The 115343-nt window shown below is 50.5% G+C and carries 85 protein-coding genes (2 of these 85 only partly in view); 34 read left to right on the top strand and 51 right to left on the bottom strand.

Going from position 1 to position 115343, the window contains the following annotated elements:
• From NYE33_RS15370 to NYE33_RS15360, 3 genes are all read right to left on the bottom strand, one after another.
• Positions 1 to 3096, bottom strand: the 5' portion of a protein-coding gene (locus tag NYE33_RS15370; protein WP_341066457.1) for an endo-beta-N-acetylglucosaminidase. 1944 nt of this gene lie to the left of the window's left edge; only the first 3096 of its 5040 coding nucleotides appear in the window; its start codon is at positions 3094 to 3096; its stop codon lies beyond the left edge, outside the window.
• A 755-nt stretch (positions 3097 to 3851) separates the two neighbouring features.
• Positions 3852 to 4853: a glycoside hydrolase family 43 protein gene (locus NYE33_RS15365; protein ID WP_341066455.1), complete on the bottom strand. Its 1002-nt coding sequence runs from the start codon at positions 4851 to 4853 to the stop codon at positions 3852 to 3854.
• Positions 4850 to 6370, bottom strand: coding sequence for a glycoside hydrolase family 43 protein (locus tag NYE33_RS15360; protein ID WP_341066454.1), 1521 nt, complete (start codon positions 6368 to 6370; stop codon positions 4850 to 4852). The genes NYE33_RS15365 and NYE33_RS15360 overlap by 4 nt, the downstream gene beginning before the upstream one ends.
• 331 nt (positions 6371 to 6701) lie before the next feature.
• Here NYE33_RS15360 and NYE33_RS15355 point away from each other — a divergent pair, with 331 nt between their 5' ends.
• From NYE33_RS15355 to NYE33_RS15340, 4 genes are all read left to right on the top strand, one after another.
• Positions 6702 to 7640 carry an ATP-binding cassette domain-containing protein gene (locus NYE33_RS15355; protein WP_076244562.1) on the top strand — a complete coding sequence of 313 codons (939 nt, stop codon included), beginning with the start codon at positions 6702 to 6704 and terminating at the stop codon, positions 7638 to 7640.
• Positions 7618 to 8373, top strand: a complete 756-nt coding sequence (locus tag NYE33_RS15350; protein ID WP_341066452.1) for an ABC transporter permease — start codon at positions 7618 to 7620, stop codon at positions 8371 to 8373. Before NYE33_RS15355 ends, NYE33_RS15350 begins: the two co-directional genes overlap by 23 nt.
• Positions 8374 to 8775: 402 nt before the next feature.
• On the top strand, positions 8776 to 9474 hold the full coding sequence (locus NYE33_RS15345) for a response regulator transcription factor (protein ID WP_341066450.1): 699 nt from the start codon (positions 8776 to 8778) through the stop codon (positions 9472 to 9474).
• Positions 9475 to 10542, top strand: coding sequence for a sensor histidine kinase (locus NYE33_RS15340; RefSeq protein WP_341066448.1), 1068 nt, complete (start codon positions 9475 to 9477; stop codon positions 10540 to 10542). It begins immediately after the preceding gene.
• 18 nt (positions 10543 to 10560) lie between these two features.
• Here NYE33_RS15340 and treR read toward each other — a convergent pair whose 3' ends face one another.
• From treR to NYE33_RS15315, 5 genes are all read right to left on the bottom strand, one after another.
• Complete coding sequence (gene treR, locus NYE33_RS15335; RefSeq protein ID WP_042138944.1) at positions 10561 to 11280, bottom strand: trehalose operon repressor; 720 nt, start codon at positions 11278 to 11280, stop codon at positions 10561 to 10563.
• A 72-nt stretch (positions 11281 to 11352) separates the two neighbouring features.
• A complete protein-coding gene (gene treP / locus NYE33_RS15330; RefSeq protein WP_341066446.1) occupies positions 11353 to 13347 on the bottom strand; it encodes a PTS system trehalose-specific EIIBC component in 1995 nt (664 codons plus the stop codon).
• An 11-nt stretch (positions 13348 to 13358) separates the two neighbouring features.
• Complete coding sequence (gene treC / locus NYE33_RS15325; protein ID WP_445669781.1) at positions 13359 to 15071, bottom strand: alpha,alpha-phosphotrehalase; 1713 nt, start codon at positions 15069 to 15071, stop codon at positions 13359 to 13361.
• An 889-nt stretch (positions 15072 to 15960) separates the two neighbouring features.
• Complete coding sequence (locus NYE33_RS15320; protein ID WP_341066442.1) at positions 15961 to 17064, bottom strand: Gfo/Idh/MocA family protein; 1104 nt, start codon at positions 17062 to 17064, stop codon at positions 15961 to 15963.
• Between the two features lie 23 nt (positions 17065 to 17087).
• Positions 17088 to 17747 carry a ThuA domain-containing protein gene (locus NYE33_RS15315; RefSeq protein WP_042138948.1) on the bottom strand — a complete coding sequence of 220 codons (660 nt, stop codon included), beginning with the start codon at positions 17745 to 17747 and terminating at the stop codon, positions 17088 to 17090.
• Positions 17748 to 17921: 174 nt separating this feature from the next.
• Here NYE33_RS15315 and NYE33_RS15310 point away from each other — a divergent pair, with 174 nt between their 5' ends.
• The 3 genes from NYE33_RS15310 to NYE33_RS15300 all read left to right on the top strand — a co-directional run bounded on the left by NYE33_RS15310 (position 17922) and on the right by NYE33_RS15300 (position 21209).
• Positions 17922 to 18755: a helix-turn-helix transcriptional regulator gene (locus NYE33_RS15310; protein WP_341066440.1), complete on the top strand. Its 834-nt coding sequence runs from the start codon at positions 17922 to 17924 to the stop codon at positions 18753 to 18755.
• Between the two features lie 128 nt (positions 18756 to 18883).
• Positions 18884 to 19915: an ROK family protein gene (locus NYE33_RS15305; protein ID WP_076244550.1), complete on the top strand. Its 1032-nt coding sequence runs from the start codon at positions 18884 to 18886 to the stop codon at positions 19913 to 19915.
• A 94-nt stretch (positions 19916 to 20009) separates the two neighbouring features.
• On the top strand, positions 20010 to 21209 hold the full coding sequence (locus tag NYE33_RS15300) for an MFS transporter (protein WP_042141428.1): 1200 nt from the start codon (positions 20010 to 20012) through the stop codon (positions 21207 to 21209).
• A gap of 69 nt (positions 21210 to 21278) precedes the next feature.
• Here NYE33_RS15300 and NYE33_RS15295 read toward each other — a convergent pair whose 3' ends face one another.
• On the bottom strand, positions 21279 to 21962 hold the full coding sequence (locus NYE33_RS15295) for a GDSL-type esterase/lipase family protein (RefSeq protein ID WP_341066437.1): 684 nt from the start codon (positions 21960 to 21962) through the stop codon (positions 21279 to 21281).
• A 265-nt stretch (positions 21963 to 22227) separates the two neighbouring features.
• Here NYE33_RS15295 and NYE33_RS15290 point away from each other — a divergent pair, with 265 nt between their 5' ends.
• Together NYE33_RS15290 and NYE33_RS15285 are read left to right on the top strand one after the other, a co-directional pair.
• Positions 22228 to 22869 (top strand): pectate lyase, encoded by a 642-nt coding sequence (locus tag NYE33_RS15290; protein WP_445669814.1) that lies wholly within the window; start codon positions 22228 to 22230, stop codon positions 22867 to 22869.
• A gap of 102 nt (positions 22870 to 22971) precedes the next feature.
• Positions 22972 to 23643, top strand: coding sequence for an SOS response-associated peptidase (locus NYE33_RS15285; protein ID WP_336102520.1), 672 nt, complete (start codon positions 22972 to 22974; stop codon positions 23641 to 23643).
• A 309-nt stretch (positions 23644 to 23952) separates the two neighbouring features.
• On the opposite strand, the gene NYE33_RS15280 is transcribed toward NYE33_RS15285, so the two are convergent.
• Complete coding sequence (locus NYE33_RS15280; RefSeq protein ID WP_340784028.1) at positions 23953 to 24495, bottom strand: thiol-activated cytolysin C-terminal domain-containing protein; 543 nt, start codon at positions 24493 to 24495, stop codon at positions 23953 to 23955.
• Positions 24496 to 24631: 136 nt separating this feature from the next.
• Here NYE33_RS15280 and NYE33_RS15275 point away from each other — a divergent pair, with 136 nt between their 5' ends.
• Positions 24632 to 25222 (top strand): hypothetical protein, encoded by a 591-nt coding sequence (locus NYE33_RS15275; RefSeq protein ID WP_336102515.1) that lies wholly within the window; start codon positions 24632 to 24634, stop codon positions 25220 to 25222.
• Positions 25223 to 25278: 56 nt separating this feature from the next.
• Here the strand turns inward: NYE33_RS15275 and NYE33_RS15270 are convergent, their stop codons facing one another.
• The gene (locus NYE33_RS15270; RefSeq protein WP_336102514.1) at positions 25279 to 26055 is read right to left on the bottom strand and encodes an NAD-dependent epimerase/dehydratase family protein; all 777 of its coding nucleotides are present in this window, start codon (positions 26053 to 26055) and stop codon (positions 25279 to 25281) included.
• Between the two features lie 690 nt (positions 26056 to 26745).
• Here NYE33_RS15270 and NYE33_RS15265 point away from each other — a divergent pair.
• The 3 genes from NYE33_RS15265 to NYE33_RS15260 all read left to right on the top strand — a co-directional run bounded on the left by NYE33_RS15265 (position 26746) and on the right by NYE33_RS15260 (position 28154).
• A complete protein-coding gene (locus NYE33_RS15265) occupies positions 26746 to 27141 on the top strand; it encodes a sigma-70 family RNA polymerase sigma factor (RefSeq protein WP_076244538.1) in 396 nt (131 codons plus the stop codon).
• Between the two features lie 64 nt (positions 27142 to 27205).
• Positions 27206 to 27403, top strand: a complete 198-nt coding sequence (locus NYE33_RS36530; RefSeq protein WP_418793968.1) for a helix-turn-helix domain-containing protein — start codon at positions 27206 to 27208, stop codon at positions 27401 to 27403.
• A gap of 148 nt (positions 27404 to 27551) precedes the next feature.
• A complete protein-coding gene (locus NYE33_RS15260) occupies positions 27552 to 28154 on the top strand; it encodes a lysozyme (RefSeq protein ID WP_336102513.1) in 603 nt (200 codons plus the stop codon).
• A gap of 77 nt (positions 28155 to 28231) precedes the next feature.
• Here NYE33_RS15260 and NYE33_RS15255 read toward each other — a convergent pair whose 3' ends face one another.
• Together NYE33_RS15255 and NYE33_RS15250 are read right to left on the bottom strand one after the other, a co-directional pair.
• Positions 28232 to 28834 carry a hypothetical protein gene (locus tag NYE33_RS15255; protein WP_076244534.1) on the bottom strand — a complete coding sequence of 201 codons (603 nt, stop codon included), beginning with the start codon at positions 28832 to 28834 and terminating at the stop codon, positions 28232 to 28234.
• A gap of 424 nt (positions 28835 to 29258) precedes the next feature.
• Positions 29259 to 29654: a copper amine oxidase N-terminal domain-containing protein gene (locus NYE33_RS15250; protein ID WP_179093528.1), complete on the bottom strand. Its 396-nt coding sequence runs from the start codon at positions 29652 to 29654 to the stop codon at positions 29259 to 29261.
• A 378-nt stretch (positions 29655 to 30032) separates the two neighbouring features.
• Here NYE33_RS15250 and NYE33_RS15245 point away from each other — a divergent pair, with 378 nt between their 5' ends.
• Positions 30033 to 35615, top strand: a complete 5583-nt coding sequence (locus NYE33_RS15245; RefSeq protein ID WP_341066431.1) for a CBM35 domain-containing protein — start codon at positions 30033 to 30035, stop codon at positions 35613 to 35615.
• Between the two features lie 952 nt (positions 35616 to 36567).
• Here the strand turns inward: NYE33_RS15245 and NYE33_RS15240 are convergent.
• The 6 genes from NYE33_RS15240 to NYE33_RS15215 all read right to left on the bottom strand — a co-directional run bounded on the left by NYE33_RS15240 (position 36568) and on the right by NYE33_RS15215 (position 44265).
• Positions 36568 to 37869, bottom strand: coding sequence for a DUF4432 family protein (locus NYE33_RS15240; RefSeq protein WP_341066429.1), 1302 nt, complete (start codon positions 37867 to 37869; stop codon positions 36568 to 36570).
• A complete protein-coding gene (gene pgmB / locus NYE33_RS15235) occupies positions 37862 to 38569 on the bottom strand; it encodes a beta-phosphoglucomutase (protein WP_341066427.1) in 708 nt (235 codons plus the stop codon). Before pgmB ends, NYE33_RS15240 begins: the two co-directional genes overlap by 8 nt.
• Positions 38547 to 40805: a glycoside hydrolase family 65 protein gene (locus tag NYE33_RS15230; RefSeq protein WP_341066426.1), complete on the bottom strand. Its 2259-nt coding sequence runs from the start codon at positions 40803 to 40805 to the stop codon at positions 38547 to 38549. Before NYE33_RS15230 ends, pgmB begins: the two co-directional genes overlap by 23 nt.
• A 52-nt stretch (positions 40806 to 40857) precedes the next feature.
• Entirely contained in the window at positions 40858 to 41682 is an 825-nt protein-coding gene (locus tag NYE33_RS15225) for a carbohydrate ABC transporter permease (protein WP_039308352.1), read from the bottom strand.
• A 20-nt stretch (positions 41683 to 41702) separates the two neighbouring features.
• Positions 41703 to 42578: a carbohydrate ABC transporter permease gene (locus NYE33_RS15220; protein WP_042138964.1), complete on the bottom strand. Its 876-nt coding sequence runs from the start codon at positions 42576 to 42578 to the stop codon at positions 41703 to 41705.
• A gap of 337 nt (positions 42579 to 42915) precedes the next feature.
• Positions 42916 to 44265 (bottom strand): ABC transporter substrate-binding protein, encoded by a 1350-nt coding sequence (locus NYE33_RS15215; RefSeq protein WP_197072964.1) that lies wholly within the window; start codon positions 44263 to 44265, stop codon positions 42916 to 42918.
• A gap of 315 nt (positions 44266 to 44580) precedes the next feature.
• Between NYE33_RS15215 and NYE33_RS15210 the strand changes: the two genes are divergently transcribed.
• Together NYE33_RS15210 and NYE33_RS15205 are read left to right on the top strand one after the other, a co-directional pair.
• On the top strand, positions 44581 to 46413 hold the full coding sequence (locus NYE33_RS15210; RefSeq protein ID WP_341066424.1) for a cache domain-containing sensor histidine kinase: 1833 nt from the start codon (positions 44581 to 44583) through the stop codon (positions 46411 to 46413).
• A complete protein-coding gene (locus tag NYE33_RS15205) occupies positions 46406 to 48028 on the top strand; it encodes a response regulator (protein ID WP_042138965.1) in 1623 nt (540 codons plus the stop codon). Before NYE33_RS15210 ends, NYE33_RS15205 begins: the two co-directional genes overlap by 8 nt.
• 25 nt (positions 48029 to 48053) lie before the next feature.
• On the opposite strand, the gene NYE33_RS15200 is transcribed toward NYE33_RS15205, so the two are convergent.
• Together NYE33_RS15200 and NYE33_RS15195 are read right to left on the bottom strand one after the other, a co-directional pair.
• Positions 48054 to 48635: a GNAT family N-acetyltransferase gene (locus tag NYE33_RS15200; RefSeq protein ID WP_341066422.1), complete on the bottom strand. Its 582-nt coding sequence runs from the start codon at positions 48633 to 48635 to the stop codon at positions 48054 to 48056.
• Positions 48554 to 49093, bottom strand: coding sequence for a GNAT family N-acetyltransferase (locus tag NYE33_RS15195; RefSeq protein ID WP_336103624.1), 540 nt, complete (start codon positions 49091 to 49093; stop codon positions 48554 to 48556). Before NYE33_RS15195 ends, NYE33_RS15200 begins: the two co-directional genes overlap by 82 nt.
• Before the next feature lie 294 nt (positions 49094 to 49387).
• On the opposite strand from NYE33_RS15195, the gene NYE33_RS15190 reads away from it, so the two are divergent.
• Genes NYE33_RS15190 through NYE33_RS15180 form a run of 3 tightly spaced genes read left to right on the top strand, consistent with a single transcriptional unit; the run spans position 49388 to position 51570 of the window.
• Positions 49388 to 50122, top strand: coding sequence for an amino acid ABC transporter substrate-binding protein (locus NYE33_RS15190; RefSeq protein ID WP_371916279.1), 735 nt, complete (start codon positions 49388 to 49390; stop codon positions 50120 to 50122).
• A 29-nt stretch (positions 50123 to 50151) separates the two neighbouring features.
• Positions 50152 to 50811, top strand: a complete 660-nt coding sequence (locus NYE33_RS15185) for an amino acid ABC transporter permease (RefSeq protein WP_042138968.1) — start codon at positions 50152 to 50154, stop codon at positions 50809 to 50811.
• A 15-nt stretch (positions 50812 to 50826) separates the two neighbouring features.
• A complete protein-coding gene (locus NYE33_RS15180; RefSeq protein ID WP_336103623.1) occupies positions 50827 to 51570 on the top strand; it encodes an amino acid ABC transporter ATP-binding protein in 744 nt (247 codons plus the stop codon).
• Positions 51571 to 52883: 1313 nt separating this feature from the next.
• Here the strand turns inward: NYE33_RS15180 and NYE33_RS15175 are convergent.
• On the bottom strand, positions 52884 to 56507 hold the full coding sequence (locus NYE33_RS15175) for a glycosyl hydrolase 115 family protein (protein ID WP_341066420.1): 3624 nt from the start codon (positions 56505 to 56507) through the stop codon (positions 52884 to 52886).
• 132 nt (positions 56508 to 56639) lie between these two features.
• Here NYE33_RS15175 and NYE33_RS15170 point away from each other — a divergent pair, with 132 nt between their 5' ends.
• Complete coding sequence (locus NYE33_RS15170) at positions 56640 to 57455, top strand: helix-turn-helix transcriptional regulator (protein WP_341066419.1); 816 nt, start codon at positions 56640 to 56642, stop codon at positions 57453 to 57455.
• Positions 57456 to 57754: 299 nt separating this feature from the next.
• Here NYE33_RS15170 and NYE33_RS15165 read toward each other — a convergent pair whose 3' ends face one another.
• Positions 57755 to 58861 (bottom strand): AI-2E family transporter, encoded by a 1107-nt coding sequence (locus tag NYE33_RS15165; protein WP_042138974.1) that lies wholly within the window; start codon positions 58859 to 58861, stop codon positions 57755 to 57757.
• Positions 58862 to 59038: 177 nt separating this feature from the next.
• Between NYE33_RS15165 and NYE33_RS15160 the strand changes: the two genes are divergently transcribed.
• Positions 59039 to 59710: a response regulator transcription factor gene (locus tag NYE33_RS15160; RefSeq protein WP_042238251.1), complete on the top strand. Its 672-nt coding sequence runs from the start codon at positions 59039 to 59041 to the stop codon at positions 59708 to 59710.
• Positions 59707 to 60777, top strand: coding sequence for a sensor histidine kinase (locus NYE33_RS15155; RefSeq protein ID WP_197072965.1), 1071 nt, complete (start codon positions 59707 to 59709; stop codon positions 60775 to 60777). The genes NYE33_RS15160 and NYE33_RS15155 overlap by 4 nt, the downstream gene beginning before the upstream one ends.
• 73 nt (positions 60778 to 60850) lie before the next feature.
• Here the strand turns inward: NYE33_RS15155 and NYE33_RS15150 are convergent, their stop codons facing one another.
• On the bottom strand, positions 60851 to 61915 hold the full coding sequence (locus NYE33_RS15150) for a suppressor of fused domain protein (RefSeq protein WP_042238254.1): 1065 nt from the start codon (positions 61913 to 61915) through the stop codon (positions 60851 to 60853).
• A 199-nt stretch (positions 61916 to 62114) separates the two neighbouring features.
• On the opposite strand from NYE33_RS15150, the gene NYE33_RS15145 reads away from it, so the two are divergent.
• The 3 genes from NYE33_RS15145 to NYE33_RS15135 all read left to right on the top strand — a co-directional run bounded on the left by NYE33_RS15145 (position 62115) and on the right by NYE33_RS15135 (position 66788).
• Positions 62115 to 62672 (top strand): SMI1/KNR4 family protein, encoded by a 558-nt coding sequence (locus NYE33_RS15145; protein ID WP_042138977.1) that lies wholly within the window; start codon positions 62115 to 62117, stop codon positions 62670 to 62672.
• 592 nt (positions 62673 to 63264) lie between these two features.
• Positions 63265 to 65022: an ABC transporter ATP-binding protein gene (locus NYE33_RS15140; RefSeq protein WP_341066418.1), complete on the top strand. Its 1758-nt coding sequence runs from the start codon at positions 63265 to 63267 to the stop codon at positions 65020 to 65022.
• Positions 65022 to 66788 (top strand): ABC transporter ATP-binding protein, encoded by a 1767-nt coding sequence (locus NYE33_RS15135; protein WP_341066417.1) that lies wholly within the window; start codon positions 65022 to 65024, stop codon positions 66786 to 66788. The genes NYE33_RS15140 and NYE33_RS15135 overlap by 1 nt, the downstream gene beginning before the upstream one ends.
• Positions 66789 to 66878: 90 nt before the next feature.
• On the opposite strand, the gene NYE33_RS15130 is transcribed toward NYE33_RS15135, so the two are convergent.
• From NYE33_RS15130 to NYE33_RS15075, 12 genes are all read right to left on the bottom strand, one after another.
• Positions 66879 to 68468 (bottom strand): sensor domain-containing diguanylate cyclase, encoded by a 1590-nt coding sequence (locus tag NYE33_RS15130; RefSeq protein ID WP_042138982.1) that lies wholly within the window; start codon positions 68466 to 68468, stop codon positions 66879 to 66881.
• Positions 68469 to 68630: 162 nt separating this feature from the next.
• A complete protein-coding gene (locus tag NYE33_RS15125; protein ID WP_076244510.1) occupies positions 68631 to 69593 on the bottom strand; it encodes an acetylxylan esterase in 963 nt (320 codons plus the stop codon).
• Positions 69594 to 69621: 28 nt separating this feature from the next.
• Positions 69622 to 70605: a glycoside hydrolase family 130 protein gene (locus tag NYE33_RS15120; protein ID WP_197074406.1), complete on the bottom strand. Its 984-nt coding sequence runs from the start codon at positions 70603 to 70605 to the stop codon at positions 69622 to 69624.
• A 65-nt stretch (positions 70606 to 70670) separates the two neighbouring features.
• Positions 70671 to 71504: a carbohydrate ABC transporter permease gene (locus NYE33_RS15115; RefSeq protein WP_076244508.1), complete on the bottom strand. Its 834-nt coding sequence runs from the start codon at positions 71502 to 71504 to the stop codon at positions 70671 to 70673.
• Between the two features lie 3 nt (positions 71505 to 71507).
• Complete coding sequence (locus tag NYE33_RS15110) at positions 71508 to 72389, bottom strand: carbohydrate ABC transporter permease (RefSeq protein WP_042138986.1); 882 nt, start codon at positions 72387 to 72389, stop codon at positions 71508 to 71510.
• A 130-nt stretch (positions 72390 to 72519) separates the two neighbouring features.
• Complete coding sequence (locus tag NYE33_RS15105; RefSeq protein WP_042138987.1) at positions 72520 to 73890, bottom strand: ABC transporter substrate-binding protein; 1371 nt, start codon at positions 73888 to 73890, stop codon at positions 72520 to 72522.
• Between the two features lie 318 nt (positions 73891 to 74208).
• Complete coding sequence (locus NYE33_RS15100) at positions 74209 to 74976, bottom strand: response regulator transcription factor (protein ID WP_341066414.1); 768 nt, start codon at positions 74974 to 74976, stop codon at positions 74209 to 74211.
• 117 nt (positions 74977 to 75093) lie between these two features.
• On the bottom strand, positions 75094 to 76389 hold the full coding sequence (locus NYE33_RS15095) for an ABC transporter substrate-binding protein (RefSeq protein WP_341066413.1): 1296 nt from the start codon (positions 76387 to 76389) through the stop codon (positions 75094 to 75096).
• Positions 76386 to 78287 carry a cache domain-containing sensor histidine kinase gene (locus NYE33_RS15090; protein WP_341066411.1) on the bottom strand — a complete coding sequence of 634 codons (1902 nt, stop codon included), beginning with the start codon at positions 78285 to 78287 and terminating at the stop codon, positions 76386 to 76388. The genes NYE33_RS15095 and NYE33_RS15090 overlap by 4 nt, the downstream gene beginning before the upstream one ends.
• 437 nt (positions 78288 to 78724) lie before the next feature.
• Positions 78725 to 80833: a cellulase family glycosylhydrolase gene (locus tag NYE33_RS15085; RefSeq protein WP_445669813.1), complete on the bottom strand. Its 2109-nt coding sequence runs from the start codon at positions 80831 to 80833 to the stop codon at positions 78725 to 78727.
• Positions 80834 to 81887: 1054 nt separating this feature from the next.
• Entirely contained in the window at positions 81888 to 82451 is a 564-nt protein-coding gene (locus tag NYE33_RS15080) for a 5' nucleotidase, NT5C type (protein WP_042138991.1), read from the bottom strand.
• Positions 82452 to 82661: 210 nt separating this feature from the next.
• Positions 82662 to 82808 carry a lmo0937 family membrane protein gene (locus NYE33_RS15075; RefSeq protein ID WP_340943693.1) on the bottom strand — a complete coding sequence of 49 codons (147 nt, stop codon included), beginning with the start codon at positions 82806 to 82808 and terminating at the stop codon, positions 82662 to 82664.
• A gap of 227 nt (positions 82809 to 83035) precedes the next feature.
• Here NYE33_RS15075 and NYE33_RS15070 point away from each other — a divergent pair, with 227 nt between their 5' ends.
• Positions 83036 to 84064: an alpha/beta fold hydrolase gene (locus tag NYE33_RS15070; RefSeq protein ID WP_341066407.1), complete on the top strand. Its 1029-nt coding sequence runs from the start codon at positions 83036 to 83038 to the stop codon at positions 84062 to 84064.
• Here the strand turns inward: NYE33_RS15070 and NYE33_RS15065 are convergent.
• The 6 genes from NYE33_RS15065 to NYE33_RS15040 form a co-directional block, all read right to left on the bottom strand.
• Entirely contained in the window at positions 84061 to 85644 is a 1584-nt protein-coding gene (locus NYE33_RS15065) for a glycoside hydrolase family 43 protein (protein ID WP_341066405.1), read from the bottom strand. The two genes, NYE33_RS15070 and NYE33_RS15065, sit on opposite strands and share 4 nt — an antisense overlap.
• A gap of 42 nt (positions 85645 to 85686) precedes the next feature.
• Positions 85687 to 87039, bottom strand: coding sequence for an ABC transporter substrate-binding protein (locus NYE33_RS15060; RefSeq protein WP_083705550.1), 1353 nt, complete (start codon positions 87037 to 87039; stop codon positions 85687 to 85689).
• A gap of 95 nt (positions 87040 to 87134) precedes the next feature.
• Positions 87135 to 87974, bottom strand: a complete 840-nt coding sequence (locus NYE33_RS15055) for a carbohydrate ABC transporter permease (protein WP_042138993.1) — start codon at positions 87972 to 87974, stop codon at positions 87135 to 87137.
• On the bottom strand, positions 87967 to 88914 hold the full coding sequence (locus NYE33_RS15050; RefSeq protein ID WP_042138994.1) for a carbohydrate ABC transporter permease: 948 nt from the start codon (positions 88912 to 88914) through the stop codon (positions 87967 to 87969). The genes NYE33_RS15055 and NYE33_RS15050 overlap by 8 nt, the downstream gene beginning before the upstream one ends.
• A gap of 99 nt (positions 88915 to 89013) precedes the next feature.
• A complete protein-coding gene (locus NYE33_RS15045) occupies positions 89014 to 90279 on the bottom strand; it encodes a response regulator (protein ID WP_042138995.1) in 1266 nt (421 codons plus the stop codon).
• A complete protein-coding gene (locus NYE33_RS15040; RefSeq protein WP_341066404.1) occupies positions 90272 to 92068 on the bottom strand; it encodes a sensor histidine kinase in 1797 nt (598 codons plus the stop codon). Before NYE33_RS15040 ends, NYE33_RS15045 begins: the two co-directional genes overlap by 8 nt.
• Positions 92069 to 92388: 320 nt before the next feature.
• Here NYE33_RS15040 and NYE33_RS15035 point away from each other — a divergent pair, with 320 nt between their 5' ends.
• From NYE33_RS15035 to NYE33_RS15020, 4 genes are all read left to right on the top strand, one after another.
• Positions 92389 to 94764, top strand: a complete 2376-nt coding sequence (locus NYE33_RS15035; RefSeq protein WP_341066402.1) for a helix-turn-helix domain-containing protein — start codon at positions 92389 to 92391, stop codon at positions 94762 to 94764.
• Between the two features lie 288 nt (positions 94765 to 95052).
• Positions 95053 to 96645, top strand: a complete 1593-nt coding sequence (locus tag NYE33_RS15030) for an extracellular solute-binding protein (RefSeq protein ID WP_256703886.1) — start codon at positions 95053 to 95055, stop codon at positions 96643 to 96645.
• Between the two features lie 71 nt (positions 96646 to 96716).
• On the top strand, positions 96717 to 97673 hold the full coding sequence (locus NYE33_RS15025) for an ABC transporter permease (RefSeq protein WP_081970090.1): 957 nt from the start codon (positions 96717 to 96719) through the stop codon (positions 97671 to 97673).
• A gap of 12 nt (positions 97674 to 97685) precedes the next feature.
• Positions 97686 to 98567, top strand: coding sequence for a carbohydrate ABC transporter permease (locus NYE33_RS15020; protein ID WP_039297582.1), 882 nt, complete (start codon positions 97686 to 97688; stop codon positions 98565 to 98567).
• A 99-nt stretch (positions 98568 to 98666) separates the two neighbouring features.
• Here NYE33_RS15020 and uidA read toward each other — a convergent pair whose 3' ends face one another.
• From uidA to NYE33_RS15000, 4 genes are read right to left on the bottom strand one after another with little or no spacing between them, the layout of a single operon-like run.
• Complete coding sequence (uidA, locus tag NYE33_RS15015) at positions 98667 to 100466, bottom strand: beta-glucuronidase (protein ID WP_341066400.1); 1800 nt, start codon at positions 100464 to 100466, stop codon at positions 98667 to 98669.
• Between the two features lie 32 nt (positions 100467 to 100498).
• Positions 100499 to 101842 (bottom strand): ABC transporter substrate-binding protein, encoded by a 1344-nt coding sequence (locus NYE33_RS15010; RefSeq protein ID WP_076244486.1) that lies wholly within the window; start codon positions 101840 to 101842, stop codon positions 100499 to 100501.
• 28 nt (positions 101843 to 101870) lie between these two features.
• A complete protein-coding gene (locus NYE33_RS15005; RefSeq protein WP_042139001.1) occupies positions 101871 to 102701 on the bottom strand; it encodes a carbohydrate ABC transporter permease in 831 nt (276 codons plus the stop codon).
• Between the two features lie 11 nt (positions 102702 to 102712).
• Positions 102713 to 103657: a carbohydrate ABC transporter permease gene (locus NYE33_RS15000; protein WP_231575192.1), complete on the bottom strand. Its 945-nt coding sequence runs from the start codon at positions 103655 to 103657 to the stop codon at positions 102713 to 102715.
• Positions 103658 to 103849: 192 nt separating this feature from the next.
• Here NYE33_RS15000 and NYE33_RS14995 point away from each other — a divergent pair, with 192 nt between their 5' ends.
• The 4 genes from NYE33_RS14995 to NYE33_RS14980 all read left to right on the top strand — a co-directional run bounded on the left by NYE33_RS14995 (position 103850) and on the right by NYE33_RS14980 (position 111084).
• On the top strand, positions 103850 to 105637 hold the full coding sequence (locus tag NYE33_RS14995; RefSeq protein ID WP_341066396.1) for a sensor histidine kinase: 1788 nt from the start codon (positions 103850 to 103852) through the stop codon (positions 105635 to 105637).
• A 1-nt stretch (position 105638) separates the two neighbouring features.
• Positions 105639 to 107246 carry a response regulator transcription factor gene (locus NYE33_RS14990; protein ID WP_340943666.1) on the top strand — a complete coding sequence of 536 codons (1608 nt, stop codon included), beginning with the start codon at positions 105639 to 105641 and terminating at the stop codon, positions 107244 to 107246.
• Positions 107247 to 107401: 155 nt separating this feature from the next.
• The gene (locus tag NYE33_RS14985) at positions 107402 to 109288 is read left to right on the top strand and encodes a PAS domain S-box protein (RefSeq protein WP_076244484.1); all 1887 of its coding nucleotides are present in this window, start codon (positions 107402 to 107404) and stop codon (positions 109286 to 109288) included.
• Positions 109289 to 109422: 134 nt separating this feature from the next.
• On the top strand, positions 109423 to 111084 hold the full coding sequence (locus NYE33_RS14980) for a ribonuclease J (protein WP_231575193.1): 1662 nt from the start codon (positions 109423 to 109425) through the stop codon (positions 111082 to 111084).
• Positions 111085 to 111152: 68 nt separating this feature from the next.
• On the opposite strand, the gene NYE33_RS14975 is transcribed toward NYE33_RS14980, so the two are convergent.
• From NYE33_RS14975 to NYE33_RS14955, 5 genes are all read right to left on the bottom strand, one after another.
• Positions 111153 to 111404 (bottom strand): hypothetical protein, encoded by a 252-nt coding sequence (locus NYE33_RS14975; protein WP_340943661.1) that lies wholly within the window; start codon positions 111402 to 111404, stop codon positions 111153 to 111155.
• Positions 111405 to 111738: 334 nt separating this feature from the next.
• Entirely contained in the window at positions 111739 to 112500 is a 762-nt protein-coding gene (locus NYE33_RS14970) for an SDR family oxidoreductase (protein ID WP_042139008.1), read from the bottom strand.
• A gap of 156 nt (positions 112501 to 112656) precedes the next feature.
• Positions 112657 to 113310, bottom strand: a complete 654-nt coding sequence (locus NYE33_RS14965; RefSeq protein WP_042139009.1) for a response regulator — start codon at positions 113308 to 113310, stop codon at positions 112657 to 112659.
• A complete protein-coding gene (locus NYE33_RS14960; RefSeq protein WP_042139010.1) occupies positions 113307 to 114506 on the bottom strand; it encodes a sensor histidine kinase in 1200 nt (399 codons plus the stop codon). The genes NYE33_RS14965 and NYE33_RS14960 overlap by 4 nt, the downstream gene beginning before the upstream one ends.
• A 138-nt stretch (positions 114507 to 114644) precedes the next feature.
• Positions 114645 to 115343 carry the end of an MMPL family transporter gene (locus tag NYE33_RS14955; protein WP_076244480.1) on the bottom strand. Its footprint extends 1494 nt past the window's final position, so the window shows 699 of its 2193 coding nt (coding positions 1495-2193); its start codon lies beyond the right edge, outside the window; the stop codon is at positions 114645 to 114647.

Here is a 115343-nt window from a genome sequence, read left to right as displayed (position 1 = left end):
CCAGGCATAGACTAATGTGCCGGAACCTTTACCTACAGCGCGAAGCACACCATCCTGTCCTGCCCGGAACGAGCCTTCACTGACCACCTGTACATCCGGCGGCAGCGCGGTCCATTTCGCCTGCAGCGTAAGCGGACCATTCACCGTGTCAGAGGCAAAGTGCCATCTCGCATTACCGTTATACCAGCCTTCCAGCACATAACCTTCTCTCGCTACATTCGGTGCAGTCACAAGCGCGCCGTTCATAACCTGAACAACCTTCGCTTTCGGCTGGCCGCCGTTACTGTTAAAGGTTACATTGTACCGCTTATCCAGCTGCAGCGGCTGGGATTTGTTCCCGCTGTAATCCTCCATCACCACTGTTACTGCTTTGGTCGACGTAAAGCTAAGGCTTGCCTTCGTGGTGCGGCCGCGGATAATCATCGGCTTTTGCGCTGCTGCCCCTGATAAATAGGTTACCGCAAAAGACTTAGGAACTCCGTCTTCATAGACGTACATGTACCTCCAGTCCCGTGTGTTCGGCATTGGCAGGCTCAGTGTATTTCCATTCCAGGACCATGCTTCGGCATAAGGCTCCGACAGCTTGTCAATGAACGTACCATTATAGGTTACAATATCCGAGTTGCCTGCCTGGATGGTTACAGTGAACTCGTCCCCATTAATTGGCATATCGCTGAACAATGCCGAGGTTGTCCCTTGCGGCACGATCAATTGTCTGGAGACAGGCTCTGCGGTTGTAATCCAGTTTACCGATCTCACCGTCACCTTAACGTTCCCGGCAGCGTCTGAACCGGACCACTTGACCAGGAGATCGCCGTTCTCGCTTGATTCGGCTTCAATACCCGATACCGCCGAGTCCAAATTAAAGGACACTGTAGCCGCTTCCCCTTCTACTCCGTCCGCTCCTACAGGAATGACTTTAATTATACCGGATTTGGCTGGCAGCTGTTTGATGTAGAACGTTTCGTCATATTTGCCGCCCATAAAGATGTCGTTCACATATACATTGTATTGCTTCACCTGGGAATAATCGCTGTTCAGATCCCACTTCAGAATCATTTCATTCGTATTCGGCAAGGCCTGCGTAACCACCAGACGGGTTGGCGCGGCCGGCTTCACGGCTGAACCGTCAGAGATGCGGATTTGGCCGATGTTTACCTGATAACCTGGGATTGTGCTTGCACCCGGTGTAAATACCAGGCCAAAGGCCGCGATTTCTTTACCTGCGTAAGCCCCCAGATCTAGCTCTGCCGTTGCCCAGCCCATGGTTTGTTTGCCGCTGTTCTCCACAGGTACCTTGACTACCTTGGACGGATTGTCCTTGAAGATCAGGCCTGCACTCAAGACAGAAGCATCGTCGGCTGAAGTCTTGTTATAAGCAATCGACAGCTGGGACGTTGCCTGTACGGACAGGTCGCTCTTGTATAAGCGGAGGAAATTCTCCTTGTCCAGCGCCCCGTTCACAACCAGTGAACTGCCTCCGTTGAAGCCGCCGATCTGCTTATAGCTCATGCGTGAATTGTCTGTCATTGTATATTCCGGACCGTAGTCGTAATCAACCGTCAAGCGGTTGCCCAGGGTATCCTGCCACCATTGCCACGTTACAGGAATATCCTGAAGGCTCATGTTGGACCATTCTTCCTTATTTGACTTTTCCCCGTTAACATAATAGGAAATACCATGCCCGGTATTGAAATTCGTATAGAAGTTGGAATTCTGAACCACGGAGCGTTCCGCAATGACCGAAGAAATTCCCGGCCAGTAGCGGTTATCCGCATAGACATCCGCCACCGTATTCGCGGGCGAAACGGTTGTATTGCCGGGGTTCACATTCGGACCTGACCACCAGAGCTGCTCCCGCAGATGGGTCATCCACTGGTAATCATTGTCGGTGCGTTTGGAGACAGGCCACGCTTGTCCCATATCCTCGTCAAGACCGGCATGGACGAAATCAGCTCCGAGCGTAGCGATGCTTAAACGCGGAGCTCCGCCTGCTGTCAACTTGTCTTTCAGAGCTGTTCCCTGTACGCTCTTGAAACGGTCACGGCCTGCTTCAAGTCCGGCAAAGCCAATATCAAACAGATTGTAATTTGTCCCTTCATCCTCATTCATTCCAGCCAAATAGCCTATAGCTGTATTAATATGGGTACTATTCACTCCGTAATCGAAGAAAAAGGAGTTTGAGACCGGCTCTTTTGCCGTTTTATCATACAGCATCGAAATATTGTTATTACTAAAGGTTCTTGTAAAGGTATTGGAGCCGTTGTTTGTAGTTAATGAATCGTACCACTGGACATATAACCCGCCTTGTTGCAGCACCTTCATGAAAGCAATGTAATCGGGAATATCGGCTGTAGCAACATTCGGGCTCACCTCTTCCTGATTAAGGAAATAGCCGTCGAAGCCGAAGTAATTTGCCATTTCAATCATTTTCCTGGCGACCGGGAAGTCACCGTTCTCATCCTTCACAATCATTTGTTTGTAGGTTTGCTGTCCGCGGTCATTGTTGGAGAAAAACACACCGGCCAGCGACATGACACCATTCTTATGCGCGGCATCCGTATAGGTTGGATTCGGAATATTAAGCATGCCGAACTCAAACCACTTCTGCTGCCAGTCGGACTGGGCCAGATCATCGTAATATTCCGGCGGCGTATATGCCGTTGCAGTACCATGCCAATACGAATAATAATCAACATACTGCCAGAAATTGAAGTGATATTGGGCAAACTTGTTGGTATAAGGAGCATTTTCAATGAAGGCATTTCCATAATCGCCTGCGACATTCATCATCTTGACATCCGGACTCAGCTTAGGATTGGCCTGTGTAGCCGTGAAAGATGAAATCCGCTTCTGTAAAGGCACGCGGGAACGAAGCAGCTCCGCATCCGGATCGGTCTCAGGACTCCAACCCGCGATTTGATTGCTGGTGTAGCCATGTATACTCGGCTGGTTAGCTCCATGCGCGCTGTCCCCTTTGAACGGCCAGGTATCTCCGGCCAGAGCGGTCTGCGGCAGCAACCCTGCCAGTAGCGCCGCACTTATTACGGTTGAAGTCAGTCTGCGAAGTTTGCGTGTTTGGGTATGAGATATCATTGTCCACTCTCCTCATGTAATGGGGATGATCTTCGATACTGCTAGTTCAAACGGTGTATTATTGGAAACGCATTCATGAAAATTCCTGCTGTACCCCCCTTTTATTCTTTGTCCAAATTTAATATATAGCAGGAGCTGCCGGTCCAAGTAGAAGCGAAATTAAAGATACTCTGGTCAAATTAAAGGAAAGTCTGCAACAGCCTATAACCAAATAGAGCACATCTCCAATAGTCCTGAGACATGCTCTGTTTAAGTTGACGGTACATCTTACTTTTTTACTGTCCAGATTCCCTTCGGGCAGAAGCAGGAGCAGCTTATTTTATAAAATCCTGCACCAAATACAACATTTCCCTCACTATCCCGGCACAAATCCAAAATTGTTGTACAAAAGGCATCATTTCACTGCCTCCAGACGGTTTAGCAGGATAATTGCTGTATTTCGTACAACAATCCTGCCAAACACGCGGATATCCGGGTATCGAAGTTGTACTACGTACAACATTAACGCGTATATGATGCGAACTTAAGAACCTCAGCGCTGCCGGCACGAATCCGCTGTAAGAAATCAGTAGAGCCTCCTTATCTCGATCACGTGAATCGGCAGCTTGTCCGGGCTTATTCTAACGTGCTAACGTGCGGTTCACATTGCCGGATTATTCAGTCTACATACAGCAAAAAAGCAGCCTCCGCGGGGAAGCTGCCGTTTGTTCTGCTGTCATACAGTCTGCTGTACTGGAAGCTGCTGAGTCTGCGGATTACTCCGCTGATTCAGCAGAAGCCGGGTATGGATCAATCTTCTGAATTGTTCCGTCTTCATTATATTTAAGCTCGGTGTATTTCACGCTGCGCTTATGGTTCACGCCGCCTGATAATGAGCTGTCGTGATAGAACAGATACCACTTGTCCCCGAATTGAACGATGGAGTGATGGGTGGTCCAGCCAATGACCGGGGAGAGAATTTCTCCCTTGAAGGTAAAGGGACCCTGCGGATTCCGGCTGACGGCATACACCAGCTTGTGCTGTGTTCCTGTCGAGTAAGAGAGATAATAATACCCGTTGTACTTGTGGACCCAGGGTCCTTCGAAGTATCTCCGCTGCTCATCCCCGGCAAGAATCGGGTTGCCCTCTTCATCTACAATCGAGATCTCCGCAGGCTGCTCCTGAAAAGACAGCATATCCTCGCTCAGCAGAGCCACACGCGGCCCAATCGCCGGCGCATCCAGAGCAGGCCCTTCCGCATCCGCCACGAATGTGCCAGTCTGCCATTTCTCCAGCTGCCCTCCCCAAAGACCGCCGAAATAGATATAAGCCTGGTTATCGTCATCCACCAATACAGCCGGATCGATACTATAGCTGCCAGCGATGTAATCGGGCTGCGGGTCAAACGGGCCTGCCGGTGAAGCAGAGGTAGCCACACCAATCCGGAATATTCCGTCGTGGTCACGGGCCGGGAAGAACAGGTAATAGGTATTATTCTTATAGGCTGCATCCGGAGCCCAGAGCTGCTTGGAGGCCCAGGGGATCTGATCCAGATGGAGCGCCTGGCCATGATCCACTACCGGTGATTCAAAGTTATCCAGTGACAGAATATGATAGTCTTCCATTGCATACTGGTCCCCGTTATCATTATCCGGTCCATCGTGATCCAGGTCATGGGAAGGATAAATGTAGATTTTCCCTTCATAGACATGGGCGGACGGGTCCGCAGTATAGATGTGGGTAACGAGCGGTTCATTAGGTTTCGGCAAATGTGTCATAAGACATCTCCTTTTGTATTTGTGTAATAGAATTCTGCAAAATAACCCGGAGCCGCAGCATCCGCACCCTCTCCCGAGGCGTGAAGTCCCAGGCAGACACCGGTGAATCCGCCGTTCACCTCAGGTGACAGGACGGATACATGTACCTTCTGCTCTGCGTCATGCCAGGAGATGCCATCCTCAGAATACGAGCAGGTATAGACCTCTCCGTCCGAACGGAGGCGGAGCCGTACCTCTCCGGTGCTCCCCGCCGGGTAATGATATATCTGCTTCTCATCCCCGTCTTTGACGGTAAGCTCCATAACCCGTCTGCCACTCCGGCTGGCGAGTCCCCAGAAGATGTATCCCCGGTTGTTCAGGCGGGCGGCCAGTCCGGCATACTCCCCATCCTTCGCCGGATCAAAATCAAGACTTACGCCCGTCTCCATCCGGTGATGCTTCTGGCGGATACAGGCCAACACTGCCGGCGCCTCATCATCCAGCGTGTAGGCATTCCCCCGGACGGCAAGCTTGCCATCGCGCTCTGTCCAGGAATACCGTTCCTCCTCGTAGCAGCGCAGAAAAGCCCATTCCGGGCCGAAGCCTCCGCTCAGCTCCATACGCTGAGCAATGTCATCCGGACTGGAATTTTCAGCGGAGACTACGGTTCCTTCATTGTTGTCAATCACCGGCCAGCCTTCTTCCGTCCAGGTCACCGGAGCCAGGAAGGTCTCTCGGCCCAGCGGAGAGTATTTACCTTCCACCGGACGCATGCCCAGAAAGACCGCCCACCACTTCCCGGACGTATCCTCTACCAGATCCGCATGGCCCAGGCATTGAACCGGATGCTCCTTCAGCCCGCGGTGGGTCAGTATAGGTTCAGGCTTATCCTCAAACGGCCCGTAAGGGTTGCTGCTGCGGGCAATGATCTCCCGGTGATCCCGGGCGGTGCCGCCCGATGCCGTCATCAGGTAGTAGACGCCTTTGATTTTATACAGATGCGGCCCTTCTACCCATGGTCCCTCATCCCCCCGCCAGATCTCCACAGGCTCAGACAGCACTTCACCGGACTCCGGATGAATCTCGTACTGGATAATATGGGATTCATAGCCGGCTCCATTCTGCACAGTCACGTAAGCGCGCCCATCCTCATCGAAGAACAGGGACGGATCAATCCCCCCATAAGGCAGCAGGACCGGCTCTGACCAGGGACCTTCCGGCTTGTCCGCTGTCACGAAGAAATTACCGATTCCCCTCACATCCGTAGTAATCATATAAAAGCGGCCTGCATGATGGCGTATCGTAGCGGCATATATACCGTCAGAGCTGCCGCTTGTCCGCAGGTCCACCTGGGACTTCCGGGTCAATACATGTCCTATCGGCGTCCAGTGAATCAGATCCTTGCTATGGAAGATAGGGACGCCGGGAAAATACTCAAAAGAGCTGTTAATCAAATAGTAATCATCATTTACGCGGACTACACTTGGATCTGGATAGTAGCCGGAGATCACGGGGTTCCTGACATTTGTTGAGTGCATAATAGCCTCCCTGAAATTGTGCGCAAGCGTTTACAATCCTCAGTACCATTCTACAAGCCGATATTATTTTTTCCCATACGCAGAATAAAGGACTTACCCCGAAAATTATGAGAATTGCCATCCTACTGAAATTGTAATTTAAACAAAGAGCCGCTGCTCGCCATTTTACTTGAAGGATTGGTCATTTTTTGCGGAATGTTTATCAAATGTTAATGAAATCTTTATGGCCTGTTCAGATTAGACTGGGTGAACGTTTATAACGGGCCGCTAGAATGAGAGAAAGCCGGCAGACACTTTAAGTACATAGAAATCTAATGAGGTGGGAGAACGCATGAGCGAATATGTGCTACAGGCACACCAATTATCCAAGCATTACAAGCATCACCCAGCACTGGACCGTGTCGACCTGTCGATACGCCGGGGCAGCATCTATGGGTTCATAGGCCAGAACGGCGCCGGAAAATCAACTCTTATGCGGATAGCGGCAGGACTGTCCAGGCCAACCTCAGGCCAAATCGAATTATTCGGATATAAGGAAGGCGCACAGCTTGTGCAGGCGAGAAAAAGGATTGGCACGACTATTGAGACACCCGCCCTTTTCCCTCATCTATCAGCCGCAGAGAACCTGGAGGTATTCCGGCTGCAAAAGGGTATCCGTGACAAAACGCAGATCCGCCAAACCTTAGCACTGGTAGGACTGGAGCAGGCCGGCAGCAAAATCGCTGCCAACTTCTCATTGGGTATGAAGCAGCGGCTGGGTCTGGCGGTTTCACTGCTCGGCAACCCTGAGTTGCTTATTCTTGACGAACCTACCAACGGACTCGATCCTGTGGGGGTTGTTGAATTAAGAGAATTATTGCTTCATTTAAATAGGGACAAGGGCATCAGCATTCTGATTTCCAGCCATATTCTGAGTGAGCTGCATTTGCTGGCAACGGATTACGGGATTATTCACAACGGGCGAATGCTGGAGCAATTGTCTGTAAGCGAGCTTCAGGCCAAGTGCAGGCAATACCTGCACATCAAGGTAGACTCACCAGAGAAGGCCATAGGAATTATACAGGAAGAATGGCAGACAACGGAATATGAATTAGATGCTGACGGTATCATCCGCTTGTATGAACCGTTCGGCCCTCCCGGCGCGCTCTCGGCTAAGCTGTTTGCAGCAGGTCTGGAAGTCCAGCAGCTCATGCCGAAGGGCGAAAAGCTGGAACGGTATTATACCAAGCTGATTGGAGGGGCGGCAAATGGCAAATCTGTTACGGTCTGAGCTGTACAAATTATACAAAGAGCCCTCGTTCCGGATTCTCTGTTTCACTTTTATCTTCGTGGCGGTCATCTTATCCGGAGTTATCCATTTTATGGGCTCAGATCAGAAGGTTTTCAGCGGGATATCAGGGCTCGGCCAAGGTGTACAAGTGAATATGCTTTTGCTTAAAATCTCTTTAGCCGTAGTGGGAGGCTTCTTCCTCTCAGGTGAGCATGGCCTTGGGATTATGAAAATCTCGGTTGCTTCGGGGTACAGCCGCAGACAGATTTATACTGCCAAGCTGACGGCCTATTCTATCGGAATCGTCATTTTGTCCTTAATCGTCCCTGTCATATGTGTGATAGCCGGCAGTTTGCTGAATGGCTTCGGCAACCTCCCGGAAATTCCTGCCGCCCTATATTTATTTCGTACACTTACCTTCACGATACTATATGCAGCTGCCTTTGCCTCCATGGTTGCCGTGTTCGCTGTCACAACAACAATAAGCGGCGTAACGATTGGCGCGGTGCTGCTGGTAATGCTATTCTTCGACACTCTCTCAGAGTGGCTGAGCGGCAAATGGGCCGTGTACAGAGAATTTTATGAGCATTCCGTATTTAAGCTTGTGATGGATATCACCATCCCACAGCCGACAACGTATCAGCTTACTCTCTTAATTTCGATTCCCATTGCAACCATTCTCGTATTTGCCTGGGTGGGGATCATGAGCTTCCGGAACATGGAAATTAAATAATCAATAAATTAAATCCAAGGAGACCTGACTATGAAAAAACGTATTCTCTATCTGTTGATCATTGTTGCTGGCGCAGTATTGATTTTATTCTCCATGATCGGTTTTGAAACGTCCTGATTTACGGAAATATCCAAATCATATATGATGGTCACTATATAAGATGCACTAAAGATATAAACAAAAAGCGAAAGAAGCGGAGGGGAAATTTGGAACTGTAGGAGCGGTAGCGACCGCCTTTGTCAACGGATTTCAACCGCGAACAGCGGATTAGATCAAGAAATCTGGTGACAACAACGGCCGGAAGTCCAAATGTTCACCGCAGTGACGACTAAGCTTCAAGTTCAAACCATAAGTACGTCTTATATAGAACTATATCCTATAAAAAACGGGTGTGTCCTTACTATGGCAAGTGAACGGATTATGATTGTCGAAGATGAGCTGGAGATCGCCGAGCTGATCAAGGATTATTTGGAGATAGAGCGGTACGAGGTGATCATCTGCCCTGACGGTGAAGAAGCGCTCCGGGCTTTCGGACAGTTTCATCCGCAGCTGGTAGTCCTTGATATTATGCTGCCGCTGCTTGATGGAATGGAGGTATGCCGCAGGATACGTACGGAGTCCGATGTTCCCATCATTATGCTCAGCGCAAAAAAACGGGATTCCGACAAAATTCTGGGGCTAGGTCTGGGAGCGGATGATTATGTGGTGAAGCCCTTTAGTCCAGGTGAGATTGTGGCCAGAGTTAAGGCTCAGCTGAGGCGTTTCAACGGGTTAACCTTACCTTCAAAGCAACAGAGTACAGTCGTATATCCCGGCCTGGAGCTTGATCTCAAAGCCTATGAGGTCCGGGTACGCAAGGAGACCGTTCATTTCTCAGCGCGGGAATTCGAGGTACTCCGCTTCCTCGCGATCCATCCCAATCAGGTGTTTACCCGTGAACAGATCTTCGGGAGTGCCTGGGGAATACACGAATACGGGGATCTGAATACGGTAACAGTGCATGTCAAAAAAATACGGGAAAAAATCGAATTAGATCCGGTCAATCCCCGGTACATTCTTACCGTTCGGGGTATAGGCTATAAATTTTACGGGGGGAACTAAATGAAGAAGCCGGGCCTCCGCTTTCAAATGGTTACTTCGATGGTTATCATTATCCTGCTTCCGCTGCTTCTCGTTTGCTCTGTAGCAGTCGGCACCGGGAGCAATACCAGCTCATCCGCAGATAAATTTTATAATGAAATGATTCCTGTGGTCCTATTGGTGCTTCCGCTGATCTGCTGTACAATTTGGATGACCCGAACGATAACCCGCAAAATTCTGCTGCCTCTCCGGGAGCTTACGCTTGCGGCTGAACAGATTGTGCAGGGCAACATGGATTGCCCGATCACTTACCGGGCCAACGACGAAATGGGCCAGTTCAGCACTGTATTTGAGCTAATGAGAACCCGTCTGCTGGAATCCAAGGTGAACCAGGACGCTTATGAACAAGCACGTAATGAACTCATAGCGAGCATCTCTCATGATCTCCGGACCCCGCTTTCCTCCATCAGGGGATATGTGGAAGGTCTGCAGGATGGCGTCGCACAGGATAAGGTCAAATTCGAGCGTTATTTATCGATCATCCGGGACAAGACAGACAAGCTAAACGATCTGATTGAGGATTTGTTCCGTTTCTCGGAGCTGGAGTCGGGGCAGCTGCAAATGAACTACGAAGAGATCGAATGCGATCTTCTGCTGGAGTCCATCGTGCGGCCGCTGGAATATGAATTTACTGAAGCCAGGGCCAGATTAACTGTGGTCCGTCCCTTTCCGGCTGGAAGGGTGCGGGCAGACGCGGTCCGCCTCACGCAGGTATTTAACAACTTAGTCGGCAATGCCATCAAATACGCTGGTGAAGAGGCACATATAACTATAGCCGCTTCCCATACCGGGAAGCGGCTGAAGGTTAGTGTGAGTGATAACGGTACAGAAATCGCACCCGAGCACTTGCCCCATCTCTTTGAGCGGTTCTACCGCGGGGATAAATCACGCTCCAGCCAATGGGGGGGAGCCGGCCTGGGGCTTGCCATCTGCAAATACATTATTGAAGCACATGGCGGGGACATCGGAGTTCACACCTTGCCGGGGGACGGCAATGTGTTTTTCTTTACGTTGCCGTTAATTACCTAGGCGCTCGTTTCAGACATATTACCGCCGCACCCGTCTGGCAAAATCCACGAACTGAAACTTATCCAGCCGGTGTCTGGATTCGGTATATTGGAACAGCACCGTATTCTCCAGATACACATAGTTCCGCACTACGACAATATGCGTATATTTCTTCAGATCAAGCAGGCGGTGATCCTCCTCCGTTGCAGGCTCAACGGATATCAGCTTCTTCGCATAACTGATTTTCAGCCCCAGCTCCACTTCCAGATATTCATAGATAGAGCCTGCCGCGATCTCTGCGCTTAAGAACGGCACAATATCCGCCCGGAAATAATCCTTGTCCAGAATGATCCGTTCTTCTTCAATCTCTCTGGCGCGGATCACCTTCCATACCGGGGTATCCTCCGGAACCTGCAGCTGTCTGGCCAGCGCAGAGCCGGCCGGCTCCATCACCGTTTCCTCTACCAGTGTCCGTGAGGGAGCACCGAGAGTACCTGCCATTTCCTTGAACGAGATCAGGCCGGTAACGGGAAAATCCATCCGGGTCATATCCAGCACAAACGAGCCTCTGCCTTTGATTTTGTGAATATAACCCTCACGAAACAGCAGATTCAGCGCTTTGCGCACCGTTTCCCGCGAAGTGCAGTACGCCTCGGCCAGCTCACTTTCAGAAGGCAGCTTGGTCCCCGGCAGCAGCTGGCCGGAATGGATCTGGCTACTGTATTCTTTATAGATTTGCAAATATATATTTTCTCTCATTATAGATCACCGCCCTATATTGTATCACGCCGTGGCTCTGGACGCATGGATTCAATTCGGGGGCGGGCCGGATCAACCCTTAAGATGAATAGTCAAAATACTGGTCTGCTTTGCCGCCACTGGTCCCGTCTTCTCCTCAATCTTCTCCACCATCTCCTGCCCCGCAGGAATGATGATTGGGGTAATCACCGGGTAACCGGCTGCACGGATAGCATCCATATCGAATTCCAGCAGAAGCTCGCCGGCTTTCACCTTATCGCCAATATTCTTAAGCTGGGTGAACCCGCTGCCCTTGAGCGACACCGTATTTATCCCTACGTGAATAAGTACCTGCACGCCGCTGGCATGCTCCAGAATAAGCGCATGTTTGCTCTTGATTACATGGGCGACTGTCGCATCAAACGGTGCATATACTTTCCCTTCGGAGGGTTCAATTGCAACCCCCTGACCCATCTGCCCCTCGGCAAAAGCAGGATCGGGTACCTGCGCAAGCGGTACTGCCGTACCGCTGAGCGGTGCAGCCAGCTCCAGTATGTTCACCGGCTCCTGTGAGCCTTGAACGGACTGGCGGCTGCTGAGTTCATCTTGTACGGCCGGAGGGCTGACCGTTGTTGTTCCGACTGCTGTTGCGCCTGCGGCTACAACTGAACTCTTCCCGGCACGGCTGACGACGGCACGGCCATACAGCACAGTAGCCACAAACGGCACGATCAGGACAATCGCCATACCCACGAAGAATACGCCCCACTGGTTCGGGAAGATGGACAGGAAGCCGGGAACCCCGCCAACGCCAATGGAAGAGGCGCGGACCTGGTTAATCGTGAGCAGAACCCCGCCCAGTGCAGAGCCGATCATCCCGAAGATGAACGGATAGCGGTAGCGGATATTGACCCCGAAGATCGCCGGTTCCGTGACTCCGAGGAAGGCAGAGATCGAAGACGTCACCGCAAGTCCCTTCGTCTTCTGTTCTTTGATGACGAACATCATCGCCAGTGCCGCTGCCCCCTGTGCAATGTTGGAGAGAGCGAGCATCGGCCAGAGGAACGTGCCGCCTTCACTTCCGATAAGCTGAACGTCAACCGCCAGGAAGGTATGATGCATCCCTGTGATGACCAATAGCGCGTAGAATCCGCCATAGATTAAGCCGCCTAGAATCGCGAAATGATCGAACACATAGACCAGTCCGGAAGTGATCGCATTGGCAATGCCGAAGGTAACCGGTCCGATGATTGTGAACGCCAGGAAACCTGTAATCAGCAGAGTCACTGGCGCAACAACCAGCAGTTTAATCGAGTCATGTACCCTCTTGTTCAGGAACTTCTCAATACCGGCCAGAATATAGGCCGAGACCAGCACCGGCAATACCTGTCCCTGATAACCGATTTTCTCCAGATGCCAGCCAAACAAATTCCAGGTTGGAACCGTTCCTTCCGTAGAAGCACTGGCATAACCGTAGGCACTTAATAAATCCGGATGAACGAGAATAAGTCCGAGCACAATCCCGAGCAGCGGACTGCCGCCGAACCGGGTCACTGCCGCCCAGCCGATCAGGGCCGGTAAGAACGTGAAGGCTGTGCTGGCAATCGTATTGATAATCGCCGCAATATCTTTCCACTGCGGATAGACATCGACCAGCGACTGGCTGAAGAAGATACCCGGTCCAGTAAGTATATTATTGATCCCGAGCAGTAAACCTGCGGTTACGATGGCCGGAAGGATCGGAATAAAAATATCGGCCAGCGTCTTGATCGCCCGCTGCAGAGGATTCTGTTTACGGGCCGCTGCCGATTTCACCTCATCCTTGGAAGAACGGGCACCGCCGGTCAGCTGAATCATTTCGTCATACACTTTATCAACGGTTCCCGGACCAATTACGATCTGGAACTGGCCTTGGCTGGAAAATTGTCCTTTGACAAGGTCATTGGCGTCCAGCGCTGCTGAATCCACCTTGCTCTCGTCATAGAGCGAGAATCTTAGCCGGGTTACGCAATGTGTCGCCACCTCAATATTCTCCTTGCCCCCAACCGCCCGTACAATATCCTCTACATTCTTGCGGTCAATAGCCATATCATCACTCCTTAAGTATTAGATGTTGTTAACCACATATAGGAAGCATAAGGACTCAGTTGAAGCTCTTGGGTTAATGCAGGTTCATCGGCTGTATTACCGGTTAGAAGCTTGTCCGTACCCGCTTGGCTTAAGTCTGCCCAATGCTTGTCCGCGAACCGGAAGCTAATCTCCTTACTGCTGAAGTTCGAGACCACAACAAGTGTCTCGCCTATCCCTGTCCGGGCATAAGCGAACACCTCGGCATGACCTTCATCCAATCTGCGGAATACACCGTCTATAAATACAGCATGCTCTTTGCGCAGAGCAATCAGCTTGCGGTAATGATGGAGGATCGAATCCGGCCGCTCCAGTTCTTTTTGCACATTAATGTCCGGGTACCGCTCGTCGACCTTAAGCCAGGGCGTACTGCTGGTGAATCCGGCATTCGGACTGTCATCCCACTGCATCGGCGTACGGGAATTGTCGCGCGAACGTTCCTGCAGGATGCTGAGGGCCGCTTCCGGGCTCTTGCCCTGTTCCTGCAGAATGCGGTACATGTTCAGGGACTCAATATCGCGGAATTCTTCGATGCCCTTCCACTTCGGATTCGGCATGCCGATCTCCTCGCCCTGATAGACATATGGTGTTCCTTGAAGTCCATGCAGCGTTGTAGCCAGGAGTTTCGCGCTTTCTTCGCGGTAGACATCATCATCGGTGAATCTGGAGAGCGCCCGCGGCTGATCATGATTGTTGAAGAATAAAGCGTTCCAGCCTCCGCCCTGCTGCATTCCGGTCTGCCACTCACTGAACAGCCGTTTCAATGCCTCGAAATCATAGGGCATCAGCTCCCACTTCCGTCCGCCCGGATAATCCACCTTCAGATGGTGGAAATTGAAGGTCATGGAGAACTCCCGCTCTTCAGGGTTCGAGTAGCGGATACAATGTGCAAGGGTAGTGGAGGACATCTCCCCGACCGTCACCATCTCAAACGGGCCGAATACCTCTTCATACATGTCTTTGATGTATTCATGAACCCGTGGTCCGTCTGTATAGAACTTCCGCCCATCCCCTGGCGGTACACTCCCGTCATCATTAGGGAACTGCTGGTCCTTGGAAATTAAATTAATGACATCCATCCGGAACCCGTCCACACCCTTGCGTGCCCAGAACAGCATCATATCGCTGACCGCTCTGCGGACCTCCGCATTCTCCCAATTCAGATCGGCCTGAGTCTTGTCGAACAAGGTAAGATAATATTGTCCTGAAGCTTCATCGAACTGCCAGGCAGGCCCTCCGAACTTCGATTGCCAGTTATTCGGCACGCCGCCGTCTAGTGCCGGGTCCTTCCAGATATAATAATTACGATACGGGTTGTCCTTGCCTGAAATCGACTGTTTGAACCATTCATGCTCCGTCGAGGTATGATTGACTACGATATCGGTCATCAGCTTCATGCCGCGCCGGTGCAGCTCCTCTATCAGCTCATCGAAATCCTCCATCGTGCCAAAATCAGGGTTAATATTCTCATAATCCGCAACATCGTAACCGTTATCATATTGGGGCGAGACATAGACCGGCTGCAGCCAGACGATATCAATCCCAAGCTCCTGCAAATAATCCAATTTCTCAGTAAGGCCTTTTATATCTCCCGTTCCATTGCCTGTCGTGTCCTTGAAGCTCTTCGGGTACACCTGATACACTGTGGACCGGCGCCACCATTCTGAATACCGGGACTGGGTCAAATTAAGCACCTCCAAAAGAATTGCTGTATTTCAATCATTAAACTTGTATATACAAGGTCAAACACTTCACACAGTTTAAACCTGTATATACAGGTTGTCAATAGCGCTTATCCGTTAACGGTGTGCGGTGTGCCGTATGCGGTGTGCGTAAGACAGATGTTTGCGTAGTACAGATAAATGATATTAAGACAGGGGGAAAGGTATAAGGGGGAATGTAGCGGCAATAGCCGTGATTGCGATGATATTGAAAGTGTAGCGGGAACTGCACTAATAGCGGTGATAGTTACTGAATAGTATCTTTAACACTAATTGGCCGCGTCACTCCAGAGAGTCTCTCGTTATGCATAAGTAACAGTAATATTGGGTTAAAGCAAGGGTGCGTGAGCAATCTGCAGCGGGAAATTGTACATGTATCGCAGTTGTGGCTCATTTTGATAGGTTTGTCTCTAGTCCAATATTAATTAAGTGGAAAATGTACATCTAAATTCCAATAATCAAACAGGCTATAAACAATAAGTGGATAAAGAGCATCTAATTACTCCATTTCTCTAGTGAAAGGCAGATTCGGCAGAATTAATTGTACTTTTTCCACTTATTATCCTATTTTTAGTATTGGATGAGATATTAAACGTCGTTTTTCCACTTATTTCGATTGGTCAGCATTGGAGGCGCGCGCGACAAGGTACGGAGCAGATTAGTCAAACTACTGGCGCGACAAGGTACAGAGCAGGTTAGTCAAACTACTGGCGCGACAAGGTACGGGGCGGGTTAGTCAGTCTGCTAGTGCGACAAGGTACGAACCAGGGGAGCTGAGCCACGCACGAAAACGGCGATCCATCCCCATAACCCGGGACAGATCGCCGTTTTTTGACTATACAAGCTACCTTAACTACTCCAAATAACCCTTAACCAAACCCAGCGGCAGCAGCTTCGGCTGCTCGCAGCTGGTTGCCAGCTCCGCATAGCGCTTAGTGTCTGAGCTGGTGTGGAACGCATGCATGATCTCGAGCACATGATTCGCCAGCTCACCGTTCGCGCGCGGGGTGTCTCCTGTCCCGATACAGCGGGCCATATCCGCTACGCCAATGCCGCGGCTGTTCCCGGCATAATTGTAGATCAGCGGAATCTCCTGGAATTCCGTGCTGTGCGCCGGCCGCAGCAGGACCGGCCCGCCGAAGGTGTTCGGGTCGGGTACGATCAGTGTGCCGAGCGAGCCGTAGATTTCGATCCGCGGCAGCGTGCTGTGCCAGACATCGAAGCTCGTAATCATCGTAGCCACGGCACCGCTCGCGAACTCGATGGTTCCGGCCACATGTGTAGGGACTTCGACATCAACCACCTTGCCGAACTTCTTCTCACTGGTGATCGTCCGCGTGGCGAATGAGGTTTTGGTGATCCCGCATACCGTCTTCGCCGGGCCGAGCAAGGATACCAGCGCCGTAAGATAATACGGCCCCATATCAAACATCGGTCCGCCGCCCGCCTGATAGTAGAACTCAGGGTCCGGATGCCAGCTCTCGTGACCATGGCAGAGCATGAAGGCGGTTGCGGCAACCGGCTCTCCGATATAACCGTCCGCAATCAGCTTGGCGCAGGTTTGCAGGCCGCCTCCGAGGAAGGTGTCCGGTGCGCAGCCGACGAACAGATTCTTTTCTTTTGCCAGCTTAACAAGCTCGGTTCCATTCTCTAGCGTCAGTGACAGCGGCTTCTCCACGTACACATGCTTGCCGGCCAGCAGAGCCTGCTTACAGACATCGAAGTGGAAATTAGGCGTTGTCAGATTCACGACAATCTCTATTTCTTCCGAAGCCAGCAATTCCTCTGTCGTCCATACATGAGGAACTCCATATTTCTCCGCTGCCTGCGCGGCCCGCTCAGGGTCCAGATCGGCACAGGCGTAGACCTCCGTATTCACAAAGGTTCCGGTCAAATTCTCAAAATAAATGCCGCTGATATTCCCGCAGCCGACGATGCCTACCTTCACTTTATGCACAATGAGTCCCACCTTGTCTCGGTTTATTTTGCTGCCCAGATGAAGCCTTTACGCATCAGTTCCTTGGCTTCCGGAATATCGAAGACATCCGCATGATGTCCAAGCGAATTATAGAATACCTTGCCCTGGCCCCAGCGTTTCGTATAAACAACCGGCATGGTGATCACACCGTTCGCCGAATGGTCGCCTTCGCTCAGCACAAAAGTCGTAGTAGCCAGTACATCTACCGCCGGATCTACATGCAGATAATACTGCTCGGACTTCACCTTGAAATCCGGGATGCCTTCCACAATCGGGCTGGAGCCGGATCTTACGATGTTCACTTCATAATCCACTCCGTCGTTGAAGGGATGCGCCACCCACTGTGACCCGGTCAAAAATTGCCATTCTGTATTGTTACGGAAGGAGTCGCACATCCCGCCGTGACAACCGGCAATGCCTACCCCGGAAGCCACAGCCGCCAGCACCGCTGACACCTGTTCACCCGCAATTTCACCCATTGTCCATACCGGCACAATCAGGCTTAATTCCTTAAGCGCCTCGGCATTGTTGAAGCTGTCCAGCGTATCCGACACCTCTACCTCGAACCCTTCAGCCTCCAGAATGCCGGCAAAAATCGCCGCAACCTCATTCGGTTCATGACCATCCCATCCGCCTTTTACAATCAATGCCTTCTTCGCCATATCAAGTTCTCCTTTTTATCCTGAAATCTAATTTGTTTTGGATTGAATAGCACGTCTATACCCTGAAGAAATTGTAATCCAAACCGGTGGCGGATGCTCGCCATTTTGCTTGTATGGATGGTCATTTTTTGCTATGTTTAGATTTAAATAGCGAAGATCAGAACAGGAGATATCATGAGAGCTTTTCACGAGAACAGAACGTATGGAACAGCTTTTCCCTTCACTGCATTTGTGAGTCACAATATAGATTTCCTGGCCCACTGGCATAATGATCTGGAGATCATCTATGTACTGGAAGGCTCGATCCGGATGGGGATCAACTCTGAAACACGGGTGCTTCAGGCAGGCGATCTGGCCGTATGCAGCAGCGGAGATATTCACTACTATGACAGCAAGGACAACACATCGAAGCTTATTCTTGTCATCTTTAACCCGGCGCTGATCGGCTTCCCTGCAGGCTGGCCCCTGAATCTGCGGCTCACCTCCCCTTTCCGGGAGAACCGGCCGTCTACACCGGAGGATGAGGTCATTAACCGGCGTCTGTCCGCGATTATGCAGGAGCTGCTGCAGGAGCATCTTCTGAAGCCTCCGCATCATGAGCAGCTGATGACCGGCCTTTTGCACGAGCTGTGCGCATTGATTCTGCGGCATATGCCGCTGGGATTAGTCAATCCTCATAAGGATAAACGGCGCATTACGAATATGAAGATCATGCAGGAGGTTCTGGAATACCTTGACGTCAATTACATGCATCCCATCACCCTTGCCGACGCCGCCAAGCACGCCAACATGAGCCTGTTCTATTTCTCCCGCTTCTTCAAAAGCATCTCGGGCATGAGTTACATTTCGTACCTCAATAGTATCCGGGTCAATCAGGCCGAACGGCTGCTGCTGAATACAGACACAAGCATACTCGATATCGCGCTGGAATGCGGTTTCTCCAACATCCGCACCTTCAACCGTGTATTTAAACAGGTCAAGCAGCGGACACCGAGTGAACTGCGTTGATCATGTGTTAATGCTGCGGTGCGGTTCTGCTAATCATCGCTTGCTTATTTGCCGGGAAGTCACTACAATACACTTATTACAACTCTTTTAATAATAGGATTATAATCATCCGGGAGGAAGGTTGCGCTATGGTAAATCCGTCTCATAACACACAGCTGGTGAAGAAAATAAACGTGGAACTGGTGAAAAATATACTCCGCACATCCGGCACAGGCACCAAAGCCTCCATCGCCGGACAGACCCGGCTGAGTGTAGCCACCTGCGGCACCATTCTCAATGAACTGGTTCAGACCGGGGAGATTCTGGAGCTTGGGTGGGAGGAATCCAGCGGCGGCAGACCGGCACGGAAATATCAGTTCAACGCCAATTATTCCCTCATGATCTGTATGATCGTGCGTTCGGAGGGCGGAATTCAATCCATTAGTTATGCGCTGGCGAATCTGAATGGTGAGATCATGGAGCAAACGGACAAGGTGCATGAGCAAATTACCATAGACACCCTCACGGACTGGCTGGATCAGATTATTGAGGTTCACCCGAATGTTCAGGCGGTCGGCATCGGCATTCCCGGTGTAGTCCAGCAGGACCGGATTGGAATCTGTGATGTTCCGGCGCTCGCAGATCAGCCCCTTGGCATTCTGCTGAAGGAGCGCTATGAAGAGGTTGAGATTATTATCGAGAACGATATGAATCTGACGGTTTACGGCTTGTATCAGCGGCTGTTTCCGGATGCGGAGAGCCATTTTGCCGTGCTGACCTTCCCCAAGGATCATTTCCCGGGAGCCGGCTTTATGGTGAATGGACGATTGCTTAACGGGAACAGCTTTTTCAGCGGAGAAGTGTCTTACCTGCCTTATGGCATTCCGAGGGAGCAGCAGCTGCAGCTGCTGAAGAAGGGTGGAGATCCCGGCAAGCTGGCTATACATGCACTGGTATCCATTATCAGCATCATTAACCCTGCTACGATCGTTGTCACCGGTGACAATATATCGCCTGAGATGCTGGAGGATCTGCGCAGCGGGTGCCAGGAGATTATTCCGCCCGAGCATATGCCACAGCTGATCATCCAGAATGACACCCGCCGGGAATACATGGCAGGACTGATTACAACAACCATGGAAAGCCTGACCTACCGGTTCCAGCTGGTGGAACGGAAGTAAGCCAAATATTATATTATTTTATCATCATTCAGGAGGCATCACTTTGAAGGCTCAAGCAAGCAATTCTGCAGGCAAACGCAACACGATCTATATCATGCAGCTCGTAACCATCTTTCTGGGCTTTGTCGTCTTCGGAATCTCGGAAAATATTAAAGGACCCGCAATCCCGCGGATTCAGCTCGCTTTCAACCTGGATGAAGGACAGCTGGGTACACTGCTCTCGCTGAATGCGCTGGGCTACCTGATCGCCTGCTCGTTTACTGCTATTCTCGTCCGCAAATGGGGCATCAAGGCGGTCAGCATTATTTCATTTGGTTCAATGGTTCTCTCCGGAGTACTGATTTTCCTGTCGCATACCTACCCTCTATTCGCTTCCTCCTACTTCCTGATGTACATCGGCAACGGGATGCTGGAGATTGGCCTGGCGATTCTGGGAGCACGTATTTTTGTAAAAAACACGGGGATGATGATGAATTTATCCCACTTCTTCTATGGGCTGAGTTCGACTATAGCGCCGCTGCTGGCCACCGGGGTTATGTCGCTGAGTGTGTTTGGACATATGCTGGACTGGCGGGGGATGTATCTGGTGATGCTGTCGCTCTGCCTGCTGCCGATTGTGTCGGCGCTGCGCAGTACTTTTCCCGGGGATGATTTGCCGCATGAGGACCGCACTTCCTTCAAGACCTTGATGCGCGATCCTGCGCTCTGGATGATGGTAATGATCCTGTCCTTCGGGGTTGTCTCCGAGCTCGCCGTTGGCGGCTGGCTGGTTAATTTTCTGGAAAAAGCTTACGCCTGGGATACCGTAAAGGCCTCCGGCATGCTGTCCGCCTTCTTCCTCCTGTTCTCGCTGGGAAGACTCGTTATCGGACCACTGACAGACCGGATCGGCTTCGTGCTCTCGCTGATTATTTTCTCAATGCTCTCGGCAGGTTGTACCTTTGTAGCGCTGGCCGGCGGGGAAAGCCTGGCTTTTCTGTTCGCCTTGTCCGGCGCAGGGATCGCGATCATCTACCCTACCGTCATGGCCTTTATTGCCCGCCGCTATCCTAACGGGAGTGATACTGCGATTACTTTTGTAGTCACGCTGATGGGTCTCGGCAGTGTTATCGGGAACTATATTATCGGCTGGGTGATTGAACTCGTTAAGACGGTCTATGGCCGTTCAAGCGAGCTTGGTCTGCTGCGCGGCCTGCAGGCGGGCTATGGCTTCATCGGGTTATGCGCTGCGGTCTGCTCCGTGTCGGGAATTGTGCTGTATGTGTATTTGAAGCGGAGAGGGGAACTGATCTAAGGGCAGTGGTATAACTGAACAGCGGCTCTCCTGCCCCAGAGGACCGCTGCTTTGCATTCTATCCTACGCTTATAGATATTCTTTTAGATTATTAAGGACCACCGCGTAACCATTCGCATACATATGAATCCCATCCATCGTGTAATCTTCCTTCAGATTCCCTTCCTCATCCGTCAACCCTTCATTCACATTAATGAACGCATATCCATGCTGCGCTGCTAGCTTCTCCACTTCGGCATTGGCTTCGCGTAACGCGGCATTTGTTCTGGTGCTGAACATTCCCGCCTTCATCTCTTGATCCACTCCGCTGAAATCAGCCTTAGCATTCACCGGATAGTACGCCATGACATACACCTTGCATTCCGGCAGCCTAGCTCCGATCTTCGTCAGAATCTCATTATAGTTCGCAAGCAGATGCCCGACTTGATATTCGCCGTCTGCTGAGCTGATGTCATTGGTGCCAATATTAATGAACAGCTTAGAAGGCTCCAACTCAACAATACATTCCTCCAGGGAATTTAACAGCTCACTGGTTACATAGCCTGCAATTCCGCGGTTGTAAATAATCGTCTGCTTCTCCAGCGTCTGCTGTAATTCATTAACCGGGAAGTACTCCATCAGTGAGGAGCCGGCCATTACGGTCTGTCCTTTCTTGGCATATGTATTCAGAATCTTATACTTTCTTACTTTCTCTTCTTTCTCTCTTGTCATATTATTGTTCATAATCTCGTGGATAAGTTCTTCCTGCGTCAATGTAATCTCCTCCATTCTACTATTGTTATACACTATAACCGAGCTTGCAGCTCCCTCCAAATTGTGTCGGAAATATGGTAATTGATCTCAGTAGAACTAATTTGTTCTATGCACACGTGTTCCGAATATCCTATATATCGGGTGCGGGCAGAGGTGCACATCTGGTCAGGACACCTGCAAGATACCGGTTCGCCGGATCTATACTCTACAGTTGAAGGGCGGAATATTATTGAAAAAGGTTGTGGGCTTACTCCTGTCGGTTGTCATGTTGTCTTCGTTCTATGTTGCCAGTCCGGCCAAGGTATCCGCTGCAACGCCAATTGTTGTCAATACAACGATTGTTGTTCCAGCAGGAGAGATCTTTAACGGCAATGGCCAGACTTATGTCGCCAATGCCAGTACACTTGGAGATGGAAGCCAGGCAGAGAACCAGAAGCCAATCTTCCGGCTGGAGAAGAATGCTACACTCAAAAATGTAATTATCGGTGCTCCCGGCGCAGACGGGGTGCACTGTTATGGAAACGCTACAATCTCTAATGTAACCTGGCAGGATGTGGGCGAGGATGCATTGACGCTGAAAGCCTCCGGTACAGTCAATATTACGGGCGGAGGTGCATATAAAGCTTACGATAAAGTGTTCCAGGCAAACGCTGCGGGCACAATCAACATTAAGAACTTCAGAGCCGACGACATCGGCAAGCTGGCCCGCCAGAACGGCGGAACCTCCTACGCCGTGAACTTCACACTGGACAGCTCTGACATCTCGAATGCCAAAGATTCCATCTTCCGTACAGACAGCAGCAGCAGCGCCGCAAAAATCACCAACACCCGCTATCACAATGTGCCCACCTTGTTTAAGGGCTTTGCCTCAGGTAAAACCAGCCAGTCGGGCAACACGCAATATTAAGGTGAAGTCAGCTGGCATAATTGCAACCGAATAATCAATCCAACACTTACCTCCTCTATCCATAGAAGCCAAGCGCTATAATTGGATGAGGAGGTTGATTATATGTGTGGACGCTTTACCATTACGGTCACCCTGGAAGAACTAATTACGCACTACTTAATCGATGACAGCAAATTAGCTACACTGAAACCCAATTATAATGTAGCTCCCATGCATAATGTTCCGGCGGTAATCGCCAGTGACGAGGGGAAACGCCTTGGGGAACTGCGTTGGGGATTGGTGCCGTTCTGGGCCAAAGACGATAAGATCGGCAGTAAGATGATCAATGCCCGCGCGGAGACGGTATCCGAAAAACCTGCCTTTAAACGGCTGCTTAAATCTAAACGCTGCATCATTCCAGCTGATGGATTTTATGAGTGGAAAAAGGACGGGACCAGCAAGCAGCCCTATCGGATCCTCATGAGTGATGGCAGCCTCTTCTCCTTCGCCGGATTGTATGACACCTGGGAAGATCCGGAGGGAAAGAAACTAAGTACCTGCACCATCATTACCACTACCCCGAACAGTCTGATGGAGGATATTCATGACCGCATGCCCGTGATCTTGCGTCCTGAGGATGAAGCTGATTGGCTGGGGAGAGACAATGACGATGTCGAGTCCTTATTAAAACTGCTGAAGCCTTACGATGCAGCGAAAATGCGGGCTTATAAAGTCCCTTCGGCTGTGGGGAATGTACGGAATAATTCTAAGGAATTGCTTGAGGATATAGGATGAATTGAACATGCCAGACAATAAATAATCCCTGCCGACCAGATGGGTTAGCAGGGATTATTTATTATGTATCATTAAAAGTTAATGGGCTACTTTATGTATGCTCTAAATTCAAATTGCCGAACAAAACGGGCAGCGGCTATTATAATTGCGACGTGTATCCCCTTACTACTCCGCCATAATCCATGAGTTGGCGAATAGAGTATGGATCTTCTCGGTACAATCCAGAACCACAAATCACTTGGAACATTATGTATATTCGCAGGTAAATACCCCCACTGAATGCAAGCAGGGGAACACACCATTATCAATTCATCTATACGTTATGGCCATTTGCTTATCTGTTAACAGAATATTACGTACATTTCCGCTACCATCAAACATAACTGAAATGAGATGAATTTTTGTGTTATCTTCAATATTTTTAGCCCACTCAGATTCTTTTACAAACTGTTTGCTGTCTGAATCGTAAGCATAATCCAAATTTTTCTCAAGATCCGCCAGATATTGATCCCCATAAATTTTCTTAACATCCTCTTTGGACATTCCGATTTTCAAACCGCCGACCGTCTCATACATATCCTCCGATTCTTCAGTCAAATTAATACCCGCCACTTTATCCTCACGGTACATAATCCTTACTCCGGAGCTGTAAGCGAATGAATTGCCGATTTTTATATCTTCGCCTTCACCAAGCACTTTTTCCGCATCCACACGACTCATTCCATACTGAACAACCGCTTTATCATCATCCGCCTTTTTTATGCCTAAGTCTTTCGTGGTGAGTCCTCCATTTGAAGATCCACAAGCAGTCAAACAGAACAGAAATAATAATGCCATTATACTCTTTCTCATGTCCAGCCCCCTAGATAATTTACCTAAAGTTTACCATAGGGAGAAATACGAAAAAAGCTCATCCGACCCGATGAAGGGATACCGCAGGTCCGTGGTGCTGAAACTAAATGTCATATCAAATCAGGAGCGTACCGCCATGGTCAATACTGTATCGCTTGCTGTTAATGCGGTGATTGGCGCAGGCAAGCTGATTCTTGGCGTGTACCTCCTTTCCGGCTGGTTGATCACCAACGCCATTTATTATTTGATTCTCAGTGCGGCAAGAGGTCAGGCGCTCCACAAGTTCGCAGCCGTCAAACAAATCGAACAACCCGGCGAGAGGCTCCAGCTGGAGCATAACATTTACAGGCGCAGCGGCCTGTTCCTTTGCCTGCTGGGCATCAGTTATCTGCTCGTTTCCCTGCGGATGTATGTCCTCGGGGATGCCCTTATTTTCAGCGGAAACCTTGTCTATCTCGTCGCTGCCGTTTCATTCACCAAGCTTGGGATGGCGGTTTGCAGCATGACGGCTAACCGGCAGCTGAAGGGTCCCATTGTATCCACACTCAAAATATTCAGCTTCACCGACGCCTTAGTCTCCATCGTAGTCACTCAATACACCCTGCTGACTATGCAGCAATCCCCCGGAGCCCTGGACAGCAGTGCTTTGCTCGGGATGGGTTTCAGCCTTTTCTTTGTATGTATAGGTATGTATATGGCTTGCACAAAAAAAGCACGCGAAAGATAATCTTCGCATGCCTTCTTTATATACAGGTAACAGAAAATCGCGGGTTGCGCTGTTTCCTACTCCTGCTGCCCGCCCTGATATTCGGTTTCATCCTTGCGTATTTCCCGGCCCTCCGCCTTCGCCTGTTCGAGCAGCTCCGCCGCATCATCCTGGGGCTTGTATCCGATCAGCTCCTCCAGATAACCGATGGTATAGTAGTTGTCACTATTCGCCGAGGTCCCGTACAGATTCAAATATTGCAGCTCCTCATCCGCTTGGATACAGCAGTTGACAAGCTGCAGCAAATCACGCTCCGAGATCCAGATATGCCCTGCCCGCTCCGAATGGGGCCGGTCGTCCCCGGGGAAGTTGCCGATCCGGATATTCAGCGAGGAGATTTTGCCCTGGTCCGAATAGAGGCGGCCCAGCAGCTCGATATAACATTTGCTTAATCCATAGAAGCTGTCCGGCCGGTAAGGGTCAGACGGTCCCGTTGTCTCATCCGACTTATAATAACCGGTCGCATGATTGGAGCTGGCGAATATAATGCGCCGCACCCCATTCTGCACCGCCGCCTCAAACAGCTTATACGCACCCGCTACATTCCCCTGAAGCACTTTACCGAGGAAATCGTCTTCATCCTTAATCCAGGCAAAGTGGAGCACCGTATCGACATCTTTAGTAAGCTCCGCCAGCCGTGCTTCATCATTGATGTCCAGTTGGGCGATCCCCTGCTCTTCGTCTGCCTGTATATCTGCGCCGGTTACTTCATACCTGCTGTCTTCTTTCAGCCCTTTGAAGAGTGCGTTGCCGATCCTTCCAGCCGCTCCGGTCAGTAAAAGTTTGCGTTTCATTCATCCCTTGCCCCTTTCCAGCCTGCTAGTCCTAAGCATTATTAACCGCTGGAGGGGAAAAGATTACAAACAGCTTGAATTTTCCGGAAGTCATCCTGCTTATCCCCTCACAAAGTTATGATAACAGTCGTTTCTTAATGAATATACTTACCAAACTTAAGATTAAGTGAAGCGTTTACCTGAGTTTTTCGCTGCCGCCTGCAAGAACAGCAATAGCGATTAAATGTATATAATCATCAGGAGCTTAGTCCACTCTATCATTGCGGTTCACAATATAATATCGAATACCTTTGAAATGGAGTGATGATAGATGGCAACAATAATAAGCTATGGTTCGCAGACAAAAATGCCGTTAGATCCGTTAACTACTATTTTAACAGTTGCAGGGATTCCCGTTGGCGTAGAGATCGTAGTCTAGATGGCATAGTTCAAAAACCTTGTACTGTTGAATCGATCTGATTTAACTGTACTTTTTTTATGAGAACTAAAATTAAGTAAATATCTTATAAGTTTTGCTTATTTTCTTCTTTGTTGGCGGAGTACCGGCGCCGCTGTCACCAAGTGCAGACTATTTCAAGAACTGGCGTATCCGTATGCCGATTCTTTTTTTATGGTGCTGCCTAATATGTATGGCTGCTTAATGGGAGCGCAGCATAGCAGCAATCTCTCCATAAAGAAGGGGGGCTTATATTGAATAAGGATGATGAGGTAAATCGTCGTTTTATCAAGTATATGGCCAATCTTATTCATTATAACTCTATCAATTATGACAAAAAGAGACGAATGAAGGACAGCCGATTCCCGCTGACTTTGGACAACGATGAAAACCTGGAATCTGTCTTACTTACTGTTCATGATTCAGAATCTGTGCCACCAAATTTAAAAGATCACATTACGGATCACTCACTTTATCAAGCTTATGAATCTCTCTCAGCACAACAACAACAGATTTTATCTTTTGCTTACGTACAAGCACTAAATGACAAGGAAATAGCCGGATTAATGGGAGTATCCCAACAAAATGTCTCGAAACACCGCTTAAAAGCTCTATCTAAACTGCGCAGCTTGATAACGGAAGGGGAATGAATTATGAGGAAGGGTAACATTGACTTGAAGAATGAAATACAAAAAAACGTAAAGCGGTGATTTTATGTGGGCCCAACTTTTAGTTCAAGCTCAGCAATACCACGATCAGGAGGCAACATTACAGGTCTTAGAATCTTTCACACCAAAGATCAAAGCCTCCTTGCGACAAGTACCCGCCGATTATCGGGATGATTTAAAACAGGAACTCTATGTCAAAATGATAGAGGTTATACAAACTTTTAATATTAGTGAATTGAAATAAAATATGGAGAGTGGTTGTAAAAAAAGAAACTCATTTCTCTTTATATACTGTGAAGACAATACGGCATTGCAGAAAACTTGGGAATGGCGCTCTGTCTATGATTCCTCCTATTGCTCTTCTCCTAATCTTAATTTCAGGAGTGATTAATATGTCGAATTTTTCTTTAGGCACCAGTGGAGCAAACATTATCAAATCGTATGAGGGATTTTCCTTGAAATTTTATGGAGATCTTTATGGGTTTCCAACTGTTGGATGGGGTCATTTGATAACAAATACTAAAACATATACTAAAAATACAACAGGTAATGCAAATGATTCCCTTCTTACCCAAGCACAAGCTGATGCTCTATCAAGCTCTTTGAGCCTCGGTTATACATCACCAATTTCTCAGTCTAAGGCAAATACTTTTTTTACTGAGGATACTGCAAAAGCTATAAAGGCTGTAAATAATTTAGTACCCCCTAATGGTCATACATTTTCACAATCTCAGTTTGATGCACTTGTTTCATTCACTTTTAATGGAGGTTCCGGGGTGCTAGCAACCGGTGATGTTCAAGCTATGCTTGCATATCAGCAAATATATCCATCTTTTAATGGCCCACTTTCAACAAATGAAATTGATACTTGTTCAAGATTGGTCAGCAAAGCATTTTCATACGATAGAAATTTACAAAGACGAAGAAATGATGAAGCAACTTTATTTTGTACAGGCATGAAGTATACTCACAAGTATCCAGTATATACACTATAGTTTAATTGTTTTAGGGCATAAACAAGAAAGGTCAGCCTAAAGGCTGACCTTTCTTGTTTGGAAAATATAATCTTAATTCATTTAATCAGTAATTTTTTTAGCTCAAAAATAGTTGCCTCTGATAACAAGATAACCCTATCGTTATTAACAACAAAAAAAGTTACACTTACAGGTATTCTAAGTTTTGTAGAAGGGTCACTTATATCTATGACTTTTACTTCATCATTTATATTTAAGTCTGGGATAAGTATTTTGTACGATCTATAAAAAGAGTCCGAGTTATAGCATGCTTCTGTAATCTGATATACTGGATTTTTTAGTTCATATTGATATTTCTTATACTTTTTTAGTCCTTTTGATGAAAAAAAGTCTTTTTCGATTACAAGTTCATCCCCGATAAATTTTTGCCCTGTTGGATATTCAGAAGCATCATTATATGAATTGGCAAATCCTAAATGCTTCTCAACTTTCCAAGTTCCATAGAAATATTTTTCAGTTTCACTATCCAAATTTATACGGTCATCAGTACAATATTCGGATGTGTTTTTTGGAATAATAGACTCTTCCGTTTCAGCTTTAGGTTCACTAGAAGTATTTGGATTTGATGTCGTTTCAACATTTCCGCAAGCCGATGCCAGCATCAACATTATCATCATACAAGCCATTAATGTTTTTTTCATATCTCATCCCCCCGTATGGATTAAAGTCTCCCAGTTCCATCGTTTTTATATCACCATGTACTCACGGTATTTTTTTCGGTTAAGTTGTTACTACACAAGTTCATTTTTGAACACTATATTCCCCTTTTTTGCCTACCTAGCAGAAATTATATCAGAGCATTTGAAGCAATGAATGACATAAAAATAACATTATTTATGAAAAAAGTTAACTTTATGTTATCTAAATCAGAAACAACAATTATTGCGTTAATCCCATAACCTCAATACAAGAACAGATTGACTCGATATAATAACAATCATGCCTAACCCGAACAACAGACCGCTAATTGTATGGGCTGTTGTTCTCCGAGTGATCATGCGGTAGCCCAAAGAGGTCCGTTTCTGCAATCTCACTCATGACTGGACCTCCATAGCTGATGATTAACTATACAATTGTATTACTGATAATTTGCAGGAAACCATTCTTGGCAGCTGTATTGACAGTAATTGTCGGACTTTTGAAATCAACCTGGCAGCCAAAGGCTTCTGAATGAAAAATCGTCACGGTACCGCTGTCCGGTTTCAATTTCACTTGGGTCATGTTCTTGGTAAGAATAATTTCAGAGTTAGTCCCGGCGACCTTGGCTCCCAGATTCTCGCTGATTACACGCAGAGGAACCATCGTATGATTGTTTTTGACCTCGGCGCCCGTATCGTAGGAAATTACAACACCGTCAATCTTAATTTGCAGCTTATCCGCTGCCGCATGGGCATGTGAAGAAGAAACGGAAGAAACCGCTAACCCAACTACAACCATCATTCCTGCAAGAGCTTTTTTCACTTTAGCCAACACTTTTTTTATCCGAATCTGGCTTCCAGTCAACTTCATTTTTCTCTCAGTTTTTCCCACTATGATTATACAAAGAATGTAAACATTTGTTGCGTAATTATACAGCGTCAAAATAACATAAGAAAGCTAAAAATATAGCAAGAACACCAGGCTGCTCTCCCCGCTCCTTCTCCGGCTAAGCCAATCCCTCAAAATATCGCAAAACATGATGCGGAAAAACAGTTCCGCTCTTATTTTATAATGGATGCGTAGCGCTGCAATTATTGGTAAGCGGTTTCAAAAAAAGCAGGGTCATATCTTTGCGGAGGAGGGCAAGTGAACATAACTTTTGTCAAAATGCTCAGAAATTGCTTAGAAAAGGAGATTCATATGAGGAAAAAAAGCTCAAAGCTGCTCCCCCTGGTGTTGATACTTTCTTTACTGCTGTCAGGCATCTCTTACGCGGATGTAACTTCTAATTACGTTAACCCGCTTATGGGCGGTGCTGATCCTACCGTGGCCAGGGCTGCTGATGGTTATTACTATTCTGCATCTTCAGGCGATAATAACATCACCTTGAAGAGGCATGAAACCATTCTCGGCGTATCTACGGCCAAAAGCAAAGTGGTCTGGAAGAAGCCCGATAACTTCGGCTATGTGTGGGGTCCATATGTCTACCGGCTGGACGGCAAGTGGTATCTGTATTTCTCTTCCGGCCCGGAGGACAGCTTCGGATATGGGCATCCAAGCTCCTACGTTCTGGAGAACACATCACCCGATCCTTTTGAAGGAACCTGGGAGCTGAAGGGCGAATCTGCCAATGAAGACAGCGACGGCCAGGTTACGGTCAAGCAGGGACTGCTGAACACGGAAGGCTACGGTTTGGCCTGCGGCGTGGTTACGATTAAAGGGGAACCCTACTTCACCTATACCAAATACTATTATTTCGAGGACCCGCAGAACCCTGAGAATACGAAATTCGATGAAAGTCCGACGATTGTCAAAATGAAGAACCCGTGGACCCTGGAGGGCCCGGAAGGTACGGTGGCCAAACCGGAATATGATTGGGAAAAGAAAAACGATAATATCAACGAAGGCGCTGCGGTAGTCGAGAGAAACGGTAAAATTTATTTTGCCTACTCGGCCAGCAGCTTTATGAATGATAACTATGCAGTTGGCGTATCCGTTGCGGATGCATCCTCGGATGTGATGAATGCGGATTCATGGGTCAAATATCCTGAGCCTGTGATGAAAAGATCGGATGAGAACAGCTCGTATGGCCCCGGCTCTCCCCTGTTCCTGAAGTCCGAAGACGACAGCGAGGATTGGATTCTGTATCACGGCATACCGACCCACGGGCAAGGCGGCGGGAACCGAGGTATAAGAGCGCAGCGGATTCACTGGGATGATGATGATTTCATCAATCTTGGCATTCCTTCCAACCCCGGCACAGTCCTGAACAGACCTTCCGGAGAAGAGCGAAGCGAAATCTATGAAGCCGAGGAGGCAAAGCTGTCGGGAGTAGCGAGAATCCCCGGAGGAACGGCTTATGCTTCGGGCGGCGTATATCAAAAATACAATAACAGCAGCACTAATGACTATATAGAGTTTACAGTAAACACTACTGCTGGCGGGACCTACTCGCTGGATTTCAGATACAACAATAACACCGCGAATCCGGTTACCATGAAATTAGGCGTTAATGGGGGAGCAACCCGCGATCTTTCCTTCCCTTCGAATGCCGGATTTGAGGCGAATTTCGATCTGAAATCCGTTTATAACCTTCCGCTTAACGCCGGAAGCAACACAATCCGCCTGTCCGGCAAGAGTGCTTTGGCTCTGGATGCCATGATTATCAAGCGCAGCACCTTGTATGAAGCAGAAAATGCAATGCTGTCCGGCAATGCAAAGGCCGACGCAGATCATCCGGGTTACAGTGGAACGGGATTTGCCGGAGGACTCTGGACCTCTAGCTCTGCAGTTTCCTTCAAAGTAAATGCCGCTGCTGCCGGCAGCTATTCGGTTAAGCTGGGCTACAGCCTGGGATTCAACGATGACCGGACGCTGACTATGTATGTGAACGGGCAAAAGCTTAAGCAGGTCGATTTCTTCAGCCTAAAAAGCTGGGACCGCTGGGCCGACCGCTATGATAATGTTTTCCTTCAAGAAGGGGAAAATACGATCACTTATAAATATGACGAAGGCGATACCGGCAACGTCAATCTGGACTTTATAACCGTAACAGAAGCAACTACCTGGCATTATGGAGCAGAAGATGCCAAGCTGACTGGCGGGAACGATGCTGCAGTTGTTTACGCCAAAGACGGCAACCTGGGAACCGGTTATGTCACCGGGCTGTCCAAAGCGGGTTCGTCCGTGGAGTTCTCGGTAAATGTTGAGAATGCGGCCTCTTATGATGTGAAGCTGAGATTTGCCAAAGAAGCTGCAGGTTCAACCTATGGCCTGTATTTGAACGGCACGAAGATTAAGAATATTACCCTCCCTTCTACCGGCGGACTTACCGTCTGGAAGGAGCAGCTTGACACGTTAAGCCTGAAGGCGGGTAAAAACACGATTACTTATAAGAATGAAACAGGAAACTCCGGCATTCTAAATATGGACAGTATTCATCTTAACAAGCGTACGCCATGGAGGTATCAGGCAGAAGATGCCACCCGGCAAGGAAGCCTCAAGGTTGTCAGGGATCATTTATGGTATGAGGGCAACGGGTTCGTAGGCGGATTCGAGCAGATCGGAGACGCGCTGAAGTTTGAAGTAAATGTCCCAAATACGGCTGACTATACGTCGACATTGCGGTATTCCGGCGTACAAAGCTCGAATATCACCATGTCAATGATGGTAAACGGACAGAGAATCAAGCAAGTGTCCTTAACTCCGACAACGAGTTGGGATATCTGGGCTAACAGTACGGAGTCCGTGCATCTCAAAGCCGGCAAGAATACGATTGAATTCATCCGCGAACAAGGAGATACCGGCAGATTCAATGTCGACAGTCTCACGATTGATAAGACGAGCGGCGGATTCATGAGCTCGATTGCGGGCAAGATCATTCCGGAGAAAATGGTTAAAATCCAGCCCAAGCACAGCGGAAAAGCATTGGATGTGGACAGAGTCTCCAGTGATCCGCTGGCGGTGATTAACCAGTGGTCCAACGGTGACGGTAATAATCAGCTGTGGAGATTCCTGGATCTCGGCACAGGCTATTACCAGATTCAGTCGGTCCAAAGCGGCCATGTGCTCGACATTCTTCCCGGTTCAGCAATCCAGCAGCTGTGTCAGAATACGAAAGCTTCCGGGACGATACCGGATACGCAGCAGTGGAAGCTGGAGAAAGACGGAGATTACTACAAGATCATTAACAAAAGCAATAATAAAGTAATCACTGTAGAAGGAGCGTCCAAGAGTGACGGTGCAGCAGTAAGAGTAGCGGATGATCAGGCAAAGGATAACCAGCGGATGAAAATTGAAGTCCGTAACCTCAGCAATAGTGAAATCAGTGCTCTGACCGAGCTGAACGGGCGCTATGATATTACTTTTGACGCGAATGGCGGAAGTCCGGGACAGACAGTCGTTCAGGCTGCATACGGCGAGCAGTTAACTGCTCCGGCCGTAATGAATAAAGGTTATGTGCTGGAGGGCTGGTACAACGATTCAGAAAAATGGGATTTTGCCAATCAGACCGTGCCGGGTGTAATGACGCTGACGGCGAAATGGAACCAAAAGGCGCCGGAGGTGCAGATTGTCAGTGAAGGCTTGATGCGGGCGGGGCAGGACGGTATGCTCCGCACCGCTGGTAAAGGTGAAGGAACACTGTCCTTCACTTGGTACCTCGACAAGGGCGATGGCTATGGTTATGGCGAGCCGGTCGGTTCGGGCGACAGCCTGACGCTGGCGGCGTTGACGGAAGCGATGAGCGGCTACCGTTATAAGGCGGTTGTGGCAGACGATAGCGGCTTAACCGGCGAGCAGGAATATATATTGCAAGTGCTCCCGGCTGCAGTAGAGTGGATTACCCCTGCCTTCGCGGTAGATTTACCTTCTGACATGGACGCCGTTGAGGGTGAACCCTTGACGCTGCTTGTTAATGCAACAGGTGACGTGGATTCTATTGGCTGGGAAATGAAGCGGCCGGACAGCGGCGATTGGCTGCCGCTAACGAGTGTTACCGGTGCAGTATACCGTTTCACGCCGGGAATGGAAGATGACGGAACACAGTACCGTGTGGTGCTGACCGGCAAAGCGGAGGTGAATCCGGAACGTATCACCGGAACAGAGCTGGTGCTCAAGGTCTATCCGGCACATGAAATTCCGGTGATCCAGTCGTTCACGGCAAGTGTAAATCCGGTAAAGGAAGGGGCTTCAGTTACCTTTAACGTTGTAGCCAATTCTGTGTATGGAGAGCTTAGCTACCGCTGGCTGAAGAACGATCTTGTGCTGGACGGTGCGGCCGGGAGCAGTCTGACACTGGATAAGGCTGCTATATCTGATGCGGGGGCATACAAGGTTGAGGTCATGAACACCCGTATGATCGGGGAGTATGCTTATGTGGATGCGGTCCCTACAGAGACGATTGAGCTGACTGTCAGCCGTCGGCAGGTAACACCAACAGATCCTCCGGCGACACCAACGGACCCGCCGGTGACAGCAACAAGTCCGCCGTCATCTACGGCGAAGCCTGCGGCAACACCACAGGCTAACGCAACGCCGAGTCCTTCGGCTGCAGTCATTACTGCCACTCAGCTGAGCAGCCCTGCGGTGAACGGTGTGGTTACAGTGCAGGTAGGTCAAGCGGCTGCGGTTGAGCTTCCGGTGAATGCCGGGACGCTGCTGGGAACCCATTCCCTGCGTATACAGGGAGACGGAATAGAGCTGGTACTGGCGCCGGAGCTGCTGAAGCAGCTGGCCGAAGCCCTGCCTGCTGGCGGGAGCAGCGGTGCCAAGATTGTGCTGAAGGCGCAGCCTAAGACACTGGATGCTGCGAAGCTGAAGACAGAAGCTGGCGTAGCGCTGGCAGGAAAGCTGATGGATTATGACCTGAGTCTGGTAAGGGCAGACGGGACAGCGCTCCATCTGGAGGATTATCCGGTTCCGGTAAGCGTCAGCTGGCCAGCGGATGGACTTGACTCGAGGCTGCTTGGCCTGTACCGTGTGGGCAGTGACGGTACACTCACTTATCTGGGCGGAGCAGCTGAAGCGGGCGGGCTGACGGGACTTCTTGACGGCAGCGGCACATACGCGCTGCTGGAGTATTCCAAGCAATTCAGCGATGTTCCGCTTACACACTGGGCCTTCGAAGCCTTACGTGAGCTGTCTGCGAAACATCTGATCAAGGGAATCTCGGAGCAGGCTTATCAGCCGGGCCGGAATATTACCCGGGCTGAATTCGTGCAGCTGATGGCCGGTGCGCTGCAGCTGGGCGGCAGCGGTAGCAATAGTGGCAACGGCATCGGGAACGACGGCATGGGCACCAGCGGGAATGGCGACAGCGACACCAGCGGCAACGGCATCGGGAACGGCGACAGCAGTGGCAGCGGGAACGACAGCAGGAACGGCGGCAGCGGCACCAGCGGGAACATCGACAGCAGTGGCAGCATCGCATTCGCTGATGTTCCGCAAGATGCCTGGTACAGGGATTTTCTATCCGGCATGGTGCAGGCAGGGCTGATTACCGGACGGAGTCCGGTGTCCTTCCAGCCGAATGCAGAGATCAGCCGCGAAGAGATGACTGTCATTCTGATGCGGGCTTATAAGCTCCAGCATGGTGCAATCCCGGCCGCTGTAGACATCACTTCTATGAAGGATGCTGCGGACATCTCCGGCTGGGCAGCGGATCAGGTAGCCGCAGCCGCTTCGCTTGGCTTCGTGAACGGACGGGCGGATGGAACCTTTGCTCCGAAGGCTGCCGCCACCCGTGCAGAAGCTGTGCAGATTCTGCTGAATTATTTGAAATAGGCTTTGCGCGGAAGCGGATATTGCCGGCTCTGCAAGGCATAAACAAGGCGCACCCCCTGGAACTGTATCCGGGGGAGCGCCTTTTGTTTATCCTGCAATTATTCGCCTGTAGTTTCACAGAAGCACATTGTATTCGGTTTTTCGCATACAATCGGTCCTAAACCTTCGCAGCAGCACATTGTATTCTGTTTTTCGCATACAATCGGTCCTGATACCCTCGCAGCAGCACATTGTATTCGATTTTTCGCATACATTCGGCCCTGACACCTTCGCGGTAGCACATTGTGTTCGGTTTTTCGCATACATTCGGCCCTGACACCTTCGCAGCAGCACATTGCGATTGTGTTCGGTTTTTCGCATACATTCGGCCCTGACACCTTCGCAGCAGCACATTGCGATTGTATTCGGTTTTTCGCATACATTTGGTCTAGTTACCTTCACGGTAGCACATTATATTCGGTTTTTCGCATACAATCGGCACTGATACCTTCGCTAGAGCATATTGTATTCGGTTTTTCGCATACATTTGGCCCGGTTACCTTCGCTGGAGCACATTGTGTTCGGTTTTTGCGCATACATTAGGCCCTGACACCTTCACAGTAGCACATTGTGTTCGGTTTTTCGCATACATTCGCCCTGACACCTTCCCAGTAGCACATTGTATTCGATTTTTCGCATACAATCGGCACTGATACCTTCACAGTAGCACATTGTGTTCGGTTTTTCGCATACATTCGGCCCTGACACCTTCCCAGTAGCACATTGTATTCGGTTTTTCGCATACATTTGGCCTGACATATCTCGCAGCAGCTGTCTAAGCAAGTAACCTTTGAGCAGAAGCCGAACCTGGCAGAAACCAAAAAAATAACCAGCCGCCCGAAATCTACCGGCGGCTGGTTATTTCTAGTTTCATTTGAAAGTGAACGGTGTCTGCGCTCCCGGCATACACCCATTACTTTGCTGCGCTACGGATCATGTGCGCAAGGGTTGTGATTTCCTTCGGATCACGCGAAGCCCCGATGATGATCCAGCCGATGCTCTGGCCGCGGGGGCCGATATAGACCACTTCGCCGTCTATCGTTTTTTGCTCCAGTGAATTGGGTCTGGTCTTGCAAGGCTCTAGCGCATACATCCGGTCAGTGACCGCCCGCTTGGCGATTAGTGACCGGGGATAACATTGCAGGGAACGAATGACATAGGCAGCCGTATCCTGCCCGGCGTTCACCAGCATCTCGGCCGTGAGCTGCTCCCCGCCCCCATCTGCGCAATAGTCCCGGACCTGCGGCAGATCCGCAAGCCCCTCTACCGGCTCAGGAACGTATTGATAACAGCGGATCGGTTCCAGCCTGGTTTCGGAATCGTAGATGGTTAACGGGTCCACCTCAGGCGGGGCAGAGTCGCGGAGCAGCATTTTTGCGGTGGAGACCGGCAGGATATAACTCCCCCCACCCGTCATATACGCTCCCGCCAGCTGAATATGGTACCCGTCATCCACTGGCTGCGCAACCTCCGTTAAATTCCGTACCGTGTCTTCCCGGAACAGGTTGGCTGCCCCGTAGCGGGTTACGATCCGGACTGTTTTGGCATACACAGGCAAGGGCCCGTATCCCCTTACCGGAACATTACCCTCCAGGCAGATCTGCTGCTCATCCCAGGTCAGCCGCACCGATTCCGGCAGCGCCGGGGAATAGGACCCCGTCCCGTGGACGGTTCTTACCTCATCCGGGGTACCGAATATTTCCGGCCCAATGGCAGCCACCGCTGCATAGAAGCCTGAATCCCAGCCCGAATGCTCATTGTCGGATAGATCTACATGATCCGGATGGAGCAGGTACCGCTCTTCACGCTCCCAGCTGATTTTCTCCGCATCCAGCCTAATTTCCCCAATGTCCATCCCCCGCTCCAGTATCACGGTAAATACAAGCCTGCCATTGGATATAGTCAAAAGGTGTAGGTGCGAGCCGAAGGAGTCTGTAACAAGCGTCAGGGTGACAAAGCCTCCTCCAGGCAGCACCTGGGGAGTGCCCGGCTGCAGCTGCTCCAGCGTCAATTCGCTTATACGCTGATTGCTATTTTGCTCATCACTGTTCGGCTCATTGCTTATTCGCTGATAGTTCTTTTGCTCGTTGCTATTCGTCTCATCACTTATTCGTTTATTACTTACTCGCCCTTTGCTTATTAGCTCATCGCTTATTCGTTCATCGCTTACTCGCTCATTGCATATGCGCTCATCGCTTTTCCACTCATTACTCATTCGAACAATCCCCCCTTCCGGAGGGACCGTTCAAACCAATGTGGCTAAGCAGGAACACGGGGTCAAGCTGTTCAAAGCTGGCGATGGTAAGGTGGGCGCTGCCAAGCAGTGCCCCGTCTCCGATGCCAACAACCCGCATGCCCGCCCGGATCGCCCCTTCTACACCGGCGTCCGCATCCTCAAAGACAAAACAAGCGGCCGGGGCTACTCCAAGCAGCCTGGCTGCTTGCAGGAACACCTCCGGGTCCGGCTTCGCCCTGCCGATGGTGTTCCCGTCCGCCACTGCGTCGAACAGCGGTCTGATGTTCACTTTCTCCAGAATCAGCGGAGCATTTTTGCTCGCCGAGGCAATCGCTGTTCTGACTCCGCGTGAGCGCAACAGCCCAAGAAAGCCGCTTACACCGGGTAATACATCACCCGGAGTAAGCGTATCGAGCAGCTCCTTGTACCACTCATTTTTGCGGGAAGCCAGCTCCTCCTTACGTTCCGCCGTCAGATCTGTGATTCCGCCGGAGCGCAGCAGAAGTTCAAGCGATTCCATACGGCTGACGCCCTTCAGCTGCTCATTGGTGCTCTCGCTGAAATCGAAGCCGAGCTCACCGGCTAGACGCTTCCAGGCCTGATAGTGAAATTTCGCGGTATCGACAATGACACCGTCCAGATCAAAGATAGCTGCCTCAAAGGGTTGTGCCCGCAACATAGCCCCTCCCTTCCAGCTTGTGCACTTCATGAGCATCCGGATGAATCGTGATCCGATAGCGCTCCCCCTGCCAGGCAAGCTGGAAGCTCAGCTCCGTCCAGCCCTTAGGCAGCCGCGGCTCAAGCTTAATGTCCTTGCTCCACATCGCACTCTTCAGACCGGCTAACCCGTAGACGATCAGCTGCCACAAGCCGCCGCAATTGGCGATATGAATCCCTTCTGCAGCACCCTTCTTCTCCAGCGAAAGGTCGATAGCCATCACCCGCTGCAGGAAATTCGCCGCCGCTTCCGGCTGATTCAGCCAGGAGGCCACAATGCCGTGAACCGCCACGGACAAGGAGGAATCATGGGTTGTGATCGGCTCATAATAATCATAGGAGGCCTTCAGCTGCTCCTTGGAGAATTCCTGCGGGAACAGCAGCATGAGTTCCAGCACATCCGCCTGCTTAAGCGCCTTGGAGCGGTAATTGCGCTCCTGGGAGATGAAGTGGCCGAAGGGTCTGGATCTGTCAGTCCAGATCCTGGCAAAATCCACATCCGCATAAGAAGCAAAATCGTCAGACTGCGGAACAATTTCCGTCCCGCTGTCATAGGGCAGCCGCAGCTTCTCCGCCGTGTGCCGGAACAGCTCCTGTTCCTCCGGGCGAATACCCAGCCGCTCTACAGCAGCTGCATAGCTGTCCGGTTTGCTGCCTTGCAGGCTGTCCAGACAGGTTACGGTCTGCTCCAGACTGAATTTGACCATGCGGTTGGTGAAGGCATTGTTACGGGTAAAGGGCAGATATTCGTCCGGTCCCATCACGCCGAGCAGCTCGCCCACTTCCTCCCGGTTCCAGTCTACCCGGTCACACCAGTACCGGGCCGTCTCCACCAGAATATCAATGCCGTAGTGCTCCAGGAAATCTTGATCGCCTGTTGCCCGCACATAATGGTAGAGAGCATACACTATATCCGCTGTTATATGAATTTCATGGTCGGCGTACTGCCAGTTGGCACATTGCTCATCCCCGCTTAACGAGGACTCCCAGGCATACCTTGCTCCCCGGTAGCCATAACTCTGCGCATTGCGTCTGGCTCCGTCCAGTGTATTGTAGCGGAACAGAAGCAGATTGCGGGCCGCCTGCGGGTTGGTGTGCAGGTAAAAGGGCAGCAGGTTGATCTCCGTGTCCCAGAAATACCGTCCGAAATAGGCCTCACCGGCATACCCCTTGGCACAAATCGCCACCCGGGCATCCTCCGGTGCATTGGCACGAAGCAGATGATAGAGTGAAGCGCGGACATTTAATTGCGCCAGATCATCTCCCTTGATGAGGATATCGGCCCCCTGCCACTTGCTCTTCCAGCAAGCTGCATGCCGTTCATATAGCTGGTCCCAGCCTATCTCACGTGCACGGCTAAGCTGCGCAAGCGCTCTGCTGCCTGCTTCGCCTTCCTCCATATCCCGGTCCGTGGTCACCGCCGTCAGCTTGCTGACAGTCAGCCGGTCCCCGGTCTGCACAGCGAATTCACCCCGGAGCGCAGCCGTCACCTGGCTATTCTCCTCCTGCCAGATCACCGCTTCAGAGGCTTCCAGCGCAGAGTGCATGAAGATCCGGTTCCCCTGTTCCGTCAGCGTTTTAAGCGACAGGCTGCCCCCAACTTCCGCCGTGGGAACTACACTATCAAAATGATTCATCCCATTGGTGCGTACATCTCCCCGGAGAGAAGCAGCAGCCTCCAGCCTGCCTTCGCCTGCCAGCACCTCAACCTGTATGCGCTGGATACACAGATGGGTATCCGCCATACTGATGTAGCGCTCGAAGGTGCACTGTAGCTGCATGCCCTCTGCTGTCTCCCAGATCAATGTACGATGAAGGCTTCCATCGCGCAGATCCAGCCAGCGTCTGTAGCCGCTGATCCGGGAGCGGTCCATATCCAGGCTCTCGCCTGCAGAGCGCAATTCAAGCCCCAGCATATAAGGAAGATTAACAATCTCCTCCTTCAGCAGCGGATGCCGGGCGACAATGCCCGGGATGAATGTCCCCTGCTTGGACTTCGGATGCCGCGGCTTCTCCAGCGTGACGTTATCCGGAAAACGCAGATATTCCTCATCCTGAGGGGCATCGCTGCATCCCTCTTCAAAGCTTCCACGGGCATGCATATAGCCGTTCCCCTGGGTGAACAGCCCCTCATAATGCTTATGCAGTCCGGCCTCATACCCGTTTTCTTTCAGGCACCACAGGTGTTCCTCATTCATCTGCAACCCCTCAATTCTCCGGTATCTTTCCATGGCGTTCCCGTCAACTCCGTCATCCCTTGACCGCTCCCGCAGCAAGTCCGGATACTACCTGCTCCTGCAGCAGGATATAGACTACAATACTCGGAATGATGACGACCATCGTAGCGGCAAACATGACGCCGTAATCACTGGCAAACTGGCTTTTGAAATAATAGAGCGCCAGCGGCAGGGTCCGGCTCTGATTGCCTGTCGTCAGAATGATCGCGAATTGAAATTCATTCCAGCAGAGCAGGAACTGCATGACTCCCGCCGTGCCGAAGCCCGGCTTCGAGATCGGCAGTATAATCCGGAAGAAGGTCTGAATGAAGCTGGCACCATCCAGGTAAGCTGATTCCTCCATCTCCTTGGGTATCGTAAGGAAGTAGCTGGATAGAATGTAGAGCGAGACCGGCAACCCAAAGCCGGTATAGACAATAATAAGTCCGATCAGCTTGTCATATAGCCCGAGCGCGTTAACTGTTAAGTACAGCGGCTGCAGCATCGCAGCGCCGGGAATCAGCAGCGAGAGGGAGAAGGCTCCCATCAGCAGCTTTTTACCGCGGAATTGAAAGCGCGCCAGTACATAAGCTGCCATTCCGAGCAGAAGCAGATTGAGCAGTGTTCCAAAAATCCCTACAATTACACTGTTGATGTAGAACCGGGAAATCGGCGCGATCTGGAAGGCCTTCGTGTAATTGGAGAAGCGGAAGCTGCTTGGCCAGCCGAGGGAATTGCTCAGAATCTCGGCATTCGTCTTAAACGATGCCAGCAGCACCCACAGGAACGGACCCAGCGACAACAGGACAATCAGGATTACAAATCCATACTTAAGTACACCCAAACTTTTTTTCAACATTCTCACCCCATCCGCTCCATTCAGTTTTGGGAGCTGCCTATTCTGAACAGATTTCGGCATAGCAGGACAAAGATCAAGCCAAAGCCGATTAGGAAAACGCCCACTGAGTTGGAATAACCGAAGTTATTGTCCATGAGAGCGGTTTTGTAAATGTAAATGGGTAAATTCATCGTTTGATTGCCGGGTCCGCCGCCTGTTGTCATTAGAATAATATCCATCTTCTGCAGCATGCTTGTTCCCGACAGAATCACGCAGGTCCCGATAATGTTGCGCAGCATAGGAATGATGATGTACAGGTTGATCTTGAAATTGCTGGCCCCGTCGATACGTGCCGATTCGAACAGACTTTCCGGAATGGCCGCAATCTCGGCCAGAATGAGAATCGTGACGACTGCCGCATACGGCAGCCAGGTCATCGTAACGGATAGAAAAGCCGTGGCATAATCCATGAACCAGTTCTGGGAGTAATCCGCATTGCCGAATAAACGGACGATACTGTTCACCGCACCGAATTCAGGATTGAGCATGCACAGGAACAGCATACCTACGGCTGCACCCGAGATAATATTAGGAAACATGTACACCGTGCGGGCAAACTTCCAGTAGAATTCCTTCATACTGAGAATAACCGCGAACAGGGTGCCGATGGCCACGTGGACCGTAGATTGCAGCACGACCCAGATCCCCGTATTCAGTGCGCTTTGGCGAAAATCGGCATCGTCCGTGAACAGCCTGATATAGTTAGCGAGACCGATGAACACCGGGCTGCGTCCGGCCGACCATTCCGTAAAGGATGTGCCGAACAGAATGACAAGTGAGACGGCATAGACAATAATAAACAATGCTACAGTCGGTAGCAGGAAAAGCGTGATATACCCTCTATTTTTCCTAACCATCCATATGGTCCTCCCCAATCCTCAGCTGCATAGAGTGAATTTAAGAATTTAACTATATAGTTTGAACTTGAATTTTTGGAAAAGGAATACTCGCCACTACGGTGAGTTTTGGACTTCCGGCCGCTGCCCGCCCCCAGATTTCTTGATTCTATTACCGCTGCTAGCGGTAGAAATCCGGTGACTGCTTATGCTTCCTGAGTGAGCTTTCCTTCGGAAAGATTTCAGGCGGTTGCTACCGCTCCTACAGTTCCAAAATCCCCCTCCGCTGCTTCTTCCTTTTCTAAAAATCTTTAGTTCAATCTATATAGAGATTCTTAAATCCAGCCTATCCTGCTCTTTATTTATTCTTAGCGGCAATTTCCGTCAGTTCCTTGGCAATCTCTTCAGCCGTTGCCCGGCCCGCTGCCAGCTTCGGATACAGGTTCTTCCAGGCATCTGTTACGTTCGGATAGACGATGGAGTCCAGGGTCCGGTAATGCAGCTGTGACTTTTGAGCGACTGTGATCGATTCGACCATGATCGGATATTTCTCTTTCAGTGCATCTGATGGCTGAACTTCACTCGATACCGGCATAACATTGCCGTATTCAAGAGCGAGGGTCTGACCTTCAAGCCCTGTTTTGAACTTGATGAATTTCTCCGCAGCATCGCGGGTTTCCGGCGTTTTGGCTCCGATCATATAGCCAACCTCATAAGTGGAAATCAGGCTGTTATTCGGATACGCGGCGACACCCACTTTTGCATCGAAACCTTCACTGGATTTGGTCGGATCGCTGAAGTCTCCAATCATCCAGGGACCGTTGGCAATCATCGCAGCCTTGCCCTGGCTGAACGCGTTCGCTGCATTGGCATACCCCGCCCCAAGCGCATCCTTCGTCGTATACTTCTCCAGCAGCTCCTTCATCATATTAAGCGCCTGAATCATTTCGGGCGTATTGAAGTCGGTAGGGTGCAGTGTGTTCATGAACGTCTTGCCGTTCTCCCCGTTCGTACCGATCATCGCGGCAAGAATCAGGTTGGATGTCCAGGCATTCTCCCCGGTCATCAGTGCGAGGGGAACGAAGCCTGCAGCCTTCAGCTTCTCGTTGTTGCTCATGAATTCATCCCAAGTCTCCGCCGGCTTAATGCCTGCCTTCTCAAACATTTCTTTATTGTAAAAGTAGCCGATATTCTGCTTCTGATCGCTGATCGACCAGATCTTCCCGTCCCGGGTATTGGAAGCAAGTGCATCTTCTCCGATAGCTGCCTTCCATTCCGCATCCTTGTCTAAATAATCATTGAAAGGGGTTGCAAGATTCCCTTTGATCAGGACATCATTAATTCCGTCCTTGCCCATTACGACATCCGGCACATCCCCGGAGGCTGCCAGAATCTTAATCTTATCCACGTATGCGGCATCACTTGGAATCTCTTCAACCACAACCTCCACTTCATTGCCATATTTGGCATTGAACTGCTTGATCTGCTCTTCCTCCATCTTGGCTGATGCATGCGTGCCGACCCGGAACGTAAGATAAGAAATTTTGACCGGCGCTTTAGCCGCAGGTGCTGCTGCATTTCCTGAGCCTGCCGTTGCGGCCGCTCCATTATTCTCTGCTGAATTCCCTGATCCGCATGCCGTAATGGACATGGTCAGCATCAGCATGCCTGCTAAGGTACAGCCCGCTTTGTACAAAGACTTTTGCACAATAAATCCCCCTTTAGAATGATGGCTTAAGCCAGGGTATCACCCTGCAGCCAATTACAGTTGTTTACAGCTCTCATTGTAGAACATAGAAAAAAAGTTATGAATTCGTTTTTCCGCATGATCTTTTATAATATCTTGAGCAAATGTGATTTGGCAGCGGGGCGGGTGTAAGGGTTTTCAGATTTCTTTAACTCTGTATCGTTTTCTTTACCATCTGGCCGGAAACGGCCCGATTTCACCCGGCTCTGCTATTCGCTGCCAAGAAATGAATATATAATGGCTGTACTACAGACTCATCAGCAAGGAGCAACCAACATGTCCAATCAGCATATCCTGAAGCGGATCAGCCTTCGTCCCCTACTCGGACGTTTCTCCCTAATTCCGGTACGAAATAAAATGGTCATTATTATCTTCCTGCTAATTCTGCTTCCGATGACGTTCGCCGGCTGCTACTTCTATTGGAGCATCTCCCAGATTCTAACGAGGAATGCCAATGATAATCTGTCCCTGCTGATCCGCCAGACCAACGACAATATCGACAAGTCCTTTCAAATTATCGATAATACCTCCCTGCATTTCCTCTCTACTAAAATGTTAAGAAACTGGTTAATCGACGATATGTCGCTGAGTGATGACTTCTACAAGAAATTCGTCAATAAAAGCGAAATGGAAGAGGATTTGAAGTACAGCCTTATGTTCAACAATGCTTGGAATATCAGCCTGCTGTCAACGGCCTATGTATTTTTTGATAACGACAACTATGTATCCGTTCTGAAGTCCCCGCCTAACATTGAGCAGATTAACCGGAATAATCTCGCAGTCTATCAGTCGGTTAACGGCAGAATGGTCCGCGGCAAAGAAATCCTGACGCCAAGTCCCGGCGATCCCACGCTCTATTTCACCCGGGTGATGTCCAATATTAATCTTCCCGAGCAGCGCCTGGTGCTGATCTTCGGCACGAATGAAGCTGATTTAGCAGAGGAATATGCCGGACTGCTCGAATACCCGGGTGCCATAGCCTACATTATTGATAACCAGGGAGTCATCTATTCTAGTGCGGGTAAGCAGGAATTAGGTTCAACTGTTCCTCCCGATGTGCTCGCGCTGAGGGATCATACGGAAGTAAGTGAGGTCAAGCTTAATCAGGAGACTTATCTGGCCGCTTCCCGCAGCATCGGTACTACCGGGCTTACCTTCATTGCCGGCATTCCGAGGAAGCAGGTACTCGCCAAATTATCGGGAAGCATGCACAATTATATCTGGTTTATCGCACTGATTGCGTTCGTCTCGCTTGCAGTAGGTGTCCTGCTGTCGCTCCGCTTCACCCGGATTATCCGCGATCTGCTGCGGAGTATCCGTAAGGTCAAGAAAGGGGATTACAACACCAGAATGCCCGCTTTCAAGGATGCAGAGCTCAACCAGCTCAGCTCTACCTTCAACAACATGACTGACGAAATCAATTATCTGATCAAGGAAGTCTATGAGAAGCATCTGCTGGTCAAAGAGTCAGAGTTCAAATTTCTGCAGGCTCAGATGAATCCGCATTTTCTGTTCAATACGCTGATTACCATCGGTTATAAGGCAAAGCTGTCCAAAGATGAGACCGTTTACAAAATGGTAACATCCCTCACTGAGCTGCTGCAGGCAAGCATCTATTCCAACAGCCTGGCCAAAATCCCGATCCGGCAGGAGCTCGATTTCATCAGATTCTATCTTTATCTGCAGAAGGAAAGGTTCGAGGACAAAATGGAGTACACGATCCAGATCGAGGATGAGGCCATACTGAATCTGCTGCTGCCCAAGCTCAGTGTCGAACCGCTGGTCGAGAATGCTGTGGTGCACGGGGTGGAGCGGAAGCTCGGCAAAGGAAACATCAACATCCGCATTTACCGCGATAATGATTCGGTCTATTTCGAGATCACCGATAACGGCAGCGGGTTTGAGCATGTGCCCAAGAATTGGAATCATTTCGAGAGCGACACGATGCGCAAGCAGGGCCACAACAATATCGGCCTGATCAACACGCATAAACGGGTTAAGCTGCTCTACGGCGAGCCTTATGGCATTGAGGTCGAGAGCGAGCCTGGGGCAGGCGCGAGAGTCACTCTACATATACCGGCAGATCAGGGGGAACTAACACATGTATAAGGTTATGATTGTAGACGATGAGCCTGTGATCAAAAAAGGGCTGCAGTGCTTCATCGATTGGAGTATTCTTGAGTGCGAGGTTGTTTGTGAGGCGTCGAACGGGCTGGAGGCGGTCGAGCTGCTGGGCTACTACGATGTCGATATCGTTGTCACGGATATCCGCATGCCGGGAATGGATGGCCTTGCCTTGTCGGATTATCTGCACCAGCACTTTCCGCAGACGAAGGTTATTATACTTACGGCCTTCGCGGACTTCTCTTATGCCCAAACGGCCATTCAATATGAAGTTGTCGATTTTGTAGTCAAGACCAATCCCACAGAACAGATTCCCCGGGCGATTGAAAAAGCCACGCTGCTGCTGGAAAAAGAACGGGAGCAGAAGCAGAAGGTCCGGCAGCTGGAGAGCAAAATCAACGATAATCTGTCCGAAATCAGCGAAAAATTCCTCCGGGAAGCCGTCTATGGCCTGATTAGCGATGAAGCCGGTCTGTACAGCCGCTCAAGCGAGCTGGGGCTGCAGCTGGAGGACTATTTCGCCATCTATATGGAGGTAAAAGATATACCCGGACCCCACGGCTCTGCCGGGAGCCCGGCGAATGACCATTACCGCTTCCTGGCCTCCATCCGCCACTTCCTTGCCCTGGCCTTCGGGGAGCATCCCTCTTATATTATGGCCATGGAGAAAAACACCCTGCTGGCGCTTGTCTCCATGACCGGCGGCAATACCGCGGTCTCCACCCAGGCCCTGCTCACGATCAGCAATGAAATCCTCGCCATGGCGGAGAACTTCAGGCAATACCATGTCAATATCGGCATCAGCCTGCGGCACCGGGATATATCAACGCTGTCAACGGCCTATCTTGAAGCGAGAGAGGCGCTGCAGGGCAGCTTTTATAATGATAATTATGTGGCTGTATATATCCCTCATGCGAACCAGGCCCTTACGCCTGCAGCCCCTCCCCATCATGCCGCCGAGCAGATTGCCGGACATCTGCAGCAGGGAGACAGCGAGTCGGCCATCCGTCAGCTGGACCAGCTGCTGGAGAACTACAGAAGCATTAAAGAGCCGATTGAGAATGTGAAGGTAGCCTGTCTGCTGATCAGCTCCTATTGCTTCCGCTTGCTGAGCACAAGCCAGCCCTTCGCACCGGAGATGGAGGAGAGCCAATCCGCCGTGTATAAGCAGATTCAGGAGAGCAAAAGCATCCAGCTGCTGGCAGATATTCTGGGGCGCCTGATTCTAAGCTGCTCAAGGGCTGTGGCGCGGAGTGACAGACAGCCTAATTACATCGTAATTGAATGCCAGAAATATATACGAGAGCACTACAATCAGAACCTGAGCCTGCAGATTATTGCCGACCATATCCATATCAACAGCAGCTACCTCAGCCGCCTGTACAAGAAGGTCACCGGTGAGTCCATCATCGATGTGATCAACAAGTACCGGATTGACATGGCCAAGAAGCTGCTCCGGAATCCGGCAAGTAAAGTATTCGAAGTCGCGGAAGCCGTTGGTATTGAGACACCCGCCTATTTCACTCATGTGTTCTCCAAATACACAGGGATGAGCCCCAAGGAATATAAGCTGAATTATTCACAGACCGAACTGGGATAACCGGAAGATTACACCAGACTGTTGATCATATTGTCCACTCCGGAGCCTTGAAGGCCGAACATAATCCTTCGCTCCGGTAGTACGCAATGGCTCCGTTCAATTCTTCCAGATCGCATTCAATCTCTGCCCTAGTCATTTCCCGCACGATTTCTTGTGCCTTCTCCACGGCATTTGCCTTGACGTAACAGTGCAGGCATTCCAGATACAGCCGGGGCTCTTTCTGTGAAGCCTGCTGCAGATAAGCCCCCCACTCATACCAGCCGTCATCATTAAGATCCGCAAAATTCTCAATTGGAGCATAGGAGGTGAAAGAGGGATAGGTATCCGCCAGCATGAAGCCTACCCGTTCCGCTACGGCCCGGGAGCCGCGGTTGGTGGATACACACAGCCACTCTACACTGCCATATCCTTTGTCCCAGCATTGCTGGACAACTGCCGAAACGACCTGCTTGGCCAGGCCCATTTTGCGGTAGCTGCGGGCTGTTTGAATGCCAATAGCCACTTGGCCTCCGTTATAGCAGTCGCTTAACGACCAGCTGACAATCTTGTCCAGATGACGGATATAGCAGCCGCAGCCGGCAATAGCGAAATGTTCATCGCCCCCCACTCCGCAGCCCACTTGTAAATTTTATCAGCATTCTTATAGCTCTTCTTCCGCAGCTCCGGCAAATCTATCTTCTCCGGCACATACCCCTCAGGCAGCGATAGTTCGATTGGCGTGAACGTCTCACGGGTTACAATGTACCGGTGTCTTGTATACTCCCGTATGTATTTGTTGGGATGAACCTCTGGTATCTTCAATCTCCACTCTTCATTATCCGGTGTGACCTGTTCCCAGAACCCCAGTGATTCTGTGAGCGCCTGATTAAAAGCATCGTTATCTGCACGTCCAGCCAGCAAAGTAGTCTCACTGGACTCGATCATCAGGACTTGCGGATGTTCTGCCGAATCCACATGAACCTTGCCCTCCATCAGCCCTTCCAGAACCGTGAACACTGACAGCTCATTGTGACTGGTTACCAGTTCCTTTGCCTTGCCGTATTGCTCATTCTTCAATTCTATCACTTATGACATTCCTCCTTATTTCAGGCCACCTGTGTACCTGTTACAGGAATCGTATCAGATTACGAATTGAGATAAAATGGAAAAAATAAATAAAGTAAGAGTCTGCTGAGCGGCATGCTTTGATTTATTTTCGACACAATTGTGTTCCCCTACTCTATCGACAGTAACTCACATGATATGTTATTATGATAAACTGATAACGTATTAACGAACTAAAGCACAGGCTGCTGCGTGTAATCTACTAGGGGGAATAGAGAGATGAAGAGACAAGGGATATTGGGTTTATTGGTAATTATGGCGATTGCTATAATAGCCGGCTGCTCCAGTTCTGGAGGCAATGACGGTAAGCTGGTGATCGGTATAGATGATAAGTTTGCCCCGATGGGCTTCCGGGATGATAACAATGAAATTGTCGGGTTCGATATTGACTATGCGAAAGCGGCTGCTGAGAAAATGGGCAAAGAGGTTACCTTCCTGCCGATTGACTGGTCTGCCAAGGAATCTGAGCTGAATAGCGGACGCATTGATATGATCTGGAACGGCTACACCATCACGGACGAGCGCAAGGATAAAGTGTTATTCACCAAACCTTATCTGGAGAATAGCCAGGTTGTAGTCGTGCTTGCGGATTCAGCGCTGTCTACGCTTAAGGATCTGGCCGGCAAAGAGGTCGGACTGCAAAGCCTCTCCTCTGCTGCCGATGCCCTGGATGCTAATCCGATTAAGGCGGAGCTTAAAGGTGTCTCCGAATTCACCGATAATGTGCTTGCCCTGACAGACCTGAAGTCGGGACGTCTGGATGGAGTAGTCATTGATGAAGTGGTGGCCAGATACTACATATCCAAGGAGCCGGAGACTTACAAGCTGATGGATGAATCGCTGGCCCCAGAGCAATATGGTATCGGGATTAAGAAGGGCAATGAGGACCTGCTGACGGAGCTGCAGAAGGCATTGGATGCGCTGAGCAGTGACGGAACGGCGGCCGAGATTTCCACGAAATGGTTCGGAGAGAACAAAGTACTTAACTAGATGGTTTCCTTTAGGAGTCGGGTGAAGACATGAATATTGACTATATTATTAAAATTTCCGGACCGATGCTGGAGGGGGCACGGACAACGGTATTGCTGTTCCTGATCGTGATCGTATTGTCCATTCCGCTCGGGATGGTGGTCACACTAATGGCCAAAAGTTCCGTCAAGCCGCTGGCCTGGATCGCACATACTTATATTTATGTGATGCGCGGCACTCCGCTGCTCTTGCAGCTGTTGTTCTTCTGCTTCGGCCTGCCGCAGATCCCCGTGATTGGGCAATATCTGGTCATGGACCGTTTCGTTGCGGCCAGCCTTGGATTTATTCTGAATTATGGTGCCTATTTCGCTGAGATCTTCCGCGGGGGAATGCTCTCGATTGATAAAGGCCAGCATGAGGCGGCCAAGGTACTCGGGCTTAGCAAATGGCAGACCCTGCGCAAGGTGATACTGGCCCAAATGTTCCGGGTGGCGCTGCCTGCGGTAGCCAATGAATCCATTACCCTGGTTAAAGATACTGCCTTGCTGTATGCCGTAGCGGTACCTGAGCTGCTCAATTTCGCCAAAACGGCGGTAAACCGTGATTTCACGGTCACCCCTTTTGTCGTAGCGGGCGTAATTTATTTGCTGATGACACTGGTGCTTACGCTATTCTTCAAGACACTGGAGAAACGTTTCAAATTTGAGTAGAAGGGCTGTTTCGCTATGAGTAGTATAATTGAAGTATCGCAATTGCAGAAATCCTTCGGCAGCCTCGATGTGCTGAAACAGATTACCTTTGACGTTAACCCCGGAGAAGTCGTTGCGGTGATTGGACCTTCCGGTTCCGGCAAAAGCACCATGCTGCGCAGTCTTGTGCATCTGGAAGAGGTTACCGGCGGAAGTATCCTGATCTGCGGCCGGGCGCTCGTGGACAAAGGCAAATATGCCAGCGGTGCGGAGATTAGGGAAATCACCTCAACCATGGGCATGGTGTTCCAGCACTTTAATCTGTTTCCGCATCTCACCGTAAGGGGTAACCTGGAGCTTGCCCCGAGAACGCTGAAGCGGGAAAGTGTTCAGGATATTACGGCCAAAAGCGAGGCGCTGCTCTCCAAAGTAGGTCTTGCCGATAAAGCAGACGTGTATCCCTCCATGCTGTCCGGCGGGCAGAAGCAGCGGGTCGCAATCGCCAGAGCGATGATGCTCAGTCCGGACATTCTCCTGTTCGACGAGCCGACCTCGGCGCTCGATCCCGAGCTCACCGGCGAGGTACTGCGGGTCATCCGCCAGCTTGCCGAGGAGCATATGACGATGATTATCGTCACGCATGAGATGAATTTTGCCCGCGATGTGGCCGACCGCGTCTTCTTCATGGATAACGGCGAAATCGCCGAGTCCGGCACACCGGAGGAGATCTTCGGCCACCCGCAGCTGGAGCGGACCCGGACATTTCTGAACCGGGAGTAACGGGAGTAAACAGATCGGATTCTAATAAGGGACTGTCCCATTAGCCATACAATGGCCACTTGGGACTGTCCCTTTTCTCTTTTCTCTTTTTCGTTTGCTCTCAAAGTGGCACATTGTACTCGTTTTTTCGAATACATTGGGTTCGTTACCCCTCGCAGCGGCATATTGTATTCGGTTTTTCGCATACATTCGGGTCGATTGTCCTCGCAGTGGCACATTGTATTCGGTTTTTCGCATACATTTGGTTCGTTACCCTTCGCAGCGGCATATTGTATTCGGTTTTTCGAATACATTGGGTTCGTTACCCTTCGCAGCGGCACATTGTACTCGGTTTTCCACATACATTCGGGTCGTTTAACCTCGCAGTGGCATATTGTATTCGGTTTTTCGCATACATTTGGTTCGTTACCCTTCGCAGCGGCATAATGTATTCGGTTTTTCGCATACATTCGGTTTGTTACCCCTCGCAGTGGCACATTGTATTCGGTTTTTCGCATACATTCGGGTCGCTTGTCCTCGCAGTGGCACATTGTATTCGGTTTTTCGTTACATTTGGTTCGTTACCCTTCGCAGCGGCATAATGTATTCGGTTTTTCGCATACATTCGGTTCGTTTACCCTCGCAGTGGCACATTGTATTCGGTTTTTCGCATACACTTGGTTCGTTACCCTTCGCAGCGGCACATTGTACTCGGTTTTTCGCATACATTTAGCTCGTTTACCCTCGCAGTGGCACATTGTATTCGGTTTTTCGCATACATTCGGTTCGTTTACCCTCGCAGTGGCACATTGTATTCGGTTTTTCGCATACATTCGGGTCGATTGTCCTGGCAGTTGCACATTGTATTCGGTTTTTCGCATACATTCGGTTCGTTTACCCTCGCAGTGGCACATTGTATTCGGTTTTTGGCATACATTTGGTTCGTTTACCCTGGCAGTTGCACATTGTATTCGGTTTTTCACATACATTCGGTTCGTTTAACCTCGCAGCGGCACATTGTATTCGGTTTTTTACATACATTTGGTTCGTTTGCCTCCGCATAGTGCCCAATTCCAGCGGATTCAGGGGCACTTATGCCCCTCATTTCCTCAGTTTCTTTGCCCTCTATCGGTGGATTCAGAGGAATCCCTCTATATCCGTAACAAAAAAACAGCAGCCCGGGAATTCCAATTCCCGGCTGCCGCTTTTATTCCCTTGATTCCCTTGATTCCCTTGATTCCTTGATTCCTTGATTCCTTGATTCCCTTGATTGTCTTGATTCCCTCGAGTTCCCTGAGTTCCTCGATTCCCCCGAGTTCCTCAATTCCCCGTAGCTATCTTCGCTCCGAGTCCTTCCACTCCGCATCAACTGGCGGCAGCTCGTTACCGGTGGTCAAGTAGATCCGGTCGATCCGCAGCTGCGACTTTCTGGCCAAGACGGAGAGCACATGCTCCCCGGCGGTGAGGGCAAGGTCAGATATCGCGCACCAATAGTACACATACGCAGTGTTGTACGTATGCAGCGTACCTCCGCAGAACTGCTCAGATATCGGCTGCACCTCGCCATCCAGCGCCAGATAGCAGGAGTCCGACTTGTCGTTATAATGCCGGAGCAGCATCCATACCTGATAAGTTCCCGGTGTGCTGACGCTCAGCCGGTAATGCATCGCCGGAGTCTGCTCCGGATGATCCCAGCGGATTCCCGGCATGGCAACGTGCATCGCCAGCCCGGTCCGTCCGTTCGTTTCCGCCTGCAGATGGCTCCAGCTCAGGCCGCTTCCGTCAGCAGCCGGCGTGAGATAAGCATTCGCTGAATTCTCCAGCGCATACTCCGCTTCAATCGCCAGAACCCCGTCCTGTTCAACGAAGACACCGGAACCAAATTCCTGAAGCCAATCCTTACTTCCGTCACTTCCGCTGATGTTAGCATAACGCGGCTCACCTAGCTCAGTCTGCGGGGAATTCACAAGCGTATTAAAGATCTGAGTGTTCATCGTCTGGAAGAACTCCCGGTCCGCATACAAGACATTGGGAGGCGGAACCTCATCTATACTGGTTAAGTATAACCCGCTACGCAACCGTTCCAGTTCATCCCACTGCACATCTGGACCCTCCAGTCCATACGCGGGAACCAGTGTTTCGCCATGTCTGCTGTAAATTGGACCCAGATTACTTCCGCTCTGCTCGGTCGTATAGAGCACAAGTTTGGTAAGGGTCACATAACGGTCCACCATATAAATTTTTAGGGTATGGGCTCCGGCAGAGAGGAACGGAAGCTCCACCATGATTTTCTCGCCATTATCGAACACAGCTTCCTTCCAGTTGCCGAGCCATTCGTCACGGGTCTCACTCTCTACAATAAAAGGCTCTTCTTCATCCATGCCGACGCCGAAGCGGATCTGCCCCGTGGAATCCAGTGTGAGGAAACGGTATATTTCCAGCTCAAACTTCCCGCTATGCTGCAAATACAGATCATATTCCAGATGAGGATTCTCCTTGTCCAGGCCATCCAGCGGACGGAGCCCAGAATGCCAGGCCATTACCGCATCCCCTTCATGTCTTCCGAGGCCCGGCACGGTTATCCAGCCGAACTTCGCTTCATCCCCTGCTACACCATCATGGAAAATATTCCGGTCATAACCCGCTGCCGGGATGGATACATACCCGTCCGCTTCAATATAAGCGGCAGCTCCTTCGGGTAGCTCTACGGCTTCCTCAACCTGAATCTTAACCGGAATCACACTGCCGTCCCTGTGATCATGGACATTAATAACTCTCTGCTTACCCGCATGCTCCGCAGGGTTCAATACCGATACGAGAATCCTTTTCTCGGTATGGATCGTCCCTTCACTCTCAGAGAGGGTAATCCAGTCCGTACCTTCAGTGACTTCGATAGAATAAGAAATGCTGCCTGCACCCTGGTTCCCAATCTCAATCCACTTCTGCGTCATCCCATAAACTGAGAATGAGAGCACCTCATCATCATTCCACAGATTCACCTTTACACCGCTTCCGGAAATGCTCAGGGCAGGCTTTCTTGCCGGAAACATCGCTGTCGGCGGCGGCGGGAAGCTCTCAGGCGTGAGGATGCCCTCCCATTTTCCCTCGCTCATCTTATGATTGTAGTAATGCAACATGCTCCGCTTGTAATCAAGCATTTTACCGGATAGCTCTGTATATTTGTCTGCTGCCTGCATATTCCCCCGCGCGTAGGAGAGGTTGCTCCGGTCGGCATAATAGAACTCATGGTTGGTGTAGTAGGAAGCATGTATCTTCATCAGGAACAATTGGAAGAAGGCAGCACGCTCCTCCGGCGGCAGACTGTCCAGAATCGCATTTCCCCGTCTATAAATATCCTCAAGCTTCATCAGCCTGCGTCCGGCCTCATCACCCAGCACCGTTTGCGTGAAACCATCCGAATTCATATGTTCAATCTTCCGCACATTGGTTACCTGGGCAAAAACTTCATATAACTCAGCCGCTTCAGCACCGTGATTACCGGAGAAGTTCGTATTGATCCAGTGCTCGGTGAACTGCCTGGTGTTCCTGGTAATTCCCGTTTCTCTACCTGCTTCCCAGCCGTAGCGGATGAAGAATTCCATATCCTGCTCCAGCGGCTTGAGTCCGCCTATATTTTGCACCCATATATTCCGGATTCCCGATTCATAGGACTTCCGCAGTTCATTGCCGGTATGGGCCAGGGGGATCGAATTGATAAACAGATAACTCATGGCCGTTCCCCCGTGCGCCCAGTAGGATGAATGGTAATACAGCCCGTGCCCGCCGCTGCGCCCCCGTTCCGCCTCATTTGGATAACGGCGCACATGCCCGAAATTGTCATTCGCCCAGATCAGTGTGACATCCTCCGGCACTTCAAGACCGAGATTGTACAGATCCAGCACCTCTTTATAGGGGACAAAAGTCTGCAGCACCTCCGCCCCTTTAGCTTCCCCGAGTACTTTTGTAAGAATCTTCCGCTGATCTTTGACAATCTCACCGAGCAGGCGAACCTTAGCCGCAGTCTTCTCCTCCGCACTTAAGGAATCATCTTCATCGATAGACTTCGTATGAAATCCGGAATCATGAATCCCGCGCATGCCCATCGTAAAGCTGACTTCGTAATCCTTATTCTGTTCCACGCTTTCCTGCCAGTACTCCAGTAGAATCTCGCGGTTTCTTCCTTCAATAGAATAGTCATAGACGGCATCCGTATACCCTTTGCTCATGATCCACGGTGTCCATTCGTTCTGGTTGCTGCGCAGCAGCATATCACAGTGGGACGTCCCGACAACAATGCCCATTTGTTCAGCAAGAGCACCATTCTCCAGGTTACCATTAAAATAATTCACATGCATCGCCGGCCAAATGTAATTGGCTTTCAGGCGGAGCAGCAGCTCAAAAATTTTCTCGTATGCCTCAGGGCCAATCGTATCGTCAGCGGTATGCAGCTTCGCCCAATCGTTCAGCTCCTCCTCATCATTCAGAAAGATGCCTCTGTATTTCACAGACGGCCAATCCGCCTTGGAGTAATCCGCAGGGAGACTGAAGGTGTCTTTAACTTTAAACAGAACATCCGCCCAGTAATACCACGGAGAAACGCCGAGCTGCTCACATAAATCGTATATTCCAAAAATCGTTCCTCTTCTGTCTGCACCGATGATGTACAGGACCCCATCCACTATCTCGTGGAGAAAAGCCTCCCAACGGTAAGCGCCTTCAGCCTTAATCTTGTCGAGCGATAACCGCTTCCCTGCAAGGCTCTCAGCCACCGCCTCGTTAACTGCCGTCCCGATTACAATACTGCATTGACCGATCTCTTGTGACAACTCAGCCTTGCAGCAGCATACCGCCGCAATATCACGGATAAGATTGTTAACCGCTATATGTACCGCGCTATTCTCTGTTTCGGACATGTAGATTTGGATTGTGGTGTTTCTCTTAACTAATTCGTACGACAAGTTGCTTGCCTCCTATATCAACTCTATATTTATTGACTCGAATATACAGCAAATCACAGCAATAATCTTTTAGTATATTGTTCATTTCACGATTTGTTGTATTATATTGCTATAGATAAGGGAGGCGTCATTATGAAAGCTGATTTATATCAAGCCCATCCGTTATTCTCCATGGAATACGAGAAACATGACTCCAACTACGAGATGCCGGCGTTCCACTATCACAACTCTTATGAGCTATATTTTCTTGAAGACGGCTATCATCATTTCGTGGTCAATGACGCCTTGTATGACATCACGATGCATGACGTGGCCTTATTCAAGCCCAATTCCTTTCACAAAAGCCGGGGCAACCACTCCTGCGCCAGGACCTGCCTGTATTTCACCGACCGCTTTCTGCGGCTGCACTTCACGGACCGCTCGATTCAGTCGCTGCTGAGCTGCTTCGACAAAGAAATCATCTCTACCAGCAAAGAAACTTTTCCGAGAATTAAGAAGCTGCTGCTGCTGCTCGAAAAGGAGAACATTGATGATCCCTCTAACCGGATTTTCATCTATTTAGCGGATATCCTGAACATCCTGAATGAGAATGTAAGATCACCCAGAGTGGAGCATGTGCCTGCGGCCTACGCAAACTTCGCCCCGATCCTGCTATACATCAGTCAGAACTATAACCGGATCAGCAAAATCGAAGAAATCGCCGAAGCATTCTTCATGTCCAAATATTATTTATGCCATGTCTTTAAAGAAGCGACCGGTCTCACCCTGATCCAATACCTGAACAATATCAAGATCCAGCATGCCTGCAATCTGCTTGTGAATTCCAATCTGTCCATTCTGGAGATCGGGAATGCCTGTGGCTTCAATTCCTCTATGTATTTCTGTAAAATCTTCAAGCAGGCACTATCGGTAACGCCCAGCGAGTTCAGAAAACAGGCCGCGCAGTAAGCGTTATGAATTTCCGGCGCTATTAGTGGGATTTATCCCTCTATTTTCACCATCAGAGCCATTTCCGGTGCTATTAGTGGGATTTATCCCTCTATTTTCACCATTTGGGCCATTCCCGGCCCTGTTAGTGGGATTTATCCCTCTATTTTCACCATTCGGACCATTTCCGGCGCCGTTAGTGGGATTTATCCCTCTATCTCTCACCATCAGAGCCAATCCCGGCTCAGTTACTAAGCATCATCAAGTCCAAAAAGACCGGAAAGCCTAAAAACGGCCTCCCGGTCTTACCCGCACACAGCTTAATCCCCCGCTTCCGCAGGCACCTCCGGTTCCTTTTCCCAGCGCTGCCGGACAAACAGCTGATATAGCTTGACTGTGATAATCTTCAGCATCATGTAGACGGGAATAATCAGCAGAATGCCGATAATTCCGCCGAAATCGCCGCCCGCCAGGACCAGAATGATCGTGGTCAGCGGATGGATATCCATGCTTTTCCCGAAGATATAAGGCGCCACCAGGTTATCCTGAATCTGCTGCGCCACCAGCACAACTACAATCGACCAGATGGCCGTGGACGGCGACTCGATCAGACCGAAGATGAAGATCGGCACCGTGGACAGAATCGCCCCGATAAATGGAATGAAGTTCATCAGCACAGCCACCAGTGTCAGCAGCAGCGCATACGGCAGCCCAATCAGCAGAAAACCGAAATACATCAGCACGCCCAGCGCCAGATTGACCAGCACCCTGCCGACGATGAAGCTGCTCATCACCCCGTCGATTTCAGCAACAACGGACGCACCTTCCTCATGATAACGTTTTGGAAAGAAGCTCACGAGCTTGTCGCCGAACTTCCCGCCTTCCTTGAGCATGTAGAACAGCAGGATCGGAAAGGTAAAGAGTACAATGGCGAAATTGGAGACGAAGGAGAATAGCCCCGACACATAGACCGTCAATAGCGAAAAGCCTTTATTCAAATAATCCATCAGCTGGCTGGCCGGATTCATATCCGCAGGAATCAGCTTCGACAACAAATCGCTGTCCTCCAGCTTCGTCAGCTGCTCTCCCACGGCATTGAATACGCCAGGCATATTATTAGCCAGATTCACCAGCTGATTCTGCAGCGACGGCCAGACGCCTACCGTGAATCCCAGCAGCAGCACCGCGATAACCAGATAGACCAGCAAGATAGCAACTGTCCTGTTCAGCCTGCGGGAGGCCAGGTAATCAATCAAGGGACGCAGCAGATAATAGAAGAAGACGGCCAGCATTAACGGCACAATGACAACACTGAACAGCGAGATAATAGGTGTGAAAATAAAGTCCACCAGTGAGCTTACATAGATAATTCCCAGCACCAGCAGCACTGCAATACAAATGCGGATAAACAAATTCAGTTTGGCCATGAGTGACTCCCGTTTTCATATTTGAACCGGCGGTTCTTTTCCCTATAATATAGTGCGTCATTCTTAATTCAGACTAAATCGAGTCTAAAGAAAAGCTAAAGATTTTGTCTTTAGCCTTTTTTTACATTAGAATGATGGGGAAACGCGGTCAAATCCGACAACCTTTGGAGTGAAACCATGATAAAGATCCTTGTTGTAGAAGACGATAAGCATGTACGCAAGCTGATGAACGCTGTGCTGAAACGGGAAGGTTATGACGTGGTAACGGCTGAGAATGGAAGAGAAGCACTGGAGGTTCTTGAAGTCCAGCATATCGATCTGATTATTCTGGATATTATGATGCCGGAGATGGACGGGTATGAATTTGCCGAAGAGCTCAAGGAAGCGGACAATCGAATTCCCATCCTAATGGCCACAGCCAAACAGCTACCTGAGGATAAGAAAAAAGGCTTCCGGCTCGGAACCGATGATTATATGACCAAGCCTGTGGATACAGAAGAAATGCTGCTGAGAATCCAGGCCCTTCTCCGCCGCTCGCAGATTGCGAGTGCCCGTAAGCTGGTGATCGGCAGGGTTCATCTGGACTATGACACATTAACCGTGACCCGGGACGAGGACAAGCAGACGCTTCCGCAGAAGGAATTCTATCTGCTCTATAAGCTTTTATCCTATCCGGAGCGCATCTTCACCCGCATCCAGCTGATGGACGAGATTTGGGGGATGGACAGCGAAAGCACGGATACTACGGTGAATGTGCATATCAACCGCCTGCGCAAACGTTTTGAAGCCTATCCGGAGTTCGAGCTGGTCTCTGTCCGCGGCCTCGGATATAAGGCGGTGAGAACATGAACATGATCAAGAGGCTGACGGGTAAAATCGGCCTATCGCTCTACTTCTCGCTTGCTGTATTTATCATCTTCCTCATTACCGTGCTGATTACCGGTGTATTGGTCTATCTGTTGACGGTCTTCGGTGTGCTCAATGAACGTATCATTCAGGATTTCAAAGTCCTTACCTTTATCACATTGATTGCCTGCATCATGATCGGCACCGTCACCTCGGGTCTGGCCAGCCGGAGGATGCTGAAATCCATCCGTACCTTCATCGATGCCACCAACCAGCTGGCAGGAGGAGATTTCACCACCCGGCTGCGGCTCAATAATCCGCCAGAATTCAAGATTCTCTCCGCTAATTTCAACCGGATGGCGGATGAGCTGGGCGGCATTGAGATTCTGCGCACGGATTTCATCAACAATTTCTCGCATGAGTTCCGCACCCCGATTGTGTCGATCAAAGGGTTCGCCGAAATCCTCAAGGATGATGAGCTGAGCAAGGAAGAACGGAATGAATATCTGGATATTGTCATTGAGGAATCCACCCGTCTGGCCGCCCTCGCCTCCAACGTCCTGAGCCTGTCCAAAGTGGAGGCTCAGACGATATTAACGGGCCGCGAGCCCTTCAACGTTGGCGAACAGATCCGCCAATGTGTCTTACTTCTGCATCCCAAAATGGAGAAAAAGCATATATCCATCACAGCCAACGTACAGGACTATGAGGTGCCGGGAAATAAAGAGATGCTGAATCAGGTCTGGCTGAATCTGCTAGACAATGCCATTAAGTTCACTCCGGAGCATGGTGAAATTGAAGTTTCGATGAGGCAGGCCGAAGACATGATTGAAATCAGCTTCCGGGATAACGGTGCCGGGATCAGTGCGGCTGCACTTCCCAGGGTGTTCGACAAGTTCTATCAGCAGGATACTTCCCACTCCACCGCCGGTAATGGGCTGGGGCTTACCATTGTCCGTAAAATCACTGAGCTGCACGGCGGAACCGTCACCTGTGATAGTGTTCCGCTGCAAGGAACCACCTTTACCCTGCTGCTCCCTGCCTCAAAGAAGCTGCCGTCCACCAAATAAAACATCCCCACAAAGTGGGGCCTTATCTTCGATGATTACTCAACAAAGGGCGGTCCACATGACCGCCCCCCTATTAGCCGATGGTATCCACTACCTTGCCCTCCTGGTCTTTGATATACGTCTTTCTCACCCGTATCATCAGTTCTTTGGCAGTGGACAGCTTGAACTCGCTTTCCTTAGGCTTAAGCTTCGATTCCAGCTCCAGAACAGCAGCTTCACTTAGGCTGATGCGGATGTTCCCGCCGTCTTCCTTGCAGCCAGTCTCTTGTGCCGGTTCCAGCACAACCTGCAGCTTAGGGCTGGTGAGCGTCAGCTTCCTGCCCTTCAGCAGACGGCCGCGCAGCAGCCTGGCTACCGTCGCTGCCTGCTGTGCCCCCATAGCCAGGACGGCCGGTGCTTTGCTGAGCAGACGATTTCTGCCAGGCTCGAAGTCCAATTGATCCACATACAGGATGCCTGTCTGGGACCCGTCACGTTCAATCCCCTGCCGCACTGCATCCTCTATTACCGGAAGCCGCAGCAGTGAATCCCGTCCAAGATCGGTGATAAATGCAGGTAGTACTTCTTGGCTGGCCTGCAGGAATGCGTTGGTATTCCAAGACATCATGGCTTCAAGTTCATCGGCGGTAATCCCCACCATTTGCAGAAACTCTACCCGTCCATTCGGGGTATCCATAGCCGGAAGCTCCGGATCACCGGTAAAAGCCAGAGCGGTCAGCCTCGTGTCTGCACCCAGACAGATAGGACCGTTCGCATCCAGGTAATGCCCGGAAGCAAAAATATTACCGCTGCTGAAGACATATCTGGCCATATTCTGCAGCAGATTCATCGCCCAGGCCGGAGGCTCCTCTTCTCCGGCAGTACGTGCCAGCCGGAAGGTCAGCTCAAATCCGTAGCCGCTGTATTCCGGGTCCTCTGATTCCTTGTCATATAGCTCAGAGAATCCGAAGGTTACAAAGTGCCAATGGGGATAAGGCAGCTCTGCCTTATAGGCACTGATTCCGTTCAGCGGGTCCTTTCCCCCCAGCATGTAAGGCAACAAGGCAGCATAATGCTTCGGCTCCTGTTGTCCATACAAACCCGACATCTGTTCCTCAATGGCATCCCAACCGGTTGCTTCCACTTCTTCTTCGCTCATTATGTTCCCTCCGGATTCAAATTTATGTATAACTGGCCCATTCAAGCCCTTAATCTCCCGTTCATTACCCGGAATTTCTCTATCATAAGCAGCTATAACCAGTGCAATGTTCAACTGCCTCCAGGTGATTGCCCTGATTAACCCACCGCTCTTGTTCATGTTACACTAAATCTACAAGACTTAAGGGGGCTACCAGAAGATGAATGTAGAGTCGTTGTTTGAGATTTGTTACCAGAAGCATCCGGGGGCGCCTCAGCCTGAGCTGACACGCTTCGCTGAGGAGTGGCACAAGCCTTTGACGCAAGAGGAAATCGCGGAGATTACCGGACGGCAGCGGAATCCTTTTCCGGTTACCGATCCGCTTCATGCCGTATACCGGCCGTTCGATCCGGCACTCTGGACCATTCCGGACATGCCGTTGCCTGCTGACTACCTGCATTTCCTGCGTTACTCCAACGGCGGAGAATTCGGCAACGGTGAACGGTATGTCCAGCTGTTCGGTACGGACCAGTTACGCTCCATGATGCTTGCATACGAATTCCCTGAATACATGCCGGGCGGGGTTCCCTTTGCCATGGACGGCAGCGGCCATCACTATATCTGGGATATGCGCACGGCCCGGGAAGACGGTGCCTATCCCATCCTCATCGCCCATTCCGGCAACCTGGGTTATGACGACGCAGCATGGATTGCCGGCAGCTTCGAAGAGCTATGCCGGGGAACCGTCTCGGCGGAAGATGTCCTTTATAATTCTTGAAGCAGTGAGGTATAAATCGCATCGCCGAACTTGCTAATTGTTGTACAAATTGCAACTTTGATCCCAAGAACCACAGGTGTTCAGAAGGATTGTTGTATGAAATACAACAATTATCCCGCTACAACGCTTAAATGGAAGTGGAATGTTGTATTTTGTACAACAATTTCGAATTTTGGCCGATTTGACGAGGGAATTGTTGTATTTTGTACAGGATTTTGATGACTCTTACCAGACTAGAGGCTATCCCAAGCTGAACGGCCACCTCATGGCGGCTCCTAGGATGGCCTCTTTGTCATAGCAAGTCTCATGGCCGCTCCCGAGACGGTCTCTTTGTCATATCCGGTCTCATGGCCGCTCCCGGGACGGCCTCTTTGTTATATCCGGTCTCATGGCCGCTCCCGGGACGGTCTCTTTGTCATATCCGGTCTCATGGCCGCTCCCGGGAAAGCCTCTTTATCATAGCAAGTCTCATGGCCGCTCCTGGGCCGGCCTCTTTGTCATAGTATTTTCTGCTTGTTTCAGCAAAAGTTAATTTTCAGTTTATCATTCTCCGGTACGATCATAGCAACAAACACGCAAAGGAGTCATTCTTATGTTGAAATTACTGAAGAATCTGGAGCCCAAAGAATGGTTCTTATTCGGCATCAGCCTCATGTTCATTATCGCGCAGGTCTGGCTGGATCTCGAGCTGCCCGGCTACATGAGTGACATCACCCGGCTGATCCAGACCCCGGGTAGCGAAATGAGTGAGATCATTACGGCCGGAGCCTGGATGCTGCTCTGTGCGCTCGGCAGTCTGGCGACCTCGATTGTCGTGGCAGGGATTGCCGCCAGAATCGCGGCCGACCTGTCAGCCAGATTACGCGCCAAATTGTTCGATAAGGTGCAGTCCTTCTCGATGGAGGAGATCAGCAACTTCTCGACCGCCAGCCTGATTACCCGCTCCACGAATGATATCACCCAGGTCCAGATGCTGATTGTTATCGGCTTGCAGCTGCTGGTCAAGGCGCCAATCCTTGCCGTATGGGCTATCCTTAAGATTACGGGTAAAAGCTGGCAGTGGACGCTGGCTACAGGCGCCTCTGTTGGGCTGCTGGTGCTGATTGTCGCCGTCTGCATCACTCTCGTTCTTCCTAAATTCAAGAAACTGCAGCAGTTAACCGACAATCTGAACCGCGTATCCAGAGAGAATCTGAACGGTCTGCGGGTCATCCGGGCTTACAATGCCGAGAAATACCAGGAAGAGAAATTCGCCTCCGCCAACAACGAGCTAACCAGCACCAATTTGTTTGCCAACAATGTAATGACAACGCTGATGCCGAGTATTTCCCTGATTATGAGCGGACTCAGCCTCTCCATCTATTGGATTGGTGCTGTAATTATTCAAGCAGCCGACGGCACCGCCAAGATGGGCTTGTTCTCGGATATGATTGTCTTCTCATCGTACGCGATGCAGGTCGTTATGGCTTTTATGATGCTGATCATGATCTTCATTCTGCTGCCCCGCGCCCAGGTATCGGCCAAACGTATTAATGAAGTGCTGGAAACCGTGCCTAGCCTGAAGAACGGATCAGTCACTCATTTCCCTGTGAAGCGTGAGGATGAGCTTGAATTCAGAGGGGTTAGCTTCAAATATCCGGACGCAGAGGATTATGTGCTGGAGAACATCAGCTTTACGGCGAAGCAGGGCGAGACGGTTGCTTTTATCGGCTCAACAGGCTGCGGCAAGAGTACGCTCGTTAACCTCATTCCCCGTTTCTATGATGCTACCGAAGGCGAAGTGCTCGTGAACGGCATCAATGTCAAAGAATACGACCAGCAGGTGCTGCGTAATAAAATGGGCTATGTCTCCCAGAAAGCGGTACTGTTCGGCGGAACGGTAGCTTCGAATATCGCTTTTGGCGAGAATGGTGCCGGTCAGGTGCTCAGCTCCGATATTGTAGATGCGGTGTACACGTCCCAGTCCTCTGAATTTGTAGAAAAGCTGGAAGGCAATTATGAGGCCCACATCGCCCAAGGCGGCTCCAATCTGTCCGGCGGACAGAAGCAGCGGCTCTCGATTGCCAGAGCGATTGCCCGGCGTCCGGAAATTCTGATCTTCGATGATTCGTTCTCCGCGCTTGACTATAAGACGGACCGCAAGCTGCGCAGCGAGCTGAAGAAAGACGCTCATGCCTCCACGATGCTGATCGTTGCCCAGCGCATTGGTACGATTAAAGACGCCGACAAAATCATCGTGCTGGAAGCCGGACAAATCGCCGGTATGGGCACACATGACGAATTGATGCAGACGTGCGGTGTCTATCAGGAAATTGCATACTCACAGCTGACCAAGGAGGAGCTCGCCTAATGAAGATGAAAACCAAAACTAAAGGACAGAATACCTGGAGCAAGCTGCTCCGTTACTGCCGTAAATACGTTCCGGTGATCGTCATTGCGCTGATCTGCGCGGCGGCCGGAACGGTGCTCACGCTGCTTGGTCCGGATATGCTCTCTGAGATTACGGATAAAATCACTGCCGGTCTCGCAGGCGGGATCGATATGGACGGCATTGCTGCCATCGGCATCACCCTCGTCGTGATCTACGCCATCAGCGCGGTGCTCTCACTCTCGCAGGGCCTGATCATGTCGAATATTACCCAGAAGGTCTCCAAGAAATTAAGAACCGATCTGGCTCATAAGATGAACCGGCTTCCGATCTCCTACTATAATAAGTCGGCCACTGGGGATATCCTCTCCCGGGTAACGAATGATGTGGATACCATCGGCCAGGCGATGAATCAGAGTATCGGTACAGTCGTAACTGCCGTAGCCATGTTCATCGGTTCGATCATCATGATGCTCCGGACCAATGTAATTATGACCCTTACCGCTATCGTAGCGACAATCATCGGCTTCGGCCTGATGGCGGTTATTATGAAGAAATCCCAGAAGTATTTTGCCAGCCAGCAGGAATTCTTGGGCAAAATCAACGGTCATGTTGAGGAAGTCTATACCGGACATAATGTTGTAAAAGCCTACAACGGTGAAGCGCAGATGCGCACCACCTTCCAGGAACTGAATCAGGGGCTGAAGAACAGCGCCTTCAAAGCGCAATTCCTCTCCGGACTGATGCCGCCGCTGATGGGCTTTATCGGTAATCTCGGTTTCGTCGCCGTCTGTGTCGTTGGCGCTGTACTGGCCTTGGATGGAACTATCTCCTTCGGGGTTATCGTCGCCTTCATTATGTATGTACGTTACTTCACCCAGCCGTTATCCCAGATCGCCCAGGCCGCGCAGAACCTGCAATCGGCATCGGCCGCAGGCGGACGCGTGTTTGAATTCCTCGAAGAAGCAGAAATGGAAGACGAGACCCGCAAAGAGAACACACTGGCAACAGCGGCAGGCAAAGTAAGCTTTGACCAGGTGAAATTCGCTTACGATAATTCCGGGAACCTGGTGATCAAAAACTTCTCGACAGAAGTGAAGCCGGGGCAAAAGGTGGCCATCGTCGGCCCGACCGGCGCAGGCAAAACTACGCTCGTCAATCTGCTCATCTGCTTCAACGAGCTGACCGGCGGAGAAATCTACATCGATGACACACCGATCAGCAGTCTGACGAGGGAGAACATCCACGATTTGTTCTGCATGGTGCTGCAGGATACCTGGCTGTTTGAAGGCACAATCAGGGAGAACCTGATCTACAATCAGCAGAATATCACGGACGAGAAGCTTGTAGAAGCCTGCAAGGCGGTTGGCCTGCACCGCTTCATTCAGAGCCTTAGCGACGGATATGATACCGTCCTGAACGATAAGGTCAACCTGTCCGCCGGACAAAAGCAGCAGCTGACCATTGCCCGCGCGATGCTGAAGGATGCACCGATGCTCATTCTTGACGAAGCTACCAGCTCCGTGGATACCCGGACTGAGCTGCTGATTCAGCAGGCGATGGATCAGCTAATGGAGGGCAGAACCTCCTTCGTCATCGCCCACCGGCTGTCCACGATCAAGAACGCCGATGTGATTCTGGTCCTGAAGGACGGCGATATCCTGGAAAGCGGCAGCCATACAGAATTGCTGGCGAAGAACGGATTCTATGCAGAGCTGTATAACAGCCAGTTTGAGCAGGCTTCCTAAGCGGAGCTTGCCCTGCAATATGGAGCTTCCTTCACATAAAAACCGCAAAACAACGGCAGGCTCGTAAATGAGCCTGCCGTTGTTTCGTGTTCATTCAGCGATAACCGTTCGGTTCCTCCCCCCGCTCTTTGCCAGATACAGCGCCTGATCCGCCTTCTCCAGCAAGCCCTCCTGTTCAGGGGAATGCGATGGATAATGCGCGACGCCCTGAGAAACCGTAACCTGCACAGGAACCGGTGCCTCGCTTTGTTCTACTGCCCGGCGAATGCGTTCAGCTGCGTTAAAGGCTTCTTCAGGCGTGGTGCGGGCCAGGAGAATAACGAATTCTTCACCGCCATAGCGGTAACAGATATCGTCCGGGCGGAGAGAGGCCGCCACCACCCTGGCAATATGTATTAACACTTCATCACCACTGTTATGGCCATAGGTGTCGTTAACAAGCTTGAACTTATCTACATCCAGCATGACAAGTGAAAAGGGTAAATCTGCGGTTATCCATTGATTTATCGTTTGTTCAAGGGATCTCCGGTTCATCAGGCCTGTCAGAGCATCCGTCGCAGCTTCCTGGGTCAGTTGATCGGTCTGCTCCTGAATATTGGCCAAGGCTAGCAATACACCATTGGTCAGCAAATAGGCTTCCCGGCTCCAATACTGCTTCGCTTCCCGTAATTCTATCTTTTCCTTCCCCATCTTGCTCACCACATTGGCCAGGTAGACAAAGGGGCTCGCAAACTTGCGCGCCAAGAGAATAACGCCCAGCAGCATGATGATAAACGGGAATAAGGAATACCCGATCAGGATACGAATGTGGCCGATCAGTTCCTTATGGATTTGACCAATCGGTGAGACAACCACTATTCCCCATCCATTGGACGGAACGCTCGAGTAGCCGGCAAGCAGCTCGGTGCCCCGGGTATTCCGCACCTGTTGCTCCCCGCTCTCCTTATTCATCAATCTTTGGACAACTGCATTGCTGCTGACACTCTCTCCGATAAGCTGCTTGTCCGGGTGATACACCAGATGCCCGTCCGAATCCACAATATAATAATAAGCGCCGGAATCCTCCTCCTGGCCGTTGTCAAAAATTTCAGACAGGACATTATTCTCCTGCAGATAGATCGTGCCGCTTAACATTCCGAGATATGTACCGGTGTTACCAACGATCGGTTGGCTCAAAAACACGATCAGCCGCTTAGTGTTTGCTGTCAGATACGGGGAGGATATATACGGTTTTTGGACCGCTAAGGCTTCCAGACTATTGCTGGAGGTGATGTGCTTACCTGCTGTTCCCAAGCTGACAGGTGATACATTGCGGATTAATCCGCTTGCTTCGACCACTGTCATAGAATTGAAGAAATTGCTGCTGCTGCGCATCAGATCTAAATATTCATTCACTTTCTCCGGTGCCATGGTCTCGATACCGGACAATATACCGGCATTGTATTTCAAGCTGCCCTGCATGGATAGAAATAAGGAATCCATCGTCCTCGACATACGGTCAGCATTAATATAATTCAGATGGAGCGTCGTCTCCGTCAATGATCGTTTCTTGGACTCATATGAACCCACCAGAAGAATACCCGAAGTTAGCAGAATTACCAGCGTCACGAGCCCCGTTAGCAGCGTTGTGAGACTCAGCTTATTACTTATGAGAAGCGCATTATTTAACCTATTAAGCAACCTGCAATCCTCCTTGGTGTCTGAAAACATAGTTACTTAATATTACAATGAATTATAGTATTGTTCGGGAATGGATTATTTGCAGGAGAATTAATGATTAGTTTCAGAAAAAAGACAACAAAAAACAGCCCGTTCACAATGGTGAACGGGCTGTTGTTCATATCACAACACCATAAATGCATGCAGTGTCCGGTCGGCAAGATACGGAAGGTACTCATGGCCGTATTCGTGATATACCAGAAGTTCCTTGTCCGCCGTGATTTTATTATATGCAGCAAATTGGGTCGAAGGAGGACAGATGGTATCTGTCAGCCCGGTTACCCACAGCACCTTAGCCTGCACCCGGTCTGCCAGATTCTGAATATCGATATAGCCCAGGCGGCCAAAAATTTCTTCCTCTCGCAGATGATGCGGGTCGAAGAAGCGGAAATAATAGTTCAGCTCCTCATAGGCAGAGGTTGTAATATTCGTCTCCCAGGCCCGCTTATAATCGGAGAGGAACGGATATACAGGTACGGCCACCTTAATGCGCGGCTCCAGCGAGGCACAGGCAACAGTAAGCCCGCCGCCCTGCGATAACCCAAAGGCGCCGACCCGCTCCGGGTCAACCTCCGGCATGGCCATCAGGATACGCGCGGTCTGGGCGGTATCGAGAAATACATTGCGGTAGTACAGATGATCCGGGTCCGGATCATCGATCCCGCGGATGATATGCCCCCGGACCGTTGTGCCCTGAACGGTCAGGTTATCCTCGGACAATCCGCCCTGGCCGCGGCAATCCATGGCAAGTACGCTGATCCCGTGGGCGGCATACCCCACCTTCTCCAGCCAGTCGCCGCTGTCACAGGCGTAGCCGTGGAACATGACCACTCCCGGGCCGCCCTTCCCGCCGGATAGGGTCTTGGGCCTTACATATTTGCAGTGTATTCTGGCTCCGCCGACACCGGTGAAATACAGATGGAAGCAATCCGCCAACGGGCTCGTAAATTCCGCCGGCACCAGCTCATAATCCAGCGGCTGCGCATCCAGCTCGCGCAGCGCACGATCCCAGTAGTCCTCAAAGTCCACGGGCCTCGGGCTGCTGCCTTCGTATGCCTGCAGTTGCGGCAGTGATCTTTCGTTCATGCTGACTCTCCTTAGGGTTGATGATGTCCTAGATCTTGCCCAGGCCGGCATCATCGCCCACTTCCTCATGGGTGTCGATGACGTAGTTCACAATATCCTGTACAGTAGTGTAAGCCACGCCTACATAGGTATCGGCAGCGCCGTAGTAGATGGCGATACGGCCGGTTTCAGCGTCGGTCAGCGCAGCGCAAGGGAACAGCACGTTGTTGACGAAACCTCTCTCCTCATACCATTCTTCCGGGGTAAGCACGAAGTTTCTCGAGCGGTATTTGACTCTCGACGGCTCGTCCTTATCCAGAATCACCGCACCCATGCTGTACACGAGGCCGTTGCAGGTTCCTGTAACCCCGTGATAGAACATCAGCCAGCCTTCGCTCGTTTCGATGGGGGCTGGACCGCCGCCGATCTTGGTGCTCTGCCACCAGCCTTGTCCGCCCTTGGTCATGACATGACGGTGTTTGCCCCAGTATACGAAGTCCGGGCTTTCGCTCAGGAAGACATCGCCGAACGGCGTGTGTCCGCTGTCGCTCGGCCGGGACAGCATCACGAAGTTGCCGTTCAGCTTCTTGGGGAACAGCACGCCGTTGCGGTTGAACGGCAGGAACGGATTCTCCAGGCTGATGAACGTTTTGAAATCCTGTGTCTTGGCTACCCCGATGGCAGCACCATAGAAATCTGTACACCAGATGATGTAATAGGTGTCTTCCACCTTCACCAGACGCGGGTCATAGGCATAACGCGGTGCATACGGCTGGCCCGCTTCGTCTATAAACTGAATCGGCCCGTCATCGATTGTCCAGTCCAGACCGTCCGCACTATGGCCCATCCGCAGGTGAGGGCGGGTAGTGTTGTCCTCTACACGGAACACGCCGAGAAAGCTGCCCTCATAGGCAATAACGGCACTGTTGAAGATCCGGGCAACACCTTTGGCCGGATTACGTTTGATGACCGGGTTGTCACTGTGTCTCCACACCGGATGGTCATTGCCTGCGGGTCTGTCCTGCCAAGGCATGTTCGGGATATTCTGGTCAGTAGTCAGCTTAACTTCTTTCAATGTAGGATTCCTCCAAATGTTTTTTATTTTACTGAACCTTGTGCAAAGCCGTTGTAAATGTACTTTTGCAAGGAGACGAAGGCAACCAGCGTCGGAATGATCGCAATCATAATCGCCGCACAGATGACTTCCCACTGCGAGCCGTAAGGCCCTTTAAATTTGAACAGCGCGGTAGAGACGACCTGCAGGCTGCTTTTTGGCATGTACAGGAAAGGCGTATAAAAGTCATTGTAGATGTTAACGCCCTTCACGATAATGACCGTAACAATGGCAGGGCTCAGCAGCGGCAGAATAATTCTCCAGTAAATCGTCCAGTACGATGCCCCGTCCAGCATGGCCGATTCATCCAGCGACTCGGAGATCGAATCAAGGAACTGCATGAAAATATATACGGCGATAATGTCTGTTCCAAGATACATCAGAATGGGCGCCCAGCGCGTATTGAACAAATCCAGCGAGTTGATGATCTGAAAGGTAGCAACCTGTGTCGTTACGCCCGGAATCAGGGTTGCCAGCAGAAAAGCGCCCATCAGCAGGCTGCTGCCTCTGAATTTGAAGCGGGCGAGAATATAAGCCATCATCGATCCGGTCAGGGTAGCGCCGGCAATGGAGATCAGTACGATGATGATGGTGTTCATGAAGCCCAGCAGCATTTTGCCGTCGACAAAAGCTTTGGTATAGTTGGTGAAATTCAGCCAGTTCTCCGGCATGGTAAGCGGTCCGGTGCTGGCATACTCCGCATTGGTTTTGAGCGAGGCGAAGAAGACGACGATGATCGGAATTAGGGCGGCAAGCGCGCCTAAGACTAAGGTGAGGTACTTGAAGAAAGAAGCTGCGCTGTATTTGAATGGTTGCATCTCTTACTTCTCCTCCTTAATCAGCACACGCTGCAGAATGGTCACGACAATAACAATACCCAGAAGCACTACAGCCATTGCCGAAGCAAGACCCAGCTTGCTGTATTTAAAGGCCACATCGACGGTCTGAATGACAAAGGTACCGCTGCCGTTAGAGCCGCCGGTCATGACATACGGAATTTCGAAGACACCGATCGCTCCGCTCACCGCGAGGATCAGATTGAGCTGCAGAATACGTTTGATGCTCGGGATGATAATATGTCTGAACTGGTGCCAGCGGTTCGCACCGTCAATTTCCGAAGCTTCATAAATATCGCTGCCGATCGAGGAAATCGCTCCGAGGAAGATGATGAAGTTCATCCCCATGTATCTCCAGACGGAAGCAAAGGCGAGGGAAATATTGATCAGATGCGGATTCAGCAGCCACTTCTGCTGCCATGCGCCGAGTCCAACCAGGTCAAGCAGTGTATTAAGGGTTCCCTCCGGCTTGAAGAAGAACAGGAAGATGAACCCGATGGCTACCCCGTTGAGCAGTGTCGGGAAGAACAGAATGCCTTTGAACCAGTTCTTCAGACGGACATTGAAGCTCAGAATGGTCGCGAAATACAGGGCCAGTCCCATTTGCACAAAGGTGGCGAAGAAATAATACAGACTGACCTTAAACACGGCGAAATACTCCGGTTTGGTGAAGATCGTCTTATAGTTGTCGAAACCGACATAATCCATTTTCTTGCTGAAGCCGTCCCAGCTTGTGAAGCTGTACTGGAACATTTTGAATACAGGTAAATATGAGAACGTCAACAGCAGCAGTACCGGAACTAACGAGAACAGCAGGATGATCAATATCCGCTGATTTTTATAGCTTAAGTTGGACAATCTCTCCACACCTCCTAAGAACACTAGCTTTATTACTCCATATCCATACCCTGCCTGTACCCGCAAAAGCGAAGGGGAAAATGCGCTGACGCATCTCCCCGTTCTCTTGAATCTGTCTTCACTCTGCGAGGTTTAAAGCTTATTGTGCGGTTGTAATCTTAGCTCTTGCCGCTTTCCATTTGTCGTTCAGGTCCTTCATGATATCGTCATAGGAATCCTTGCGGTTGCCGATGGCGGCTTCAATGATTACTTTCTTGAAGTCAGGCTGCCAGAGGCCGATCTCTGCCTCTTTATCAATTGCATCCACCCAGCCCTCTTCACCGGCTTTGGCGGGTGCAAGGGTGTCGAAGGTTACGTCCGTGCCTTCAAATTGCTTGAGGATTTCCGGAAGCTCAGCGCCCTTAACCGGGCTCATGCCTCCGCCTTCAGTGGTCGGATAGCCGGATTCATTAATGAACCAGTCTACCCAGGCTCTTGCCGCTTCCTTGTTCTGGCTGTGGATGCTTACACCCAGGTTATAATCGTCGGACAGCGGAACCAGAATTTTGTCTGCGTTGGTAGGGAAAGGCATGAAGCCGACATCATCCGGATTGGCAGCCAGGCCTTTGATCTGGCCGATGGCCCAGGAGCCGAGCATCATCGTCCCGATTTTACCGTTCGCCAGATCAGCCTTGGAGGATTCCCAGTCCGTAGTCGTAGGATCTTCTTCAATCAGTCCGTTCTTCGCGGCATCGTACATTACTTTGTACAGATCGTAGTGGGGTTGTCCCGGCACGAAGTTATCATCCGAGGCAACCTGAGCGATATTTACATAATCGCGGTCTCCGGCAACCGTAGCCAGATCGGATTCCCATTGGGTGAGCGTCCAGCCTGCTGCATAGTTCGTGTACAGCGGAACTGCATCCGTCTTGTCTTTGATGCTCTGCAGAGCGGTCTGGAACTGTTCAAAGGTTCTTGGAACCTCAGTGATACCCGCATCTTTGAATACCTGCTTGTTGTAGATCACACCGGAGAAGTTAACAGTGACCGGAATTCCGTAGGATATGCCGTCAACCGTGCGTTCCTCCAGGCCCGTATATTGCTGCTCCAGATCGGACATTTTACCCAGCGGCTCAAAAAACTCCGGCAGGTCCTTGATCGCCACGCTGGTTGGCAGCAGCAGCACATCACCGTAATCGCTCGTGCTCATCCGGATTTTGATCTGGTCCTCATAGTTCGACAGCGCTTCAAAATTTACTTTGACATCCGGATATTTCTCGTTGAACTTGGCTGCGTAATCCTTGAATACGGTATCAACGATATCCGTTCTTTGGGTGATTACCGTGATTTTGCCTTTAATATCCTTGGCTGCATCTCCCTCAGGAGCAGCAGTAGCCTCCGTGCCTGTCCCCGTATTGCCTGCGTTAGTTGCTGCTGCATTATCCGCATTGTTATTGCTCGAACAGCCTGCGAATAAACCCGCCATCAGCGTCAATGCTGCTAAACTTGTAACTGCCTTTGTCTTCTTCATTGCTGGTTAGACCCCTCTCTCCGATTCACAGATCATAATAACAATAAACTAACAAACTTTCACGGGATTAAAGATTAATTCACCACACAAGAGCTTAATTAATGCCTATTCTCGTGAAAAAGAGTGTTGGTATCGCTTACAGACTAATTATAGATCGTATCCAACCCTAAAACGATGGTTTGAATTGTTTTTTCTGGTCTTCAATTTGTTATTTTTGTTTTTATTAATTTGTTATTCAATACAAAAAAACGTCAAAAAAGAGGGCTTTCGCCCTCCGCCATTCATTTCATCCTGTTAACATGCAGTTATCCGTACCGCTTATTCTTTGGGAATTCTGCAGCCGCTCTTATAATCCTTGGGAGTCATGCCGCATATTTTTTTGAACAGCTTGTTGAAATATACAGGATCATTATAGCCGACCCGTTCAGCAATTTCGTAATTCTTGAGTTCAGGCTGCGCGGTCAGGAGCTCCTTGGCCTTCGCAATCCGTATACCAATCAGATAATCGGTAATCGTCTGTCCGGTCTTGTATTTGAACAGGCGGCTGATATAGCTGGCATTCATTCCGACCGTCTCCGCCAGGCGCTCCAGCTCGAAGTTATGGCTGTATTCCTTCTCCAGGATCACTTTGGTCTGTTCGACCACGTGATGTTCCCTGCCTCCCGGAGCCTGCAATACCGGCTGTTCCGTTCCGGAAGACTTCAGCAGCCTGTTCTCCTCTACCCGCTTCAGCAGTTCGTATAACTGGGCTTTCTCGATTGGCTTCAGCAGATAATCCATCACACCGAAACGGATCGCCCGCCGGGCGTATTCGAAATCGTTGAACCCGCTCAGTACCGCAATGGGCAGATTCTTCATATGGCCTCTGGCTTCTTCAATCAGCTTAAAGCCGTCCATTCTAGGCATCTTGATATCCGTAATCAGCAGATCAATATCCCCTGCTGACATTGCTGAAAGGTGATTCCACGCCTCCAGACCGTTACCATATGAGCCGATAACCTCCACTTCCACATCCATTCTGGAAGTAATCTTCTCAAGCCCGCGGCGAATTACTTCCTCATCATCCGCAATCATGATTCTGATCACTTGGCAAACCGCCTCCAGCCTTATTATCGCTTGCACAATGATTGCGTTACCATTTCAATTATAGGCTTCATCCTTGCAATATAAAATGTGCTGTATTGCTTTTTTATAGTCTTCTCTTTACTTTGTGTCCGTTAAAGCGCGTGCTTCCTCCCACTTCTCATTCAGTCCGTCAAAGGCCTTCTGTAAATCCGGCGCGGCAATCAGCTCCTGGATATAGTCTCCGGAGGCAAAGGACAGCTTCGAGCGGTTGGCCATATCAATAAAGGTGTCCGTCTGTACGGTCGCCTCTACCAGCTCAGGCTGATAGGAGAGAAATTCACGGTATTGTTCCATGGAAGGCTCTGCGTTACCGTCCAGCGGAAGAAATCCTTCTGCGGTATAAGAGGTTTCATGGACCAGGAAGTCCACCCAGGCCATCGACAGCTCCTTGTTTCTGCTGAATTTGCTGACGCCGATGAACCAGTCGGGATTCAGAGGTGCATAATGCTTCAGCCCGTTATCATAGGGAAACGGGAAAAAACCGATATCCTCCGGAGCCGCTCCGGCATCGAGGATCTGGCGGATCGTCCAGTTGCCGCTCAGGAACATCCCGGCCTCCCCTTTAGCCAGCTTGGTTTTGGAAATCTCCCAATTATTCGAGAACAGCTCATCCTCTGCATAACCGCGGGCGATGATGGTACGGGTAATTCCGAGTAATCGGCCCCATTCATTATCAAGCTGCCAGGGAGCATTCTCATGAACCATATCGTTCAGGTAATCGGGATTCCCGGTCATGTAATTAACCATATTATTGCCCCATTCCCGCAGAGGCCAGACTGCACCGTAATTCATATAGATCGGCGTAATGTCCGCTTGCTTCAGCTTGGCGCAGATGGCGTAGAATTCATCCAGCGTCTGCGGAATTTCCGTGATGCCCGCCTGCTTGAACGCCTTTTTGTTGTAGACAATCCCGCTTGTCGTTGTCCCGGTAGACAAGCCGTATCTTCTGCCGTCATAGGCAGCAAAGGTAGTGAACCTCTCCCCCGCAGACATCTCCGCACTAAGCGGCTCAAAAAAATAATCCAGCTCCTTCGCCGGCAGATTGACCGGCAGCAGCAGCACATCACCGGCATCCTTGGTGGAGAGACGCACCATAATATCGGTCGCATAGTTGGATAAGCCTTCGAATTCTACGCTTGCTTCCGGATACTTCTTCATAAACTGGTCGGCATACCCCTGCATTGTACCGTTCTCAATAAGATCAATCCGGTTCGTCAGCATGAGAATGGTACCGGACAGGCTCTGCTGTTCATGGTCTGCTGCAGGCGTTGCCGGAACGGCCGGCTGGCTGCCGGAGTTGTCACAGCCTGCAGACAGCAGAAGCAGCACTAATAACATTGCACGCAGAGGCCGGTGTGCGTTCGTCTTTTTCAATCCGGTTGACTCCCTTCTGTCTCTGATTCACTGGCCGAGCGGTACGGGGGAAGCGGCAGCGAGAGGATAACATCCGTTCCCTCGCCTAGCTTACTGAACACCTCAATGCCATAAGCCGCCCCGTAGTTCAGCTGTAACCGCTGATGCACATTTTTCATGCCGATCCCGCCATTGATGCTTTTCTTCGGAGGCGATTCCCGTTTCAGATCATCGTTCAGCTTGTCCAGGGTCGCCTGCTCCATCCCGCAGCCGTCGTCGCGGATATGGAAGAGCAGCTTCTGGCTGGTGATCTCGCAGCTGATGCTGAGATGCATATGCTCTTTACTGTCATCAAGCCCATGGTACGCGGCATTCTCAATAATCGGCTGGAACACCAGCTTGATGATCGAATAATGATCCAGCTCCTCAGGTACATCGATCTGCAGCACGAACCGTCCCGGATAACGGCAGCCCAGAAGCTCAACATAGTTGCGGACATATAACAGCTCCTGCTTCATCGTTGTCCGGCCTGACAATTCACTGGTGCTATACCGCAGCAGCTTGCCCAGAATTGAGATCATATCGGCAGCTTCTACGTCATCGTTAATCTCCGCCGTCATCCGGATGGACTCCAGTGTGTTATAGATGAAATGCGGGTTAATCTGGCTCTGCAGCGCATGCAGCTCCGCTTCCTTCTTCTGCTCCTCGATCCGGTATATATCCTGAATCAGCTGCCTGATGCGGGCCAGCATCCGGTTGAACTGATGGCCGAGCAGGCCAATCTCATCCCGGCGTTTCACACGGAAGTTAACATCCAGATCACCGCCCTGCACCCTTTTCATCAGCTGAATCATTTGTGTCAGCGGTTTGGTCAGCGCGAAGGACAGCACAATGGAAATGAACAAGGCCAGCACAATAATAATGAGTGTCGCCGCCAGGGTTGCGTTGCGGGTCAGCTTCACATCACGGGTTAATTCATCGACCGGAATGGAGATAATCACCTTCCAGCTCGTCTTGGAGGAGCTGGAATAAATATTCAGCCGCTCCTTGCCAGAGACTGTATCATAGAAGCTTCCGGCCGTGCCCTGAGCGCTGCGGAATAGCGGAGTCTGCGAGATATCCTTCGTCAGCAGCTTCTGGTCACTGTCATAAATGACCTTGCCCTTCTCGTCCACGATCAGCGATGTACCGCGGGTTACCCGGTCAAGCTCCGCTACCTGGGTCTCCATATTGCTGATATTAGCCTCCACCGCAATCAGTCCGACCGGATTCCAGAGACTGTCGACAATTTTGCGGACAACGGTATAAGCATAACGGGTGCTCTGCAGATTGGTAGTGTAGGCCTGTGTGCCGAATAGCAGCGCTTCACCGCTGGAATCCTTGGCCTGCTCGGTCCAGAAGGCGTAGCTCTGATCCAGATCAAGCCGCACGCCGCCATCCTTGGCAGAGTAATAACCGTTACCGTAGGCGTCAAAAATATAGACGGAGTTCGTCCCCCGCTTGATATTGTTAATGAAGGAGATGTTGCCCTCTATTCCCCTCTGGATAGACAGCAGCAGATCGAAATCACCCGGCGCTACCCCGGCGTTTCCATGGTCCCCCTGGGTCATTTTCTTCTGTTCATAATACCGGTTGGACGCGATCAGATTCTGCTTGATATCGTTTACATAAGCCGGCATTGAGGAGATCCTTTTCATATCTTCTATGTAGTCATCGATCCCGTCCATCATTTGATCAATCAGCTTCTCTGAATAAGCGACGGTATTCGCTTGAATTGACTCGGAATAGCTCTTAAAGCTGATGATGCTGATAATAGAAAGAGGCAGTGTGATAATAACCAGAAAGACGAGCAGCAGCTTACGCTCCATGCCCATGTCCCTGATAAAAGACCACCTGCTGTGTTTGTGTTGATCCATCATTCGGTCTTCCCCTCATCAGCTTTACCTAACTTTTTACAATAAATCATAACATTTAACTAACAAAATCATTATACTTGTTAGCTTTAGCATACACAAGGAAAACTGCCTGCTGCTTCTATTAACTAGTAATGCCGCGGAAACATTAATAAATACCCTTTCACTTCTTACCGGGAAGTGAAAGGGCAGCAAAGTTAAAGCTCACGTGATTAGGATTGCGGTTCTATTCCCTGTAAATAATCATTAAAACAAACTAAATAATTGTCATGAAAGCGATTTATTATTATTTTATCAGCAGATTCTTTAATGAACAGGGGCTGTGTTTACATTTATATAACTGTATTTGTATTCCATAAAAAAAAGCTGTAAAAAATAAAGACTGCAACCCGCTAACGGATACACAGTCTTGGAGTGGTGAAAGATACATGAATGGCCGTTACTTAATTGTCTGCTGCTGCATCAAAAACCGCAGCCCGCTTCGAGGTTGCTCTGATTCCGTCCGGCCCGTTGATGAGCGCATTTCCTTGTTCGGTGTAGCTGGTTCCTGCCCAGTCATTGGACATATCCAGATACTCCAGACCGGGGCCATTTCCTTTCCAGGACCATCCGAGATACCCGACGCCTTTTTGCCGGGAATAGCTCATAATAGCCGCTTCATCGACATCACCATTCGTATGTCTGATTCCGAACTCACCGATAACCAGCGCCAAATTCTTGTTCAGCACATTATCAATATTAGTCTTAACCGTTGCCGCGTTCCCGCCTGCGTATTCATACATATGAATCGAGAACATCGTATTTTTCAGGGGATCCGCATTAAATACCTGTGTTCCATAATCAACTATGGATTGCGGATATTGCCCCCAGCCTGCTCCGTCAACCATAAGGGTATTCTGGATACCGGCATTTCTAAGCTTCGGTATTACAGCTGTATATCCTTTAGCCCAGTTAGCCCCATCCCACGTGCCGTACCACTCATTGGCGATGTTGAGGATAACCGTCTTTTCTTTACCGATAAGCGCACTCTTCATTTCAATCCAATAATTCGCAATATTATTCAGAACAGTCTCGCTGTCCGAGCCGGTTCCATCATGGACTTCAAGGACGGCTACCAGTTTATTCTGTTCACACAAGGTAATCAGACTCTGGATAGCTGCCAGATTGTCTTTCGACCACTGCTGCCCATCGGAGAGAACAATTCTTACCGTATTTGCTCCTGTCCGCGCTATTGCAGGGATGGCAACGGCGTCCTGGCCTTTGTACCAGGTGTAAGCATGGTTAATTCCTCTCATCACAAACGGAGTTCCGTTAGACTCATACAAGGCCGTTCCTTGTATATAAAATCCCTTGTTAGCGGAAGTCGAAGCGGTGGTTACGCTCAAAACTGCGCTTGCCGGAGATACATTCCTTGCTGCGTCCTTCGCCTTGACTGTGAAACTGTATGCTGTATTGGCAGTCAAGCCGGTTACCGTATAGCTTGTGGTTGTACTCGTTCCAGCCAGAGCCGTTCCATTATAAATGTCGTACCCTGCTACTCCCGCGTTGTCTGTAGATGCTGTCCAGGTAAGGCTTACGCTGGTTTCCGTTTTTGAGGAGCTCTTGAGATTTGTTGGTGCAGTTGGCGGAGTGGAGTCCGGGGTAGTTACGATCTGTGTAAATTTCCATCTCTGTTGTGCGTTCCCGTTATCTGTCCATTGCTGTACATTAGCTCCATCTGCAGATGAGCCTCCTTCTACATCCAGGGCTTTACCGCTGCTTTTAGATATTAACTTGTAATATCCGTTGCCTGCAGCAATAATGCTCCACTTCTGACTGGCTGCATTGTTGTCCGTCCACTGGCGGACATTGGCTCCGTCTGTATTTGCAGGGCCTGCGGCATCCAGCGCCTTGCCGCTGGATTCGGCGATCAATTTATAGGCCCCATCCCCCGCATCCATCACTTTCCACCTTTGCTGGGGGGTGCCATTATCTGTCCACTGCTGCACATTGGCTCCGTCTGCGGCTGCACCTCCAGCCACATCAAGGGCTTTGCCGCTATGACGGGCGGTAAGCTTATACACCGCTCCGGAAGTAATGCCGTTATCCACGGGGCCGCTATCCGAATACACCTCGAAATCCCAGAGGGAATACCCGTACTGGGTTGCCCGCTGCGTTCCATACATTCTCACATATCTGGCACTTCTGGGTTCAAATGAAATTTGATCAATCCCGCCGTCACCTGTTGTTGTCGAGTATACCGTACTCCAGCTGCTGTTATCTGTTGAGACCTGAATTTGATACGCCTTTGCGTAGGCAGCTTCCCAGTTTAGCCTAACCCCATTCACATTGTTTGCGCTTCCAAGATCAACGCTGATCCACTGCGGATCTGCATAAGCAGAGGACCACCGGGTGGAAGAATTTCCGTCAACGGCCATATCCGGTGTTTTTGTTGAATCCTCGCTTGAGCTTGCAGCTGCGGTTGTGTTCCCTGCAAGGTTGGCCGTTGCACTTGCCTCCAAGGGCGGTACCACCCCAATAAGCAATCCGAACACCATAATTAATGACAACATTTTCTTCAAGCAACATCCCTCCCGTAATGGATAATCCCTGCATTAATTCCACTTTCGTTTGAATGGATTTTGACCCAGCCCCTTCCTCCTTTCTCGCAATGGATTCAGTAGCCCTCTAACGACTACAGAATATTGTTTCGTTAGCATAACTGTCAATGGTTTCAATAACATAATTATAACTTTTGGTTCTTTCCGCCTATTTATTTTGTTATCAAGATGAACATTCGCTTAATAGAAAATTATATACACAAACCCAATTTCTTCTTATAAAAAAGCAAAAAAATAATACATCTCCTCCTTATTATTTCGATTAACGGAAAATGAAGGACAACTTCTCCCCTTTTTCGCCGCTTATCCCGATACATGAAATTCAGCCCATTCCTTATGGGCGCTGTCATTGACGGGAAAGCAAATCCTTTCTATACACAAGAGCTGTAGTTTAAGACACTCATTTTGCAACATTTATATAAATATTAGATTTTTGTTAGTATGACTGGATTACATTTTTTCAGCATCCGGGACTTTGTACTCACCTTAGGAGTGTGGAATACGGAATTGCGTGCGGCGTATACCATGCGCTCAAAATAATCCTATTAGAGAAAAATCACCCTAACGGGTGAGTAACGTTTGCGGTCAGCACTTCCCGCAGGCTTCCTGCGGGTGCTTGGCCAAGACACCTCCAGTGACCCCGGCGCTGACTCCGGCTCTAGCTCTAGCTTTGGCTCTAGCTCTGGCTCTGGCGCTGACTCCGGCTCCGCAAATATTAGTTGGAAAAACGTATCTTAATTCAGAGGTTTTGGATGTTTTAAGGTAATTAGTTGTATAAACGTCATTTAATTTCACGCTTCCTCCCTACTGGGAGTGATTCCCGGCATATTAAGTGCTGTTTATCCAACTGTTGCCCGGCAAGGGCGCCTCCGTTCATAAGCAAATTCCTCTCCACATTTCCGGAAACTCTACAATTTCCTTAACAATAAAAAGAGGCTATCCCAGGCAGCCATTTCATGGCTTTCTGGGACAGCCCTTTATAGGAGATGCAGTCTCCGGACTACGGCTACTGCCGTGCCTGCAGAATTTCATCCACCCGCTCCTTCGCCCCCTGCCAGGAGGTCATCAGCGGGAAGGCATATTCCTCCCGGGCCCGCAGGTTCCAGGGATGCGGGATACAGAGCACCTTCTTCCCTGCCTGTACAGCGGGCAGCAAATTATGCGGACCGTCATCAATCAGCAGATCGAAGCCGATCAGATGCTTGCGCTTGCAGGTGAAGAAGTTCTCAGCCGGGATATACGGCATGTGCTTTTGCAGCCAGTTCCATTTCTCAAGCACTGTTTTGGGAACAGCGGCTGTAACAATAATGACATCATACGCGTTGTGAAGCTTCTCCATCTCTTCGGTCACATATTCATCGAACAGCTCCAGCTCCTCGTACAGACCGGGTCTGCCGAAGAAAAGGTCCATCGTGCTGTCCGGATGGCGAAGGTGGTCTGTGTTCCAGTCCATCATATCCTCGTAGCGGAGCGGATGCGTAGGAAACTCAATGTTGTTGTGGTATATCGCACGTTTGACGAGATGGCAGATGGTATCATCCATATCGACGGCGATGATCGGCTTATTCATTGATTCTCCTCCAGGGTTGCATAGTGATTACATTATAGGCATCCGGAGGGGACGTGTCCAGACTTGCCGGAAGCAGGACTATTCCTTAAGGTCTCCTCTGCGGGAGAATTCAAGGATTACGCACGAAAGCACGCGTCCCTATTAGGGTACCGCGTGCTTGTGTGTGAACTGCTTAATTAAGTATTTGAACCAGCTCTTGTTTATGTCCTGTTAACTCCGGGATCGTCCCCGCAACAGGTTAATCACAAACAGTACCGCAGCGACAAATAGCAGAAGGTGAATCAGATTGCCCATAACATCAAAGATAAAGCCGAACAGCCATACTACGACAACGAGTCCGATTAATCCCCACAGCATAAGCTTACCGCCTTTCTCCTCGAGGGGTGTTTCTCTCTTTTTACCCTTCTGGAAGGAGGTTCAAACGGCCGCTTAGCAGACCGGAGGCCGTGATCCTGTGCCCAACCGGCAGATGCCGCTCCGCATGGTGCAATTCCCATGACCCCGTAGCTTGCTTGAATAGCAGGCATGCTGCTATACTGTTTTAAATAATACAATTGTATTAAAAAGGAGATTAACCAAACGCCATGATCAATTCTGCCAGTATCAAGAATTCCGCTTCCCGCAAACTGCTGAGCAAGCTGATGAAGCTATTGCTAATTCTTATATCCGCAGCTGTTCTTATTACAGGGTTGGGGTTCCTGTATGAAGCCATTGCCTCCGCATCCGCCAAAAAAGATTATCCTGCACCGGGTAGACTGACGGATGCCGGGGGGTACAACCTGCATCTCCTGCAACAAGGAGCCGGAGCTCCCACGATTATTCTGGAAGCCGGAAGCGGGGAAACCAGCTTATCGTGGAGAAATATTCCTGAACAGTTAGCCGAAACAGCTACCGTTGTCAGTTACGACCGGGCAGGATATGCCTGGAGTGAGCAGGCCGATACGGATCGCTCAGGTGCCAATATTGTGCGTGAACTACATAACGCACTTCAGAATGCAGGCATCCCCGGCCCTTACCTGCTGGTCGGACATTCCCTGGGCGGCATGTATGCCCGTCTCTTCACTCAGACCTACCCGGAGGAAGTAACCGGGCTGGTGCTTATTGATGCCAGACCCGAGAATGACGACCGTGAGACGAAGCCGATTCTGGAGGCCGAGAATTATGCCGGCAACCCGAGTGCTTCCATGCTTACCTTGCTCAAGCGCTCGGGTGCGCTTCGACTGTTCCAGAACCAGCTGCTGGAGGGTCTGGTTGCGAAACAAGACCGCGGGCAATTCATTAACGTCATCTCTACACCAAGCTACTTTGCCGCCAAGGAGCAGGAAGCAGCGCTGGCAAGCTCTACCGAGGATGCTATCCGCGGACAGACCTTAGGCACACTTCCGGTGAAGATCATCGCCCGGGGAATGCCGCAGGATTACGCTGCTTTTGGGATGTCCGAAGAATCGGGCCGACGGCTGGAAGCCATCTGGCAGGCAGGACAGCGCAACATGCTGAACCTTTCTTCCAATAGTGAGCTTATCGTAGCTGAGAAGAGCGGACATATGGTGATTCACGATCAGCCGGAGCTGGTCATCAGGGCAATTCTGAGTGTACTCGAAGAGAAGTCTTAACGCACCTCGAACCGCCCGAACTCAGCGTAGCCGTTCTCCGCCGTTGCGTTAACCGGACCGCAAGCTAGCGCGAACAAGCCGAACTTGGCACCTACCCAGGCTCCTTCGCCTTCCTTCAACCGGAAAAGAGCTCCCAAATCCGTGTAAGCTTCTCCGTCAAGACTGTACGCCAGGCGGCATTCAGCATCTTCCAAGACCGTAAGCTGAAGGTATACAGCGTCCGAGTCCAGCTTCACAAAATCATCCGTAAACGCACACTCCTGCTCCGCTTCTTCCTCCGGGCTTGCCGGCAGGCTCTCGAACCGGCCCAGGCATAGGCCGCCATCTTCACCGGAGAACAGGCTTAAATGTACCGCTTTATGCCCAAGCACTACCAGGCCTGCGCGTTCAGATAATGCTCCGAAATGCGGTTTGATCTGTACCTGCGCCGTGAATGCAGGCGCAGCGAACTTCTGCATCAGGAGTTGCGGCGCATCGTATAACCGCTGCGCTCCGAGCGGCGCGCAGCGGAGCCGGAGCCCCGGACCCGGGTGGCCGGAGGCAAGCCAGCCGTCCTGCGGATTGGCCTGCCACTGCCACTGCAGCCCCGGACGCCCGTCCGCGAAATCATCGGAGGTCCGGGGAGCCGCCGGCAGCGCTGTCCCGGTGCCGGAAGACCCCGGCTTGCACCATTCGGATACCGGCACTCCGGTCAAACTTCCCGCAGACTGCTGCCCTATTACCGGCCAGCCGTCAATCCATTCTACAGGCTGTAGATGGACAATCCGTCCGTAAGCCCCCTTGTCCTGGAAATGCAGGAACCAGCTTTCTCCTTCCGGCGTCTCTACCCAGCCGCCCTGATGAGGGCCATTCACCAGCGTATCGCCCTGCTCCAGCACAATCTGGTCTTCGTAAGGGCCATAGATGGACCTGGAGCGGAAGGCAGCCTGCCAGCCGGTGGACACACCGCCTGCAGGGGCAAGAATGTAATACCATCCGTCCCTCTTGTACATTTTGGGACCTTCCAGTGTCGGATGATCGACCGTTCCGTCAATAATCAGCCGGCCTTCATCCAGCAGCTCCCTGCCGTCCGGGCTCATCCCGCACACATGCAGAATATGCTTGATGCCGCTGCGGCTCTTCGCGAAGGCATGGACCAGGTAAGCCTGTCCGTCCTCGTCCCAGAAGGGGCAAGGGTCAATCCAGCCTTTGGCTGCTTTGACCAGATGGGGTACAGTCCACTTCCCGAGCGGGTCCCCGGCCTGCGTCATGAAGATTCCTTCATCCGGCGTACCGAAGAAGATCCAGAACTTCCCGTCATGATGGCGCAGGCTGGGTGCCCATACGCCTTTACCGTGCTGAACCTGGTCATATCCCGGCAGATCCAGCCTGTCCAGCGCGTGATTGACGATCGTCCAGTTCACCAGGTCACGGGAATGCAGAATCGGCAGTCCCGGCATGTGGTTGAAGCTCGACGCTGTCATATAATAATCATCCCCGGCCCGGATCACATCCGGGTCGGAATAATCTGCATACAACACCGGATTGCGGTACCGGCCGTTGCCAAGGTCGGATACCCAGGGCGTATTAATTGTCTCCATTGAATAACTCCTTCAGCGCCGGACGCCTACCGCCCGGGCAGTTTATTGTGCCGCCTTCTCCTGTTCCAGCAGCGATGCCCATTGATCCAGCATTTCCTGTGCGGTCAGCTGCTTGGCCATTACCTTCTGGATCAGCGGTTCCACCGATTTCTGCACATTGGAATATCCCGCGAGATAGTATGGTACATCGGAGAACTTCGTCTCCTGGCTGTTCAGCAGATCGGAGGCCGATTTCATGTAAGGCACGCTCTGCACCCATTCATCACCGGCAGCTTCTGTATTGGCAGGAATTTCGCCATAGAGCTTGCCGTATTTGCTGTTGATATCATGCGACAGGTAGAAGGTCATGAATTTCCAGACCGCATCCTTGTTCTTCGCCGATTTGCTCATCGTCAGCCCCAGCGGCATAAGGCCAGGGTGTTCGCGGTAGCCCTTCACGCTCTTTGGAAAAGGTACAGCTTCGAACTTCGTATAGTCACCGCCGAAGGCTTTCTCATGGGAGCTGGCCGAGCCTAAGTTATGCACAACGATTCCGGCTTTGCCGGACTGGAAGGTTGCAGCCAGTTCACTCCAGCCTTTATTGAGGTCATCCTCAGGTGTATAGACATTGTAAGAGCCCAGGTATTTCTCTACAAATTCAACATTAAGCGGGTCATTAATTGTTGCTTTGCCGTCTGCCGTGAAATAATCGGTAATGCCGGAGTAAGCATACATCAGCATTTCGAGCGTATTGGCACTGCCTGCGCCGCCGCGGATACTGAGCCCGTAACGGTCTTTCGATTTATCCGTCAGCTTGGCGGCAGCATCGAAGAATTGGTCCCAGGTATCGGGCAAGGTCAGTCCGGCTTCCTTGAACCAGTCCGGACGAACCCACAGATTCCAGGTTTGTGAGCTGTATGGCAGCGCATACAATTTACCTTCTGCCGTATCCAGCTTGCGGTTACTTGCAATCAGTTCCGGGTTGAGCAGGTCCTTGTCCGCCCACTGCTCATAATAGGTGTCCAGCGGCTCCAGCACCCCCCGGGCCAGCAGATCGGATTTGAAGTCATTCATCACATCCGGCGCCTGATCGGCAGAGATGGCCACGTTAACCTTTTGCTCATAAGCCGCGAGGTCTCCCGGTACGCCCAGATAATCCACGTCGATATCCGGATTCTCCTGCTCGAACTGCTTCACGATCTCTTCGAAGAAGGCATTGCGTTCTGTGGTTACAGCTGCAGCCCAGAAGCTGATTTTGGCTTTCTCTCCGCTTGCTGCTTTACCTGCCCCGTTATCCGCCGCTGCAGCGCTGTCCCCCCCGTTATTCCCGCCATTATTTCCGCCGCAGCCGGCCAGCAGCAGCAGCAATGCTGCCGATACTAGCGCCGTGCGTTTCGCTTTGTGTTTCCCCATCATTCTGTGATCCTCCCTAATTGAATTTCTTGTATATACCTCAAAGGACGAACCCGGCGTATTCTGCCTGGCCGTGTCCGTCCTTGCGATACCGGACACTAGCCTTTGACTGCGCCGCCCAGTCCTTCGACCAGATAACGCTGGATGAACATGAAGAGCAGCACGGGCGGAATCAGCCCGATAATACTGCCGGCCGCCAGCGACGCGTACTGGACGCTGAATTCGCCAACCATGAATTTGAGGCCGATCGGGATGGTGAAGCGGTCCGGCGTCGTAATGAACGAGAAGGCAACCAGGAATTCATTCCATACCCCGATGAAGGCGAATGCGCTTGTTGCTACTATTCCCGGCAGCACGATCGGCATAATTATCGCGAAGATAATCCGGAATCGTCCGGCTCCGTCGACCATCGCCGCTTCATCGATTTCCTTCGGTGTCGAGGAGATGAAGCCGCGCATCAGAATCGTGTTGAATGGAACCTGAAGCACGATATAGAACAAGATGAGCGCGTACGGCGTGTTGATCATCCCGAGATTCTTGAAGATCAGGAAGAGCGGAATGACAAACAGAATGACCGGCATCATCTGGGTCGCCAGCAGAACCAGCATGAAGGCCCCTTTGCCCTTGAACTTGAAGCGGCTCATGGCGTAGCCGTTCAATACGGACAACACCGTAATTGCCACTACAGACAATACAGACACGAACACACTGTTCATGAAATATTGCGAGAAATTGTTGTCATTCCACACATGTACGAAGTTCTCGAAGGTCGCCGGACTTGGAATGTACCGGACCGTGCCGCTAAGTACATCCCCCTCCCGCTTCAGCGAGGTGGAGATGGCCCACAGGAACGGAACCAGCACGAACACCAGTGTCAGAGCCAGCGGTATGTAGAACAGCAGCTTCGAACCCAGCTTGCGGTGCCATTTGCTATTCATCCTGCATCCCTCCTGACCGGTTCAGTCTGAGGTACAGGACAACGAAGATCATCAGGAACGCGAAGGTGACCACACCAATGGCGGAACCATAGCCATAGTTTCCTTCGAGGATGGAAGTCTTCATCATATAAATCGGCAGCGTGGTGGTCATATCCATCGGTCCGCCGTTCGTCATCGTAAAGATCATATCAATGGAGTTGAACTCCCAGATGGCACGCAGCAACGTTGCGAACACAATACTTTCCTTCAGGAAAGGCAGTGTGATGAAAAAGAGCTTCTTCACGCTCCCCGCACCGTCCACCTCACAGGATTCATAGACCTCGTGCGGAATGGTCTGCAGCGCCGCCAGCAGCGTGATGGCGAAGAACGGAATGCCGCGCCACAGCTCGGCGACAATCACAGAACCAAAGACGGTATGAATATTGGCCAGCCAGGCGACCGGCTCGGAGATCACGCCCAGCTTCATCAGGATATCGTTAATGATTCCTATATGCTGGTTGAACATCAGCGACCATAGCATGGTGGTCAGTACACCGGACACCGCCCAGGGAACAAGCACCAGGGAACGGACCAGACCGCGCAGCCTGAACGCCTGGTTCAGCAGCAGCGCAACCACGAGTCCGAATACGAGCTGCAGCACTACTTCTATCAGCACCCATTTCACCGTGATCCACAGTGAAGAGTAGAACATATCGTCCTGCGTGAATATATTCTTGAAGTTCTCGAGTCCGATGTAACCCGCTTTCTGCAGCCGGGTGAAATCATAGCTCTGCACACTGAGGTCGAACACCCTGAAGATCGGGAAGACCAGAAGTCCAGCGATCAGCAGGACTGTCGGTGCGATCAGCAGGTAGGGAAACCAGCGGTCGCCCATTTTTTTGCGGGAAGATTTAGATTTGACGGACATTGTCTTGCCGCCGGTTGATTGGGATAATTCCATAACAGCACCTCCACGCTTATCTTAAACCAGCGCGTGAACATGCTGAATACACTATCTTTCGAAGATTGTTTGTTTTCATTAACTCATTTGTTTGCTCTATTAATGCTGCTGGTCCCTGCGGTACTCCGAAGGCGATTTGCCGTAATGCTTCTTGAACAGCACGCTGAAGTACTGGGGATTGCGGTAGCCCACCTGCTCCGACACTTCATAGGATTTCGCATCTGTGGTAGACAGCAGCTCCGCTGCCTTGTCTATGCGCAGCTGAATGAGATACTCGCTTAAGTTCATGCCTTTGTATTTCTTGAAGAGCGTGCTGGCGTACGCGGATGAAATATGGACATGGTCCGCGATGGCGGTCAGGTTCAGCTCCTCCTCATGAAAATGCATCCGCATATACTGCTCCATCTCCTTCAGCAGCGTATGATGCGAATTCTGCGAATGGCGGATCTCACCGCTGACGAATACACCGGCCCCGCCGATGATCGGCTTCAGCTGGGCAGCGTTCAGAGCCTCGCTGTAGGAGATTGCGATGCGCTCAATCCCTTCCCTGCAGCTGCCCAGACCAATACTGACCTGAAGCTTCAGACAGTTCTCCAGCGTCCGGCGGATCTCCTCCAGATGTTCAGTCAGGTGTTCCGCAGTGCCTTCACGGCCTGCCGGAGCAGGCAGGTTAAAGAGAAGGTTGACCCGGTTGTTATAGACTGCCGAATACCGGTAAGGAAATGGCTCAGACACAAGCTCCGAGCAGATATTGTGGATGGAGAAGAGCAGCAGCTCCGCATTATCCCCTTCTCCGGAGCGGGCGAAGCGGCGGTTGTCCTCCGGCTGAATCACCGCTACCCGGAAGCAGGCCTCCGGCGCAGCTATGCCGAGATTGTCCAGTTCCTGCCGCGCCCACTCCGGGTTGGCGCAGCCCTCGAACAGCTCTGCGAAGAACTTGTTCTGGATCAGCGCCTGGCTCTTCCGGGCTGTCTCGGCCCCCCTCTTCTCGGCCAGCAGCGTGCTGGCGGCAGAAGCAACCGCATTTAGAATCACTTCATTATCCTCATATTTCAGAATGTAATCGGCCGCCTGCAGCCGCAGCGCCTGCTTGGCATACGAGAAGTCATCGTAGCCGGTCAGGAAGACGACCTTGGTTCCCGGATAGTCTGCGTTAATTCGTTCAGCCAGCTGCAGCCCGTCCAGAAAAGGCATCTGGATATCGGTCAGCACCAGATCCGGCCGCAGCTCCTCCATCCGCTTCAGCGCTTCTTCCCCGTCAGCGGCTGTGCCGGCTACCTCAATGCCGGCCTGCTCCCAGCGGATATTGCGCCGCAGGCCTTCCCGGATCCACATATCATCATCCACAATAAGCAGTTTAATCATGGGAATCTCCTTTCTTCTGCACCCGGGGCAGCTGTACCGTGACCCGGGTAAACTTCATCTCTTCGCTGTCCAGGACAAGGCCGTAGACCGGCCCGTATTGCAGCACCAGCCGGCGGTGGGCGTTCCACAGTCCGAAGCTCAGCGCATTGTCGCCTGTGCTGTCCGCCTGCAGTGAACTGCGCAGCTGCGCAAGCCGCTCAGGGCTGATGCCTTGTCCGTTATCATATATCTCCAGCACTGCGGCAGCTTCATCTGCATAACCCGTTATCGTCACCATTCCTTTGCCGCGCTTGTTCTTGATGCCGTGATAGACGGCATTCTCCACGATAGGCTGCAGCGTCAGCTTCGGGATGCGCAGCGGCAGCAGCTCTTCATCCACTTGGATGGTATAATCGAAATCCTGGTTATACCGGATGTTCAGAATCAGCAGGTAGCTGCGCACATGCTCAATCTCTTCCGCGACAGTAATCAGCTCGGCGCCTTTGCTGATGCCGATGCGGAAATACCGGGTCAGCGCTCCCACCATCACAGAGGCCCGCTCCCGCTCCTCCAGATCAATCAGATGCTTGATTGAACCGAGCGTATTGTACAGGAAATGCGGCTGAATCTGCGCCTGCAGCGCCCGCATTTCGGCCTTACGCTTCTGCTCCTGCTCCTCGCGCACCTCATTCAGCAGCTGCTCCACCGAATCGGAGAGCCGGGTCAGTCCGGTGGCCAGGACGCCGATTTCATTGCGCTGGTCAATCTGGAAGCTGACACTGAAATCCCCGCGCTCGAACCGCTTCACCTGCTTGGACAGGTAACGGATCGGATTGCTCAGATTGCGCGCTGCCAGCGTCGCGGCTGCCAGGGCCAGCACGAGGATAACCAGCGTGACCGCCAGAACGATCCATTGGATGCGCGACGCGCCTGCGAGGATATCCTTCTCCGGCACAATAGCGGCCAGCACCCAGCCGTTCAGCGGCAGTGTCTGATAGGCAATATCCAGCTTCTGGCCTGCTGTACTGTCCACAGCAAGGCTGCCGTTACCGCCTGCCAGCTGCCGCAATTCTGCAATAGTATCCGGCTTCACCCCATAATCCTTCTTCAGGGATTTGGAGAACAGCTCCCCGTCCGGGCTGATCAGTGCCAGCGCGCCGTTCGGGCTGATCTGTACATTCTGCATAATCTCCAGGAAGTAGCTTTCACGCAGATTGATCAGCACAATTCCGCTGGAGGAGGAAGTCGGCGTGCCGATCATTTTGAAGCTGCTGAGCACCCGCCTGTCCTCCACCGTATCGAAGATGGCATCCTTGTGGCTGTTCAGCCAGTAGTAGCCTTTATCTGAATGGTTGTACCGTTCCTGCCACGCCGGAAGATCGATCGAGACGCTCCGGGGCACGTATTCCTGCTGGAGGTTGAAAGAACGGCCGTTGTTGAAGGCAACATAGATGGAATCGACCATGGCATTATAGGAGTGGTATACGCTTTCAAGACGGTTATGAAGTTCAATAATGTCATTGAATTTCTGGGGAGTGTCACCCTGATCGTTCACGGACAACAGATTGCGCAGCGAGGTGGTATCCTCCAGATTAACCAGCTGTTCGAAGATCGTCAGAAATTTATCGTCCAGGAACAAGGCGGTCTGATAGGTTGTATCGGCCAGCGAATACAGCGAGTTCTTGCGGAGCTGATCACTGGCGGACCAGTAGGAGAACGAGCCTGTTGCAATAACCGACAGAATCATGACCGGCAGGAAGGTAATCAGCAATTTGGTCTGTATGGGCTTATCGAGAAAATAACGTTTCATGGACTCTTCCTCTCCCCTGTCTCGCAGCACAGCGGATGTTTTTGCCTGCTGACGCAGATGTAAGGGCTTTAATAAAGACTGAGTCTAGCACAGAACCGGGCAATTGGAAACATAACTTATCACCTGATTACACGGGGAAGCAGGAACGCGCAAGCTCTTGCACCAGCAGGAAGCGAAGCGTCCGCGGCACTATTCGGAGTGTTTAAAAGCCGAACAAACAGGAGCTTACCGTTATTTCCCTGTAATGGCAATTGTGCTAACCCTGGGATGCATGTACAATATACGAAGCTATCGATTGCAGCCCGGACAGGAGAATGCGGATGAAGAAAAGAAGAAGCAAATGGCTGGGCAGCCAAAGTGTATTGCTGACCTGGACCTTATCTTATATGGCCGTTCTGCTGCTTCCGGTCATTCTGAGTTCTATCGTTTACTTTCAGTCCAGCAAGATGCTCGCTGATGAGATTCATCTGGCGAACAACTCCTTGCTTAAGCAGCTGCGGGAGAATATGGATAAACAGCTGGAAGCGGTCAACCGGCTCAACTTCGAGCTGAATTGGAATACCAAGTTCAGGGAACTGGTCGATCAGCACAAGTACTCCATTTTCCCGGAAGATTATATGTATGATCTGTACGACGCGACCAAGGATATGTCCTTATATCAATCGGCTTATGCCGAAACCGGCCTGTTCTATATCTATCTGGCCTCACGGGATACGATTCTGCTCCCCGGCGTTTACCGGAATACGAGATTCGCCTATGCCGAGCATAACGCCTCCGGCAACTTAAGCTATGAAGCATGGTTAGATATCCTCCGCCAGAACAAATTCAAGGGCTATGTACCGATGAACCGTACAACCGAGAACGGCACTTCCGTGAAAGCGCTCGCATATGTCAGCACCTATGACTACGAGGACGGCAAGCCGTCCGGAGCCAATGTGATCATGATCGACAACGACCAAATATTATCCTCCCTCATGAATATTGAAGCGTTCAGCAAAGGGCATGTGCTCATCACAGACTCCGACAACCAGGTGCTGGTATCCAGCTCCAATACAGATCTTCCGGCACAATTGCCCTTCGGCAAGCTGACCGGTGACAGCGGAATGTTCCTCTGGGAATTCGGCGGGGAGCGGTATGAAGTCTTCTCGATCCAGTCTAATGAATCCAATCTCCGCTATATTTCCATGATTCCTAGTGAAGTCTATTGGCAAAAGGCGGAGCTGGTCCGCAGGCTGACGCTGCTGAGTATCATGGCCAGCCTGCTGGGAGGCGGGTTCTTGACTTATATTTTCCTGAGGAAAAACTATAATCCGATCCAGCGGATTGTACGTGCCTTCAGCAGCAAGACAGCCATCCGGGAGAAAGGCTCCAATGAATTCCTGTTTATCCAGCAGGCTGTGGACAGTACGCTGAGTGAACTGGACCATATGCTGCTGGAGAGGAAGCGGCAGAATTATTCGCTGCGTTCCAATTACATCCTGCGGCTGCTCAAGGGCAGGCTGGACGATGAGCTTCCTTTGGCCGAAGCCTTAAGCGCCTTCGATATTCAGCTCCTCTCCGGGGATTGTGCGATTCTTCTATTCTACCTGGAGGATCTCGATGTCTTCCTGGAGCGTGTCCAGGGCAAAACCGCCGCCCAGAAGCTGCAGCTGCTGCATTTCATTGTGAATAATGTAATTGAAGAGCTGGTCAACGTTAAGCACAGGGGCTATATGGCCGAAACGGATGAAGCCATGCCTTGTCTGGTCAGCCTGTCTCCTGTCTCATCGGATGAGCACAATAGCGATCTGCTGCAGGTGGCCCGTTCCGCTCAAGAGTTTCTTGCACAGACGTATAATATCTACCTTACAGTGTCGGTCAGCCGGGTTCATCACGGTATTGATCAGATTCATCAGGCTTATCAGGAGGCATTGGATGCCATGGAATATAAGCTGGTGATGGGCAAACAGGAGATTCTGTCCTATGAAGAGATTGAGCGGAACAACATCCGTCCCGATACGGATTCCGGTTACTTCTATCCCCTTCAGCTGGAGCAGCAGTTAATCAATTATGTCAAAGTGGGCGATTTCCAGTCTGCCGTAACCTCCTTGGACGATATCCTGCAGATGAACCTGTCGAAGCACCCGGTGAAGGTACCTTTAGCCCGCTGCCTTATGCTCGACCTGGTGGGAACTTTGATCAAGAGCATCGGTGAACTCGGACCCGCGCAGGATAATATCCTGCTGCAGAATCCGAAGCGCATTGACAGGCTCTCTTCTGCAGAGACGTTAGCTGAAATGCAGGAGCAGCTGAAGTCCATGCTTAAGGAAGCCTGTGAATATGCCGGGGCCAGACGGCTGCAGAATGTTCAGGAGAACCGTCACCGCGCCTTGAATGATTTAATCAGCGGGGTATCTGCATTTATAGACGAACATTTCACGGATCCGGGCTTGAACGTCTCCCTGCTGGGGCAGCATTTTGATATGAAGCCTACTTATCTGTCGAAGCTGTTCAAGGAGCAATCGGGGGAAGGGCTTCTGGATACGATCAACAAGCGGCGGATTGACTGGTCCAAGCAATTGATTCAGCAGCAGCGGCTGACGGTCAACGAAGCGGCCGAGAAGTCAGGCTTCAATGATGTTGGGACCTTTATCCGCACCTTCAAGAAGATCGAAGGAATTACACCCGGCAAATACAAAGAAACCATCGAAGATTAACAATGCCCTGCCCGTCACCCCACCGTGGCGGCCGGGCTTTTTTGTTGCGCAGCAAGGGCTTAAGCCGCTCCCGCAGAGCAATCGCCTATCGTTTTGTGCATTTTGCCGATACCCGCAGCGGCTTTTTCAATTACATTGGATGTACTGCACATATACACCAAACCGGGGCGGACCGTATAGTTAGGGCATGAACCCGGCAGCACAGCAGGTTCTTACAACTACTAATGGAATCATTTGAGGAGGTTAACAGGAATGAGGAGAACAAGCAGAAAAATAATGTTTTCGCTCATGGCATCTCTGCTGGCAGGCAGCACGCTGGCAGGATGCTCGGAGAACAAGGCAGGGAACAATTCCCCATCCGGCTCAGACACAGCATCAGAATCAGCAGCGGTATACCCGATGCAAACGGACACTGCACTCACTTATTGGGGAGCATTACCTAATAATCTGACGGGAGTAAAATCAGCGCATGCGGAGGTTCCCTTTTACCAGGAATGGCAGAAACGTACTGGGGTTACAGTAGATTTCACCGCCCCTCCGGCTAACCAGATCGACGAATCCTTCAACGTGATGCTCGCCTCCGGTGAATTGCCTGATATGCTGGAGTACAACTTCTTCAACTTCCCGGGCGGTCCGGAAAAAGCAATCAAGGACGGATACATCTTGGAGCTGAATGACCTGATCGACAAATACGCCCCGAACTACAAGAAATATCTCCAGGAGCATCCCGAGGTTGAGAAAATGGTCAAGACAGACAAAGGAAGCTATTACTCGTTTCCTTTCATCCGCGGGGATGAATCGCTGCTTACCTTCCAGGGGCCGGTGATCCGCAAGGATTGGCTGGATGAGCTGGGTCTGCCCGTACCTGAAACCATCGATGAATGGACCACTGCTTTGAAAGCGTTTAAAGAGAAAAAAGGGGCTGCTGCACCGATCTCCTTCGTCGCCAAACCGCGTGTATTCAATGAACTGGGCAATGGCGCTTTCATCGGGGCGTTTGGCGTTACCCGCGACTTCTATCTGGAGGACGGGAAGGTTAAATTCGGTCCGGCAGAACCTGGTTATAAAGACTTCCTGAGCTTATTCCGGGGATGGTATGCGGACGGACTGCTGGATAAAGATGTGGCCACCGTCGATTCCAAGGTGATGGATGCCAATATTACTTCGGGCCAGACCGGGGCAACCTGGGCCAATGCTGGCGGCGGTATCGGGAAATGGCAGCCGATCCTTAAGGGAGCCGATCCGCAGGCTTCCATTGTCGCGGCTCCTTATCCGGTGCTGGAGAAGGGCACTTCACCAAAGTTCGGCCAACGGGATTATGCCTTCTCCACCGGCGGGATGGTAGCGATCTCGGCGACGTCCAAGAATGCGGAGCTGGCGGTCAAGCTGCTTGATTATGGCTACAGCGAAGAAGGCAATAAGCTGTTTAACTTCGGAACAGAGGGTGTCAGCTACACGATGGAAGACGGTTATCCGAAATTCACGGATCTGCTGATGAGCAATCCCGACAAGCTGGCCCCTGCACAAGCCATGTCTCTATATATCCGTGGCAATACGATGGGTCCCTTTGTCTCCGATAAACGGGTCTCCGAACAGTACCTGAATCTGCCGGAGCAGCAGGCCGCGATACCTATCTGGCAGAAGACGGACATGGCCAAATACCAGATTCCGCTGGTAACTCCAACTCCGGAGGAAAGCGCTGAATATGCCAACATCATGGCGGATGTGAACACGCTGGTCGATGAAATGACACTGAAGATTATCCTTGGAACGGAGCCGCTTGAGGCTTATGACAAGTATCTGGAGAAGCTGAATTCCGTCAAGCTCCCGCGTGCCATTGAGATTAAACAGGCCGCACTGGAGCGGTACTTGAAGCGCTAAATTACAGTCAAGCCGGGAGCAGATCGTTGATCGGCTGAAGAGCTGCTCCCGTAAGGAGGAATAGAGAAACCATGTCCAAATTAGCTCCTATGACCGGCGTTCAAACTTCTGTTAACAACAGCTTTAAGCACCGTTTCCTCCGGGATTTCAAGCTGAACAGACTGCTGTATATCATGATGATTCCGGTCATCCTCTACTATGTCGTATTCCATTATGCACCGATGTATGGCGCGATTATTGCCTTCAAGGATTTCTCGCCGATGAAAGGGATTCTAGGCAGTGACTGGGTAGGACTCCAGCACTTCAGGGATTTCTTCTCCAGCTATTATTTCTGGCGGATTCTGAGTAATACCGTGATTATCAGCGTGTATTCGATTCTGTTCATGTTTCCGGCCCCGATCCTTCTGGCTCTGCTGATCAATGAAGTGAGAAATCAGAGCTTCAAACGGATAGTCCAGACCTTCTCGTATATGCCCTACTTCATTTCACTCGTCGTCATTTGCGGGATGATTACCGATTTCACCAACAGCAACGGGGTTATTAATACACTATTCTCCTGGCTCGGGTATGACGGAACCGCTATGCTGCAGAAGCCCGGCCTGTTCCGCCCGGTCTATATCCTGTCCGAAATCTGGCAAAAGATCGGCTGGGAATCGATTATTTACATTGCCGCCTTGGCCGGTATTGACCAGGAGCAGTATGAAGCCGCCCGGATTGACGGTGCCAGCCGTCTGAAGCAGATGCTGCACATTACCCTGCCGGGAATTCTGCCTACGATCACCATCATGTTCATCCTGCGGATGGGCAATATGCTGAATGTCGGCTTCGAGAAAATCATTCTGCTCTACAATCCTGTAACCTATGAAACAGCTGACGTCATTTCTTCCTTTGTGTACAGAAAAGGCTTGCTGGAATTCGGCTGGAGCTATAGTTCAGCAGTCGGCTTGTTTAACTCGGTTGTGAATCTCATTCTATTGATCTCGGCCAATTACATCAGCCGCAGAGTTAATAAAACCAGCCTTTGGTAGGAGGAAACCGTTATGCATGCCGACACCGGCCTGAGAAATAAAATCTTTGATTACACCATTAACACCGTGCTGATTCTACTTGTTATCGTAACGTTATATCCGCTTCTATATGTACTGTTCGCCTCCTTCAGCGATTCCGCGGAGCTGGTTGCGAACAAGGGATTCTTGTGGAAGCCGCTGGGCTTCAGTCTCGAAGCTTACAAGAGCGTGTTCAGCAATCCCGGCATTATCAAGGGTTACGGCAATACACTGTTCATTCTGGTCTTCGGTGTCACCCTTAACATGCTGCTGACCGCAATAGCAGCCTATGTGCTGTCCAGAAGAAATGTAATGTGGAACAGCGCCTTCACCCTGCTGATCGTGTTCACAATGTTCTTCCACGGCGGCCTGATTCCGATGTACCTGATCGTCAAGGGTGTCGGATTGATTGATTCCATCTGGGCAACCATCATACCGTTCGCTGTCAGCACCTTTAACCTGATTATCATGCGCACCGCATTCTCGGCGATTCCCGAGAGCCTGGAGGAATCGGCCAAGATCGACGGCGCTAACCATTTGACGATCCTGTTCCGGATCGTATTGCCTTTGTCCAAGCCGGTTATAGCCGTAATGGTGCTCTATTATGCCGTCGAGAAATGGAATGCGTGGTTCTATGCATCCATCTTTCTGAGGGACAGAGACCTGTTCCCGCTGCAGCTGATACTCCGGGAGATCCTGATTGCCAATTCGACAGACAGCATGTCGGCAGGAGCAAGCTCGGCAGACCAGTTCATGATCGGAGAAACGATTAAATACGCCACCATTATCGTGGCAACGGTGCCCATCCTGTGTGTGTATCCCTTCGTCCAGAAGTATTTCGAGAAGGGTGTAATGATTGGTGCGGTGAAGGGGTAAGTCTCAGCATATACCCAAAAAGCCCGCCACAATGATCACACTGCATAAATCGCAGGTGTACATTGTGGCGGGCCTAATGCTGTGTGTATCAAGCTTTCATTATTTCGGCTTATACCCGAAATCCGGGATAGCCGTCCATCTCTTGCGCAGCTCATGCGCTGACGCTTTGGGCTTGCGTTCCCGGGTGAAAATTCCCTTCTTGTTGCCTTGTACCCGGATAATTCCCTGGCCCGTGGCAAAGTCTGCGAAATTCCAGACCTGTTCGCCGACGAAATCTTCAAATTCGTCGAAGATCTCGTGATTGGCCCTGTAGAACTCCACCTGATATTCTTCCGTGAACATGATCGGCTCCACATCATGCAGTCCGGCTACGGTATCTGTTCCGTATTCAGTCATCATCATCGGTTTACCCGGACAACGTTTGGTCCAAGCCTCCAGTTCAAGACGGAGCTTGCCTTTGGCTGATTCGAGATCACCTCCGTCCACATACCAGCCATAGTAACGGTTAAAGGCAAGCACATCAATAAGTTCGGAGATCTTATCGTTTAAGGGCGAAGCCTCTATATGTGTCACCAGGGTAACCGGGCGGTGCTGCGGATCTTCATCCCGCATCTGCTCGATCAGCGGCTTGAAGTACTCGTATGCTCCCTCTTCATAGGATGCCGGTTCATTAGCCACATTCCACATCACTACACAGGCATGGTTCTTATCCCGGTTAATCAGCTCCCGGATGACCTGCTGGTGATGCTCAAAGGTTTGGACTTCCTTCCATGTCTCTTTCTTCGTTCCCCCGGATAACATCACCAGGAAATTAAGATCCAGACCTACCGCTGGCGTCTCATCTATGACGACGAAGCCTTCACGGTCGGCCAGCCGCATCACTTCTTCGGCATAAGGATAATGCGCGGTACGGAAGGAGTTGGCTCCCGTCCATTTCATCAGGTTGAAATCCATGATATTCGCTGCTTCATCTAAGCCCCGGCCATGAAACGGGGTATCCTCATGTCTGCCGTAGCCCTTGAAGTAAAAGGGCTGGTTGTTGATCAGGAACTGCCCCTCCCGCACTTCGACTGTCCGCACGCCAAACGGCAGCCCGTAGACATCCAGTACCTGCTCCGCTTCCAGCAGTTCAATCTTCAGGGTATACAGGTAGGCATTCAACGGCTGCCATAGGGTAACACCGGGAATATCCAGCCGGCCGGAGCTTCCGGTCCCCGAGGAGACTGCGTTTCCCTTTTCATCCAGAACAGTGACCCGGATATCTGCTTCTCCGCTGACATCCACGCTGTAACGGACAATCCCGTTACCGCCGTGATAATCGGTTACGACAGTAATATCCTGCACGAAGGTTTGAGGCGTAGAGTAGATTTTCACCGGCCGTTGCAGTCCTGCAAAGTTGAAGAAATCGAAATTCGGCTGATTCTTCAGCCTGGTCTTCCCGCCGGGTTCTTCAGTCTCTGTGTATAGACCTACAGGCAATGTCGTGTAATCCACAACATTATTGACGGCAACCGTCAGCCGGTTCGATCCAGTCCGGATATACTCATTAATCACGGCCTCGAAGGGCAGAAATCCGCCGGAATGCTCCATCACAAAGCTTCCATTGATGAATACCTTGGCCTTATGTGTAGCCGAGCCGAAGCGGAGAACAAGACGTTCATTCATGATGGTCTGCGGAAGAATCAGCTCCCGCTCATACCACACCCAGCCGACATGATTGCGGATCTGCGGATTCACGCCAAGATCATTATAGGCAGAGGGAACCGCCATTGGGATCGTATCTGTCAGCTTGGATGCATACCAGTTCTCTTCGAATCCCAAGCCGTGATCCAGCTTGAAATTCCATACCCCGGCCAGATCATACAGACCGCGGGTTTCCGTCATTATTGGATAAAGCACGTGCAGCCCTCCTATCTAATCTCTGTTTTCATTCAGGATTTGGAATCGATGATCTTCTGGATCTTGGTTTGGGCATTCTGGATCGTCGCATCAATGCTTTGACCCGAGAGCATCATTTTATCAAACTCCTCCAGAAGCACTTTCTCAAGCTCTGCATGATAAGGTACCGCTGTGGCTGTCGTAGTAGCTTTGGTATTCTCCAGAACATAGAGCAGGGATTCTTTATCGATCATTTCCGGATTTTTGCTGCCGGCGATGATCCGGTCGACTACATCATTCAGATCAGCTTTTTTCCAGGACGGGATATTCTTCCCTTGCAGAACAATGCCTTCCGTGGAGAACCAGCGGATGAAGGTGTACGCTTCGTCTTTATGCTTGGATTTGCTATAAAGGCTCAGTACGTCACCGCTGACATTCGCAGAGATCGGATCTTCAGCATTCAGCTTGGGAAGCGGAGCAAATACGGTCTTGAAGCTGGCAGGAATCGTGTCTGTCCCTCCGGTTTCCGGAATAAGGAATGAGCCCGTTACCAGCATGCTTGTATCCTGATTGAAATATTGCGGTCTGTAATTCAGCTTCTGGCTGACCACCTCCGAATACGGTGTAGCGGAGCCTTCCGCCTCTCCCTGAAGACGCAGCTCCAGCGACTTACGCATGTAAGGATTGTCAATATTGGCGGTCTTTCCATCATCTGTAGTCAGATTTGAATTAAGCGATTGGCCGAAGTTCTGCACCAGGTACCCATATTGAATCCAGCTGTGAAAATAGGTGCCATACCGGGTTTTATCGCCCTCTTTTTTCGTCATAGCCTTCGCATATTCCATATACTGATCCCAGGTCCAGTCCTTGGGCAGCTCGAGTCCCGCTTCTTTCAGATGATTCTCATTGATAATAACGAGACCCTGGGAGGACTTGCCGGGCAGTCCATAGACCTTGCCGTCAATTGAGGTATCGGCCGTATATTCATCGGCGAAATTAATTCCGTCTTTAGCCAAATAATCATCCAGCGGTTCGATCATGCCAAGCCCCGCCCGTTGGGACAGATACGTCATATTGCTGAACATGATAATATCCAGATCATCGCCGCCGGCAACGGCCAGATCAAGCTTCTTGTAGAATTCATTGGAGTTGTTATCTTCAGCGGAGGCAAACTCCACTTTGATATTGGGATGCGTCTTTTCGAACTCTGCAATCACTACATCCCAGTTATCCATTTTTTTGGCATACCAGTTGCTCAGCTTAATCGTTACAGGTTCATTCGTTCCTTCTCCGGTACCCGGGGCAGCCCCTTCTTCCGAATTGGCACCGCCGCACCCCGAAATCAGCAAGGATAACAGCGGTACCAGGATGAATAGTTTCTTGTTGGCTTTGAACATTGTATAAACCCCCTATAGTGTAATTAGTCTAGCCTTTGACACTTCCCATGGCAACTCCCTCAATCACCTGCTTCTGCCCAATCATGAAGATGATTAATAGAGGTAGAATGGCTGAAACCGCACCTGCCATCATTAAGGAGTAGAACTCGCCGCTGAAATCAGCGAATTTCCGGATGCCCAGCTGTAAGGTAAATAAAGAATCAGAACGAAGAAAGATCAGCGGATTCTGATAATCATTCCAGGTCCAGATGAAGCGGAGAATCATATAGGTTGCCAGGGCCGGCTGCACAAGCGGCAGGGCGATCCGGCTAAAGACCGTCCAGTGGCCTGCAGCATCAATCCGGGCGGATTCAATAATCTCATCATGAATGCCGAGGAAAAACTGTCTCAGCAAAAAGGTTCCCAGCACACCTGAAGCGGCAAGCAGCACAAGTCCGATATGACTGTCAAACAGTCCAAGCCAGCGGTACATAATAAATTGCGGAACGAGAATGGCTTGGGTTGGAATCATAAAGGTGGCTAAGACAAGCAGGAATAGCATATCCCGTCCTTTAAAAATAACCTTCGAGAATCCATAGGCTGCCATGGCGGAAATAATCAAGGACAGCGCTGTCGACATCAACGTTACCTTCGCACTATTCCAGTAATACAGGGAGAACGGCACGGCTCCAGCCCATACCTGCCTGTAGTTCTCCACCATATTCCATTTCGTTGGAATCCACTGAATCGGATACTTCATGACATCAAGCTCCGGCTTAAAGGATGCGGAGAGCATCCATAAGAAAGGCATAATAAACAGTATCCCTGCAACTCCCATACACAATGTCACAATAACGCGGCTAAGCTTGATTGATCGCATGTTTAAACCTCCTAGTAGTTGACCCATTTCTTTTGTCCGACCCATTGAATCAGGGTCACTAGCAGGATGAGCATCAGCAGAATAATCCCCATCGCGGATGCGTACCCCGACTCCAGGTTAATGAATGCAACCTCGTACAGATAAAATACAATTACCGAGGTTGACCCTGCCGGCCCGCCACCCGTCAACACCATAATCAGATCAAACACCTTGAAGGATCCGACAATCCCCGTGATTAACAGGAAGAATGAGGTTGGAGATAGTAAAGGTAATGTAATTCTGAAGAATTGTCTCAGCGGTGAAGCACCGTCCACATCAGCGGCTTCATACAAATCCCGTGAAATATTCTGCAGCCCGGCCAGATAAATCACCATGTTGAAGCCTAGCGAAGTCCACACCATAATAATCATGACCGAGATCAGCGCAAACTTGGGGTCTGCTAACCACAGGGGAGGATTGTCCACACCTATGGATCTAAGAAATCCATTGATCGGGCCATTGTTCGGATGGTACAGCACTCTCCATAATAGGGCTATGGCAACAAAGCTCGAAATGAAGGGCATGAAATAAATCACTTTGAAAAATGTTTTGAAATACGTTGCTTTGTTAATTAATGCTGCCAGCACCAAAGCCAGAAACATCGCTACCGGGACTACGGCAATCATAATAAGGTTGTTAATCAGCGAACGGTGAAAGGATTCATCCTGCACCAGCCTGGCGTAGTTGTCCAGCCCGACAAAATGAAACCCCTCCAGCCCGGACACAAAATTCCAATCCGAGAAGCTAATCACACCGGACAAGAGAATCGGAATGATCACCAGGGTTGTGGTCAGAATGAGCATGGGTGAAATGAATAAATACCCGGCAATATTGTCATACAAAGCCTGCTTGCGCATTCTGCCTGTCCCCGGCTTCCCGAACCGCTTCATCGTCCCCTCTTTAGGTATAACCTCCACGTTTTCCACCTCGTTTTATTTTTGTATCTTCATTATAAAATCGCCCGTTTTATTGCACATGCAACGAATTTATCTATAGCGAAAAGTTTGTATAGCATTATTTTTTCTGAAATGAAAAAATTATTGGATGAGGTTAACGGCATAATAAAGTACCATGATCTAGTGAAGTTCTGTTACTGGAGGGGGAAATGAATGAAGAAGAACAATAGGCTAAGTCAATTATCCTTCCGGCAAAAGCTTATCCTGACCTCTATCACCTGCCTGGTTATACCAGCGATCGGGATGCTGTATATAACGATGGTGTATTCCAAGCTTATTATCCGGGAGCATTCTCTGGAAAAAGCTACGCAATCCTTAACGATTGTGCAGTCACAGATCGATGTGATCTTCGAAGAGATGGTATCGGTCTCGAATTTCGTCCACTTTGATCCGGAGATTAAGACCCTGCTGGAGGATGCCAAGACCAATCCGGTTGCCGCAAGAACCTTGACGAGCCGGCTGGAGCAGGTGGCCGGCGATACCCTCGACTTACGCATCACGCTTCTGGACAAGGAAGGACATGCCTATTCCGATTATTCCTTTTACGACTATGATCCGCGTCAATTTATTGAACAGGGCTGGTTCCCAACTCTGGAGAAGCTCACACCGTATGACACTTTATTCATGGGGGCAGAAGCCAATTATCTGACCTCCCTTGAGCCTGAGAAGCCGTTTGTATTCATGACAGCCCGGGCATTAAGAGAGGGGATTGCCGCTCCGCCCTATGCATACCTTATTGTCAGCCGCAGTGAAGCCTCCATTCGTGAGCGGTTTGCTTCATTAGAGGAAGATGTTTATCTGCTGAATGATAAGGAGACGATTCTGTCCAACCGGAACCAGGCCCTGATAGGGTCTGATTTCAATACCCTGTTGCCAATCGATGAGCTGGCGTTCCCGGATATCGTAGAATTTAAGAACGAGAATCAGCTCCTCCTCTCGCTGCCGCTCAAATATGCCAAATGGCGGTTAGTCAGTGTAGCCCCCTATGAACAGCTGACGGAAAGATTGAACGGGATCAACCGGACCGGCTTGTTCATTCAAGCTATTTTTGCGGTCAGCTTTCTGTTCGCACTAACTTATCTGCTGCGGAGATTCACGAAGCCTGTGCTTGTCCTGGGGAAGGTTGCCCGCAGAGTGGAATCCGGGGATATGATGGTCCGCTCCAACATCCGGGGAACCGACGAAATCGGCAGCCTGGGCCTCTCCTTTGATAAAATGCTGGACCGTGTCCAGCTCATGCTGCAGCAGGTGGAAGCCGAGCAGGAATTGAAACGCCAGGCGGAAATTGCGATGCTGCAGGCTCAGATTAATCCTCATTTCCTGTTTAACGTGCTAAGCTCCATCCGGCTAAAGCTGCTGATGAAACAGGATGAGGAGAATGCATTTATCGTCGGCTCCTTATCCTCTATGCTGCGGGCCAGCTTTTCAAGTCAGGATGAATGGGTCTCGGTGGCTTATGAGCTTGAATCCGCCAAGCAATATATGGAGCTCATGCGGTTTACAATGAGATATCCCACCAGCTCTGAAGTCCATGTGAATAAAGATTTGCTGCTGGAGACCGTTCCGCGGTTTATTCTGCAGCCGATTATTGAGAATGCTTATAAGCACGGATTCGTACAAGGCGGGGGCAGGATTATAATTTCCATCACAAAAATCAAATCCATGCTTAACATAAGCGTCGAGGATAACGGAACGGGAATGGATGAACCTACACTGACTGCGTTATTGCAGCATATTAAACAGCAGGAAGTGGAGACAGATCCGGTGAATGTTGCCGGGTCCCCTGAACCTCCGTCCTCTCGCGGGATCGGACTCATTAATGTCTATCAGCGGTTAAAGCTCATTTACGGGGACGGCTTCGACATGAATATTGAGAGCATTCACGGACACCGTACAATCGTACAATTAGCACTGCCTGTGAAGCGGATAGGAGTGGACTAACGTGGTATATAAAGTAGTATTAGCCGATGATCACTATCCTGTACTGGAATATCTGAGCGCCAGTATTCCCTGGGATACCTTAGGCCTGGAGTTGTCGGCCTCATGCTCTGACGGCAAACAGGCCTGGGAAGCCTGTCAGCTGCATGAGCCTGATATTCTGCTCACAGATATCGGCATGCCGGCGATGGACGGGCTGGAATTAATCCGGAAGGTCCGGGAGGTAAATCCCCAGCTTCAGGCGATTATCTTGTCCTGCCACGGGGAATTCGAATATGCCCAACAGGCGGTGAAATTGAATGTTGCCGAATATATATTGAAAGAAAGCCTGCAAATTGATCAGGTCGTTTCAGTATTGACTGAGGCGGTTTCCCGGCTGGAGATCAGAATGATCTCCCAGAATAATTACCTCCAGATGCAGAAGCTGGTCACGCAGAACCACTCTGCAATCCGGACGAGATTTATCCGTATGTTCCTCGAGCAGCCAGTCTGGGATGAGGCTGAATGGTTCGGACAAGCCGCCGCTATGGGCATCCGTCTGCAAGAGGGAATGCCCTACCTGCCGGTCCTGGCTATCCCGGAACGCTCCCATGAGCTGGAACGGCGTTTCGGAGGCATTGTGAACATGCAGTTCGTGATAGATAATGTGCTGCAGGAATTTCTTGAGATCGATGGCATTATCCAGTTCGCCTTAACAGAACGGCAGTTCATCCTCTTCATCCCCTTTCCGCGCCTTCTGATCCGGAATCTTCATGAGGAATTCAGGGATAAATTCCGGCATGTCCAGAAGATGTCGAAGCTGCATCTCCGAATGGGGATTTCATTCTTTTACGGCGAGGCAACGTCAAGTCTGATCGACATCAAGAAGCAGATTCAGGCCTTACTGGATTCACAGGCCCTGCGCTTTTATACGGCTGAGGGAGCCATAATGAAGCTTGAACCTATTCAGACAACTAATGAGGACCTGTTTGTTCATTACGCTGAAATTCTTCAGCAGTTAAGAGACTGTATTCAGAATGAGGATGGTGCGCGGGTTACTGCTGCAGTTACAGAGATCAAGAAGCATATCTGGGACAAGAAATACCCGGTCGAAAGCGTAAAAAGCTGGCTGCTCAAAATGGTAATGGAGCTGGAATTAAAATATACCGTCATGCAAAATTTCGTGAACAATTTCAATAGTGAAATGCATCAGCGCTCCATCCGGGAGCTTGAAACCCTGGATCAGCTAATGGAGTGGCTGGAACAGTTCCTGAAAGACAAGATCTTGATGCTGAGGTCCATGTGGAAGCAAAATGTCCGGAAGGAAGTGGCCGAGGCCAAACGTTATGTCATGAATCATATTGGGGAGAAGGTAGGCATGGATGAGATGGCCCGGCGGCTTGGCCTGAACCCTACCCATTTCAGCCGGTTATTCAAAATCGAGACCGGTCTCACCTATATAGAGTTCGTGACCAAACTAAAAATGGAACGTGCGCAGGAGCTGTTGAATCAGACGAACATCACCATAGTAGATATAGCAGAGCAGTTAGGCTATGACAATGTCAGCTATTTCATTAAGCTCTTCCGTAACTTCTCTGGTATGACTCCGGTAGAATACCGGAAATTGATCTAAGCCCCTCTTTTTGGCAAAGCCAACTCTGATTCAATAAGAAACCAAAGGGGTAAATTAAATCCGAAGTTATATTCATTAAATTTTAAGTATCGAAGAGACCTTCAAAGCGGAAGGTCTATTTTTCACGACATAAAAACTTACTTAAGGAGGACACCATGCATCGCGTAAACCTGAATCAGGAACGTTTCAACCAGCAGGTCATAGATAATGCCTCCTTTGGAATCGCACTTGTTGGATCAGAAGGTGTGATATTGACGGTTAACCCCGCCATGGAACGGATCTTTGGCTATTCCAAGGCTGAGCTTGACGGAATGAAGCTGCAAGAGCTTTTCAATCCCGATGATGAATTCGGAAATATACATGATCTTAGGGAGCTCATGGGTGACCGGACGGATATACAGCTTGAAACGCGGTTTCTTTCAAAAAAAGGGGATCAGATGTGGGGAATGCTCACTCTCAAGTTTTTCAGCGGAGAGGATCATCCATCGTATTACATTTGTCAAATCGTTGACATCACTAAGCAAAAGGAATCCGAGCAGCGCCTTCAGGAGTCCGTAGAGCGGTACACATCGCTAAAAAAATACAACCATGACTCCGTCATTTCCTTTGGCCTGGACGGCCGGATTATTAACGCCAACAGTATGGCTGAAAAAATAACCGGCTACTCCATCGAGTCTGACCTGATCGGGATGGAACTGGCCCTTCTGATTGGACAGGAGTGTGTCCAGAACATTCTGGACAGATCTCTATATGATGAATCGGTTGATCAGCATATCAACACGCTTTACACCAAAAATGGAGAAGTCATAGAAGTGCTTACCAGTATTGCACCGATTTACGTGAATAATCAAAATATCGGATTCTACCTTATATGCAAAGACATTTCCGAGCAGAGACAGCTGCTGCTTGCCAAGGAAGCCGCCGAATCCACAAACAGGGCGAAAAGCGAGTTCCTGGCTATGATGAGCCATGAAATCCGCACTCCGATGAACGGGGTTGTGGGCATGACAGATATCCTGCTCGACACCACGGAGCTTACCGGAGAGCAGCACAGCTATGTGGAAATTATCCGTAAAAGCGGAGAAACCCTGCTCAATATTATCAATGACATCCTTGATTTGTCCAAAATCGAGGCAGGCCGGACTGAACTGCAGGAGCATACATTTGATCTGCGCAAATGCATCAAGGACAGCTTTGCTGTCATTTCCATAAGTGCTGCCCAAAAGAACCTGGAACTCTCCAGCAGTATAAATCATGATGTTCCCGACCATATATACGGTGACAGCGAACGTCTAAAGCAGGTACTTCTGAACCTGCTCGGCAATGCTGTGAAATTCACGCAGAGCGGCAGTATATCGGTAAAAGTGAAGCTTGTCCGGGAAGCTCCGTTCATGTTGGCCTTCACGGTGACAGATACAGGCATTGGAATTAATCCCTCCCGGCTTAACGAGATCTTTGAGCCCTTCGCGCAGATTGACAGTTTTATGTCCCGCCAGCATGAAGGCACCGGTCTTGGCCTTGCTATCAGCCGCAGAATTATCGGCATGATGGGCGGCGAGATCTATGCAGAGAGTGACGGCAAAAGAGGCTCCTCCTTCACCTTCACGATCAAGCCCAAGAAAGCTGAAGACATTTACAGCCAAGAGACTCCCATGAACAAACTCCCTGCCTCACGCGAAGTGAGCATCCTCCTTGCCGAAGACAATTATATTAACCAGCTGGTGATGACCAAGACACTTGAAAAAATAGGTCACAGGATTACTACCGTAACAAACGGGATAGATGCAGTTGAAGCAGCATGCAAAGAGCCGTTTGATCTCATATTAATGGATCTGCATATGCCGATTATGAACGGCTTCGAGGCAGTGAAGAGGATCAGAGAGGAGCTTAAGGAGAAGAGTCCGCCTATCATCGCGGTTACAGCCAATGCGCTGAAGGGGGACCGGGAAAAGTGCCTGGCTGCAGGGATGGACGAATATGTCAGTAAGCCTGTAAAGCGTGAAGTCATTCTGAAGCTTATAAACCAGTTTGTGCAAAAATAGGATATGGATGCGCAGACCTTCGCAGAATATACCGGAGGTCTGCTAATGCGTCTAGTATATGATTAGAAATCTGGATAATATCCTGCACACCCAAACATAATAAAGATGATTTATATATGGAAGGGGTGCTCACAATGTCAAAAGAACGGCTACGGATTGCTGCATTAGGCGGTGTTCACGAGATAGGAAAAAATATGTATTTCCTGCAATATGGGGATGATATCGTGGCTATTGATTGCGGATCCAAATTTCCTGACGAGAGCCTGCTGGGGATCGACTTAATTATTCCGGATGTAGCTTTTTTATTAGAAAATATCGATAAGGTACGGGCACTGGTTGTAACTCACGGACATGAGGACCACATCGGAGGCATCCCTTACCTGCTGAAACAATTAAACATTCCTCTCTACGCCTCCCGCCTGACCCTGGGATTAATCGAGAATAAACTCAAAGAACACGGGCTTCTCCGTCAAACCAGCCTGAACTGCATCAATTCAGACTCGATCCTCACGTTCGGCCAAATCACCACTAGCTTCTTTAATACCAATCACAGTATTCCGGACTGCCTGGGTGTTGTCTTTGATACTCCCGAAGGAACGGTGGTCCACACAGGGGACTTCAAATTCGATATGACCCCGGTCAACAAGCAATATCCGGATATACATAAAATGGCGGACATTGGCAAAAAAGGGGTCCGGTTTCTGCTCTCGGAGAGCACGAATGCTGAACGTCCCGGCTTCACTCCATCCGAACAGCTTGTTGGCGCTCATCTGGAAGATGCCTTCAAAAAAGCAGAGCGCAGAATCTTTGTCTCAACCTTCGCCTCCAATGTGCACAGGCTGCAGCAGGTTGTAGACGCTGCGGTTGTGACAGGACGCAAGCTCGCCTTGCTTGGACGGAGTATGGTGAACGTTGTTGCCGTATCCCGTGATCTGGGATATTTGAGCATTCCGGACGGTATGCTGGTCGAACCTGCGGAGGCTGCCAAGCTGCCTCCGCAGGAAGTAGCTGTCCTGTGCACGGGAAGTCAAGGCGAACCTATGGCGGCACTATCCCGCTTGGCAAATTCAAGCAACCGGCAGATGGAAATCGGTGCCGGAGATACCGTACTCCTTGCAGCCAATCCGATTCCGGGCAATGAACGCAATGTATCCAGGATTGTAGACAATCTCTATCTCCTCGGCGCACGGGTGATTTATGGATCGCGCAGCGAGCTTCACGTGTCCGGCCACGGCAGCCAGGAGGAATTAAAGCTGATGCTGACCTTAATGAAGCCGGAGTACTTCATTCCGATTCATGGTGAATACCGGATGCTGCATCACCACCGCTTATTGGCCGAAGCTGTCGGGGTACAGGGGGATCATATCTTCCTGCTCAAAAATGGCGAGCTGGTGGAGTCGGCAGAAGGGGTTGTCCGCCAATCAGGTAGGGTGACTGCCGGGCAGATTTTTGTGGATGGCCTTGGAATTGGCGACATTGGCAATGTAGTCTTGCGGGACCGGCGCCAATTGTCTGCTGACGGGGTACTGATCACGGTTATTACCCTTAGTCAATCGGATGGACGGCTGTTGAACGAGCCGGATACGATTTCCCGGGGATTCATTTATGTCCGCAATTCAGACAATCTGATGGATGAGATCAATCAGCTGGTCAAGGCAACTCTCCAGAAGATGAGCGAGGCTGACTTAGGTCAGTGGAATATTATTAAGCAGACCCTAAAGGTTACATTAAGCAAATTTCTTTATGAGAAGACGAAACGCCGTCCCATGATCCTTCCGATTATTATTGAAGTATAAAATAACGGCCTGCTTTTGGTGTTCTACCAAAGACAGGCCGTTACCCCTCTTTCAGGGAATCCTGGAATTCACCTGGATTCGTTTTTGATCTGGTACAGAATCCCTCTTTTTTTGAGCCAGCCAATCACCATTGCATCCATCAAGCCGGTACACCCGCTCTTCCAAATTCCATATTTTGAGACGCCGTGCTTTCTTATTTGATGGGTTACCGTAACTTCAACGACCGAGAACCCGTTCATCTTGGCCAGTGTCGGCAGAAAACGGTGCATTCCATTGTATAAATGAAAGCTGTCCCCGACCTCCCGGGTGAACAGCTTCATTGGGCAGCCTGTATCATAAACCGCTTCTCCTGTAATCCAGTTGCGGATTCCATTGCCGAGCCGTGAGGATATCCTCTTAAGTCCCGTGTCTTTACGCTCCAGCCGTCTTCCGTTTACAAAATCGATCCTTTCTATAAAAGGTATCAGTCTGAATATATCCCGGGGATCGGTCTCCAGATTTCATAACTCTCAATTCTGCCGCTCAGCGCTTCCGTAATACTCAAATACAGATCGTTTATATTGTCTTCTTCATTATAAACCGGTACGACGACTGACAGACGGATCACCTGAAACACCTCAATTTCTATTTAGGCATATGGCGGCAGACTGTGAGTTAGAAGCCTGCTGTCCAGCCTGCATCCGCAGTAATTACAGCACCGTTGACGAAACTGGATTCATCCGATGCAAGGAATAGAGCCACCTTGGCGATTTCCTCAGGCTGCCCGAGGCGGGGAATTACCCCTTTGATTACCTTAGTGCGTGCCGCACCAAGCTCATTTACATTGTTTATCGTATTGACGATATTCGTCATTGTCGCACCGGGAGCGATTGCATTACATCGGATTCCTTGCTGGGCATACATAAATCCGGTGTTCTTCGTAATGCCGACCACTGCGTGTTTGGAGGCGGTATAAGCGACACCGGCATGTGCACCGCAGAAGCCCCCCGTCGAAGCTGTATTTACGATAACTCCTTTTCCTTTATCCAGAAAAATCGGCAATGCCTTGCGTATGGCCCGCATCACACTTTTCGTGTTCACATCAAATATCAGCTCCCATTTCTCATCTGTAACATCACCGGCTGGCGCCATATTATCCATAATGCCAGCGTTATTAACCAGAATATCAAGCGTACCAAAGGTGGAAACTGCCAGATCGATCATCTCATGAATGTCGTGTTCAAGGGCAACATTAGTCTGGATGGCAACCGCCTCTCCGCCGTTCGTCCTGATACCGGCCGCAACGGCTTCAGCTCCTTCCAGGTTCAGATCGGACACGATGACCCTGGCACCTTCTTCCGCGTATAACTCCGCAATGGCCTTGCCCATTCCTGAAGCGGCACCTGTAATGACTGCTACTTTATTATTCAAACGCATATACTATTCCTCCTTGTTATCCATCCTGCAATGATTGGGGTAATGTTCTTTTATGCCTTAATCATACAGAGCACAGGATTCTTTAACATCGTCCTAACGGGAAAAGCGGCCTGCCCTTTCGGGCAAAAAAAAACATGCAGAAACGGTCTCCGCATGTTACATATTCAATAATCCCCGCTCCAGGGCGGTAGCCACTGCCTGCGGCCTGGAATCCACACCCAGCTTGTTGTATATGTTGGTCAGATGAGCTTTAACTGTCCGCTCAGAGACACCCATATCGAGGGCGATGGCTTTGCTGGTGTCCCCCCGGGACACACTCTGCAGGATGAACACTTCCCGTTCACTGAGCAGGGAACCGGCGTCCCGGGAAGGGACCGGAGCCTGCTGCTTGTCACGGACAGACAGGACACGTTCCATGATATCGGCAGTGAGTAAAGTCTCCCCGCGTACCGCCGACTTTATATTCCGGAACAGGTTCTCCCGGCTGGTATCCTTCAACAGATACCCTTTCGCTCCAAGCGCCAGACCTTTAATCATTAATTCATCTTCGTTGTAGGTGGTCAAAATAATGACCGGAACCGTACTATTCCTGCTCTTCAGCTGTTCCATCGTTTCCAGTCCGCTCATCACAGGCATGTTGAGGTCCATCAGGATCACATCCGGCTGCAGCTCGTCTATCAAAGGCAGAGCCTGCTGCCCGTTCCCGGCCTCACCGACAACCTGGAACTCCTCACCCGTCTCCAGGATAAGCTTGAGCCCCTCGCGGACTACGTAATGATCGTCCACAATCAGAATTTTATATATGCTCATATGAATTCTCCCTTAACCAGTGGTGTCTCAATCGTAACCGTTGTCCCTTGAGAATTACTGAATACTTTCAACTCCCCGCCAAGAAGTCTTACTCTTTCCTGTAATCCTAACAACCCGTAATGACCGGCATCCCTGCCAATAGCTTCGGTGTTGAATCCGATTCCGTTGTCGGTAATTCCGATCGATAGCCGGCCCTTCTCATCTGACAATGACACCCAAACCTTGTCGGCCCGCGCATGCCGGGCGATATTCGTCAGACATTCTTTAACGATATGGGAGCTGTGCTCCATCAGCAATCTGGATAAACGTCTGGTCAGTTTAAGGTCTGTAACTACAGGAATACCCGTGGAGTCTGTAAAATGCAGGATTTCATCTTCAACCGACTCCTTGAAATCAATTTCCGGCGCTGATTTGAGCCGTAAATTATCGATTGCTCCCCGTGCATCAGCCAAGGTCCTGCGGGCCTGCTGCATGGACTGTTTAATAATCTCCCCGGTCCTCTCAGTATTACCGCGTGACAAGTGTGCATCCGCAGCCTCAAGCCGCATAATCAGCCCCGCCACCCCCTGGGCCAGCGTATCATGCAAATCCCTGGCCATCCGCTGCCGTTCATTGGCGAGCGTCAATTCCTCCACTTTCTTATGAGCTTCCTGCAGATCCTGGAGAAAGCTCTGAATGCGCTGGCGCTCGTGCACCTGCCGGAAGAACATAATTGCAAAAGCAAACATAATGATCAGCATTAACACGAATATCGGGAGCAAAAAAATGATTTCTTTCGTATCCCCAACCGTCAGACCGGCGTCAAAAAAGATGATCACACTGACAATAGCAGCAATGGATATTCTTTTGATCTGAATAGAAGAGTTGAGACTCTGGGCAATAAGCACGGGGAGCAGTCCGATTAGAACCGCCTGGTATCCGCCCGGCATCAGAATTGCACACCAGTAAATTAGAACGCCTTGTATAGAGAAATACAGCCAGAATTGTTTATTCGTAAACTTGTATGAAAACCAGTGCAGCAGTACATGAACTGAGAATAATCCTGTGAATACTGAGGGAGACAATATCTGCGGATCATGGTAAAACTGAAGAAACACAGTGGAAATATATACGACCGATGTCCAGATGACAGTCGGCAGTCTCGCTACGAACAAATCATTTATAAACTGATTAACCGTTGGTTTGTTTTCTTCCATAGGATCGGCCTCCCACGCAATTATACATTACTGAAGCATCGGTTCACATCTTCCGGTCCACAGACTGGCAGCAGGGAACCGGCTATCCGCCGATCCCTGCTGCCAGTAATCTATATATTCATTATCGTTATTGAGTATCTACGCCGATCTGGACACCTTCTGCGAATGCTTCAGCTCTACTTCCTTCATTACTTCCTCACCTTCGACATCCAGGTTCGGCAGCAGGCGGTCCAGCCACTTCGGGAAATACCAGGCCGACTTCCCAAGCAAGGTCATCACGCCGGGAACAATAAGCATCCGGACGATAAAGGCATCAAAGAGAACTCCAAAGGCAAGCGCCAGTCCCATGACCTTAACCATCGGCTCCTCTGCCAGAATGAAGCCGGTAAATACAGCGACCATAATCAGTCCGGCTGCGGTTACCACTCCTCCACTGTGATGGATACCGGCAAGAACCGACTGTTTGGCATCTCCGCTCTTCTTGAAGGCTTCACGCATCCGGCTGACCAGGAAGACTTCGTAGTCCATCGCCAACCCAAACAGTACACCCACTACGATGATCGGCAGGAAATTGAATACCGGTGCCTCTGCATAGAATCCAAACAGCTTCTGGAAATAGCCATCCTGTACGACAAAGGTGACAAAGCCTAAGGTTGCCCCCAGCGACAGAATAAATCCCAGTACAGCCTTGACCGGTACCAGAATCGAACGGAACACCAGCATCAGCAGCACAAAAGCCAAGCCGACGATGATCAGGCAGAATTTAGGCAACGCCTGGTTCAATTTCTGGGTGATATCAATGTTGACGGCAGTGCTGCCCGTTACACCAATCTTGAC

Source organism: Paenibacillus sp. FSL R10-2199 (assembly GCF_038000235.1).
Classification (GTDB): Bacteria; Bacillota; Bacilli; order Paenibacillales; family Paenibacillaceae; genus Paenibacillus_AQ; species Paenibacillus_AQ phytohabitans.
This window is presented reverse-complemented; position numbering and strand designations above follow the sequence as displayed.

Coding starts and splice junctions, on each gene's coding strand:
- NYE33_RS15240 (WP_341066429.1), bottom strand. CDS start 37,869: ATGAGTAATGAGTGGAAAAGCGATGAGCGCATATGCAATGAGCGAGTA.
- NYE33_RS15035 (WP_341066402.1), top strand. CDS start 92,389: ATGAAGAAAAGAAGAAGCAAATGGCTGGGCAGCCAAAGTGTATTGCTG.
- NYE33_RS36530 (WP_418793968.1), top strand. CDS start 27,206: ATGTGGGCCCAACTTTTAGTTCAAGCTCAGCAATACCACGATCAGGAG.
- NYE33_RS15160 (WP_042238251.1), top strand. CDS start 59,039: ATGATAAAGATCCTTGTTGTAGAAGACGATAAGCATGTACGCAAGCTG.
- NYE33_RS15055 (WP_042138993.1), bottom strand. CDS start 87,974: ATGAATAGCAAATGGCACCGCAAGCTGGGTTCGAAGCTGCTGTTCTAC.
- NYE33_RS14980 (WP_231575193.1), top strand. CDS start 109,423: ATGTCAAAAGAACGGCTACGGATTGCTGCATTAGGCGGTGTTCACGAG.
- NYE33_RS15045 (WP_042138995.1), bottom strand. CDS start 90,279: ATGATTAAACTGCTTATTGTGGATGATGATATGTGGATCCGGGAAGGC.
- pgmB (WP_341066427.1), bottom strand. CDS start 38,569: ATGTTGCGGGCACAACCCTTTGAGGCAGCTATCTTTGATCTGGACGGT.
- NYE33_RS15230 (WP_341066426.1), bottom strand. CDS start 40,805: ATGAATGAGGAACACCTGTGGTGCCTGAAAGAAAACGGGTATGAGGCC.
- treR (WP_042138944.1), bottom strand. CDS start 11,280: ATGAGAGAAAATATATATTTGCAAATCTATAAAGAATACAGTAGCCAG.
- NYE33_RS15080 (WP_042138991.1), bottom strand. CDS start 82,451: ATGAATAAGCCGATCATCGCCGTCGATATGGATGATACCATCTGCCAT.
- NYE33_RS15280 (WP_340784028.1), bottom strand. CDS start 24,495: ATGAGAAAGAGTATAATGGCATTATTATTTCTGTTCTGTTTGACTGCT.
- NYE33_RS15285 (WP_336102520.1), top strand. CDS start 22,972: ATGTGTGGACGCTTTACCATTACGGTCACCCTGGAAGAACTAATTACG.
- NYE33_RS15225 (WP_039308352.1), bottom strand. CDS start 41,682: ATGTTGAAAAAAAGTTTGGGTGTACTTAAGTATGGATTTGTAATCCTG.
- NYE33_RS15070 (WP_341066407.1), top strand. CDS start 83,036: ATGATCAATTCTGCCAGTATCAAGAATTCCGCTTCCCGCAAACTGCTG.
- NYE33_RS14985 (WP_076244484.1), top strand. CDS start 107,402: ATGCATCGCGTAAACCTGAATCAGGAACGTTTCAACCAGCAGGTCATA.
- NYE33_RS15220 (WP_042138964.1), bottom strand. CDS start 42,578: ATGGTTAGGAAAAATAGAGGGTATATCACGCTTTTCCTGCTACCGACT.
- NYE33_RS15075 (WP_340943693.1), bottom strand. CDS start 82,808: ATGCTGTGGGGATTAATCGGACTCGTTGTCGTAGTATGGCTGTTCGGC.
- NYE33_RS14995 (WP_341066396.1), top strand. CDS start 103,850: ATGAAGAAGAACAATAGGCTAAGTCAATTATCCTTCCGGCAAAAGCTT.
- NYE33_RS15165 (WP_042138974.1), bottom strand. CDS start 58,861: ATGGCCAAACTGAATTTGTTTATCCGCATTTGTATTGCAGTGCTGCTG.
- NYE33_RS15345 (WP_341066450.1), top strand. CDS start 8,776: ATGGCAAGTGAACGGATTATGATTGTCGAAGATGAGCTGGAGATCGCC.
- NYE33_RS15360 (WP_341066454.1), bottom strand. CDS start 6,370: ATGCACTCAACAAATGTCAGGAACCCCGTGATCTCCGGCTACTATCCA.
- NYE33_RS15270 (WP_336102514.1), bottom strand. CDS start 26,055: ATGAAACGCAAACTTTTACTGACCGGAGCGGCTGGAAGGATCGGCAAC.
- NYE33_RS15030 (WP_256703886.1), top strand. CDS start 95,053: ATGGCATCTCTGCTGGCAGGCAGCACGCTGGCAGGATGCTCGGAGAAC.
- NYE33_RS15255 (WP_076244534.1), bottom strand. CDS start 28,834: ATGAAAAAAACATTAATGGCTTGTATGATGATAATGTTGATGCTGGCA.
- NYE33_RS15060 (WP_083705550.1), bottom strand. CDS start 87,039: ATGATGGGGAAACACAAAGCGAAACGCACGGCGCTAGTATCGGCAGCA.
- NYE33_RS15155 (WP_197072965.1), top strand. CDS start 59,707: ATGAACATGATCAAGAGGCTGACGGGTAAAATCGGCCTATCGCTCTAC.
- NYE33_RS15170 (WP_341066419.1), top strand. CDS start 56,640: ATGAAAGCTGATTTATATCAAGCCCATCCGTTATTCTCCATGGAATAC.
- NYE33_RS15050 (WP_042138994.1), bottom strand. CDS start 88,914: ATGGAATTATCCCAATCAACCGGCGGCAAGACAATGTCCGTCAAATCT.
- NYE33_RS15185 (WP_042138968.1), top strand. CDS start 50,152: ATGAATATTGACTATATTATTAAAATTTCCGGACCGATGCTGGAGGGG.
- NYE33_RS15105 (WP_042138987.1), bottom strand. CDS start 73,890: ATGAAGAAGACAAAGGCAGTTACAAGTTTAGCAGCATTGACGCTGATG.
- NYE33_RS15205 (WP_042138965.1), top strand. CDS start 46,406: ATGTATAAGGTTATGATTGTAGACGATGAGCCTGTGATCAAAAAAGGG.
- NYE33_RS15260 (WP_336102513.1), top strand. CDS start 27,552: ATGTCGAATTTTTCTTTAGGCACCAGTGGAGCAAACATTATCAAATCG.
- NYE33_RS15355 (WP_076244562.1), top strand. CDS start 6,702: ATGAGCGAATATGTGCTACAGGCACACCAATTATCCAAGCATTACAAG.
- NYE33_RS14970 (WP_042139008.1), bottom strand. CDS start 112,500: ATGCGTTTGAATAATAAAGTAGCAGTCATTACAGGTGCCGCTTCAGGA.
- NYE33_RS15115 (WP_076244508.1), bottom strand. CDS start 71,504: ATGCAACCATTCAAATACAGCGCAGCTTCTTTCTTCAAGTACCTCACC.
- NYE33_RS15140 (WP_341066418.1), top strand. CDS start 63,265: ATGTTGAAATTACTGAAGAATCTGGAGCCCAAAGAATGGTTCTTATTC.
- NYE33_RS15310 (WP_341066440.1), top strand. CDS start 17,922: ATGAGAGCTTTTCACGAGAACAGAACGTATGGAACAGCTTTTCCCTTC.
- NYE33_RS15025 (WP_081970090.1), top strand. CDS start 96,717: ATGTCCAAATTAGCTCCTATGACCGGCGTTCAAACTTCTGTTAACAAC.
- NYE33_RS15010 (WP_076244486.1), bottom strand. CDS start 101,842: ATGTTCAAAGCCAACAAGAAACTATTCATCCTGGTACCGCTGTTATCC.
- NYE33_RS14975 (WP_340943661.1), bottom strand. CDS start 111,404: ATGAAGCTGTTCACCCGGGAGGTCGGGGACAGCTTTCATTTATACAAT.
- NYE33_RS14960 (WP_042139010.1), bottom strand. CDS start 114,506: ATGGAAGAAAACAAACCAACGGTTAATCAGTTTATAAATGATTTGTTC.
- NYE33_RS15305 (WP_076244550.1), top strand. CDS start 18,884: ATGGTAAATCCGTCTCATAACACACAGCTGGTGAAGAAAATAAACGTG.
- NYE33_RS15365 (WP_341066455.1), bottom strand. CDS start 4,853: ATGACACATTTGCCGAAACCTAATGAACCGCTCGTTACCCACATCTAT.
- NYE33_RS15300 (WP_042141428.1), top strand. CDS start 20,010: ATGCAGCTCGTAACCATCTTTCTGGGCTTTGTCGTCTTCGGAATCTCG.
- NYE33_RS15315 (WP_042138948.1), bottom strand. CDS start 17,747: ATGGCGAAGAAGGCATTGATTGTAAAAGGCGGATGGGATGGTCATGAA.
- NYE33_RS15090 (WP_341066411.1), bottom strand. CDS start 78,287: ATGATGGATCAACACAAACACAGCAGGTGGTCTTTTATCAGGGACATG.
- NYE33_RS15040 (WP_341066404.1), bottom strand. CDS start 92,068: ATGAAACGTTATTTTCTCGATAAGCCCATACAGACCAAATTGCTGATT.
- NYE33_RS14965 (WP_042139009.1), bottom strand. CDS start 113,310: ATGAGCATATATAAAATTCTGATTGTGGACGATCATTACGTAGTCCGC.
- NYE33_RS15180 (WP_336103623.1), top strand. CDS start 50,827: ATGAGTAGTATAATTGAAGTATCGCAATTGCAGAAATCCTTCGGCAGC.
- NYE33_RS15150 (WP_042238254.1), bottom strand. CDS start 61,915: ATGAGCGAAGAAGAAGTGGAAGCAACCGGTTGGGATGCCATTGAGGAA.
- NYE33_RS15020 (WP_039297582.1), top strand. CDS start 97,686: ATGCATGCCGACACCGGCCTGAGAAATAAAATCTTTGATTACACCATT.
- NYE33_RS15125 (WP_076244510.1), bottom strand. CDS start 69,593: ATGAACGAAAGATCACTGCCGCAACTGCAGGCATACGAAGGCAGCAGC.
- NYE33_RS15190 (WP_371916279.1), top strand. CDS start 49,388: ATGGCGATTGCTATAATAGCCGGCTGCTCCAGTTCTGGAGGCAATGAC.
- NYE33_RS15120 (WP_197074406.1), bottom strand. CDS start 70,605: ATGCCTTGGCAGGACAGACCCGCAGGCAATGACCATCCGGTGTGGAGA.
- NYE33_RS15340 (WP_341066448.1), top strand. CDS start 9,475: ATGAAGAAGCCGGGCCTCCGCTTTCAAATGGTTACTTCGATGGTTATC.
- NYE33_RS15350 (WP_341066452.1), top strand. CDS start 7,618: ATGGCAAATCTGTTACGGTCTGAGCTGTACAAATTATACAAAGAGCCC.
- treP (WP_341066446.1), bottom strand. CDS start 13,347: ATGGCTATTGACCGCAAGAATGTAGAGGATATTGTACGGGCGGTTGGG.
- NYE33_RS15210 (WP_341066424.1), top strand. CDS start 44,581: ATGTCCAATCAGCATATCCTGAAGCGGATCAGCCTTCGTCCCCTACTC.
- NYE33_RS15005 (WP_042139001.1), bottom strand. CDS start 102,701: ATGCGATCAATCAAGCTTAGCCGCGTTATTGTGACATTGTGTATGGGA.
- NYE33_RS15290 (WP_445669814.1), top strand. CDS start 22,228: ATGTTGTCTTCGTTCTATGTTGCCAGTCCGGCCAAGGTATCCGCTGCA.
- NYE33_RS15145 (WP_042138977.1), top strand. CDS start 62,115: ATGAATGTAGAGTCGTTGTTTGAGATTTGTTACCAGAAGCATCCGGGG.
- NYE33_RS15135 (WP_341066417.1), top strand. CDS start 65,022: ATGAAGATGAAAACCAAAACTAAAGGACAGAATACCTGGAGCAAGCTG.
- NYE33_RS15065 (WP_341066405.1), bottom strand. CDS start 85,644: ATGGAGACAATTAATACGCCCTGGGTATCCGACCTTGGCAACGGCCGG.
- NYE33_RS15245 (WP_341066431.1), top strand. CDS start 30,033: ATGAGGAAAAAAAGCTCAAAGCTGCTCCCCCTGGTGTTGATACTTTCT.
- NYE33_RS15085 (WP_445669813.1), bottom strand. CDS start 80,833: ATGTTGTCATTAATTATGGTGTTCGGATTGCTTATTGGGGTGGTACCG.
- NYE33_RS15275 (WP_336102515.1), top strand. CDS start 24,632: ATGGTCAATACTGTATCGCTTGCTGTTAATGCGGTGATTGGCGCAGGC.